This is a genomic window from Nonomuraea sp. NPDC049141, from assembly GCF_040648415.1.
Lineage (GTDB): Bacteria > Actinomycetota > Actinomycetes > Streptosporangiales > Streptosporangiaceae > Nonomuraea.
In genome coordinates this window covers 393,520-503,988 of the sequence record NZ_JBEZDR010000005.1, presented here as the reverse complement: position 1 = coordinate 503,988, position 110,469 = coordinate 393,520, and the positions used below count along the sequence as shown (strand labels likewise).

The window sequence follows — 110,469 nt, the reverse complement described above, 5'->3', positions numbered from 1 at the left end:
TGACCGAGGGCCCCGGGGCGCTGCGGCGGTTGATGGAGCGCGGCGCCCGGTTCGACCGGACCCCCGACGGTGAGCTCCAACTGACCAGGGAAGGCGGCCACCGGCGCGACAGGATCGTGCACGCGGGAGGCGACGCCACCGGCGCCGAGGTGCAGCGGGCGCTGGTCGAGGCGGTCAGGGCGGGCTCGGTGGAGGTCATCGAGCACGCGCTGGTCCTCGACCTGCTGACGGACGCGCGCGGCCGGGCCAGGGGCGTGACGTTGCACGTCATGGGCGAGGGCGCGCGCGACGGCGTGGGCGCGGTGCACGCGCGGGCGGTCGTGCTGGCCACCGGCGGCATGGGGCAGGTGTACTCGTCCACGACGAATCCCGTCGTCTCGACCGGCGACGGCGTCGCGCTCGCGCTCAGGGCGGGGGCTGTGGTGCGCGACATCGAGTTCGTCCAGTTCCATCCCACGGTGCTGTGGCTCGGCGAGGAATCGACCGGGCAGCAGCCGCTGATCTCCGAGGCGGTCAGGGGCGAGGGCGCCTTCCTGATCGACCACGAGGGCCGCGCGTTCATGAAGGGCGTGCACGAGCTGGCCGACCTCGCGCCGCGCGACGTGGTCGCCAAGGCCATCATGCGGACCATGCGCGAAAGCGGGCAGAGCCACGTCTTCCTCGACGGCCGCCACTTCGGCGAGGATCGGTGGAAGACCCGCTTCCCCACGATCTACGAGGTCTGCCGCGAGCACGGCATCGACCCGGCCACCGAGCCCATCCCCGTCGCCCCCGCCGCCCACTACGCGAGCGGCGGGGTCAGGACCGACCTGCACGGCCGTACCTCCATCGAGGGCCTGTACGCGTGCGGCGAGGTCGCGTGCACGGGCGTGCACGGCGCGAACCGGCTCGCGTCCAACTCACTGCTGGAGGGCCTGGTCTTCGCCGAGCGCATCGCCGCGGACATCCACGCGGTCCGCGGGGCTGAGAAGCAGGCGGCGGTACGGTCGGCGTCGGGCGATGAGGTCGCGAGGGAGCAGGCAGCGGTACGGCCGGCGCCGGGTGACGTGGTCGCGAGCCGGGCGGCGACGGGGCTGGCCGACCCGAGGATCCGCGCCAGGGTCCAGGCCCGCATGAGCGGGGGAGCGAGCGTGCTGCGTAGCCGCGAGTCGCTCGCGGAGACGGCGCGCGCGCTCCGCGACGCCCGCTGGACCCCGGTCCAGGTGCTCCCGTGCACCGAGTCGTGGGAGGCCACGAACCTGCTGACCGTCGCCACCGTGCTGGTGGGCGCGGCCCAGGCGCGGCTGGAGACCCGCGGCTCGCACTGGCGCGAGGACTTCCCCGACCGGGACGACAATGAATGGCTGGGCCACCTGGACGTGACCCTGACCGAAGAGGGGCCGCAGATGACGTACACGCCGCACGGCGACACCACGCCGCCGCGACTGGCGCAGGAGCTCGCCGCCGCCGGGCTGAACCCGGCGGAGATCGACGCGCTGATCGACCGGGCCCTCGACGAGGACCTGCAGGAGGCGGGCGACGTGACGAGCCTGGCCACCATCCCGGCGGAGCAGCGCGCGATCGCGGACGTGGTGGCGCGCAAGGACGGCATCGTCGCCGGGCTGGCCGTCGCCGAGGCCGTGTTCGTCCGGCTGGGCGCCGCCCGTACCGAACGAAGGGCCAAGGACGGCGAGCACGTCCGGGCGGGCGACGTGCTGATGACCGTGGAGGGGCCGGTCAGGGGCCTGCTGACGGCGGAACGTACCGCGCTCAACCTGCTCACCCACCTGTCGGGCGTCGCCACGCTGACCGGCAGGTGGGTCGAGGCGATCAGCGGCACCCGGGCCAGGGTGCGGGACAGCCGCAAGACGCTGCCCGGGCTGCGGGCGCTGGAGAAGTACGCGGTGCGCTGCGGCGGCGGCGTCAACCACCGGATGTCCCTGTCGGACGCCGCACTGATCAAGGACAACCACGTGGTGGCCGCCGGCGGGGTGGCCGAGGCGTTCCGCGCGGTGAGAGAGCGCTATCCGGAGCTGCCGATCGAGGTGGAGGTGGACCGGATCGACCAGCTCGGTCCGGTGCTCGACGAAGGGGCCGAGGAGATCCTGCTCGACAACTTCACGGTCGAGGAGACCGCCCAAGCCGTCCACATGGTGAGAAATCGGGCGAAGCTTGAGGCGAGTGGGGGGTTGACCTTGGAATCGGCCCGTGATGTAGCCGAAACTGGCGTTGACTACCTTGCGGTGGGAGCGCTCACGCACTCGGCGCCGGCCCTCGACATCGCACTGGATCTACGGGGGTAATCGATGCTGCTAACGATCGACGTCGGCAACACGCACACGGTGCTCGGCCTGTTCGAGGGCGAGGAGGTCATCGAGCACTGGCGGCTGGCCACGGACGCCCGCCGCACAGCCGACGAGATCGCGGTCGTGCTCCAGGGACTGCTCGGCCAGTCGCCGTTGCTCAAGGGAGCCGATGTCAGCGGCATCGCGATCTGCTCGACCGTGCCGAGTGTGCTCAACGAGATGCGCGAGATGTGCCGCCGCTACTACGGCGACGTGACCGCGGTGATCGTGGAGCCGGGCATACGCACGGGCGTGCCCGTCCGCATGGACAACCCCAAGGAGGTCGGCAGCGACCGCATCGTCAACGCGCTGGCGGCCATCGACCAGTACGGCGGCCCCTGCGTCATCGTCGACTTCGGCACCGCGACCTCGTTCGACGCGGTGTCGGCCAAGGGCGAGTACATCGGCGCGGTCACCGCGCCCGGCATCGAGATCTCCGTCGACGCCCTGGCGGCGGCGGGCGCCCAGCTGCACAAGGTGGAGCTGGTCAGGCCGCGCTCGGTCATCGCCAAGAACACGGTCGAAGCACTCCAGGCCGGCATCATCTACGGCTTCGCGGGCCAGGTCGACGGCATCGTCGAGCGGATGACGGCCGAGCTGGCCGACGACCCCGACGAGGTGACCGTGGTGGCCACCGGCGGTCACGCGGCGCTGGTGGTGGGCGAGTCGCGCACGATCGACGTGCACGAGCCGTGGCTGACGCTGATCGGCCTGCGTCTGATCTACAACCGCAACACGACATGAACAAGCGGCCCCCCGCTCGGGTGAGGGGGCCGCTTGCGTTCGTGGACCGTCTTACTCGGATTCGTTGGTGTACAGGTACTCCCAGCTGCCGCAGTTCTTCGGAGAGCTGCTGTGGAGGCCGATCTGGCAGACCTTCACCCTGATGCTGGAGGCGTCGTCGGTGTCGAAGGAGAAGCGCTTGAAGGCGGGGTAGCCGCAGTACTTCTTGCTGTAGACCGTCGACCAGTCCTCGTCGAAGTCGCTGGCCTGGAACTTCACGTAGGCGCACTTGCCGCCCTCGTCGTAGCTGCGGTTGTCCAGGTCCCAGAGCTTGCCCTTGACGGTGACCGTGTTCGATTCCTCGTCGTCATCCCACTCCACGCCGATCCAACCGGAGGCCTTGGCCTGGTAGTGCTGCGAGTAGACCGGGCCCCAGGACTCGGAGTAGTCGTCGGTGGTGCTGGCGCTGGCGGCCGTGGGCAGCGCTAAGGCCAGCGCGCTCGTGGCGGCGACGGCGGCGAGGCCGGTCGCGAGCTTCTTCATCATGATTTCTCCTTGAGCTCCCCTGGGCCGGCACTGTGCCGGTCCCCCCCTGAGCTCGATGTGTCATTAGTAAGGGGGAGCTCTTGCAAGCACCCTGCAGAGAGGTGACGAGCCCTTGCAGTTCGCCATATCCCCTACTCTTTGATGCTGTGAGCGACGAACTTCCCGAGCAGATGCGCATCCGGAGGGAGAAGCTCGACCGCCTTCGCAGTGAAGGCGTCGATCCTTACCCGGTGACCTTTCCCCGCACGGCGACCAACGCCGAGGTCAGGGAGAAATACCAGGGCCTCGACCCGGACACCGCGACCGGCGACAAGGTCGGCGTGGCGGGCCGCGTCATGCTCAACCGCGTGGGCGGCAAGCTCTGCTTCGCCACGCTCCGCGACGGCGGCGGCGACCTGCAGGTGATGATCTCGCTCGACAAGGTCGGCGAGGAGTCGCTCGCGGCCTGGAAGCGCGACGTCGACCTGGGCGACCACGTGGGCGTGGAGGGCGAGGTGATCACCTCCCGCCGCGGCGAGCTGTCGATCCTGGCCGACCGCTGGCAGATCACCGCCAAGTGCCTGCGCCCGCTGCCGGAGAAGCACGTCGGCCTCACCGACCCCGAGGCCCGGGTCCGCCAGCGCTACGTCGACCTCATCGTCAACGACGAGGCGAGGGAGATGGCCCGGATCCGCAGCGCCACCGTGCGCGCGGTGCGTGACTTCTGGCACGAGGAGGGCTACCTCGAGGTCGAGACGCCCATGCTGCAGCCGATCCACGGCGGCGCGACGGCCCGGCCGTTCAAGACCCACATCAACGCCTACAACATGGAGCTCTACCTTCGCATCGCGATCGAGCTCTACCTGAAGCGGCTCGTGGTCGGCGGCATCGAGAAGGTCTTCGAGATCAGCCGCAACTTCCGCAACGAGGGCGCGGACTCCACGCACAACCCCGAGTTCACCATGATCGAGGCGTACGGCACCTACCTCGACTACAACGACATGGCCGACCTGACCCAGCGGATGTACCAGAAGGCCGTCGTGGCCGCGCTGGGCACCTCGGTGGTCGTCCACGACGGCGTCGAGGTGGACCTGGGCATCCCGGAGTGGCCGCGCGTCACGCTGTACGGGACGGTGTCCGAGGCGCTCGGCGAAGAGGTCACCACCGACACCCCGATCGAGCAGGTCCGGAAATTTGCTGACAAGCGGGATGTCCACTGGGACCCGAAGTGGGGCCAGGGCAAGCTCGTCCAGGAGATCTTCGAGGCCCTCGTCGAGCACACGCTCATCCAGCCGACGTTCGTCATGGACTACCCGCTGGAGACCTCGCCGCTGACCCGCCAGCACCGCGACAACCCGCTGCTGACCGAGAAGTGGGACCTCATCGGGTTCGGCACCGAGCTGGGCACCGCCTACTCCGAGCTGGTCGACCCGATCGAGCAGCGCCGCCGCCTGGTCGAGCAGTCCCTGCTGGCCGCCGGCGGCGATCTGGAGGCCATGCAGCTCGACGAGGACTTCCTGCAGGCCCTGGAGTATGCCATGCCGCCCACGGGTGGCATGGGTGCCGGCATCGACCGGATGATCATGGCCTTCACCGGCAAGAACATCCGGGAGACGATCCTGTTCCCGCTGGTCAAGCCGACCCACTGACCCGCACGGCTACGTCCTGATCCGTGCGGCCGCGTCGTACGGCGCTCGGCCGGTGAGCAGCTGACTCACCGGCCGACGCGTCGGGCGGCTCACGGCACCAGCACGAGCCGTCCACGCAGGCCGCCCGCCGCGAGGCGGGCGTGCGCGTCGGCGGCCTTCTCCAGCGGGTACGTGCCCGCGACGCGTAGCGTGATCCGGCCCGCCTCGACCAGGCGCACCACCTCGTCGAGCTGAGCCGCGTCCGCCCTGAAGAACACCGACGCCACGTCCGTGCCACGCAGCGGGATGACCGTCACCCCGGGCGTCAACGAGACGTACGTGCCGCCGTCCCGTACGGCGTCGAGCGCGCCCAGCCCCAATACCGCCGCGTCCACGACCGCGTCCACACCACCGGGCACCAGGGACCGCACCGCCGACGCCAGATCCGCGGACCGGGGAACGAACGACTCGGCGCCCAGCCCGCGCACGAGCTCCTCGTCGCCGTCTCCGGCCGCCGCCACCACCCGGAGACCCCGCACCGCGCCCAGCTCGACCAGGTAACCGCCGACGGCTCCCGCGGCGCCCGTCACGAGCAGCGTCCGTCCCGGAGCGAGCGGGGCGCGGTCCAGCGCCTGCCAGGCGGTCAACGCGTTGAGCGGGATCGTCGCCGCCGCCACGGCCGACGCGCCCCGGGGCGCCCTCGCCACGGCCGAGGCGTCGACCACCACGTACTCGGCCTGCGCCTTGACCGGCAGCTCCAGCCTGGCCACCAGCGCGATCACCTCGTCCCCGATGCGGTAAGAGACCCCTTCGCCCACCTGGTCGACCGTCCCGGCCACGTCGAAGCCGAGCCCGTAGGAATCCAGCTTCCTGGCCACGCCGTGGTCGGCCAGCGTTCCCGCGGCCACCGCAAGGTCGAAGGGGTTCACCCCGGCCGCCGACATCCTGATCCGCACCTGTCCCGGTCCCGCCTCCGGCACCGGCACCTCCACGAGCCGTGGGGAGCCGGTACCGCCGATGAGCGCGCGCATGTTCGTCATGCCTGCGACCCTAGGAAGAGTTACTCTCTTCTGGTAAGTAGGCACCTGCGAGTGCGTAACTCACCTGGAGGGACGAAGAAATGGCGACGACCACGGCGGCCGGCCGGCGCGAGGAGGCCAAGCAGGCGTTCGACGCCTACTTCGCGGAGTGCCCGTCGAGGAAGCTGCTCGACCGGCTCAGCGACAAATGGGTGACGCTGGTGCTCACCGGCCTGGCGAGCGGGCCGCGCCGCTACAGCGACCTGTCGAGGCGCATCGCGGGCGTCAGCCAGAAGATGCTCACCCAGACGCTGCGCGGGCTGGAGCGCGACGGCCTGGTGCGGCGCACGGTCACGCCCTCGGTGCCGGTCCGGGTCGACTACGAGCTCACCCCGCTCGGCGAGAGCCTGATGCCGCTGGTGGCCGCGATCAAGGGCTGGGCCGAGGCCAACATCCAGACCGTCGAAGCGGCCAGGAAGACGTACGACGCCACTGCCTGACCACCCGCTCACCGCATGAGGCGTACGGGCCGTGGCCGCCGTGTGCCGCGTAACGTTCAGGACGCCGTCGACGGTTAGGTTGACAGCGGTCCCGTGCCCGGCGGCGAGTAGGAGAACAGTGATCAGCTCGGCCTCGTTCGGCAGCGTTCAGATCAGCTCGGTTGCGATCGTCTCGGCCCGCGCCCGCGGGCGCGCTCTCTTGGCCGGCCCGCTCAGGCGGCCGGGAGTCCATGAGCAGGAACGATTCCACCGGCTCTGTCGGATCGCCTTTGCCGAGCGGGTCGGAACCGTGTCCGAAAGGGGGATCGTGCGGCAGGGCTCGTACGTACCGCCGACCCGGGGTACGAAAGAGTGGCGCATGCCGCTGTATTTCCCGATATTTCGTATATGGGGCGCGGAGGAAAAGCCATGTCTCAAGGATCGAAGCCCAGCATGTCCGCGATGCTCGGCAGTGATGGGTCGGAGCCCTTGTAAGGACGGCTGTGCTCGCCCATCAGGCCCCGAAGTGTGCCGACATATGGCGAGTACTTCACATATAGAGGATCATGTCAATGTTGATCGTCAAATGTGAGGATTGGCTTGCTTGACGACCTTTCCAGAATGCGTTTACCGTCTGCGAGACGAGCAGCTCTGCTCGGACAGAGACGTCTCGAGTTCTGCTGTTGGGGGGAGGGCTCCCGATGTATGTGCTCACTGAGGGCGTCGAGCTCAGCCATGCGGATCTGGCGTTGCTGGCGGAGCTTGCCAAGGGAGTCACGGTTGACCGGGTGGGCAGACGACTGGATATCAGCGGGCGCACGGTACGCCGGAGACTACGGGGTATCTGCGACCGCATCGGAGTCGCCACCGCGATCGAGGCCGTGGCCTGGGCCGCCCGCCGTCAGCTCATCTGACCGCGCCGCCGGGCCGGAGGTTCAGTCGGCGATGCGTACGGCGCCCGCGAACGGACGGCGAGCGATGGACGCGATGCGCACGACGTCGCCGGTCTGCGGCGCGTGGACCATCATGCCGCCACCGATGTAGATGCCGACGTGATGCAGGTCGCCGTAGAAGAAGACCAGATCGCCGGCGCGCAGCTCCTCCTTGGAGATGTGCCGGCCGGCCGTCCACTGATCGCCGGTGTAGTGCGGCAGTGAGATGCCCACCCGCTGGTAGGCCGCCATCACCAGGCCGGAGCAGTCGTACGAGCTCGGGCCCTCGGCGCCCCAGACGTAGGGCTTGAGCTGCTGCGTGAGCGCCCACCTGGCGGCTATGGCGGCCTTGTCGGCGCCGATGACCGGCAGGCTCACCTTCACGGCGCGGGTGCCAGGGCGGCCCGCCTCGCCGATCGCGCGCTTGAAGAGGCTGCTCTCGACCTTGGAGACCAGCTTGGTGATCTTGTCACGCTTGGTGTCGAGGCCGTCGACGATCTCCTGGACCTCGTCGATGCGCGTCTTGGCGCTGGTCCTGGCCCGCTCGGCGGCCTCCCTGGCCGCGGTCACCAGGTTGACCTCGGCGCCCTGCTGCTGTTCCAGCGCGTCGGTGGTGGCCGCCCGGTCGAGGAAGCTCTCGGGGTCGTCGGAGGAGGCGAACGCCAGGGAGTGGCCGAGGCCGCCGTTCATGTAGGCGTTCTGGGCCAGCAAGGCGGCCTTGGCGCGCTTGGTGGCGAGATCGGACTCGCTGGCGGCCAGCGTCTTCTGGGCCGACTCGACCGCCTTCTTGGCGGTCTTGAGCTTCTCCCGCTGGCCGTTGTACTGCTCGCTGAGCGTCTCGATCTGGGTGTGGAGCTCCTCGGCCTGCTTGGACAGGGCCTTCAGCGAGGGCTTGGGATCGGCGACGGCGGAGGCGACGGGGATGGCGAGCAGGAGGGTGGCGACGGTCGCCGCGATGACACCCAAGCGGGTGGAGGCTTTCCGGGATCCCGGAGGGCGGGCATGAGCGCCCGCCGGCTTCCCCTCGCGATTGCGGGTGTACTTCACCAACCAGCTCCTCTCATCGGCGCCTACCGGGTTAGCTGACGGGTTCGGGCCGGAGCAGCCCTACCGAACGAATCGCTCGGATTCACCCCAGGGTGGCGTCAGGATGAGCTCGCCACCGGCGGGTCCCCGGTTCTCCTCGCGGAGATTGGGCGCGTCTCCACGCTTGGCTCGCGCGGGTGACATCGTCGCTGGACACTAGTGCACTCCGCGTTCGTGCTCAACCAGAACTGCCAAGTCAGTAGAGGTTTCGCAACCGAAGGGTCACGAGAGGGTCTCGTGCTTGGCCGTACAGAACAGACTTTATGTCCTTTTTCCACCAAGTTCGCCAAGACATGGAAGCCTAGAAGCCAAGGGATCCCCCATCGTGATCGATCAACCACCAGATGTCATGAGATGGGGGAGAGGTCGCAGTTAGGGGGGAGCCGTAATCGGATCTGTACTCTGGAGACCCATGGAGCAGGTCGCCGAAGTGACAGTCCCGGACACGGAAACCGTCGTCCGGCGTGCCCGCACGCCGGATGTCAGGACGATAAGGCGCCTGGTCGACACCTATGCGGGCGCTGGACCACGGCTTCTGGAGAAGGCCACCGTCACCCTGTACGAGGACGTGCAGGAGTTCTGGATCGCCGAGCGCGGCGGCCAGGTGGTCGGTTGTGGCGCGCTGCATGTGCTTTGGGAGGATCTCGCGGAGATTCGCACGGTGGCCGTCAACCCGGAGTTCCGCGGCCTCGGAATCGGGCACCGGATCGTCTCCTCCTTGATCATGACCGCCCGAGAGCTCGGCCTGCGCCGGGTATTCTGTCTGACTTTTGAGGTCGATTTCTTCGCGAGGCATGGATTCCGCCCGGTTCAGGGCACTCCGGTCTCGCCAGAGGTCTACGCGGAGCTGCTGGCCTCGTACGACGAGGGTGTCGCCGAGTTCCTCGACTTGGAACACGTGAAGCCCAACACTCTGGGGAACACCCGCATGCTGCTCCACCTGACATCGGGTGACGCGGACCTTGACTAATGGGAAAGGTGATTGTTGATACCTATGTCGATACGTTGGGCAGCACAGGCATGTGTCCTGACACGTGCCACATGCGCACTCGAAGCGAGGTGACACGGTGAGCACCGGACAGCCGCCGTATCCACAGGACGAATCCGGCGAGAACTCTGCGCCTGGCGGGACTCCCGAATACGGACAGCACAACGCGGGCCGCCCCTATGGCGGGCCCGACCCGGATGCAACGATCGTTGGCTACCGGGCGGACGACGCCTATGGTCAGCAACCCAACTATGGGCAGCAGCAGCCGGGCTACGGCCAGCAGCCGCAGTACGGCCAGCAGCAGCAGCCGGGCTACGGCCAGCAGCCCGGTTACGGTCAGCAGCCGCAATATGGCCAGCAGCAGCCCCAGTACGGGCAGCAGCCCGGCTACGGCCAGCAACCTGAATACGGCCAGCAGCCCGGCTACGGGCAGCAGCAGGCCTCGGGCCAGCAGCCCGAGTACGGCCAGCCGGACTACGGTCAGCAGCCGCAGTCGCAGCCGGGCTACGGCCAGCAGCCCGGTTACGGGCAGCAGCAGCCGTCCCAGCCGGGTTATGGCCAGCAGCCGCAGTCGCAGCCCGGTTACGGCCAGCAGCCCGGCTATGGGCAGCAGCCCCCGTCGGGCCAGCAGCCTGGTTACGGTCAGCAGCCCGGCTACGGTCAGCAGCCTGGTTATGGGCAGCAGCCCCCGTCGGGTCAGCAGCCTGGTTACGGTCAGCAGCCCGGCTATGGCCAGCAGCAGCAGTCCCAGCCGGGATACGGTCAGCAGCCGCCGCAGTACGGTGGTCAGCCCGGATACGGGCAGCAGCAGCCCCAGTACGGCCAGCAGCCCGGTTACGGCGCCCAGCCGTACGGGATGCAGCCGCCCGGAGCCCCGGCCCCGCTCGCCGAGTGGTGGCAGCGGCTCGTGGCGAGGATCATCGACGGTGTCATCTTCGGCATCGTGTCCGGGGTGCTGGGCCTCATTCTCGCGGCCGTCCTGCTCAGCAGCTACAACTCCGTGACCGGTACGACGAGCGGCCTGCTGGGCCCGCTCGCCTACGGGATCGTGCAGACCATCATCATGACGGCGATATATGTCGCCTACGAATACTTCATGACCAAGATGAGCGGCCAGACGGTCGGCAAGCTGGTCATGGGTATCAAGATCGTGCCCATGGGCAACATGCTGCCGCCCGGCGGCCTGCCCAACGAGGTGGCGCTCAAGCGGGCCGCGGGCACCTGGGGCGGATACATCGCCGGCATCGTCCCGGTCGTCGGGACGCTGCTCGGTGGGATCGCCGTCGCGCTGAACGGCGCCTCCCAGCTCTGGGACAAGCCGCTGCAGCAGACGTTCGCCGACAAGTTCAGCGGCACCGTGGTAGTGAAGATCAAGTAGTCCTCGCGAGCGCGAAACAGAGGTCGGCCGGTGGCCGGCCTCTGTTTTGTGTGTGCGGGCCGTACCAAAATGGGTAGCGGTCGGTTCGCCGAAGGGTCGAGGTGGGTTATGACCGGGTCGCCGCCGTGGAGTGACGCGGTCCCAGCGGAATGGTGGGAACGGCTGGCCGCCCGGCTCATTGAAGCCCTCGTCTTCGGTGTCTTCTATTACATTCTGTTCGTTGCGCTCTGGGCGGCCTTTCGAACTGTCGGGTTGCTGGAGGCGTTCGACGGCCGGTTGCCCGGCGTGTTCGCGTGTCTGCTCGCCGGGCTGGGATATACGGTCTATGACTGGACCGCGCATTCCATGGGCGGCCGCACCTTCGGCAAGGCGATCATGAAGATTCGCCTGGAGCCCGGTGGCCTTCGGCGAGGCGCGCTGCTGAAACGGTCCCTGATCTATCCCGGAGCTGTCATGGTGATGGGCATTCCGGTGGTCAATGTGCTGGCCGGAATCTTCGTCTTCTGGGTCGGGATCCTCATCTTGATCGACAGGCCGCTGCAGCGCGGGCCGCACGACAGGCTCGCCGGAACACTGGTGACCAAAGATCTTCGTTGAGCCTTGGGTACCTGGGCCGATGCCTTTCCGTAAAATTTTCACTTGATCCGGTAAGGAGTCTGGAGAGACTGGCATTAGGCTATGAGACGTCCGGGTTGCCGGATGTTGGCGCTCTTGGCACACGGACAGCATCGGTGTACCACTATGGTCAGGTGCGGGCGGTTGTCCACCTGGTGTGGCATGAGGGGCGCTCATGCTGGGGCCGCTTGTGGATAAAGCGCCCATCGAAACCCCGGTCCGCTGTGGAGACGAGGACGAATGCAGGCCCTTACCGACGTATTGTCAGCCCTCATCCCACCCGTGGTCGTGGGCGGCGCCTTCATCTTTGGCGTAGTGAAGTTGGTCCGATCCGAGGCCGCTGGACGCCGTCCAAACCGCCAGGATCAGGCCGAGAACCACAACTGATCGGTGACTCAGCGGAATCCTTGTAGCGCTGAATTGTCTCAACGCCTTTCCGGGTATATGTTTGCCCTGGCGAATGAAACAATGCTCCGCGAAAGGATTGCGTAGATGGCCAAGCAGATCCAGGAGATTCTCATCGATGACCTCGATGGGGGCGAGGCCAATGAGACGGTCAGCTTCGCTATTGACGGCTCCTCCTATGAGATTGACCTGAGCGACCTTAACGCCAAGAAGCTGAGGGACGCGCTCACGCCTTTCGTACAGCACGCTCGTCGGTCCGGTGCCGTCACCACGCGTCGGCGCGGTCGCGGCGGACAGCGTGCGATGAGCCGCGAGAAGAGCTCGGAGATCCGGCAGTGGGCCAAGGCTCACGGTCTGCCGGTGAGCGAGCGTGGCCGAATCGCCTCCACCGTGGTGGAGAAGTACGAAGCAGCTCACTGAGAGAGTCATCTCCCGACCATGCGCTTATGCCGCTCGCCTAAGGACCCCGGCGAACGCCATAAGCGCATGATCATTTTATCGGCTCTTCTCAAATGCTGGACAGTTCGCGGGGCGATCTTCTAATCGCCCATATGTGATCATTTTGGGCTGATCGCTCGGTAGATTCCGGGCGGTTTTCCGTTCTGGTGCGTTCCAGCCCCGGGTGTGGGCTCCCCGGTGGCGCGACGGCCCGGGTTGGTAACCCGGCTGACCAGACGGGCGATTTCGCGGCCTCCGGGTGACGTACCACGATCGATTGGCGCGGAGCGCGCTTCCCTACATAGGATGTTTGCGTATGGCTCACTGATGTGGCATGGGCGATGCGCGGGCGAGCCCTCTCACCCGTGGCGGCCAGAAGCCGCTCCATGTTGATCTGCCGGCGCCGTGGCGACCAATTCCAGGTGCTTCGCCGAAGCTTCCCAAACATCGTTCGCTTGCGGCGTATCGGGAACACGTAACCCCCGATCGGTAGTTGGATAGAGGGTGAACGCCCTGCTCCCGGGGAACGTCTCTGCTATAGAGCGTGTCAGTGGCAGTGGGCACGGTTCGCCGAGCCAGGGCTAGCATGCGGGATGACGGGACCGGATTTACCGGCCTGACTGACCGCTCTGTGAGGAGCGACGAGATGTTCGAGAGGTTCACCGACCGAGCAAGGCGGGTTGTCGTCTTGGCCCAAGAAGAGGCCAGGATGCTCAACCACAACTACATCGGCACTGAGCACATTCTTCTTGGTTTGATCCATGAAGGTGAGGGCGTAGCCGCCAAGGCTCTGGAGAGCCTCGGCATCAGCCTTGAAGGAGTGCGTCAGCAGGTCGAGGAGATCATCGGCCAAGGCCAGTCGGCTCCGTCGGGGCACATTCCGTTCACCCCGCGGGCCAAGAAGGTTCTTGAGCTGTCGCTCCGTGAGGCCTTGCAGCTGGGTCACAACTACATCGGCACCGAGCACATCCTGCTCGGGCTCATCCGTGAGGGTGAGGGTGTGGCAGCCCAGGTGCTGGTCAAGCTTGGAGCCGATCTCAACCGTGTCAGGCAGCAGGTCATCCAGTTGCTCCACGGCTACCAGGGCAAGGAGCCGGCCGCAGCCGGCGGCCCGCAGGAGTCGGCCCCGTCGACCTCCCTGGTGCTCGATCAGTTCGGCCGTAACCTGACCCAGGCCGCCCGCGAGGGCAAGCTGGATCCGGTCATCGGCCGTGAGAAGGAGATCGAGCGGGTCATGCAGGTCCTCTCCCGGAGGACCAAGAACAACCCGGTGCTGATCGGCGAGCCCGGCGTCGGCAAGACCGCCGTCGTCGAGGGCCTGTCGCAGAAGATCGTCAGGGGCGAGGTGCCCGAGACGCTGAAGGACAAGCAGCTCTACACGCTTGACCTCGGCGCTCTGGTGGCGGGTTCCCGCTACCGCGGTGACTTCGAAGAGCGTCTGAAGAAGGTGCTCAAGGAGATCCGCACGCGCGGCGACATCATCCTGTTCATCGACGAGCTGCACACGCTCGTCGGCGCGGGCGCGGCCGAGGGCGCGATCGACGCGGCCAGCATCCTCAAGCCGATGCTGGCGCGTGGCGAGCTGCAGACCATCGGTGCCACGACCCTCGACGAATACCGCAAATACCTGGAGAAGGACGCCGCTCTGGAGCGGCGCTTCCAGCCGATCCAGGTGGCCGAGCCCTCGCTCAGCCACACGATCGAGATCCTCAAGGGTCTGCGCGACCGCTATGAGGCGCACCACCGGGTGTCCATCACCGATGGCGCGCTGGTCGCGGCCGCGCAGCTGGCCGATCGCTACATCAGCGACCGCTACCTTCCCGACAAGGCGATCGACCTCATCGACGAGGCCGGTTCGCGGATGCGCATCCGCCGGATGACCGCTCCGCCGGACCTGCGCGAGTACGACGAGAAGATCGCCAACGTCCGCCGGGACAAGGAGTCCGCGATCGACGCGCAGGACTTCGAGAAGGCGGCGGCTCTCCGCGATCAGGAGAAGCAGCTCCAGCTCAAGCGCGAGCGGCGCGAGAAGGAGTGGAAGGCCGGCGACATGGACGTCGTGGCCGAGGTCACCGAGGAGCTCATCGCCGAGGTCCTGGCGACGGCCACCGGCATCCCGGTCTTCAAGCTGACCGAGGAGGAGTCGCAGCGCCTGCTCCGCATGGAGGACGAGCTGCACAAGCGGATCATCGGTCAGGACGACGCCATCAAGGGCCTGTCCCGGTCGATCCGGCGCACCCGCGCCGGGCTGAAGGACCCGCGCCGTCCCGGTGGCTCGTTCATCTTCGCCGGCCCGTCCGGCGTCGGTAAGACCGAGCTGTCCAAGGCGCTGGCGGAGTTCCTCTTCGGTGACGAAGACGCTCTGATCAGCCTGGACATGTCGGAGTTCATGGAGAAGCACACCGTCTCCAGGCTGTTCGGTTCGCCTCCCGGCTACGTCGGCTACGAGGAGGGCGGTCAGCTCACCGAGAAGGTGCGGCGCAAGCCGTTCTCCGTGGTCCTGTTCGACGAGATCGAGAAGGCCCACCCCGACATCTTCAACTCGCTGCTGCAGATCCTGGAAGACGGTCGCCTGACCGACGCCCAGGGCCGCGTGGTGGACTTCAAGAACACGGTCATCATCATGACCACCAACCTCGGCACCCGCGACATCTCCAAGGGCATCGGGGTCGGGTTCGCCAAGTCCAACGACGCCGACTCCAACTACGAGCGGATGAAGTCCAAGGTCCAGGAGGAGCTCAAGCAGCACTTCCGGCCCGAGTTCCTCAACCGTGTCGACGACATCGTGGTCTTCCACCAGCTGACGCCGGCGGAGATCATCCTGATCGTGGACCTGATGCTCGCTCAGGTCGACGCCCGGATGAAGGACCGCGACATGGGGCTCGACGTCTCGCAGGAGGCCAAGCAGCTGCTGGCCGACCGCGGTTACGACCCCGTCATGGGTGCCCGGCCGCTGCGCCGGACCATCCAGCGCGAGCTCGAAGACTCGCTGTCGGAGAAGATCCTGTACGGCGAGCTCCGTCCGGGCCAGATCGTCAAGGTCACGATCGAGGGCGAAGGCGACGACGCGAAGTTCATCTTCACCGGTGAGGACGCGGCGTCCAGCCAGGTTCCCGACTCGGCCGCGGCGATCGCGGCGCCGATCAAGAACTAACGGCGCCCGAGTTCGACCCAGCGACCCCCGTGTGAGAGATCACACGGGGGTTTCGTCGTTTCGTAGGCCGGTTGCTTAATTTGTTGGAAACCTGGGTGTACCGCCACCGGTAGTAGTACTACACTGCGTAGAGCATCGCCTGGCCTCCCCATGTCGTCCGCAAGACGGCGTTCCCAAGGGGAGGGCTGCTCCCTGGGGAGTACGCGCGAATCAACTCAGGGCGGACGCGTGCGCCACCCGGCAGCAGGCATGCTCGACAGAGTCCGCATCATCCCCAGGGCGGGCGACGGGAACGACCAGTGCAAGCCGTGGAGGATTCAATGCGTCTGCGTCACGATGACGGAACGCTGGTTCACCTCGCCTACAACGCAGGCGTACACCCCGCGGAAGACCTGGAGAACCTGATCGCCCACCTGACTCGCTACGCGGTGCCGGTGCGCAAGCGGCTCGGGGTCGAGCGGATGGGCGTCGGCCTGTGGCTCTCGCCCGCCGTGGCCGACCACCTCACGGCCGACCGCATCGAGCTCGTACGGCTGCGCAGGTCGCTGGAGGAGCGCGGCCTGGAGGTGGTGAGCCTCAACGGCACCGGCGGGCGCAACCTGGAGGTGCCAGGTCCCGACTGGGCCAAGCCGGAGCGCTACCGCTACACGATGGCGCTGGCCAAGATCCTGGCGTTCCTGCTGCCCGACGACGTACGGTTCGGCAGCATCTCCACCATCCCGATCGGCTGGCGCCACGACTGGCCCGCCGACCTGCACGCCATCGCCACCCGGCGGCTCGAACGGCTGGCCAGAGAGCTCCGTGGCATCTACAGCGTCACCGGCAAGACCATCCGCGTCGGCTTCGAGCCGTGGCCCGGCTGCGTGCTGGAGACGACCGAGCAGGCGCTGGAGCGGGTGTGCGGGATCGACTCCGACCACCTGGGCGTCTGCCTCGACGCCTGCCACCTGGCCTGCGGCGCCGAGGAGCCCGGTGCGGCACTGCGCGGCCTGGCCGCGGCGGGCGCTCCGGTGGTCAAGCTGGGGCACGTGCACAACCACACAGGGGATACGCCCAGTACCGGCGCGGTGCTGTACGACACGATGGCGGCGATGCTGTCGGGCGCGGTCAGCGGGAGCGCGCACATCGAGGTCGAGACGCACAACCTGGCGGTGCCGGGACGCGCCAAGGGGCCGGGGGCGCTGGTGTCCCTGCTCGCCGAACAGCTCGACTGGGCCCGCAACAGCCTGACCGGGCTGGGCCTGCAACTGGCCGCGTAACAGCCTGACCGCGGTTGGGTCTGCAACTGGCCGCGTAACAACCTGACCGCGATTGGGCCTGCAACTGGCCGCCTAACAACCTGACCGGGCTCGGCCTGCAACTGGCCGTGTAACAGCCTGACCGCGGTCGGGCCTGCATCCAGCCGCGTAACTCCCGGCCGCTACAGCGTCCCGAACCAGCCCGGCGTGTCCAGACGGAACAGGTCGGGCGGAGTTACCTTGCGAAGATCGGCCACCAGGGCCTGGACGCGCTCTTCGCCCAGTTCCCCGGCCCAGCGTTCGCGGAGGGTTTCGAAGATGCGGCCCGAGCGGACCAGGGCGTCGACGCCGTAGGGCGTCAGACGGACGATCTTACGTCGCGTGTCGTGGGGGTCCACGGTGCGCTCCACATAGCCGATGCGTTCCAGCACGTCGATCGTCTTGCCGGCCGCCTGCTTGGAGACGCCCAGCGTCCGGCCGAGGTCCACGGCGGTCGTGCTGCCCCGGCCGATCGCCTGCATGACGAAGCCGTGCATCGGCCGGATGTCGGGATGGCCCTGGCGGCCCAGCTCCGCGTGGAGCTCGTCGATGAGCACGCGGAAGCCGAGAAGGAGGCGGAGCGGAAGCTCGAAGCCGGGGATGTCGCTTGACACGATAGACAACCTGGTTCACTATATAGACAACTTTGTTGTCTATCTTAGGGGTTGCCGGGATGACTGTCATCCGTGATGCCGATGCGCGTCGATCAGAGACCGCCGGCGGGGTCATGACCACGTTCGCCTCGCCGAGCCAAGGGGGTGCGTCGCGGTCCCTGTGGCGGGTCGACGCCAAGCCCGGTGTGGCCGGGCCGTCGCACGACTTCGACAGCGAGCAGGTGTGGACGTGGCTGGCCGGGACGGCCACCGTCGAGCTGGGCGAGGAGACGTTCGGCGTCGGGCCGGGCGACACCGTCGTCATGCCCGCCCGCACGGTACGGCGCGTCACGGCCGGCGCCGAGGCCGGCTACACGGCCGTGGTGACGGCACCGGCCGGAGCCAGGGCACTCGCGGCCGACGGCTCTGACGCCTACGGTACGCCACCGTGGATCGCGTGACCCACCGCCCGTACGCCCGACCACAGACCGGCCACCAACGGCCGGTCACCCGCGAACCACAGGCCAGTCGCTAGCCGCGTTTTCCGCAAGTACCGCTTCATCACTGGCACCACGAGCGATCGTCACTCCCGCCCCTCTGAGGGCAACGGGCGATCGTCGCTTCCGTCCCGGGAAGGCCCGGCCGATCGTCATTCCCGTCCCGGGAAGGTCCGGGCGATCGTCGCTCCCGTCCCCGCAAGGCCCCGGGAGATCGCCGCCTCCGCTCCTCAGAAGGTCCCCAGCCGAAGTACGGCGGGGAGCGCGGAAACATGGGCCAGTCGTGATGACGTGCGGAAAACGGGACTAGTCGCGCTGCCCAGGACCCGCGCTGCCCAGGGCCCGTGGGCCGCCAACAAGCGCGGTCCGTGTGCCCTGGCCGGAGGCCGGTCATCAACCGTAGGTCGCCGACCGATTGTCAACCGCAAGCCGATCACCCATTGAGGAGAAACCGATGCCTGTTGTCCTTTCCGCCGGCTCCCGCCGGACCGAGACGCCCAACGCCGTCATGACCACCCTCGCCTCACCGACCCAGGGCGAGGCAGGGACGGCCATGTGGCGGGTGGACGCCGTACCGGGGATGGTGGGGCCGGTCCACGTCTTCGACGCCGAGTCCGTGTGGACGTGGCTGGCCGGGACGGCCACTGTGGAGCTGGGCGGCGAGCTGTTCACCGTGGGGCCCGGCGACACCATGGTGCTGCCCGCCGACGTGACCCGGCAGATGACGGCCGATCCACGCGACGGCTTCGCGGCGATCGTGGTCGCGTCTCCGGGAGTCGAGGCGTACAACCCGGACGGCGTGTCGGCCCTGGACGCCTGCGACCTGGCGCCAAAGGGCTCGGAGCGGACGGTCCCGCCCTGGGTCCGGTGAGCCGGCGGTCAGGAGTGGGGCAGGCGGTAGGTGCCGTCGTCGAGGTGTTCGGCCAGGCCGTCCGCGATCAGGCCGTCCAGGGCGCGCTCTCGTTGCACCGGATCGTCCCAGACCACGTCGAGCGCGGCCTTGGGCACCGGCCCGTGGGCCGCCCGCAGCACCGCCAGCAGGCGGCCCCGGCACTGGCGGTCGGTCCCCGCGTACGTCTGGCCCTTGCGGGCGGGCCCGTCATGCGGCGGCTTGCCGGCCAGGCGCCACGCGCACACCTGGGCGATCGGGCAGTCGGCGCAGCGTGGCGTGCGGGCCGTGCAGACCAGGGCGCCCAGCTCCATGACGGCCACGCCCCAGCGGGCGGCACCGAGCTCGGGCAGGAGCGTCTCGGCCAGCCGACGTTCGGCGGCGGAGGTGGCCGTCGGCGGATACTCCTCGGCCCGTACCGCCCTGGCGAACACCCGCCGGACGTTGGTGTCGAGGATCGCGTGCCGCCCGCCGTACGCGAAGCTGGCGACCGCGGCGGCGGTGTACTCGCCGATGCCGGGCAGGGCCAGCAGGGTCGCGTGGTCCGACGGCACCTCGCCGTCGTGCTCCTCGGTGATGGCCTTCGCGCACGCGTGCAGCCGCAACGCCCGGCGCGGGTAGCCGAGCCTGCCCCAGTGGCGTACGGCCTCGCCGGGGAGCTCGGCCGCCAGGGCCTTCGGGGTGGGCCAGCGGTTCATCCACTCGTGCCAGATGGGCAGGACGCGGACGACCGGGGTCTGCTGCAGCATGATCTCGCTGACGAGCACGCCCCACGGCGTCGCGTCGGCGGTACGCCACGGGAGGTCTCGGGCGTTGTCCTCGTACCACTCCAGAACGGGGACGTGTAGGAGGTTCGGCTCAACCACGCGCCCTAGGCTATGCCGAGATGGCGACCAGCGGCGTGTCGTCACACTCCGTGGCCAATGGATTACCATGCTGTGTGTATGGATCCGGATACGATGGGTGACGGCAGCGGCGACATCTACTGGCGACGGCGTATGAGCGTCCTGGTGGCGGTTCTCGTCGTGGTGGCGGTTGTCGCTTGGGCGTGTTCCAGCGGGGGGAGCGGGCCGCAGCGGCCCTCCAGCACGCAGAGCTCCGTGAGCGTCACCCCGACGGCGGCGGATCCGCTGCTCGCCGGTCTGCACACCATGACCGTGAGCACCGGCACCCCCTCGCCCACACCGAGCGCCGGCAAGACCACGACGGCGGCCCTGCCGCCCCAGCGGCCCGGCGATCCCTGCAGCGAGGGCGACCTGGTGCTCAGCATGCAGGGCAAGCAGGATGTCTACGCGCCAGGCGCCCAGCCCAACTTCCTCATCAGCCTGGTCAACACCGGCCCCGTCATGTGCTCCGCCGACGTGGGCCCGCGGTCCATGGAGGTCCGCATCACCTCCGGGGAGGACCGCATCTGGTCCAACTCCGACTGTGTCAGCGGCGAGGCCACCGAGCTCAGGCAGTTGCAGCGCGGGGTCCCCTTCGTGCGCTCGCTCGACTGGGACCGGCGCCGCTCCAGCAGCGACTGCCGCACCGACCCGCCGGCCGCCCTGCCGGGCACGTACGTGGCCGTGGTGCACATGGGCAAGCTCAGAAGCCCGATGGGCGTCTTCCACCTTCGCTGAGGAAGGCCGGCGGGCTCAGACGTAGCGCTCCAGGATGGAGGACTCCGCGAGCCGGGAGAGCCCCTCGCGGACGCTGCGCGCCCGGGACTCGCCGACGCCCCCCACGGCCTGGAGGTCGTCGATGCTGGCGGCCAGCAGCTTCTGCAGCCCGCCGAAGTGGTTGACCAGCCGATCGACGACGGTCGCGGGCAGGCGGGGCACCTTGGCCAGCAGACGGAACCCGCGCGGGCTGACCGGGCTGTCGAGCGTCTCGTCCTCGCTGTGGCCCAGCACGTGAGCGACCGTCGCGAGGTTGAGCAGCTCCTCGCTCGAGAGCGCGTCGAGATCGTGCATGGCCTCGGTGAGGCGCCGGTGACGGCGGCCAGCGGGGGTCGGGAGGTAGTCGCGCACGACCAGCTCACGCTCCGAGTCGACGCCCGCCACCAGCTCGTCGAGCTGCAGTGACAGGAGCCTGCCGTCGGTGCCGAGCTCGACCACGTAGCCCTTGATCTCGTCGGAGATGCGCCTGACCATCTCCAGCCGCTGGGCGACGGCGGCCACGTCACGGACCGTCACCAGGTCCTCGATCTCCAGGGCCGACAGCGTGCCGGAGACCTCGTCGAGGCGGTGCTTGTAGCGTTCGAGCGTGGCCAGGGCCTGGTTGGCCTTGGACAGGATGGCCGCCGACTCCTCCAGCACGTAGCGGATGCCGTCGAGGTAGAGGGCGATGATCCGCATCGATTTGCTGATCGCGATGATCGGCAGTCCGGTCTGGCGGGCGACCCGCTGCGCGGTGCGGTGGCGGGTGCCCGACTCGTCGGTGGGGATGCCCGGGTCCGGCACCAGGTGCACGGCGGCGCGGACGATCCGCTGGCCGTCGCCGACCACGATCGCGCCGTCCATCTTGGCCAGCTCGCGCAGGCGCGTGGCGGAGAACTCGACATCGAGCTCGAACCCGCCGCTGGACACCTCTTCGACCACGCTGTTGTAGCCGAGCACGATCAGGCCGCCGGTCTGACCGCGCAGGATCCGCTCCAGGCCGTCGCGTAGCGGTGTGCCCGGGGCCACGGAGGCCAGGGCTTCGCGACGGCGGTCGTCGAGACTCCTGTCGTTTGGCACCTGACCCCCGTGTCGAAATAGTCAGGTCAAGCTTAGCCGCGCTATGTGACGTGTGTGAGTGCGTCCCAGACGTTCTCCACCTCTACCACCTCGAAGCCGGCCGCGAACGCCACCGGCCCCACGGGCACCAGGGAACGCTGTCCGTCACGCCGGCTGCCGCCCTGGTCGAGGGATCCGGCGGGCACCAGCCCGCGTTTGAACCCCAGCCGCGCGGCCTCACTCAGCCGTCGCCGCACGTCCTTCACCGGGCGCAACTCGCCCGCCAGCCCCACCTCGCCCATGGCCACCAGACCGGCCGGCAGCGGCTTGTCGCCCGCCGCGCTGGCCACCGCCAGCATCACCGACAGGTCGATGGCCGGGTCGGACAGCTTGATGCCGCCCACGGTCGCGGTGAACACGTCGCAGCCGCCCAGCTTGGCGTTGAGCCGGCGTTCGAGGACGGCGAGGATCATCTGCACCCGGAAGGTGTCGAGGCCCGAGGAGGTGCGCCGGGGCTGCTGCGCCTCGGTGCGGGCGACCAGGGCCTGGACCTCGGCGGGCAGCGGTCGGGTGCCCTCGACCGTGACGGTCACACAGGTGCCCGGCACCGGCTCGCTGCGCCGCGAGACGAACAGCCCGCTCGGGTCGGTGATGCCCTCGATGCCGCGCTCGTGCAGGTCGAAGCAGCCGACCTCCTCCGTGGGGCCGTACCTGTTCTTGATCGCGCGGACCATCCGCAGCCGGGAGTGGCGGTCGCCCTCGAAGCTGAGCACGACGTCCACCAGGTGCTCCAGGGTGCGCGGCCCGGCGATCGAGCCTTCCTTGGTGACGTGGCCGACGAGCACGGTGGCCATGTTGCGCTCCTTGGCCAGCCGGACCAGATTGGCGGCCACCTCCCGCACCTGCGTCACCCCGCCCGGCACGCCGGTGGTCTGCGCGGAGCCGACCGTCTGCACCGAGTCGACGACGAGCATTTTGGGCTGGACCTTGTCGACATGCGCGACCAGCGCCGACAGCTCGGTCTCCGCCGCGAGGTAGAGGTGGTCGCGGATGGCGCCGATGCGGTCGGCCCGCAACCGCACCTGGGCCGCCGACTCCTCGCCCGTGATGTAAAGCACCGTGTCGCGCTCGGACATGCGGGCGGCCGCTTCGAGCAGCAGCGTCGACTTGCCGATGCCGGGCTCGCCGGCCAGCAGCACCACCGCCCCGGGCACCAGGCCGCCGCCGAGAACCCGGTCGAGCTCGCTCACCCCGGTCGTGCGCGCGGCTGCCGTCTCGGCCTTGACCTGGCCGATCGGCACCGCGGGCGCGGTCGTCGCGCCGGCCTGGACGACGTGCACCCCGGCGCGCGCGCCCTCCTCGTCGACCGTGCCCCAGGCCTGGCACTCGCCGCAGCGGCCCACCCACTTCGTGGTGCGCCACCCGCACTCGGCGCAGCGGTAACCGGGCTTCTGCGCAGACTTGACCATGCGGAGCAGGCTAGCGGCCCGCGCCGACAATCTTCACGAGGTACGGGCCAGAAGGCCTACTTCAGGCCCAGTTCGGCCTCGATCATGCGCTTGGGCTTGGCGCCGACGACCTGCTTGACCGGCGCCCCGTTCTCGAACAGCAGCATCGTGGGCAGCCCCATGACGCCATAGCGGGCCGAGATCTCAGGGTGTTCGTCGCTGTTGAGCTTGCCGATGGTCAGACCGTGCTCGGTCTCGATCTCCGCGAGTACGGGGGCGACCATGCGGCACGGCCCGCACCATTCGGCCCAGAAGTCGACCAGCACCGGCTTGTCGCTCTTGAGTACCTGCTCCTCGAAGTTGGCGGCGGTCAGCTCAATCATTTCTCTCCTTTAAGCACGCAACCAGGGCACGCCGCGCCGAGCTGGGCGGCGACTTCGGCGCGCCGGGTGAGCAGGACGCGGATCTCGTCGTCGATCTCGGCCAGCTTGCGCTGGTAGACCGCGACAGACTCGCGGCAGGAGCCGCCCGTACTGTGGCCGGAGCGCAGGCAGTCGACGAACGGCCGCGTGTCCTCCAGCGTGAACCCCACGGACAGCAGCGCCCGGATCTCGGACACCAGCTTGATGTCCTCCTCCGCGTAGTCGCGGTAGCCGTTGGACCCGCGTCTGGCCGTGAGCAGCCCATGCTGCTCGTAGTAGCGGAGTGATCGGGTGCTCACCCCGGTCCGTTCGGCCAGCTCTCCGATGCGCATGCCCCTACGCTAAACGTTGACACTGACGTCAATGTCAACCCCCCTAGAACGAGCGCCAGCGCAGCACGTTCGGGTAGGGCAGTTCCAGGCCGGGTGTCTCGGCGATCGCCTGCGCGGCCACCTCGGGCGTGAACTCGATGCGCAGCACGGCCTCCAGGTCGACCCGGCGGGAGAAGGTCATCCGCAGGTCGAGCTGCTGTCGCTGCCAGCCGTGGAGGTCCCAGAAGGCCTCCACCGCCTTGGCGGAGTAGGTGGGCACCGTGCGCTGGAACCAGCCGCCGAAGGCCCCGCGGGTGGCGTCCAGATCGATGACGAAGGCCGCGCCGCCCCGGCGTACCACCCGGGAGAGCTCGCGTAAGCCGGGCTCGCAGCCGGGGCCGAAGAAGTAGGCCCAGCGCGCCACCGCGACGTCCACGGACGCGTCGGGCAGCGGCAGGTCCTGTGCGGCGGCGGCGTGGACCTCGACGGAGGGCAGCCCGGCGCAGCGGCGGCGGGCGAGCGTGACCAGATCGCCGTGGGGCTCGACGCCGATCACCTTCGCCGCCTCGGCCGCGAACGCCGGCAGGTGGTAACCGGTGCCGCAGCCGATGTCGAGCACGGTGGCGCCGTTCCAGGAGCGCAGGGCGCGCATCGCCGCGTTGGCCGCTCCGTCAGGGTCGACGGCGCGATTCTCCAGCTCGTAGACCTGGGGGGTGTTCCAGATGTTGGGGCTGGGGATGGCGCCTTTGGCGATCCGTGGCATGGCCCAACCGTACGGGGCGCGCGCCAGAACGTCGTCACCGGCTTAGGCTGGCAGCGTGGCTGATGTCATCCGCGTGCCCAATGCGAAGATCGCATTGTCCACCGCCTCGGTATATCCGGAACGCACTCCCGACGCGTTCGAGCTGGCCGCGCGTCTTGGCTACGACGGGGTCGAGATCATGGTCGGCGCCGATCCCGTGAGCCAGGACATCGATGTGATCGAGCGGCTCTCCGAGCACTACGAAGTCCCCGTGCTGGCCATCCACGCGCCGTGTCTGCTCGTCACGCAGCGCGTCTGGGGCCGCGACCCCTGGGCCAAGCTGGTCAAGGCCCAGAAGGCGGCCGAACGGCTGGGCGCCTCGACGGTCGTGGTGCACCCACCGTTCCGCTGGCAGCGCGAGTACGCGCGCGACTTCGAGACCGGCCTGGCCAGGATGCGTGACGAGACCGGCGTCACGTTCGCGGTGGAGAACATGTTCCCGCTCAAGGCCAGAAACAACGACGTGGTCCCCTACTCGCCCAGCTGGGACCCGACCGACTACGACTTCCCGCACGTCACGCTCGACCTGTCGCATACGGCCGTCTCGGGCACCGACGCCATGGAGATGGCCGCCAAGCTCGGTGACCGGCTCGCCCACCTGCACCTGGCCGACGGCCTCGGCGTGACGAACAAGGACGAGCACCTCGTACCCGGCAGGGGCAACCAGCCGTGCGCGCCCATGCTGGAACGGCTGGCCAACTCCGGCTACGGCGGGCTGGTCGTGCTGGAGATCAACACCCGCAAGGCGGCCAGCCGTACGGAGCGGATCGACGACCTGGCGGAGGCGCTCGCCTTCGCCCGCCTCTACCTGGCGGCGGCCAGATGAGCGTGGGACCGATGAGGGAGCTCGGCAGGGTGTTCGACAGCGTCGCCGACGCCTACGACGCGGGCCGGCCGACGTACCCCGACGAGATGTACCACGCGCTGTCGGAAGTGTCCGGCATCCAGCTCGCCGGCGCGACGGCGGTCGACGTGGGCGCCGGCACCGGCATCCTGACGCGTGCCCTGCGCGCCCGCGGCTCGCGGGTGATCGCGGTGGACGCGGGCTCGGAGATGCTCGCCCGCCTGCTCTCGAAGGCCACGGACGACGGCATCGCCGCACTGCTCGCGGACGGCAACGCCCTGCCGCTGACCGACGGGGTGGCCGACCTGGTGACGTACGCCCAGTCCTGGCACTGGCTCGACCCGGTGGTCTCGATCTCCGAGGCCAGGCGGGTGCTGCGGCCCGACGGGGCCATCGTGGGCTGCTGGAACCTGGCCCACGCCGCCGAGGCCGACTGGCTGGCCGCCCATGAGGCCCGGCTGGCGGCGGAGTGCCCGACCTACTGGGGCCCGGCGCTGGCGGAGTGGTCCGTGCCGCCCATCGCCGCCGCCATGGAGGTGGTCGAGGAGCGCTGGATCGCCTGGACCAGGCTGGTCGGCATCGAGGACTTCCTGCTCAACCTGCGTTCGCATTCCTACATGGCGGCGCTGTCTCCCGAGGCCGCCGACGATCTCGTCGCACGGCAGCGGGTGGAGCTCAGGAAGGTCTTCCCCGAGGGGGTCCTGTACGTGCCCATGCGGGTCTACCTGGCGGTGGGCAGGTGACGAACACGCGCCGTCCGGGGCGCCGGCCGGGCTCGGCGGACACGCGGGGTGAGATCCTCGCCGCGGCTCGTCGTGTCTTCGCCGAGAAGGGCTTCGACAAGGCGACGGTACGCGGCATCGCCAGGGAGGCGAACGTCGATCCCGCCCTGGTGCACCACTACTTCGACACCAAGGAGGGCATGTTCGCGGCGGCGATGCGGCTGCCGGTCACCCCTGACCAGATCGTGCCGCTGCTGCTCGAAGGGCCCCGCGAGGAGATCGGGGAGCGGCTCGTCCGGCTGATCCTGTCGGTGACGGGCGCGCCCGAGACGCGCGAGCCGATGGTCGCGCTGATCCGGTCGGCCATGACGAACGAGCAGGCCGAGAAGATGTTCCGGGAGTTCGTCACGAACGCCCTGCTCTACCGGGTCGCCGACCGGCTCGAGGTGCCGCACCTGCGGATCGAGGCCGCCTTCGCGCAGATGTTCGGCATCGTCATGGGCCGTTACGTGCTCAGGCTGGAGCCGCTGGCGAGCGCCGATCCCGAAGATCTGGTCCAACTGCTGGGGCCGACGGTACAGCGCTACTTGACGGGGTAGAGCATTGTTCTGGACGCACCGCCGACCGTAAGGTTACTAGTCGGTAGGATTCCGGTAGTGCCTGGCCGGTGACGTGACCGTACGCTGGCAGCCAACATCGTCAGTGGGAGGACCCGTGCTCTGGGTGGCCATCATCGGGCTCATCATGACCGTCGCGGCGGTCGCCGTAGCGGGCCGCAGGACGTTGTTCCTGTTCAAGCTCGCGACCGTGGGTCCGCCCGCGCCCGAACGCATCGAATACGCGAAGACGCACGCGGGCACTGAGCTCAAGACGCAACTCGTCGAGGTGTTCGGGCAGAAGAAACTGCTCAAGTGGACACCGTCCGGCACCGCGCACTTCTTCGTGATGTGGGCGTTCTTCATCCTGCTGACCGTCTACATCGAGGCGTACGGCGCCATCGTCCAGGGCGCGATCACTGGTGAGCCCGACTTCCACATCCCGCTCATCGGCACCTGGGCGGTGCTCGGTTTCCTGCAGGACTTCATCGCGGTGGCCTGCCTGCTCGGCCTGCTCGCCTTCGCCGTCATCCGGATCAAGAACTCACCCAAGACGCTCGGCCGTAAGTCCCGCTTCTCCGGCTCCCACCTCGGCGGCGCCTGGCTCGTCCTGTTCATGATCTTCAACATCATCTGGACGCTCTTCCTGGCCCGTGGCGCGGCGGCGGCCAACGGCAACTTCCCCTACTCGTCGGGCGCCTTCGTGTCGCTGGCCCTGGGCAAGATCCTTCCCGCCAGCTCGGTGCTGGAGGAGATCGCGCTGCTGCTGCACATCGGCTTCATGCTGGTGTTCCTGGTCATCGTGGTCCACAGCAAGCACCTGCACATCTTCACCGCGCCGCTGAACGTGCTCTTCTCCCGCCGCCCCGATGGCCTGGGCGCCGCGTCCGAGCTGCGCGTCGACGGCAAGCTCGTCGACTTCGAGGACGAGGACCTGGACCCCGAGCGGCTCGGCCGGGGCAAGATCGGCGACACCACCTGGAAGGGCTTCCTCGACTTCTACAGCTGCACCGAGTGCGGCCGCTGCCAGTCGCAGTGCCCCGCGTGGAACACCGACAAGCCGCTGTCGCCGAAGATGCTCATCCTCGACCAGCGTGACCACGCCTTCAAGGTGGCCCCCTACCTGATGGCCGCCTCCACCGAGCACGCGGACACCGACGTGCTCGCGCTGCTCAACAAGCCGCTGGTCGGCGAGGAGGGCGTGATCCACCCGGACGTCCTGTGGTCCTGTACGAACTGCGGCGCCTGCGTCGAGCAGTGCCCGGTCGACATCGAGCACATCGACCACATCCTCGACATGCGCCGCTACCAGGTGATGGTGGAGTCGTCGTTCCCGTCGGAGGCGGGAGTGATGGTCAAGAACCTGGAGAACAAGGGCAACCCGTGGGGCATGTCCGAGATGAAGCGCGCGGACTGGATCTCCGAGCTCGACTTCGAGGTCGAGCTGGTCGAGGACAAGATGCCCGAGGACGCCGAATACCTCTTCTGGGTCGGCTGCGCGGGCGCGCTCGAAGACCGGGCCAAGAAGACCACCAAGGCCGTCGCCGAGCTGCTGCACATCGCGGGCGTGAAGTTCGCCGTGCTCGGCCCGATGGAGGCGTGCACGGGTGACCCGGCCCGCCGTCTGGGCATGGAATACCTGTTCAACATGCTCGCCCAGCAGAACATCGAGACGCTGAACGAGGCGGGCGTCAAGAAGATCGTCGCCACCTGCCCCCACTGCTTCAACACGCTGGCCAACGAGTATCCGCAGCTCGGCGGCACCTACGAGGTCGTACACCACACGCAGCTGCTGGCCAAGCTGGTCGACGAGGGACTGCTCACCCCGATCACGCCGATCGAGGAGAAGATCACCTACCACGACCCGTGCTTCCTCGGCCGCCACAACAAGGTCTACTCGCAGCCCCGCGACATCATGTCGAAGGTGCCCGGCGTGCAGACGCAGGAGATGCACCGGCACAAGGACCGCGGTTTCTGCTGCGGGGCCGGCGGCGCCCGGATGTGGATGGAAGAACGCATCGGCAAGCGCATCAACACCGAGCGCGTCGACGAGGCCCTGACCACCAATCCTGACACTGTCTCCACGGCCTGCCCGTTCTGCATGGTGATGCTCGGCGACGCCATCAACGAGAAGAAGAACAGCGGCCAGGCGAAGGAGTCGTTGGAGGTCGTGGACGTGGCCCAGCTCCTGATCAAATCTGTCAAAACCGGCTCCTGACGGGGCAAAGTCGGACTCCTCTACAGCGCTTGTAGAGGAGTTCCGCACGTCAGAAGGGCCGAGTAGAGGAAAACTGCCATCCACATAACGGGAAAATCACGGTAACCTCAACGTCGCATGGCTTCATTCGACGGGGAGGGGGCTCGTGATGCGCGTCGTCGTCACAGACGCGGAAGTCACGCTCGCCGACGTGCTCTCCCTGCGACTCGCGATCGAGGAGCCGCTGAGGGAAGGCACGGAGCTCGTGCTCAGGCACCGGACGACGGGGGTCGAGCGTGACGTGCTGCTCGGCACGCCGGGCGCCAGGACGCGAGAGGCCAGCCTGGCGGTGTCGCTGGCGCCGCTGATGCTCAGCCCCGGCCGCTGGGACGCCTATCTGCGCCGCGACGGCAAACGTTCGCGGCTGCGCAGCATCGACCCGGGCTTCTCGCTCGACCACCTCGACGCCTACGCCCTGTGCAAGCGGACCCTCGCCTATCGCTCCTATCGCACGCGCAACGGTTTCCTGGCGCTGAAGATAGCCGACGCCGAGCCGGCGGCGGAGGTGCGCTCGATCTGGTTCAGGGAGGGCCGGTTCGAGGTGATGGGTCTGCTCGCCTACACCGGCCTCGATGACGACGACTCGCGTCACGAGGCCAGGCTGGCGCTCCAGCGTGAGCAGCCCACCGGGACGACCATCCGCACGGTGGCCACCGTGCAGGGGGTGCGCTTCCACGCCGCGTTCTCCTTGGTCGACGTGGTCGAGGCCGATCCGGAGTCCTCGGGCGTCTGGGAGCCGTCGCTGGAGGTCGAGGGCGTGCCGACGCCCATGATGCTGGGTGCCCGACTCGACGACATAGACGGCAAGCGCCGCCGGCTGCACTACCCGTCAGCCAGGGTCGACGGGGTGGCCGTCCGTCCCGCCTACACCGCCGACGACGAGCTGCGGATCGAGGTGGGCAGGTGAAGGTCAGCATCTTCGTCTCGTCCGCGTACGCCATGCGTGGCGACATACGCTCCACCCTCAACCTCGCCACCGCCCTCGCCGACCGCCATGACGTCGAGGTGATCAGCCTCCGGCGGCAGAAGGACAAGCCCTTCTTCCCCGTGGGCCCGAAGGTGGCCATGCGCTCCGTGGTCGATCTCCGGCCCGGGGTCAGGCACCTGTTGCCGAGGGGGCAGGTACGCACCGAGGTGGCGCTGTGGCGGGTGCTGCGCAACCTCAAGACCGACGTCCTCATCACCACCAGGCCGGGGTTGAGCGTCCAGGCGGCCAGGCACGCGCCACGGGAGACGCTCAAGCTCGCCAGGGAGTGGGCGCGGCCGGCGATACTCGGGCCCGTCCAGCGCTTCTATCCGCGGCTCGACGCCGTCGTCACGGCCACCGACAGCGCGCAGGAGGAGTGGCGCGAGCTGCTGGGCGAGGGGGCGCCCGTACATGTCGTGCCGGACGCGCTGCCCGGCGGGCCGTGGCCGCGCTCGCGGATGGACAACCGCATCGTCGCGGCGGGCGGCAGGTGGGAGCCCATCAAGGCGTACGACAGGCTGATCAGGGCGTTCGCCACCGTCGCCGACAAGCGGCCGGACTGGCGGCTGCGACTGTACGGCGGGGGCCCAGAGGAGCGGCGGCTGCGTGCTCTCGTCCGGGAGCTCGACCTGCACAACCACGTCTACTTCATGGGCGTCACCCCGGACCTGGCGGGGGAGTTCGCCAAGGCGTCGATCGTGGCCAACACCTCGACCACCGCCGATCTGGGCATGTCCGTGCTGGAGGCCATGGGCTGCGGGGTGCCGGTGGTGGCCTTCGACGGCGCCAGGGGGCCGAACGAGTTCGTGGCCACCGGTTACAACGGGGTGCTGGTGCCGGAGGGCGACGGCGGGCTGGAGCTGTTCGCGGCCGCGCTGCTCGCGCTGATCGACGACGAGCGCCGGCGCCGCTCGCTGGCCGCGGGCGCGCTGGAGACGGCCATCCGGCACGAGGCGGCCGAAGTGGGCGAGCAGTGGGAGAAGCTGCTCGGCGACCTCCGCTGATTGATACGGGTTACGGGTACCGTAGGAGCATGCATGGGTACAGCGGAGACAAGCAGGCGTATCTGACGCGGCTCAGGCGGATCGAGGGGCAGATCAGGGGTCTGCAGCGGATGGTCGACGACGACGCCTACTGCATCGACGTGCTGACCCAGGTGTCCGCGGCGACGCGGGCGCTGCAGGCGGTGGCTCTCGGGCTGCTTGAGGAGCACATCTCGCACTGCGTGGCCGATGCCATCAACACCGGCGGGCCCGAGGCGGAGGCGAAGGTCAAAGAAGCGTCGGCGGCGATCGCGCGTCTCGTCCGTTCGTAGGAGCGTCTCGTCCGTTCGTAGGAGATGGCGCGCGCAGTTAACTAGTTATGTTGTGCGGTAGTGAACCATCCGCGGAAACCACCGTCCCGGACCCCGATGGGATCCGGGACTAGGTCATTAGTGATGGTCTTCAGCGACTCGCCGAAGTCCGCAATCCGAGCGCGTCGTCGAGCTCGTCCAAGGTCAGCCGCCGCTCACTGATAGCGACGGCGGTGAGCACCTCAGCGTAGAGCGCAATCTCGTCCAACGCGACACGGTCGTGGACCCGAGAGTCCAGGTCATCGTGCCCCACCGCGTCGTCCTTCCTTCCGCAGCCCACACCCTCTACGAGGTTACGGCGGGGGCCCTTCGGGCGACATGGCCCATCGGAGTCATTCCTTTGAACGCCACCTGGGCCCCATGGGGATCATTTCCCGAATCCGAGATCACAATTCAGCTAATGGTGCGTTGCCTCAAGTGTTAGAAGGCTATAGGCGGGGTTAGGGTGAAATAGCGGTATTAGTGGTTTAGGAGTGCATGTCGTCGCGTTCGGGGATCAAGCGATGGACCAGCGCCGCCGCTCCCGCGAACCCGCGCTCCGGCACCCGCGCCCCCGTAAGCCGCCCCCACGCCAGCCCGACGGCGTACGCGGCCCCCAGCACGGCCGCCGCTGCCGCCCGATCGGGCGGCTCGACACCGGATCCTGACGCCCGCGCCTCCTCTTGCACAGACGCCGCCCTCCCCGCCCCCGGCACGCCATGAGCGCCCGTCCCCGGCACCGAGTGAGCGCCTGTCTCCGGCATGGCGTGAGCGCCGGTTTCCGGCACGGCAAAGGCGCCCGGCTGTCGTGCGCCGTGGGTGCCCGTTCCCGGCGTGACGTAAGCGCCTGTTCCTGGTACGGCGTGAGCGCCGGTTTCCGGCAAGGCGTAGGCGCCGGTTTCCGGCATGGCGTAGGCGCCTGTTCCTGGTACGGCGTGAGCGCCCGTCTCCGGCATGGCGTAGGCGCCTGTTTCCGGCATGGCGTGAACACCGACCCCGGTCCATGAAGAGGGCACCGCGTAGGCGCCCGTCTCCGGTGGGTCGGAGCGCCATGGGTAGGGCGGGGGCGTCTGCGCGGGGAAGCCCTCCGGTTGGGTGGTCTCCGCCGCGGAGGTGCTCGTCAGCCCGGCCCTGGCGAGCTCGTCGTACGCCCGCCGCAAACGGTGGTCCAGGTAACCGGGAAGCAGCCCCCGCGAGTCGGAGAGGTCCGCCAGGAAGGCGGCCGCCGCCCGGGCCGGCTCGGTGGTGAAGTCCAGCGCCTCGACCAGGTCGTACACGGTGTGGCGGAAGTGCGCCTCGGGGTCGGTCTCCACCAGCACCCCCCGGCCCAGCCGCTCCGGCAGCCGGTCGAGCCACGCCTGTCGTACCGTGTGGTCGTCGCGCAGGGCCGCGCGGTCGTCCAGGTGGGGCTGTCTCAGCGTGGGCTCCACCATCGTGAGCAGCGCCAGCGCGCGCGGCCTGAACCGGGGGTCCGAGAGCAGGATCTGGGCCGTGTCGGCCATCATCGCGGCCAGCCGGAGCGCGGCTCGGGAGTGGCCGGCACGCAGCCGCTCGGAGACGAGCGTGACGAGGTCGAGCAGCGGTGGCGCGGGCAGCCAGCGCACCCACTCGTCACCGGGGAGCGGCCGCCGCAGATATTCGCCGAAGGCCGTGATGAGCCGCTCGTTGCCGTCGAAGGCGGGCGCGTACGCGCACCACATGATCGTCCCCCAGATCGCGGCGACCGTGCTCGGCACGTCTCTGGCGAAGATCTGGTCGAAGGCGCTCATCGGGTAGTCGCGCTCGGACCGGCGTTCCTCGCCCCGCAGCAGCAGCCGGATCCGATCGGTGAGCGCGTGGGGCACGTCAGGGCCGACGAACGCCTGGGTGGAGCCGGGCTCGGCGGCGAAGTCGGGCCCGCGCGGTATCACCCGGGTGGGCAGCACCGCGGCGGGGTGCCCCGCGTTGCGGGTGAGAGCGCCTCTGGGCGGTGGTGAGGCGTGCCAGCGGCCGTCGGCGGGGTCGTGCAGATACCAGCGCGCGTGCGCCCCGAACAGCCATCTGTCGCCCTCGGGTGTCACCAGGGCTCTGGCCGCGATCACCTGGGCGCGTACGGGCACGGGAAGCCCCTGCCAGCGCGGGTCCGCGACCATCGCGCGGACGTCCGCCTCGACGGCGGTGAACGCATTCCAGGGGCGCACGGCGGCCATCGTACTGGTCCGATCTCAATCGACAAGAGGCTCTACACGGCAGAATGTCCACTATGAGGGCAACATGGGTAGGGGTTCTGTCGGTCGTCGGCGTCCTCGCGGGGTGTGGGACGGTTACCTCGGCGCAACCTTCTCCCACCGGCCCCGGTGTCCTGACCCTGAAGGACGCCTTACCCCCCAAGCCCGGCGGAGAGGTGGGCTCGGCGTCGGACGAGTTCGCCGCCGCCACCGGTCTGTCGGTGTGGAGCAAGCTGAGCGAGACCGAAAAGGACCTCGATCGGATCGCCAAACTTGACGTGAACACGACCGCCAAGGGCTCGTTATACCTGGAGCCCAAGGTTTCCGCGTGGTTCGACGGCTTCCGCGGCCCGTTCGTCTACCAGGAACTCGCCGGGGACATCGTCATGCACGCGCGGCTCAAGGTCGAGGGCAAGAAGGGCGCCAAGCCCACGCGGAAGTTCTCGCTGGGCGGCCTGATGGCCAGGGTGCCCAATTCGTACGGGAAGGCGAACTGGATGTCGGTCACCACCGGCACGGCCGACGCGAGCGGCCGGCTGGAGATGACGTACACCAAGGACGGTAGTTCCGGGCCGCACGAGGTCACGATCAAGAGCGGCTGGGTGGAGCTCGTCCTGGCCAGGGTCGGGCGCCTCGCGGTGGCCCTGTACAAGGAGGACGGCGGCGCCTGGAAGGTCGGCGGGCGCTGGCCGTCGGAGCTGCCCGAGGTGCTGCAGTGGGGCATGACCGCCTACACCGACTGGGACAGCTACGGCGCGCTCAAGAAGGACCCCACCAAGGGCAATGCCAAACAGGTCAAAGGCACGCCCGACCTCAAGCTGACCGTCGACTTCGTCCGGTTTCTCCGGCCCGAGCTGCCCGACTACGCGGACCCGCTCAACACCGCGTCGGTGCCGGACGACGTCCTGATCAAAGTGGTGACGCCGTCCGGTGCCTGAGCGCCTTGGCCATGTAGTTGTCCGGCGTGCTCGCGAAGCTCGCCCGGTCGTCGTCGGTGAGCTCGCGCATGATCTTCCCCGGCACCCCGGCGACCAGCACCCCGGCCGGGATCTTCTTGCCCGGGCCGACCAGCGCGCCGGCCGCGACCAGAGTGCCCGCGCCGATGCGGGCGCCACCGAGCACGATCGCGCCGATGCCGATCAGCGCTCCGGACTCCACATGGGCGCCGTGCACCATGGCCTTGTGGCCGAGACTGACCCGGTGCTCCAAGATCGCCGGCTCGCCCGCGTCAGAATGGAGACAGCACAGATCCTGTACGTTGCACTCCTCGCCGATCTCTATTCGCTCGTCGTCACCCCGGAGAACGGAGCCGTACCAGATGCTGGACGCCCGGCCCACTCGCACCCTGCCCACCACGACGGCGCCTGGCGCGATGTACGCCTCGGGATGAATGTCCGGCTCTGCCCCGTTGTCCAATGCAGCGATGTACATCTGTCACATGGTAATTCCCGGCTCAGGTCTGGTGTTCCGGTTGCGGACGTGGGCAGATGGCAGGAAAGTCGATTCCTGACGTCTCGACGCCAGACCCTTACAAGCTGCCGGTTTCCCCCGCCTCACGCAAACCCTTAGGTAACCCCCATGACAAACCAGCACGAGAGCATTCCCGATCTGATGCAAGAGGACACCTTCGAAGTCGTGATGCGCGGCTACAACCGCCGTCAGGTACACGACTACATGATCCGTACCCGTAACCAAGTCCGAGATCTGGAAGAGCGGCTGGCGCGGGCGATCGACCAGGCCGAGCAGGGCCGGGTCGAGCTGGCGGAGGCCAGACGGCGCATGGTGGAGGCGCCGCAGAGCTACGAGGACCTCAGCCCCAGGCTGGCGCAGATTCTCCGGCTGGGGGAAGAGGAAGCCGCCGCCAAGAAGGAGGACGCCGAGGCCGAGGCCGTCAGCGTGCGTGACGCCGCCAAGTCGGAGGCCGACCGGCTGGTCACCTCCGCGCGTGAGACGGCGGACAACATGCTGACCTCCGCTCAGTCGGAGGCCGAGCGGCGCGTGGGCGAGGCGACGGGGGCCGCCGAGCGCATGCTGGCTCAGGCGGGCGCCGACGCCGAGGAGAAGCTGACCAGCGCGCGCACGGAGGCGGAGGACACCGTGCGGGAGGCGCGGGCCGAGGCCGACAGCGTGCTCACCTCCGCCAAGCAGGAGGCCGAGCAGCTTCTGGAGTCCGCCGGCTCGGAGGCTGAGCGGACCCTCACGAGCGCTCGCGCCGAGGCCGAGTCCACGCTCGAGTCGGCGCGGCAGCGGGTCGAGTCGCTCGACGAGCACGCGGGCCGGCGCGTCGAATACCTGAGCAACACGCACACCGAGGTCGTGCGGAGGCTGACCGAGATCAGTTCCGTGCTCGGTGACCTCATGCAGACCGAGAGCAAGGCGGGCCCGCTCGTCATCGAGCCGGCTTCCACGCCCGAGCCCGCTCCCCTGGAGCCCGCTGCGCAGGACACCGTCGCTCAGGACACGGTCGCTCTGGACGCTGTCGCCCAGGACACCGTCATCCAGGAGGCCGTCGTCCAGGACGCTGTCGTCGAGGAGCCGGAGCACCTGCCGACTCCGCAGGACGACGTGCGGGTCATCGTCGAGGACAACCCGGCCGAGCGGACGGCGGAGGTCGCCCGCCCCGTCTCCGACGACACGGACGTCGACATCATCGGCCGCCTGTCGGACGTCCGCCGCTGACCGGCGAAACGCCGCTGATCCACAGGCTGCCGACGGACAGGTCCCGATGAGGATGCCCCGGTAAGCAGGTAAGGGCCCCGCCCGATGTGGCGGGGCCCTTTCACGTCCCACGGGCGGAAGCCCCCGCCCCCGATCGGGTCGGGGGCTTCCGCGCTCGCAGCCCCTATGGGGGCCCGGTGCCGGAGCCGCCGAGACGCTGGACCCGGCACCGGGCTGCTCGCGAGCGTCTGCGGCGTACCGCCGGAACGGCCCGCCGCGACGCGATCACGGAGGCGCCGGACCGGCTCGCGGCTCGTGCTCGCCGGCCCTGCTCTCCTGGTCCCGGAGCTGCTCGCGCAGGCCCTCCGGGTCGTCGGCGTCGATGGTCATCGCACACCCGGCATCGCGCTGCGCCGCGCTGAGCGGGTGATGTCGCGTGGCCCACCATCGGCCGGCGTCGCTCCGCCAGATGGTCCACTGCGCGAACTCCCGGGCGATGTCGGCTAGATGCCGGTCAAAGGACATCTGATCATCCCTCCGGGACCCACGCGAGGTTCCATCTCCTTGAAGGGTCCGTCACATCTCTAGAGAAGGCAATGATCGCAAGGGACAGATCAACCTATCGCTTGACATTTCTGCTTGACCTAAGCGTCGAAGTCGTACTGGAGTACGTACGCCGCCGAGTCCAGGACCATCTCGTTGAGCTCGACGGGCACGCCCGTCGCGGTGTAGGCGGTCCGGGTGATCACGATCACCGGAGTGCCGCCGGGCAGGTCGAGCAGCCCGGTCTCGCGCGGTCCCGGCATCCTGGCCCGTACCTCCTCGGTGAAGTGGGTGGGCGGCAGGCCGAGATCGCGCAGCCTCGCGTACACGCCGCCCGGCCCCGTGTCGGGGGACGTGATGGCGCTGCCCTCGACCAGGCGGGCGGGGAAGTAGGACGTGGCGAGCTGCACGGGCCGGGCGTCGACCGAGTAGCGGCGCCGCCGTACCCATACCTCGCCGCTGTCGAGGACGCCCGCGACCTCCTCGGCCGCCCGCTCGCGCGCCACCTCCACCTCGTCCACGGTGAAGGGGCGGCCGCGGGTGTCGGCGTCCCAGATGGTGCGCCCCTGACCCCACTGCTCGCGGGAGAGCCGGCGTGAGCCGTGCCGTCGGATCGGTTTGAACAGTCGCACGTAGACCCCCGAGCCTCGCTTCGGTACCGCCAGCCCCTCGTTGATCAGTACGGCGAGCGCCTGCCTGGCGGTGGCGCGGGCGATCCCGTAGTCGGCCATGAGCGCGTTCTCGCCCGGTAGCCGATCCCCGTCGCGCAGTTCGCCGGACAGAATCCGGGATCGGAGACCGTCGGCGATGCGTCGATAGATCGGAGAATCGTGGGGAACCGGGACTTCAGACACGTTCGACCACCCTCTGTCACCAACCGGGTTTGGCGTCTCCAGAGAACTTGCCCCGTCTTGTCCACGATCGCACAGATACGGGGGATGGTCGCGAGCTTCTTTTGAGCGCATCATGCCTGTGTGATGAAGTCGGCCAGGTTTCAGCGGACCGTTATCGTGGAACGGTCCCAGCCGCTACTCGGCTCGCCCACCAGCGGCGAGTAATCAGCGCGGCGAGCACGGCGCCCGAGGTGTTGACGATCACGTCGTCGATCGACGAGAGCCGGCCCAGCCGCAGGCCGTACTGAAGCGCCTCCACGGTGACCGAGGCGGCGGCCGCGACGGCGGCGACGCGGGCCGTCGAGGCCATCCGCGCGGTGCGTACGGGCAGCAGCGCGCCGAGCGCGGCGAAGACCAGCAGATTGCCTCCCACCTGCACCAACACGGTCTCCCAAGGCGCGTTGACCACGTCGATGAGGTCGCTGAACGGCACGAGGCTGACCCCGGCCGGACCCCCTGCCGGAGTGAGGATCATCCACACCCACGGCGCGGTGCCGACGGCGATGCCGATGTCGGCCAGGGCGGTGCGGACGGGTGCCGGATGGCCGGCTCGGGCGCGGTGACGGGCGAGGAGCAAGATTGCCAGTGCGGCCAGCGGCAGCGCAAAAGTACCAGCAATAATGACGTTTCCCCACAAACCCCACGTCCGAGCCATCGGACCATGATGGCGGCCGTCCAGTGGTACGGGAAGCTGTCCCTCCGGATAGGTACCGGTGGATGCCCGGCCGCACGGGCGGGTGGCTACGAGCGAGTGGGCAGATGCTCGGCGAGGAAGTCGCGCGCGACCCGCCAGGCCCGCGCGGCGGGCTCGGGTTGGTGGAACATCGGCGACTCGCTGTTGTGGAAGGCGTGCCCGGCCTCCTCCTCGACGTGCATGAGCACGTTGTCCTGGCCCGCCGCGGCCTGCTCGACCGCGGCCACCTGGTCACGCGGGATGTACGGGTCACTGCCGCCGAACACCAGCAGCAAGGGCGAGCCGATGCGCTCCATCAGCCCGGCCGCCTCCGGCACCGCCGAGCCGTAGAAGGCCAGCACGGCGCCGAGCTCGGCCTGGGTGGCCAGCAGGTACGCCAGCGAGCCGCCCAGGCAGAACCCGAGCGCCCCGACACCATCGGTCACCTCGGGCAGCTCGCCCAGATGAGCCAGGGTGAGCGCGCAGTCGGCCACGGCCTGCGGGACGTCGAAACGGGCGGCCAGCTCGATCGAGGCGGCCGTGCCCTCGGGAGTGTGCTCGCCGATCCAGTTGGGCTGGAGCCGCCAGAACAGGTCGGGCGCGGCCACGACGTAGCCGAGTGCGGCCAGCTCTTCGGCCACCTTCACGATGTACGGCCCGACGCCGTAGATCTCCTGGATGAGCAGGATGCCGGGGCCCCCGCCGCTGCCGGTGGCGGGGAGCCAGATATGGACGTCGAAGGAGCCGTCGTGGGCCGCGATGCGGTCGATGCGCTTCTGCATGTAGTCAAGGATGGCGATCGGCGGCCGTCCGCGCATGGATGGCGTGGCCTGTCGGCACAGAGTCGGCACAGATCGGGTACGTACGGCATGGCGCCTGAAGCCATCGGAAGAGACGATGTCAGAGACGTTCCTGGTCTACTCCCACCTACGACGATCACGATGAAGCTGGAGCAGCCTGATGCATGACGAATGGTCAGAGGCGGTAGACGCCGGCATCCACGCCGCGGACCGGTTGGCCGAGGCCGGGCGCTTGGGCAAGCCGTGCGCTCCCGTCAGGGACATGATCAGCACCGCCGCCGAGGGCTACGCCGTACAGGAGATCCACACGCGGCGGGCGCTGAACGAGGGGCGGCGGCTGGTCGGCAGGAAGGTCGGCGTCACCAACCCGCTGATGCAGAAGCAGTTCGGGATCGACGAACCCGACTACGGCATGCTTTTCGCGGATATGTCGTACCTCGATGGTCTTCCTGTGCCGGTGGAGCGGTTCCTGCAGCCGCGCGCCGAGGCGGAGGTCGCGCTGGTGCTCGGCCGCGACCTGATCGGCGGGCCTTTCACCGTGGCGGACGTGATCAGGGCGGTGGAGTTCGCGCTGCCCGCCATCGAGATCGCGGACTCGCGCATCGCCGACTGGGACATCACGCTGGCCGACACGATCGCCGACAACGCCTCCGCGGGCGCGTTCGTGCTGGGCAGCACGCCTGCCTCGCTGATGGGCCTGGACCTGCGGCGGGCCGCGATGACGATGACGCGGCGCGGCCAGGAGGTCTCGACCGGCTCGGGCGCCGCCTGCCTGGGCCAGCCGCTCAACGCGGCCGTGTGGCTGGCGGGCCGGCTCGGCCGCACCGACTACCCGCTGCGGGCGGGAGACGTGGTCCTGACCGGCTCGCTCGGGCCCGTGGTGCCGGTCGAGCCGGGCGACGACTTCGAGGCGCACATCGACGGCCTGGGGTCGGTGCGGGCGGTGTTCTCGCCGTGAGGCCGGGCGGGGCGTGCCGGTCGAGACCCACCCGTCGATCGTCGCGATGATCCCCATGCGCGGGCCGGTGCTCGGACTGGTGGTGGTGCTGATCGCCGCGGGCTGTGGTGTCTCGCCCGCGCTGGAGACGGAGCCGGATCCCACGCTCAGGGTCGGCGCGATCATCTCGCAGACCGGGGTCTACGCCACGCTCGGTGACGACATGGAGGCGGCCATGCACCTCTACCTGGAGGCGCATGGTGGCCGGCTGGGCGGCAGACCGGCCGAGCTGATCGTCGCCGACGACGCGGGCAACCCCGAGAAGGGGCAGCAGCAGGCCAGGTCGCTCATCGCGCGCGAGCGGGTGAACGTGATCACCGGCCTGATCTCCTCGCCGGTCGCGGTGTCGGTGGTCAAGGAGGCGGCCGGCACACCGGTGGTGATCGCGAACGCCGGCGCCGACGAGCTGGGCGGGCCCGGCGTCTTCCGGGTGTCGTTCACCAACCACGAACACGGCTACGCGGCGGGCAGGTACGCCGCCGAGCGGTACGGCAAGGCGGGGGTCGTACTGATGGCCTCCGACTATTCGGGGGGCACCGAGACGCTCGACGGCTTCACCCAGGGGTACGGCGTCAAGCCGCTCAAGCGCATCCTCACCCCGTACGGGAAGTCCGAGGACCTGGAGCCCTACCTCAGGCGCATCCCGCCGGACGCCAAGCTCCTGTACGCCTTCTACGCGGGCGGCGAGGCGGTCACCTTCGCCAAGGCGTTCAAGCAGCTCGGCTACGACACCAAGATCGACCTGCTGACCTGCCAGAACCTCACCGACGAAGACGTGCTCGAAGCCATCGGGACCGACGCCGAGGGGATCACCAGCGTCGGCCTCTACTCACCGGCGCTCACCACCCCCGAGAACGCCGCGTTCGTCGCCAGGTGGAAGGCCAAGACGGGCCGGAACCCGTCGGCCGTGGCGCTGCAGAGCTGGGACGCCATGCAGCTCATCGACCGGGCGGCCGGGCTGGGCGGCGACCTGTCCGCGGCGCTCGGCCGGGTGGGCGACCTGGCCAGCCCGCGCGGCACGTTCCGGCTCGACCCTACGACGCATAACCCAGTACAGAACTGGTACGCCCGTAAGTACGAGAATGGCGTAAACCGGGTAATCGCCACGATTCCCCCAGAAAGGAAGTAGCCGCATGCTGGATCGCGACCACTGCCTCGCCCTGGACGCCGAGGATCCGCTGAGGGACTTCCGCGACGAGTTCGTGCTGCCCGAAGGCGTCGTCTACCTCGTGGGCAACTCACTCGGCGCGCTGCCCCGCCGTACCGCCGAACGGGTGCGGCAGGCGGTCGAGGACGAGTGGGGTGGGCAGCTCGTCGGCGGGTGGAACCAGGCGGGGTGGTACGAGCAGCCGCTGACCACGGGTGACCGGCTGGCCCCGCTCATCGGCGCGGGCCCCGGCCAGGTCGTGGTGGGCAACACCACGTCGATCGCCGTCTACCAGACGGTCGCCGCCGCGGCGCGGCTGCGGCCCGACCGGCGGGTGATCGTCTCCGACGTGCGGAACTTCCCCACCGACCACTACATGGTCCAGGGGCTGGCCGGGATGCTGGGCGGCTACGAGGTCCGCGACTTCGCCGAGGGGCGCTTCGACGACGCGGCCGTGGTGCTGCTGTCCGAGGTCGACTACCGCACCGGCGCCCGCCATGACGTGCTGGCGGTGACCGCGCGGGTGCAGGCGGCGGGGGCGCTGATGGTCTGGGACGTGTGCCACAGTGTGGGCGCCATGGAGGTGGACGTCTCGATGGCCGACTTCGCGGTCGGCTGTACGTACAAGTACCTCAACGCGGGTCCCGGCGCGCCCGCGTTCCTCTACGTCAACCCACGCCACCTGGCCGCCGCCGAGAACGTCCTGCCCGGCTGGCACGGCCACGCGGAGCCGTTCGCGTTCGAGCCCGGATTCCGGCCGGCCGAGGGGATCAGGCGGTTCGCGGTCGGCACCCCGCACGTGCTGTCGTTCGCGGCGCTGGAGGCGGCGCTCGACGTGTGGGAGCGGGTGCCGATGCGCCAGGTCCGGGCCAAGAGCGTCGCGCTGACCTCGCTCTTCATCGACCTGGTCGGTGACGCCCTGGAGCTCGCCTCGCCGCGCGAGGCGACCGACCGGGGCAGCCAGGTGAGCCTCTACCACCCCGACGGCTATCCGGTGATGCGCGCGCTCATCGACCGCGGCGTACACGGCGACTTCCGCGCGCCCGACATTCTTCGCTTCGGCTTCGCGCCGCTGTACACGCGGTTCGTGGACGTGTACGACGCCGCCGCCGTCCTGGCCGAGGTGCTGGAGAAGGAGCTCTGGCGGGAGGAGAGGTACGCCCGGCGGCTCGCGGTCACCTGAGCGACCGAGTGCCTCCCTCGCAGGAGGGAGACGGAAGATCGCCTGCGTCGGCGATCCGGGTGGAGCGCGTGATCGACAGGCTTGAGGCAGTTGAACTTCCCGCCTCTCACCTGGAGCTTTCCATGAAGCGCACTTATGTCGCCGGTCTCGTCCTCGCCCTCTCGGTCGCCGCCACCGCACAGGCCGCCACCGCCCACGCCTTGACGGGAACACACGCTGTCGCTCAGGTCGAGGTGCCGCCTGTCAACGCGGCGGCGTTGGCGAAGAGCATCGAGGGCCTGCCCGCCGCCGACGCCACCGCGGCGGACGTGCGGGTGAGCGGCTCGACGGGCTCGTGGCAGGGCGTGTCCGGCGTGACCGACCTGCGGACGAAGCGGCCCGCCAAGGCCGGGGCCAGGTTCCGGGCGGGCAGCGTCACCAAGGTCTTCACCGTGTCGGTGGTGCTCCAGCTCGTCGCCGAGGGCAAGCTGTCCCTCGACGGCACGGTCCAGGAGTACCTGCCCGGCCTGCTGCCGGCCGACTACCCGGCCGTCAAGGTCGGCCAGCTGCTCAACCACACCAGCGGGCTTCCCGCGCCCAAGGTGAGCGATGACTTCGCGGACATCTACGCCACCCGGTTCCAGAAGTGGACGCCCGAGGCGTACGTCGCCAAGGCGGTGGAGAACCCGATCGAGTTCACCCCCGGCACGCAGCAGCACTACCTCAACACCAACACGTTCGTCGCCGGCCTGCTCATCGAGAAGGTCACCGGGCGTTCCTACGAGCACGAGGTGACGACCAGGATCCTGCGGCCCGTCGGCATGACCGACAGCTACCTGCCGGGCACCTCGGTCCGCATCCGCGGCCGGCACAACCAGGGCTACCAGGCAGTGCCGCAGGGCTTCCCCGACGCGATCAAGTACGGCGAGGGCTACGTGGTGAACATGACCGAGTCGAGCGTCACCTCGACCTGGGCCTCGGGCGACCTCATCTCCACGACCGCCGACCTGGAGAAGTTCGTCAAGGCGCTCTTCAGCGGCAGGGTCGTGCCGGCCGCGCAGTTGGAGCCGATGTTCACGGTGCCGCCGGTGAAGGCGTACGGCGGCAAGGGCGATGCCGTCTACACCTCGGGCCTGGCCAGGATGGAGCTGCCCGGCGGCCTCGTGGGGTACGGCAAGACCGGAGCCAGGTGGGGCAGCGCGGCCGGCCTCGGGGCCACCCGCGACCTGAGCCGCACGGTGGTCTACTCGGTCAACTCCACCGACGCCAAGAGCTCCGGCCAGAACCAGCGCGCCCTCGCCATCGCCCTGGCCGCCTTCGCGAAGTGAGCCCGGCTACGATTCGCCGTCCAGCAGCTTGATCGCCCGCTTCGGCGCGATCGTCCGGTAGCTCTCCTCCACCCAGTCGATCAGCACCTCGGTCTCGGGCAGCTCGGCCAGGAACGGCACCGTCACCCACCCGGCCTTGCCCAGCCCGTGGCTGGTGGGCGCGGCCCCTTCGACGGTCAGCGCGTGGCCGCGCGCCTCGGACAGCAGCTTCACGGAGAAGGACGGGTCCCACTTCTCGGTCCGCTCCTCCATACCGAGGAAGATGAACACCTTCTTGTTCACCTTGATGACCGTCTCGCCCCACGGGTGATCCTCGTGGGACTCCGGGAGCCCGAGGGCGAACACCCGCAGTCGCTCTCGTACGTCGTGCCAGTCATCCATGCCTTCGGACGCTATCGAACGCGCCGGAACTCGGCCAGTTTGGCGTCGATCCGATCCCTGATCAGGTCGCGGGCCTCCATGCGCGGCACCCCCGACATGAGCAGCCGGTCATAGTCGGTGTCGAGGTGGCGGATCGAGGCCACCACGGCCAGCGTGATCGCGTTCTCGTCGAGCGCCCTGGCCGCCGCCGAGCGCCCGACCCGGCCGCTGCCGCGCTGGCCGGCATGGGCGGCCACCTCCTGGGCCCGCTCGGCCGGGCAGCCGGGGAAGAGCCTGGCGATCTCGGCCGCCATCCGGGCCTGGTAGTCGACGTCCTGGTCCGCCCGGCGCTCCCGGTCGCGCTCACGGCGGCGCAGCCGCACCTCCTCGTCGGCCAGGCACCGCTCCTCCGCCGCCGCCATCGCGTGCTCCTCGACCAGCAGCCCCTGGCGCTGGTAGACCTTGCGCCGCCGGTTGAACTGGACGACCACCGCCGACAGGCCGCTCTCCTGCTTCGCCCGGCGGCTGAGCGCCGCGTTGCCCGCCGGCAGGAAGACCAGGTGGTCCATGTCGGCACAGGTCAGGCAGTGAGACACGTCCTCTTCCATGATCAGGTAAGGACCGGTGTCGCCGCAGGTCGCGCACGTCCAGGCGTTGAGCGGGGCCACCACCACCAGGTCGGGTGCCTTGCTCTGCCGCTCGGTGAGCTGGCGCACCCGGGCCTCGCTGAGGTCGGGGGACAGCCAGTGGACGCGGAACGCCTCCTGCGCGTGGCCGGCGGTGAAGCGCAGCTCGCGGCGGTCGCGGCTGCCGGAGACATAGGGGGTCTCCACCGGCCGCAGCCCCTTGGCGGTCGCCCAGTCCTTCAGCAGCGCGGCGGCCGTGAGCAGCCGGTCGTCGTCGACGGGCGCGAGCTCGGCCAGCGTGGCGGCGCGGCCCTGCCGCCAGGTGTCGACGTGCCGCGAGTGCACCCAGCGCAGGCCGGTCACCACGTCGATGAACGTCACGTACTTGCGGTGGGCCAGCGCGATCTCGGCGGCGTCCGCGACCCTGCGGGCCAGATTCGGCTTGCTCATCGCCCCAGTCTCTCGCGCCTTTGCCGGGAGATGACGCGGTCGGACGCATTCCTTGCGCCGGGCGCGGTAAGTAATCCGGCTGATCAGGATATTGGGGGAATCGTGCGCCTGCTCTGGCTTGCCGTGCTCGGGCTCCTCACCGCATGTGACCTGACCGGACAGGACCGGCTGCCGGTCGTGACGGGCGCCTTCGGCGATCGGCCGGTCATCACGATCCCGGACGGCGAGCCGGATCGCGTGCCCCGGGTGACGGTGCTGTCGACGGGCAGCGGGCGGCGGACCATGCCGGGTGACGTGGTGCTGGCGGACGTCGAGGTCCGCGGGTGGCCGGGCAACCGGCCGTACGCGACCACGTACGACACCCAGCGCCCGGCCAAGGTCGTCCTCGACGGCCGGCACGCACCGGACTCCTGGCGCGAGGCGCTCATCGGCCGGCCGGCGGGCAGCCGGGTCATGCTCGTCGCCCCCGCTGCCCAGGCGTATGGCCCAGGGCTGCCGCTAGGCGGCTCCCGCCCGGCTCGGGCGGATGGCTCGGGGCCGCCGCTTGGCGGGGCTCGCCCGGCCCAGGCGTACGGCTCAGGGCCGCCGCTCGGCGGGGCTCGTCCGGCCGAGACGCTGGTGCTGGTCTTCGACGTCCTCGGCGGCTATCCGCCGGACGCCCGTGTCGTCGGGCGGCCGTTGCCGGACGTGCCCGAGGACCGCTCGCCCCGCGTCCTCATCGGCGGCTCCGGCCCTCCGGTGCGGGCGGGATCCAAGGTCATCGTCCAGTACGTCACGGCGGAGTGGCCGGGCCGCCGGGTCGTGGACTCGTCGTACCGCCGCGGCGGCCCCAGCGCCTTCACCCTCGGGCCGCGGGCGGCGCCGCCCGGCTGGGTGGCGGGTCTCGCCGGCCAGCGCGTGGGCGCCCGGGTGGCCTTCCCCGCCGGGGCGGGCCGGTCCCTGCTGTACGTCGTCGACATCGTGGACGTGCTCTGACCAACGAGAAACGGCCCTGACACCGGAGGGTGGTGTCAGGGCCGCGCACTTCAGCTGAGGGGGATCAGCCGCAGTGCTCGGGGGGGCTCGTGTAGCTCGACGAGCCGACGGAGCCGCCCCACGTCACGCACTTGTCCTCCGCGGCCGCCCTGACGGGACCCGCGTAGTAAGTGAAGCTGCCCGAGTCGGTGACCTTCGCCTTGCCGGCCACCTGGAGGAACGCGCTGGTCGCGCTGGCCTTGCCGAGCGACGTCTTCTTCAGCGTGGCGACGCAGTTGTTGGCGTTGGCGCTGTTGTAGAGCAGGTAGACCGTGCCCGCGGTGCCGAGGGCCTGCGAGTCGATCACCTTGTAGCCGTCGCCGCAGACCTTCTCGGCGGTGTACGGGTTGGTGCCGCCGCCACCGGAGCCGCCGCCCACGTAGCTCATGTACTTGGTCCAGTCCCAGTGCGACCCGGGGTCGGTGTGGTCGGAGCCGGGCACCTCGACGTGGCCGATGATGTGGCTGCGGTCCTTCGGAATGCCGTACCGGTCGGCGATGTTCTTGGTCAGCGCCGCCGACGAGCGGTACATCTGGTCGGTGAACCACGAGGCGTCGTTGATGAAGCCCTCGTGCTCGATGCCGATCGAGCGGTGGTTGTAGGAGCTGACGCCCGCGTGGAAGGCGCGGTTCTTCTCACGCACCATCTGCGTGATCTGCCCGTCGGACGAGCGCACCACGTAGTGGGCCGACACCTTGGCCGCGGAGTTCTGGAACCACGAGATCGTGCCCGCGTACGAGCCCTGGGTCACGTGGATGATGATCCGGTCGATCTTCTCGTCGGTCGGCCGGTTGGACACGGCGTAGTTCGACGAGCTGGCGGCGGCCCACAGGGCGCCGGGGTAGTCGGTGGTCGCCGCGAGCGTGCGCGGGTCCGAGTTGTACTTGCCGCGGTCCGGGTCCACGACCTTCGCGGCGGCCTTCACGCCCGCGGTGTTGACGCCGGCGGCCAGCACCTCGTAGACGGCGTCGGCGTAGACCCGCGCGGTGGTCTCGTTGGCCGCGCCACCGTACGCGGCCACCGCCTCGTACCACTTGGCGGGGTCCTTGCGCTCGGTCGCGGTCAGGCCGAGCTTGTCGGCCTTGGCGCGCAGCACGGCGGCGCCGCCGAGCACGTTGGACGCGTCGTCGGTCTTGAGCTTCGCCGCGGTCAGGGAGGTGATCTTGGCCGCGTCCTCCAGGGTGTGCGAGGAGGGGTTGCTGACCAGGTGCATCACGCCGAAGCCGTTCATGGCGCTGGGCTGGCCGTCGTGGTCGTCGAGGTGCGTCTCGGCGTAGCCGAGCGCGACCAGCAGGTCACGCGGCACCTCGTAGGTCGAGGCGGCCTTGTCGAAGGCGGCCGGGAGGGGGGCGGCGGTCGCCTGCGCGGCGCCAGCCAGGGCGGCCTGCTGGGCGCCCACGATGAGCACCCCGGCCACCAAAAGCTTCTTCATCATCATGACCCGCAATGTTCGGAGGGAGTGTCGTACACGCTGGAGCCGGTCACCGGGCCCGCGTTCACAGAGAAGCTGTTCAAATGGGCATAGCCGGTGGCGTAGCCGCCACCATGGTCGATCTTCACAAGGTTGCCGAAGCCCCTGGTTCGCCGCGGCGACGACGCTGTCCCGAGGCCGAACAACAGTGCGTCGCCCGCGACTGCGAGCCCACTGAGCTTCATGAGGTGAACCTTTCAGATGTGATCTGTGGGACCAGGGTGTGCATTCGGCGCACAAGAATCGTCCAGAACCGATACAAAAGGTGGTCAGGCCTCCAAAGAGGAGCTGATGCGGTCATGTCGGTCACCTTTCATGTACTTGGGCCGTTGGAAGTCCGATCGTCGGGACGGTCCGTCCGGATCTCCGGTAAGAAGCCGAAGATCCTGCTAGCCACGTTGTTGCTGGACACAGGCCGGATCGTCGGCGCCGACCAGCTGGTCGAGGTGCTCTGGCCCGACCGGCCGCCACGCTCCGCACAGGCGAACTTACGCACGTATGTCAGCTCACTGCGGACGGACCTCGGCGCCGAGCACTTACGCGGCGACGGTTCCGGCTACGCCATTGACGTGCCCGACGGAGCGCTGGACCTGTTGACGTTCGAGGAACTGGTCGCGCAGGCCCGCTTCGCCGACGCGCTCGCGCTCTGGCGCGGCGCGCCGCTGGCCGACCTGCCGGGCAGCCCGTTCTGGGATCGCCGCCTCGAACCGCTCAACGAGGTGCGCTTACGCGCCGCCGAGGAGCTGATCGGCCAGCGGATCGAGTGCGGTGACCACGCCGGGGCGATCACCCAGTTACGCGGGCTGCTGGTGGAGCACCCCTACCGCGAAGACCTGTGGAGCCGCCTCGTCCTGGCGCTGAACCGGGCCGGTAGGAAGGCCGAGGCGCTGCGGGCCTACGCCACGATCCGGGCCCAGCTCGTCGACGAGCTCGGCGTGGAGCCGGGCGCCGACCTGCGCCGCGCCCACGAGTCGATCCTGGCCGACGAGGCCCCGCCGGCCGCGCCCCGGCAGCTCCCGCCGCACCTGCCCGACTTCACCGGCCGGGCCGACGAGCTGGCCCTGCTGGCCAAGCCGTTCTCCATCGCGGTCATCTCCGGTTCGCCGGGGGCGGGGAAGTCGGCGCTGGCCGTACACGCCGCCCATGCCCTGCGGGACGACTTCCCCGGTGGGCAGCTCTACCTCGATCTCGACGGCAGGGAGCCGGCTGACCTGCTGGCGGAGGCGCTGCGGGCGCTCGGCGTCGAGACGGCGCCGCCGACGATCCACGAGCGGTCCGCGTTGTTCCGGTCGATGCTCGCCGAGCAGCCGATGCTCGTGCTGCTCGACGACGCGCTCGACGCGGCCCAGATACGACCGCTGCTGCCCGGGAACGACAGCGCCGTCATCGTGACCAGCCGGCGCCGGATCACGGAGTTACCCGGCGCGGTCCAGGTCGACCTCGGCGAGCTGTCCGCATGCGACGCGCTGACGCTGCTCGGCCGGATCATCGGTACGGACCGGGTGTCCCGCGAGCATGACGCGGCCCTGGCGATCGTGGAGGCGTGCGGACGTCTGCCGGTGGCCGTGCGGAGCGCCGGGTCGCGGCTGGCCGGCCGGCCGGGCTGGTCGCTCTCGGTGCTCAGGGAGCGGCTGGAGGACGACCGGCTGAGCGAGCTGAAAGAAGTCCGGGTCTGCTTCGACCGCAGTTACCGCCACCTGCCCGACGAAGCCGCCCGTACGCTGGGCACTCTCGGCCTCCTGGGCGCCCTGGCCCAGCCCGGCTGGGTGGTCGACGCCGCACTCGGCAGGCACCGCGCCGACGACGTCACCGACCTGCTGGTGGACGTCAACCTGCTGGAGCTGGTCGGCACGGACCCGGTGGGCCAGCCGCGTTACCGGGTGCCGGAGCTGATCCGCCGCCACGCGCTCGAACGCGGCTCCGACCGTACCGGCCTGACCAGGGTGCTGGCCGCCTGGACCGCGACCACCGAGCACGCCATGGCCCGCCTGCCCACCACCGTCTTCAGCCTCACCGCCGCCCGGGCCCCGCGCTGGCGGCTGCCCGAGCAGACGCTCGACCGCCTGACCTCGGACCCGCTGGGGTGGTTCGAGGCCGAGCACGAGACGCTGGTCGGCGCCGTGAGCGTGGCGGCTGAGATGGGACTGGCCGAGTCCGCCTGGGGACTGGCCGCCGCGATGGTCCCCTACTTGGACCTGCACTGCCATCTCGACACATGGGAGCGTACCCACACCGTCGCTCTCGGTGCTGCCCGCGCCTCGGGCGACACGTACGGCGAGGCCGCCATGCTGCGTGGCCTGGCCCAGGTCTCCCTCTACCAGGACCGCTACGAGGAGTCCATCGACGGCTTCACCCGATCCCGCCGGCTGTTCCACGAGCTGGGCGATCTGCGGGCGGAGGCGACCTCGATCTGCGGGCTCGGCGCGGTGAGCCAGTTCCGGGGCAGGCACGCCCAGTCGCTCGGGCACTTCAAGCGCGCCCTGGCCATGTTCCTGGCGGCGGACGACCCGCACGGCGAGGCGTTCGCCAGGCAGGCCATCGGCCGGGTCTGCCTCAAGTCGGGCGACCTGGCCCTGGCGTCGGAATCGCTGGGCCAGGCCATGCGGCTGGCGCAGGAGCTCGGCGACGCCCACCGTGAGGGCTGCGTCTGCCTGCAGATGGGCAATCTGCACAAGGCCATGTCCTTCCACCGGCACGCGCTCGACATCTTCGAGTCACTCGGGGACAGGCACTGCGGCGCGTACGCCCTCCAGAGCCTCGCTGGACTGCAGGCGGCCCGCGGGGAGTGGGCGCCGGCCTCCGCCGGGCTGGAGCGGTCGCTGGAGATCTTCCAGGCCCTCGGAGACCGGAGCGGGGAGGTGTCGAGCACGCAGATGCTGGGCGAGGTGCACCACTCGGCCGGGCGCACCGGGCTGGCCCTGGACTATCTCAACCACGCCAACGTGCTGCGACGCAGCCTGCCGGCCTAGGACTGAGGGCTGATTCCCGGTCTGAGAGCGCGGGGTTAGATCCGCGTGTCCAGGTCCGCGCGGATCACGGCGTACATCACGCCGTCATGCCACTCGCCCGCGCGGAAGCCGACTCCGCGCAGGACGCCCTCCCGGGTGAACCCGGCCTTCTCCAGCGCCCGCTGCTCGCCCAGGTTGCTGATCTCGGTCGTCGCCTGGACCCGGTTGACCGGCGAATGGTCGAAAAGGTAGCGCACCAGGAGCCGCTGGGCCCGCGTGCCGTTGCCCTTGCCGCGGAACTCGGGCGCCACGATGATCCCCATCTCCCAGCAGTAGGCGACCCTGGAGGTCAGCTGCTTGCTCCAGGTCACCAGGCCCACACGGTCGTCGCCATCGGCGACCAGCAGCAGGCCGCCATCGTCGTGGAGCATCCCGTTCTCCTCCCACCGCCTGCGCATGCCGTGGGGGTCCTGAAAGCCGTACCACTGATGGAGGCCCGTGCTCTCCGGATCGCTGATCAGCCGGTTGAGAAAGGGAAGATCGTCCTCAGCGGCGGGACGAAGCTTGATCGTCATGATCCAGACACTATGCGACGGACAAATCGCTTGAGGCGTGATCGCTGTGGCACTTCAGACAGTGCCTCCAGCGACTCCGCCGCGGTCGGGCGCTTGGCGGGAGAGTGGTCGAGCATCCGGCGCACCACGTCGGGAACGGCGGGCCCCTGGGTGTCGGCGCTGGTCGGCAGCTCACCGGAGAGCAACTGGTAGGCGATCACCCCGGCCGCGTAGACGTCGGAGGCGGTCGTCATCCTGTCGGGCCGCTCATGGCACTCGGGGGCCACGTAGTGGGCGTCGAGCACGTTGCCCAGCTCGTGGGCGACCGTGTAGTTGCGCGCTCCGGGCTTGGCGTAGTCGAACCCGGTCAGCACCGCGTGCCCGTCGGTCACCAGCACGCACGCCGGGCTCAACGCCCGGTGGATGACGCCGTTGGCGTGCGCGTGGGCCAGTCCGCGCAGCAGGTCCTGGATCACGCCGAGCCGCACGCCGGTGCCCAGGCGCCGGTGCAGCGCCTCGCCGTGCACGTCGTCGAGCACCAGCACGAACCGGCTCTCGTCGTCGATGGCGAAGAAGTCGCGCGAGCGCACCACGCACGGGTGCGGCGGGATGCGGGCCAGCGACTGGTAGGCGTTGGCGATCCGCTGCCGCTCGGCCGCCCGCGACGCCTGGTCGGCCAGCGGGTCGGCCTGGTAGACCCGGAGCAGCACGGTCTCGCTGCCCGGCAGCGTGACGTTGAAGGCCCGGTATTCGGTCACCTTCGCGTCGCCGCCGAGCTGCTCCTCGACCTCCCAGTTGCCGAACCTGGGCGGCGCGGTGCTCCGGCGTACCGTCTGGTTGAGGGCGTCGAGTATCGCGGTGAGGTACGGCTTGATGCGGGGGCTGCACCCGCGCCTGACCCGCGAGACGTCGCTCAGCGTGGCGAGCAGCCCGTCCAGGGTGGTGACGTTGACCGCGTCGCGCCCGGCCGGGTCGACCAGCTCGGCGTCGGGCGAGGTGAGGACCACGAGGCTGTCGACGTAGACGCGCTCCAGCTGCGTGTTCTTGGAGACCAGCAGCCCCTTCAGCGCCTTCGCGATGCCCCGCAGCTTCGTCGCGGGAGAGCCGAACGCCTCCCTGCGCGGCGGGAACCAGCGCGTCCCCGACACCTCGATCCGGCCGCGGGTGCCCTTGACGTCGACGACGACCAGCGAGTGGCCGGTCAGGACGAGCAGATCCACCTCGAAGACGTCGTCGCCGCGCGGCAGCTCGACGTTGTGCAGCAACAGCCAGTCGGCGGGCGCGTGGTCGCGCAGGTAGGAGATCACCCGACGCTCGGCGTCGTTGACCGGATGCCCGCCACCGACGATCTCTGCCATGGGCCAATCCTCCCACGTAACGCGTTGACAACCGCGCTGACGGCCTTCCGGCTCAGCGGGCGTGGCCAGGATGACGCCGGAGCCGCCCTCCGGCACGACCGCGACCAGCCAAAATTCGCGGACGGAACCCAAGCCCGGGGTGATCCTTGCTCAACCGGCTCGTTCGATCTGCCAATCATTCTCGATGCCTGGATAAATGAAACTCAGTTGACCGTGTACGGCGCACGTATATATGCCCTTCACCGGCGGGTGGCCGTGGAAAGTCGAATGCCAAGAAAATCAGATGCCCCCTTGACCCCGGCCAGGCGTTCTTGGGTTGCGATATCGACGGGCTGCCACGATGGTTATTGGCGGCACCTCACAGCCCTGCACAAACGACTAAGGCGCCGGGAATTCCGCGCCCATCAAACGGAGGAAAACAATCATGATCCGTCGTATTCTCGCCGGTGCAGCCATCGCGAGCGTCGCTTTCGGCTTCTGCGTCTCCGCGGCCTCGGCCGACGTCGACCCCACCCCCGGCAACAGCGGTCAGTCCGTCATGGGCCAGGCCACCCTCCTCGACGACATCACCGCGCTGAACGACTCGGCCAAGTACACGAACATCCCGGCCACCGCGAACATCCCGGCCACCGCGAACGTGGGGGACGTCAACCTCAACCTGCTGAACAACCACTGACGTCGCCCGCCGGACCGACGTCCGTGCGATCCGCATGAACCAGCTCCGTGGACACTCGCGAGGCCACGGAATCCGCTCGGATGCGCACCGAGCCGGAACGCCGAGCGGCCCGGGTCGCGATCACGACCCGGGCCGCGAGGTGCTCACTTCACACCATCGCCCACTCTTGGGGATAAAACGCCCTTTAGTCGTGCGAGGCAAAAGGCGCTTGATTCATCGGCGCCGACAATTGGCGACGCGATCATTGCGCACCCGCTTGGCAGCGCCTTTCTCGCCGATTATCGCGTGAACAAGTCGATCAAACTCCCGATGCGTACCCCCGCCTCGGCGGGGTGCCGGAATCCCTCGTCGGCTCCGATGCTGTAATGATTACGCCGGCCCACCCGGACACGGGTGAGATAGCCGGCCGCTTCCAGATCGGCCACGATGCCCTGGGCCGTCCGCTCGGTGATCCCCGCGGTGACGGCCACGTCCCGCAGTCGCTGGCGCGGATCTCTGGCCAGCTCCAGCAGCACCCGCGCGTGGTTGGTGAGGAACGTCCAGCGGGCGGCGGGGGAGGACTCGGGGCGGTTCATGACTTCACTGTAATACGCCTATTTTTTCGTGAATATCAGATGATGAAACATATTTCGTGTAATGTGAGACCGGGTTCCTGTCACATGCGGTGACGGTCATGACAAACCCCCAAGCGTGAGGTCTGATTGGGGGTGCGATGACAGCGAACGGCGAGACGGCCGACACGACGGAGCGCCTGCTGTACGAGGACGGCCAGCTGCGGGTCTTCCTGCGAGCCAGGTGCGAGGTTCCGGCGTTGGCACTCCGCGGTGAGATCGACATCACCAACAGCTGGGCCCTCGCCCAGACCCTGGCCAAAGCCCGCGAGAGCGGCGGCACGCACATCGTGGTCGACACGAGCGAGCTCACCTTCATCGACCTGTCGGGCCTGCGTGTGCTGGCCCTGCCCACACTCGACCCCGGCGAGCGCTGGATCCAGCTGCGCAACCTCACACCCTTCCAACAGCGGCTCCTGAGCCTGCTGGGCTGGTACTGACGCCGGGTCAGACGATCATCGCCGCCGAGGTGCCCAGGCCCCTCGGCCCGCCCAGCCGCCACTCGGGCGGCCGGTGGTGGCGGCGCACCGACACCTCGTCGTAGCGGCGGCAGCCGCGATGCCAGGCGAGGATGCCCGACATCCAGTTGCGCAGCTCCTCCACGTAGCCGTTCAGAGCCGTGCGCGTCTCCTCGTCCAGGCCGTAGTCGTCGCACATGACCGGGAACTCGTGCGCGAAGACGTGCTCGAACTCCTTCATCCGGGACGTCATCAGGTCGGTGACGACGTCGAGCGCCGCCGGGTAGTCACAGCCGAAGAACTTCTGGACGACCAGCACGCAGTTGTGCACCTCGCCCTCGAACTCGATCTCCTTCTGGTACGAGAAGACGTCGTTGACCAGGGTGGCGTAGTCAGAGGCCGCGTGCTCCAGCGAGATCATCGGCCCGGCCCGGTAGACCTCTTCCGGGATCGCCTTCTCGCGGGCCAGGCGGCACAGGCTCATGGTCAGGTCGGAGCCGAAGGTCAGCCGCCGCATCTCGATGTAGTCGATGGGATCGGGCACGCGGTTCAGCAGCTGGTTGTCCAGCTCCCAGAGCCAGGAGGCGCACATGCTCTCGATGGTCAGGCGGAACTTGCGGCGCGCGTTCATGCTCATCTCCCCCGTCGTACGGGCCCACAGACCGGACAGACCGCGCTCCAGGGCGGTCATCGGCGACGGAGGGGCCGAGCCGTCGAGCGGCATGAAGGCGCCGAACCGGTCGACGGTGGCCCGGGCGGCGGCCAGGTTGCGGGTCCTGCCGAAGACGATGGGGAAGTAGTCGTCACCGTAGGTCCCCCAGGCCAGCCAGGCCGAGGCCAGATCCAGCTCCTCCGGCGTGCCGTCGGGATGGAGCCCGGAGGCGCACAGCGGGAGGTCGTAGTCGACCAGCTTCTCCTCATCCCAGACGGCCGAGCCGGTGACGCCCGGCTGCGCTTCGAGTATCCCCATCTCGTGCGCCCAGACGACCAGGTTCCGGCGGGCGGCCTCCAGGTGGGGCGAGCTCCTGGCCTCGAAGGGCATGTAGAGGTCGGGGATCCGCGACGGGCCGACCGGCGTGCAGGGCACGTACGTGTAGTTGCGGATCCGCTTCGCGCCCAGCAGGTCGATGATCGACGTCGTGCCCAGCGGCCGGCGGGTCGCGCGGTCGTTCATGTAGCGGCTGGAGCGCAGGTGCCACTCGTGGCCGCCCGACTGCCAGTCCTGCAGCCCCTTGACGTAGGCCAGCACGCCCGCGCAGGAGAGCGGGTCCAGTCCCTGCTCGACGAAGAGCGGGCCGAGCTCGGTGAACACCGTGTGCTCGAACTGCTGCAGCCGCGAGGTGAGCAGGTCGTTGACGGTGTCGGCGGCCTCCTGCGTGCCGCAGCCGAGGAACTTCTCCAGCACGAGCACGCAGTTGCTGAGCTCGCCCTCGTCCTGGATCTCCCGCTGGTAGGAGAACAGGTCGTTACGCAGGTGCACCCCGTCGGCGAAGGTGTCGCGCAGCACCCGCATCGGCCGGGAGCCGGCGATGCGCGCCGGGACCTCGGCTCCCACGGCGTGCTCGACCAGCCCGGCCGACCACGGCGCCCCGCCGACCTTGCGCCGCATCTCGATGTACTCGATGGGATTGGGCACCCGGCCCGCGTTGATGTTGGACAGCTCCCAGAGCGACTCGTTCAGCAGGTTCCTGGTGCTCTCGGCGAAGCGCGCCCGCCAGTCGAGCGACCTGGCGGGGACCGTACGGGCCCACAGGTCGGCCAGCCCCGCCTCGACCGGATTGGTCGGCTCCGGCGTCGCGCACGACAGGTCCATCGGCATGAAGGCGGGTAGCCGGTCCAGGTACTGCTTGCCGCCCACGCGGTCGTGGCCGCGCTTGAAGGTCTCCAGGAAGTGGTCGTCGAAGAAGAAGACCCAGACGTACCAGTCGGTGATCAGCGAGAGCTGGGGGCCGTCGCAGTCGGGATGGGTGTTGCCGCACAGCAGCGCGTAGTCGTGGGCGTCGAGGTCGGCCTGCTCCCAGACGCCCGAGCCCTCCAGCATGCCCATGCCGCGCGCCCACTGCCTGGAGTGCGCGCGTGCCTCCTCGACGTGCGGGTTGAGCCGGGCCGGATAAGGCACATAGAAGTCCGGCAACTCGAACGGCTGCGCCATGGATCGGCTCATGAGCCCATCACCTCGGCGTTCTCGAGCAGGCCGAGCGCGTCGGGCACCAGGACCGCGGCCGAGTAGTAGGCACTGACCAGGTAGGACATGATCCCCTTCTCGTCGATGCCGGACAGGCGGACGCTGAGCCCCGGCTGGTACTCGTCCGGGATGCCGGTCTGGTGCAGGCCGATGACGCCAGAGTCCTCCTCGCCGGTCCTGAACGCGAAGATCGAGCTGGTGCCCTGCCGGCTGATCGGGATCTTGTCGCAGGGCAGGATCGGCACGCCACGCCAGGCCGTCAGCCTGCTGCCGTCGAGCTGGACGGTGTCCGGGTAGACGCCTCTCGCGGTGCACTGCCGGCCGAAGGCGGCGATGGCGCGGGGATGGGCCAGGTAATAACGGGTCTTCTTCCGGCGGCTGAGCAGTTCGTCGAGATCGTCGGGGGTAGGCGGTCCGCCGCGCGTGGAGACCCGCTGCCGGGGATCGACGTTGTGCAGCAGCCCGAAGTCCCGGTTGGTGATCAGCTCGTGTTCCTGGCGTTCGCGTAGTGCCTCGACGGTCAGCCGGAGCTGCTGGTCGAGCTGGTTCATCGGCTGGTTGTACAGGTCGGAGACCCTGCTGTGCACCCGCAGGATGGTCTGGGCCACGCTCAGCTCGTACTCGCGGGGGCTGAGCTCGTAGTCGACGAACGTGCCAGGGAGCACAGGCTCGCCGCGGTGGCCGGCGGCCAGCTCGATCGCGGCCTCGCCGTACTTGTTCTGCGGCCGGGCCCGCCGGCGCAGATGGGACTCGACCTGCGCACGGAAGGCCGGCGAGAATTCCATGACCGCGCGGAAAGCCGCTCTGGGCAGGACCAGCACCGTGCAGGCGGTGCCGGCCCTGAGCGTGTACGTCCACCGGTTCTCCGGTCCGGGTAGGTCGTTGCCCGTGTGGTCGCCGTCGGCCAGCGTCTCCCGCACGACGCTGGTGCCGTACGGGCCGCTCTGGAGCTTGTCGGCCTTGCCGTGCGCGATGAGCAGGAGGTCGGCCACCGGGCTGCCCTCCCGCACGATCGTCTCGCCCCGTGTGTACTCCCGCTGCTCGAACAGCCCCGCCAGCCTGGCGAGCAGCGGGCCGTCGGCAAAACCCTGCAGAAACGGCAGCTCCGTCAGGCTTGGCGGAAACACCTGATACTCCGCACCCGCGCTGATGAAGCCGACCTGGCCGCCGCCGAGCCGGTAGGTGAGCCGGCGGTTCACCCGGTAGGTGCCGGCGGCGGTCTGTACCCACGGAAGCGCCCGCAGCAGCCAGCGTGACGAGATCTCCCGCATCTGCGGAGCAGTCTTGGTCGTGGTGGCGAGCCGGCGTGCCGCCTCCGTGTCCAGGCTCTGCCTTGAGTCCCGCTGGTCCAATTCCGTCAACCGAAACACCGCCAATCATGAGGCCGGGCGAACCGATCCGCTCTCAGCTGCCGAGCGCGACGTCTTCGAGGATGCCGAGCGCGTCAGGCACCAGCACGGCCGCGGAATAGTAGGCGCTGACCAGGTAGGAAATGACGGCTTGCTCATTGATACTCATGAATCGCACCGACAGGCTGGGCTGGTACTCGTCCGGGATGCCGGTCTGGTGCAGGCCGACGACGCCCTGGTTCGCCTGCCCGGTGCGCATGAGCAGGATGGAGGTCGTCCGGGCGCCGGTGATCGGGATCTTGTTGCACGGGAAGATCGGCACACCGCGCCAGGCCGGGATGCGGTGCCCGTTCACCTCGCTGGCCTGCGGATAGATGCCACGCTTGCTGCACTCCCTGCCGATGGCCGCGATGGCCTGCGGGTGCGCGAGGAAGAAGGCGGGCTCCTTCCAGACGGTGGCCAGCAGGTCGTCGAGATCGTCGGGCGTGGGCGCGCCGTCGCGGGTGCGGATGCGCTGGCTGAGGTCGGCGTTGTGCAGCAGCCCGAACTCGCGGCTGTTGATCAGCTCGTGTTCCTGGCGTTCGCGTAGTGCCTCGACGGTCAGCCGGAGCTGCTGGTCGAGCTGGTTCATCGGCTGGTTGTACAGGTCGGAGACCCTGCTGTGCACCCGCAGGATGGTCTGGGCCACGCTCAGCTCGTACTCGCGGGGGCTGAGCTCGTAGTCGACGAACGTGCCGGGGAGCACGGGCTCGCCGTTGTGGCCGGCGGCCAGCTCGATGGCGGCCTCGCCATAGTCGTTCTGGGCCAGCCCTTCAGCGGCCCGCGTGCTCTGCAGGTGGGCGCGGAGCGCGGGAGACCGGTCGAGGACCGTCTGCAGGTCCCGCTGTGACAGCGTGAGTACGGTGCAGGCGGTCTTGGCCTTCGCGGTGAACTTCCACTGGCCCGGCTCGCCCAGCAGCTCCTCGCCGAAATGGTCGCCGTCGGCCAGCACACCGAGGGCCTGGTCGTCGTCGTACGCGCCGTGGCCGATCTTGACCACCCGGCCATGGGCGATCAGGATCAGCTGGTCGAGGGGGGTGCCCTCGCGGACGATCTCCTCGCCGGCCTCGCACTCGCGCTGGCTGAACCGGTCGGCGAGAGCCTGGAGGACCTCGCTGTCGTCGAAGCCGTGCAACTGGCGCAGCTCGGTGAGCTCCGCGGCGATGACATGGACGTCCGCGCCGCTGGTGGTGAACGTGATGCGACCGTCTCCCAGCGTGTAGGTCAGCCGGCGGTTGACACGGAAGACGCCACCGGAGGTCTGCACCCAGGGCAACAGCTTGAGCAGCCAGCGGGAGGTGATCTCCTGCATCTGCGGGGCGGTCTTCGTGGTCGTCGCCAGGTTCTTGGCGGCATCGGTGCTGAGGCTGAGCTGCTGGCCGTTGGCCTCGGTCGACTCGGTTGTTTCGGTCATGGTGCACCACCAATCTTCAGGGGTTTGCTAGCCGGGGTGTCGAGCGGCTCGGAGTTCGTGCGGGAGGGAGAACGTGAGGGTCTCTTCGGTCAGCGTCACCGGCTCCACGTCGGCGTAGCCGCGGGTGGCGAGCCAGTCCAGCAGCTCGGTGACCAGCCCTTCCGGGACCGACGCGCCCGAGGTGACGCCGACGGTCTCGACGCCGTCGAGCCACCGCTCGTCGGCGTCGCCGGACCGGTCGACCAGGTGGGCCGCCCGCGCGCCCGCGCTCAGGGCCACCTCGACGAGACGCCGCGAGTTGGAGGAGTTGGCGGAGCCGACGACGACGACCAGGTCGCACTTGGCGGCGATCCTGGTGATCGCCTCCTGGCGGTTCTGGCTGGCGTAACAGATGTCGTCGCTCGGCGGGTCGATGAGCTGGGGGAAGCGCTCGCGCAGCCGGGCGACGGCCGCCATGGTCTCCTCGACCGCCAGCGTGGTCTGCGACAGCCAGCTCATCCTGGCCGAGCCGCCGGTCGTCAGCTCGTCGAGCCGGTCCGGGTCGACCACGTGGATGTGGTCGGGCGCCTCGCCGACGGTGCCCTCCACCTCCTCGTGCTCGGCGTGGCCGATGAGCACGATCTCGTAGCCCGTGCCGGCCAGCCGTGCGGCCTCCTTGTGCACCTTGGTGACCAGCGGGCAGGTCGCGTCGATCGTGCGCAGACCGCGACGGTCCGCCTCCCCTTTGACCGCGGGCGAGACGCCGTGCGCCGAGAAGACGACCAGCGCGCCCTCCGGGACCTCGTCGAGCTCGTCGACGAAGATCGCGCCGCGACCGGTGAGGTCGTCGACCACCTGGGTGTTGTGCACGATCTGTTTGCGCACGTAGACGGGCCGGCCATAGCGTCTGAGGGCCTCCTCGACGGTGAGGATGGCACGTTCCACACCCGCGCAGTAGCCGCGCGGAGCCGCCAGAAGAACTCGTCCCATGATCTTCGCCCCTACCGGTCCCGGTGTGCGAGCTGGTCGGCCAGTACGGTCAGCGCCTCGCGCGCCTCGGAAGTGATCGGTGCCGCGTCGAGCGCCTTGGCGGCCTCGCGCACCCGCTGGTCGATCATGTCCTCGACCTCGGCCACCGCGCCGGTGGCGAGCAGGATCCCGCGTAGCTCGTCCGCCTGCTCCTCGGTCAGCTCCTGGTTGCCGTGCCAGCTGCGCAGGTACGCGAGCTGCGCGGGCGTCGCCCGGTGTACGGCATGCGCGAACAGGACCGTGTGCTTGCCCTCGCGCAGGTCGTCGAGGGCCGACTTGCCGGTGTCGGACGAGGAGCCGAACGTGCCGAGCACGTCGTCGCGGAGCTGGAACGCCTCGCCGAGCGGCAGGCCGAAGCTCGAGTAAGCGTCGAGCAGCGCGGGACCCGCCCCGGCCAGGGCCCCGCCGATCTGCAAGGGACGCTCGACGGTGTACTTGGCCGTCTTGTAGCGGATCACCGTCAGCGCCGCCGAGACCGTGGCCCCCGCTCGGAGCTGGCCGAGGATGTCCAGGTATTGGCCGCTGATGACCTCGGTCCGCATGGCGTCGAACACGTGGTGGGCGCCGTGCAGCCGGTCCGGCTCCACGCCGCACGACGACAGTAACGCGTCGGACCAGGCCAGGCTGAGCGCGCCGAGCAGGATCCCGCCGGCCTGGCCGAACGCCTCGGCACCCGGCCCCTCGTGCAGGTCGGCCAGGCTGCGGTGGATCGTGGAGCGGCCCCGGCGCAGGTCACTGCCGTCCATGATGTCGTCGTGGATGAGCAGCCCGGCGTGGCAGAGCTCGAGCGCCGCCGCCGCGCTGATGATCTCTTCGCAGTCGTCGCCGCCGGCTCCCCGCCAGCCCCAGTAGCACAGCTGCGGGCGGATCCGTTTTCCGCCGCTGAGGATGAAGCTCGTCAGCAACTCATAGGCCGCCACCACGTCGGGATCGGAGATGGGCGCGCGCCAGTCGTCCAGGAATCCATTGAGCCGTCTGTCGATGCGAGGTCCCACGGGGTCTTGCCATCCGCCGACCGCCATGCTGCTGGGCTCCTTCGGTAGAGCGTTCGCTACCAACAGTTAGTCATCGAATACGTAGGGTGTAAAGGGTCTTTTTGCTGGTTCCCCTCGGCCCGGTGCGACGGTGTAATGCCCGGCGGAGCGGGCAGGGCGAAGAGTTGTCATGGGTCCAGAAGCGCGGCCCGCGTGTTGACGTGGTCAACCCCGCGAAGACGAGGAGCTTGTGATGCGCACTCTGCTGGCCCAGTCCTTCACCCTCGATGACGTGACCGCGCTACGAGGTTCCGTGGCGGAGCGGGCGGCCGACTCCGGGCTGAGCGGCGCGCGACTGCAGGACTACGTCCTCGCCGTCCACGAGAGCCTCATCAACGCTGTGGAGCACGGCGGCGGGCGCGGCTACTTCACGTTGTGGACGAGCGACCGGATGCTCCGCTCGGAGACCAGCGACCAGGGCCCCGGCATCCCCGACGAGTACGTCGACGTGCGGCGGCGGCCCTCCGACGTCGCCTACGCCGGCCGGGGCATCTACCTCATCCGCACCCTGTGCGACGGCGCCGGCTTCCACACCGGCCCTACGGGCACCACGGTCCAGCTCACCATGTGGCTGCCGCGACTGGCCCACCGGGCGCCGCAGCGTGCGCCGCTGAGACGGATCAGGGTCACGGTCGCGAGCACGAGGGATCGGCACAACGGTTTTCGGGCGTAACTATTTATCGGACATCAACCAAATTTCAACCATGACCCAGCATGGTCATGCATCGTGGATACGCAACAACTCTCTCAAGAGTCAACCGATATCCCGGCTTCCCCTCCGGAGCCGGGGCTGGAGCCGGACCCGTCCGGCAGTGTCGTGAGCGTGCTGGAGCGCATCGGCTCCGTGGTCGTTCCCGTGGGCGTCGGGCTCTACGCGATGCTGCACCTGGGCATCGAGCAGATGTACTGGGTCTTCGACATCAATCCCGAGCAGGCGGGCATCGACCAGTCCGTCCTGCTCGGGCGGCTCATGGGCACGCTGATCATGCTGCTGCTCGTGCTGCTGCCCACGCTCGGGATCCTGGTGGCGGTGAGCTGGCTGCTCGACAAGGTGACGCGCGGTGCGGTGAACCGGGTCGTTCAGGGCCTCAGGCGACGGCCGTGGATCGCGGCGGTCATCGCCGCCGCCTGGTGCGGGGTGAGCTATCTGGGCATCGTCTACCTGCTCACGTTGGAGATCTCGCCGCTGTACGTGCTGGGCTCCCTGGTGTTCGGGATCCTGGCGTTCGTGGTGCCGTTCCGGCTGCTGCGCCGCAAGCCGGTCGGGCGGGCCGGGATGAAGGTGCTCGTGGGCGCGTTCACCGGCATCGGGCTGGGCATGCTGCTCATGGTCGGGCTCGTGCTGGGCGCGGGGGACGTGCGTAACACCGGCCAGGCCAACGAGCTGCTGGGCTTGGTGGGGTTCCAGGACCAGTGGGTGGTGGTGAAGGACGGTGACGACAAGCCGCTGTACGACGGGCGCGACCTCATGCTGCTCGGCGAGAGCGACGGCGTGTACGTCTTCTACGACTGTGACAACATGACGACGTTCAGGCGGCCGGCGGAGTCGACGAACCTCGGGGACATCCGTCTCGATCCCGAGCGGGAGCCGGGCTACACCTGCGGGAGCCTGGTCAAGGACGAGGAGGCCAAGCCGAAGAAGGGTTGATCGGCCGGTCCGGTTTCATGCCGCGCCGGAGCCGCCGTTGCCCGTGAGGGGGCGGCGGTGGGGAGGCTCCGGCGGGGTCAGCGCGGCGGTGAGCGCGTCCTGGAGTGTGGGGTACACCGGCAGGTGCTCACCGATCCGGGTGATCTCGACGAGCCTGGCCGGCATGGACTGCAGTGCCGCCAGGCGGACGCTGCCGCCGTGCTGTCGGGAGTAGGTGTAGGTGCTGAGCAGCACCCGGAGCCCCGCGCTGTCCATGAACTGCACTTCCGCGAAGTCGAACACGAGGTGGTCGCCGGGCCGCTGGCGGCACTCCCGGACGAATTCGTCGAGCCTGCTCCAGTTGGTGGCGTCCAGCTCGCCGCCGACGGCGATCACCGTCACGCCGGGCAGGTGCTGGCAGGCGTACGTCAGCCAGGACATAAGGCGTTCCACCGGCGAGGTAAGTCTGCGATCAGCCGCGGCTGCAAGGGAGGATGGCTCGCCATGCCTGCACGATAGTCGTTTCGTCGCGGGATATCGCGGTGCGACGGATCGAACCCTTCCCTTTTTTCGAACGGCAATTTTAGCTATTTATCCGTTCAAAGCGGTGTCCAAGGCGACCCCAAACCTCGCGTAGAAAGCGTGTTTTGCGGAGATGCGGGGTATTTGTCCACTTTAAGCCCGGTCGGCGCGCCGGCCGGGCGGCGGACGAGACTCGGGGGGATCGCCGTGGCCATGCAAACAGAGATCCGCAGCCTGCTCGACAGTCGCGTCTTGGGCGCGGACGGTGAGGAGATCGGGAAGGTGGGGCAGGTCTATCTCAGCGACAGTACGGGCGAGCCCGAGTGGGTGACCGTACGCACGGGGCTCTTCGGGATGAAGCAGACGTTCGTACCGCTGATGAACGCCCGCCGGTCGGGGGCCGAGATCCGCGTTCCCTTCGACAAGGAGACGATCAAACAAGCGCCGAACATCGACGTCGACGGCCGTCTCTCGCTGGCGGAAGAGGCCAGGCTGTACCGCCACTACGGCATCCGGGCGTCGGGCATACCGTCCCAGCGCACGCCTGAGGCGCACGTCAGGGTGGAGAAGCGTCACGTACATCTGTACAAGTACGTGGAGCCCGAGATCGCCCAGGAGGGCATGCCGCTCGAAAGGGCCGCGAAGGAGCCGACGCCCGTCGACTACCTGCGCAGCCTCAAGGGGAAGGCACGGCCCCCCGAGATGGGCCGGGGCCACCGGGAGCAGTTCGACGTGGAACAGGTCGACGTGGAACAGGTCGACGTGGAACGGGTCGAGGCGGAGAAGGAGCGCATGCCGCTCGACAGAGGCGACGACCTCGGCGATAACGACGATCCCGACGATCACCACGACCTCGGCGGCTTCGACGACCGGCCACCGCTGCGGTGACGACACGAAGGCCCAGGCCGGAAGATCGGCCTGGGCCTTCGTCATGTCCGCCGGGGAGACGGACGGGCAGGCGTTCGTCAGGAGACCGGCGGAAGTGTGGCCGTCAGTTGACGGGCGGGTAGGCGTTCCGGACCAGCTCCTGGAACTGGGCGGAGAACCACTGGCCGGACAGCGGCGCGTTGGGCAGCGCGCCCGTCAGGTTGTTGCCGTTGAGTTGGTTGCCGGTGTACGTGGGGTCGCACATCCGGTCGAACTTCTTGCCCTCGTCGTTCGGGATGTCCGTGCTGGCGCCGTCCGACTCGCCGGGCGGCTTGATCCACACGTAGGCGTCCAGACCGGCTTCGGGGTTGGCGGTCGGCCGCGCGCCGAGGCCCGCGCCGCTCTGGTTGCACCAGTTGCCGGCGTGGATGCGCCGGTCGATGCGTGACTGGTTGACGAAGGTGTCGAGGACCGTCGAGGTGCTCGGACCGGTCGGGCGGGCGCTGCCGCCCCAGCCGTTGCGCGAGGTGTCGATCAGCATGCCGAGCCCCGACCTGAAGCCCTTGGCGATCAGCGCGGTACGCAGGGCCTGGGCGAAGGACGACTCGTCCACGTACCAGTTCCAGTCGACCCACTTGGACTGCCGGATCGAGGTGCCGTTCACCGTGGTGTTGATGGTGAAGTACAGCTCCTTGGTCGCGGAGGTGTTCGCGGTGTTGGTGATGAAACCGTCAACGCTGTCCACCCCGGCGCTGGCGCCGGCGACGGTGGAGTAGAAGAGGTTGACCGACGGGTTGAAGTTCGAGTCCCAGCCGAGCCAGGCGTGGTGGGCGGCGTCGATGTAGGTGTAGACGTTCGACATCGCGTGCAGCTTGTTCAGCGCGTACTGGACGCCCTGGACGTAGGCGCCGGTGGAGTTGGCCTCCGCGCACTTGGCGAAGCTCAGGTTGGTGACCAGGTTGGGCAGCGAGTCGGGCTCGATGATCGTGACGATCCGCAGGTTCGCGTACTTCGAGTCGCTCATGATGGCGGCGATCGGGTCGATGTACTCGCTCTTGTAGCGGTTGAGCCCGTTCTCCGCGACGAGCAGCTCGCCGTTGGAGGCCAGCGCCGAGCAGTCGCGGTTGGGCAGGTCGTAGATGACGAACTGGATGGTCAGCGGCGCGGAGCCGTTGGCGGCGTCCTGGGTGACGGCCGCGTCCAGGTGCGCCCGCAGGCCCATGACGGACGAGCTGCCGGCGATGGCGGCGATGCGGTCCAGCCACACGGCGGTGGAGGTGTTGGACACCGCGGCACCGCCCGGCTCGGCGGCGGCCTTGGCCTTCCAGTTGGCGTTGACGTAGCCGGTGGCGCCCGCGTACGGGTTGTCCACATGTCCGGCGGGCGGCGGGCCGTCGTCGTCGGCCTCGGTGGCGGTGACCGTCTTGCTGGTCAGGCCGGTGGAGGCGACGGTGAAGGTCCGCGTGCCATTGGTGGTGTCGGAGTCCTGGGCCGCGGCGATGGTCACGGTCTGGGCGGTGTTCCAGTTGGCGGAGGTGAAGGTGAGCGAGCCGCCCGAGGACACGGTGAGGTCGGCGTCGCCGCTGCCGGCCGTGGAGGTGACGGTCAGGTTCGCGGACGGCTGGATGGCCGGCTTGACCGTGTAGGTGGCGGTGCCGCCTTCCGGAACGGTCACCGCGGCCGGGGTCACGACCAGCGACTGCGTCTGCGTCGTGTCGTCGTCGACCTCGGTGGCGTTGACGGTGGCGGAGGTGACGCCGGTCCCGCCGACGGTGAAGGCGGCCGTGCCGTTGGTGGTGTCCGCGTCCTGGGCCGCGGCCAGGGTCACGGTCTGGGCGGTGTTCCAGTTGCTCGGGGTGAAGGTGAGCGAGCCGCCGGAGCTCACGGTCAGGTCGGTGTCGCCGCTGGACCGCGTGGTCGCGACGGTCACGTTGGCGGTGGGGGCGGACGACAGCCTGGCGGTGAAGGTCGCCGTGCCGCCCTCGTTGACGGACACCGAGGTGGCGGAGGTGACCACCGAGGGTGTCTGTCCGTTACCGCCGCCACAGGTGACGTTGTTGACGGTGAAGGCGGCCGGGTTCGGGTTGGTGCCGCTCCACGTGCCGTTGAAGCCGATGTTGGTCGAGGCGCCGGTGGCGAGGTTGCCGTTGTACGACAGGTTCTGCCCGGTGACACGGGTGCCGGTCTGGCTCCAGTTGGCGCCCCAGCCGGTCGGGGTGTACTTCTGGGTGGTCGTGGGGAAGTCGAAGGCCAGCGTCCACGCGGTGAGCGGGTCACCGAGGTTCTTGAGTGTGATGTTCGCGGTGAAGCCGCCCTGCCCCGGACTCGTCGTCCACGTGTTGGGCGTGTAGGCGACGTCGCAGGCGACCGCGGCTTGCGCTGCCGTGGTCTGGCCGGCGACGAGCCCTAAGGCCGCCAGGCAGGCGGCGGTCGCGGTCACGGCCCATCTGCGCAGGCCGCGGTGGAGTTTCACGAGCAATCATCTCCAGGGAGCTAGGGCTGACGTAATGGGAGCGCTCCCATATTGAGCCGTGCTCACGGGTGTGTACAGGGTGTGGTGAAGCTCGGCCGGGTCGCCTACCCCGGCATGCTCGCCGAACGCCCCGGAAGGTCCATGAAACTTTCATGCCACGGCGCCAGGTGAGAGGAAATATGCGGGTTACCGGGACGGCATTCCGTTGACATCTCCATACAGCCACCCACAATCCACGTTGGGAGCGCTCCCATCCACTACTCCCATGGAGACCTCGTGTCGTACACAATGTTCGCGCGCCTGAGGAGGCGGCTCGCACCCGCTTTCCTCCTTGTCCTCATCGCCGGGGTGACCACCACGCTGACCGCCGCGCCCGCCAGTGCGGCCGTCGCCTGCGATGTGACCTACACCACCAACGACTGGTCGGGCGGCTTCACCGCCAGCGTCACCATCAAGAACGTCGGTGACCCGATCAACGGCTGGACGCTCGGCTTCACCTTCCCCACGACCACGCAGAAGCTCAGTCAGGGCTGGAGCGCCACCTGGGCGCAGACCGGCCAGGCCGTCACCGCCAAGAACCTCGACTGGAACGGCAACCTCGCCACCGGAGCCTCCACCAACATCGGCTTCAACGGCACGTGGAGCGGCACCAACCCCAAGCCGACCGCGTTCACCGTCAACGGGGTCACCTGCGCGGGCGCCAACCAGCCGCCGACCGTGGCGCTGACCTCGCCGACCGCCGGGCAGACGTTCGTGGCGCCCGCCACGGTGCCGCTCGCCGCGACCGCCTCGGACCCCGGCGGCTCGATCGCCAAGGTCGACTTCTACCAGGGCACCACGCTGCTGAACAGCGACACCGTCGCGCCGTACGCCTACAGCTGGCCGAACGTGCCCGCGGGCAGCTACTCGATCACCGCCAGGGCCACCGACAACCTCGGCGCCACCACCACCTCCGCGCCCGTCGGGATCACCGTGACGGCCGACTCCACGCCGGCGCTCGTGGTGAGCCCGACGAGCCTGGCCGTGCCGGAGAAGGGCACCGCGGCGTTCGGCGTGCGGCTGTCGCGGGCGCCCACCGGCAACGTGACCGTCGCCACCGCGCAGACCAGTGGTGACACCGACCTCACGGTCTCCTCGGGCGGCAGCCTGACCTTCACCACCGCCAACTGGAACACCGCGCAGAACGTCACGCTGGCCGCGGCCGACGACACCGACACGACCGCCGGTTCCGCCACGTTCACGGTGAGCGCCACCGGCTACGCCTCGGTCGCGGTCGCCGCCACCGAGGCCGACGACGACCTGCCGGGCGGCGACAACGAGTACGTCAGACGGTTCACCGAGCTCTACAACGAGCTGCACGACCCGGCCAACGGCTACTTCTCACCCGAAGGCGTGCCGTACCACTCGCTGGAGACCTTCATGGTCGAGGCGCCCGACCAGGGGCACGAGACCACGTCCGAGGCGTTCAGCTACTACCTGTGGCTGGAGGCGGTCTACGGGCAGGTCACCGGTGACTGGGCCAAGTTCAACACCGCCTGGGGCGTGATGGAGAAGTACATCATCCCGGCCACGGCCGACCAGCCGACCAACTCCTTCTACACCCCGTCGAAGCCGGCCACGTACATCCCCGAGTCCACCTCGATCAACAACTACCCGTCACCGCTGGACACCAGCGTGAGCGTGGGCAGCGACCCGATCGCCAACGAGCTGAAGAGCGCGTACGGCACCGGCGACATCTACGGCATGCACTGGCTGCTCGACGTCGACAACACCTACGGCTTCGGCCGCTGCGGCGACGGCACCACCAAGCCCGCCTACATCAACACCTACCAGCGCGGCCCCGAGGAGTCGGTCTTCGAGACGATCCCGCAGCCGTCCTGCGACACCTTCAAGCACGGCGGGCCCAACGGCTACCTCGACCTGTTCGTCAAGGACAGCTCGTACGCCAAGCAGTGGAAGTACACCAACGCCCCCGACGCCGACGCGCGGGCCGTCCAGGCGGCGTACTGGGCCGAGACCTGGGCCAAGGCGCAGGGCAAGGAGTCGCAGATCTCGGCGTCGGTCACCAAGGCCGCGAAGATGGGCGACTACCTGCGGTACTCGATGTACGACAAGTACTTCAAGAAGCCCGGCTGCACCAGCCCGTCCTGCGCGGCCGGCACCGGTAAGGACGCCTCCAACTACCTGCTGTCCTGGTACTACGCCTGGGGCGGCGCGACCGACGCGAGCGCCGGCTGGGCGTGGCGCATCGGCTCCAGCCACAACCACTCCGGCTACCAGAACCCGCTGGCCGCCTGGGCCCTGTCGAACGTCGCCGAGCTCAAGCCCAAGAGCGCGACCGGCGTCACCGACTGGAGCACCAGCCTGACCCGCCAGATCCAGTTCTACAAGTGGCTGCAGTCGTCCGAGGGCGCCATCGCCGGCGGCGCGACCAACAGCTGGGAAGGCCACTACGGGACGCCGCCGACCGGTCTGCCCAAGTTCTTCGGCATGACCTATGACTGGCAGCCCGTCTACCACGACCCGCCGTCCAACCAGTGGTTCGGCTTCCAGGCGTGGACGATGGAGCGAGTGGCCGAGTACTACTACGCCACCGGCAACGCCGATGCGAAGGCGCTGCTCGACAAGTGGGTCACCTGGTCGCTGGCCAACACCACGATCAACGCGGACGGCACGTACCAGATCCCGTCCACGCTGCACTGGACCGGTCAGCCCGCGGGCGACTTCAGCTCGGCGAGCGGCATGCCCGCCGCCAACCCGGGCCTGCACGTGACGGTCGCGGACTACACCCAGGACGTCGGCGTGACCGGCGCCTACGCCAAGGCCCTGATGTATTACGCCGCCAAGGCCAACCACACGGCGGCCAGGACCACGGCCAAGGCGCTGCTCGACGGCGTCTGGAAGTACCGCGACGCCAAGGGCGTGTCGGTGCCGGAGACCAAGACGGACTACAAGCGGGTCGGTGACCCGGTGTACGTCCCGGCCGGGTGGAGCGGCACCATGCCGAACGGCGACCCGATCAACGCCAGCTCGACGTTCCTGTCGATCAGGTCCTTCTACAAGAACGACCCCGACTACGCGAGGGTCGACGCCTTCCTCAAGGGCACGGGGCCGGCCCCCGTCTTCAACTACCACCGGTTCTGGGCGCAGGTGGACGTGGCCGTGGCCCTGGCCGAGTACGGACGGCTCTTCCCCTGAGCCGTCGCTCCTGATCGCCCCGCCCCGCCGCGTCCTGCCACGTCGGCGGGGCGGGTCCCCATCGAAAGGCCGCCCATGAGAACACGACTCGCGGCGCTCGCCGCGGTATGTCTGCCTCTGCTCTTCCTCTCGGCGCCCGCGCACGCAGCCACCGGCATCCACGTCAGCGGCACGAAGATCCTCGAAGCGGGCGGCCAGGAGTTCGTCATGCGCGGCACCAGCCACGCGCACACCTGGTACCCCACGCAGACCAAGGCGTTCGCCGACATCAAGTCGCTGGGCGCGAACACCGTCCGGGTGGTTCTCAGCGGCGGCCGCTGGACCGCCAACGGCGTCTCCGACGTGGCCGACGTGGTCTCCCGCTGCAAGGCCAACCGGCTGATCTGCGTACTGGAGAACCACGACACCACCGGCTACGGCGAGCAGAGCGGCGCCTACACCCTCGACCAGGCGGCCGACTACTGGATCAGCGTCAAGAGCGCCCTGGCCGGCCAGGAGAACTACGTCATCGTCAACATCGGCAACGAGCCGGTCGGCAACAACGCCGTCACCCCCGACTGGACCACCGCCACCGCCAACGCGATCAAGAAGCTGCGCGCCAACGGCTTCGACCACGCGCTCATGGTGGACGCGCCCAACTGGGGCCAGGACTGGCAGAACGTCATGCGCAACACCGCCAGGACCGTCTTCGACGCCGACCCGAGCAAGAACACGATCTTCTCCGTGCACATGTACGGCGTGTACGACACCGCCGCGGAGATCACGTCCTACCTGGACGCTTTCAAGACCGCCGGGCTGCCGCTGGTGATCGGCGAGTTCGGCTTCAACCACTCCGACGGCGACCCGGACGAGGACACGATCATGGCCCAGTCAGTGAGCCGGGGCCTCGGCTACCTGGGCTGGTCGTGGAGCGGCAACGGCGGCGGCGTCGAGTACCTCGACCAGGTCACCAACTTCGACGTCACCCAGCTCACCTCCTGGGGGCAGCGGCTCTTCAACGGCGCCAACGGCATCGCCGCCACCTCGCGCGAGGCGTCGGTGTACGGCGGCACCACCACCGACCCGACCCCGCCCAGCGTGCCCGGTACCCCGGTCGCCTCCGGCGTCACCTCGACCGGGGCCACGTTGAACTGGACCGCCTCCACCGACAACGTCCGGGTGACCGGGTACGACGTCTACCGGGCGCCGGGCACGCTGCTCGGCCAGTCGGCGACCAACTCGATCACGCTGAGCGGGCTGACCCCCGCGACCGCCTACCAGGTCTACGTGCGGGCCAGGGACGCGGCGGGCAACGTGTCGGGCCAATCGGGCCAGGTCACCTTCACCACCCTCACCGGTGGTGGTGGCGGGGGCTGCACGGCCGTCGCGACCGTACAGAGCCAGTGGAGCAGCGGGTACGTCGTGCAGCCCGTGACCGTGACCAACACCAGCGGCGCGGCCAGGACGAGCTGGACGGTGACGTTCACGCTGCCCGCCGGGCACGTGCTCACCGGCTCCTGGAACGCCGCGGTGACGGTGAGCGGGCAGACCGTGACGGCCAGGAACCTGAGCTACAACGGCGCGCTCGGACCGAACGCGAGCACCGCCTTCGGCTTCCAGGCAAGTCGCCCGAACGGCCAGACGACCGTGCCGTCCGGCTACACCTGCGCGAACTGACCCCCGGACCGGCCGGTGCGGCGACCTCGCCACACCGGCCGGTCGACGCCGCGAATCGACCGGTAGACATCGACCGGTAGATGAGGAGGTGGTGCTTCAACCGTCACTGACGCAACCGTTCCATGACACCATCCCGCCCGGATGGCGTGGACGCGGCCGGCCGCGAGATCTCCTGCCCTGCCGGCCGCGTCCGCATGTGAGGCGACACCACCCGTCAGGCCGCCACTCATCGGACCATCACTCATCGGGCCGTCACCAGGGCGAACCTCCGGCGGGCCGCCTCGATCGCGTCGTCGTCGGCGAACTCGCCGAACGCCTCCTCGTGATACCGCTCGGGTATCACCTGCCGGACCCGCTCGGGGTAACCGGCGCCCGGCGTGGGCACCTTCACCAGCGGTGAGTCGCCGAGCCGGACGGCGATCGGGCCCGAGGCGCGCACCGACATGGCCCACCCGGTCCCCGGGCCGGTGATGGCGCACATGTGGCGGGCATAGACCCACTTCACCTGCGCCATCGTGGTCGCGTCCGCCGGGTCGTAGCCGAACGGGTCGACCGCGCACACGACGCGGCCCGCCTGCTCGCCGAACTCGTGCCCGTGTTCGTGGTGCTCGGCCGGCGTGGATCTCTCAAGGATGTCCGTCACCTGAGCGCCGAGCTGAGCGCGCAGCTCGGACCGCCCCGCCTGGTGCAGCCCCGCGAACAGGGCCACACCGGCGACGGGGATCAGGGCCACGACGGCGATCGCCGCGGCCCTTCTCGTCCGCACTTCGTCAAGCATCCGCATGACCTACGGGCTGGTGCAGGTCAGCGCGGGCGCGGGGCTGGGGACGGTGCCCGTGGCGTTGAACCCGAACGAGGTGGTCGCGTTCGCCGCGAGCTGCCCGTTGTAGGAGGCGTTGGTGACCGCGACGTTGGGCGGTTGCCCGGTCAGCACGCCGTTCCATGGAGACCCGTCGAAGCCCTGTCCTCCGGTGTAGGTCCACTTGACCGTCCAGCCGTTGATCGTGCTGGTGGCGGTGTTCTTGACGGTCACGGTGGCCTGGAAGTGCCCCGGCCAGCCGGGATTGGCGGTCGCGCTCCAGGTCGCCGCGCAGGCGCCGGGAACCGGGGTCGGGGTGATGGTCGGCGTGGGAGTGCCGCCCCCGCCGCCGGGGCCCACACCGGTGACCTCGCCGTTGCCGCCGTCGAAGACGACGTCGGCGCAGCTGAAGAAGTTCTCGGCGCTGTCGGAGCGGACCCAGCGGGTGTAGATGATGTGCCGTCCGGTCTTGCCGGACGGGAGCTGGGCGTTCCAGTAGTAGTAGTTGAGCGCGCCGGGCCCGCCGGTCTTCGGCGGGTTGGTGACGCTGCCGAACGACTCCAGGTCGGACCACTTGAGCGGGGCGTCCGGGTTCCAGCCGTTCTTGGTGACGTAGTAGTAGAACGTGCCGGGGTGTTCGGCCCAGTTGCTGTGGCGCATCGTGATGGAGGCGCCCGAGGTCAGGTGGGTCTGCGGCCAGTCGGAGCGGACGGCGTTGTAGGCGGTGAAGTCGTACGGGCCGCCGGTGCCGCCGCTGCACAGTTGCCCATCGGGGATGTAGCCCGTGGTGCGGCCGGCGGCGTCGGAACGGAGCACGGCGAACCAGTTGTACAGAGGCGTGGCGCCGCTCTGCGCGACGGCCACCCCGCAGGCCGGGTTGTAGGAGATGATCTGGCCGTTCTCCCTGAGCCCGTCCTGCCAACACAGGAACGTACGGGCGCCGGGGAACATCGTGACACCGTGCGCCTGCGCCTGGGGAGCCATCAGGGCCGAGGCGAGCAGGGTCGCGACCAGAGCGGCGGCGAAGGCCGCCGACCGGATGAATCTCATGGGGAATCCCTTGTTCGGTGCGACAGAGACCCCGCCCACGACCTGCCCGCCCGGCAGCTAAGCGGATTGAACCACGCGACCACCGGGCCGACAACGCGGCGTGAAACTTTCACGCCGTCGCGGCCGGGGTTTGCCTGGTCGCTCGGCTCGACGCGGACTGCGGTGCGGGCGGGTGCTTGCCGGGGGACCGCACCGGCCGTGATGCTGCGTGTGGGAGCGCTCCCAATCCTCCTTGTCAGAGAAGCGGGAGCAACATGCCATGAGGCGCGTGCACATCCACCTGATCATCGCGGCCATCGGTTCGATCCTCGCCGCGGGACTGTTCGCCGTTCCGGCCCAGGCCGCCCCGGTGATCTGCGGAAAGCTGGACTCCATCGGCATCCAGGGCGACAAGTACATCGTCCAGAACAACGTCTGGGGCGCCGACACGGCGCAGTGCCTCGACGTCAACCAGACCGCCCCCGGTTTCACGGTCACCCAGGCGGCGCACAACAAGCCGACCAACGGGGCGCCCGCCTCCTACCCGTCCATCTACGCGGGCTGCCACTACGCCCTCTGTACGACCGGCAGCGGCCTGCCCATGCGGACCAACGCGAGCGGCTTCGGCAACCTGCGGACCAGCGTCAGCATGAGCTACCCGAGCGCGGGCACCTGGGACGCGGCCTACGACCTGTGGTTCGACCCGACCCCGCGCACCGACGGGCAGAACACCGGGGCCGAGATCATGGTCTGGCTCAACAAGCAGGGCTCCATCCAGCCGGTCGGCTCGCCCGTCGGCACCGTGAGCCTGGCGGGCGGCACCTGGCAGGTTTGGTTCGGCAACACCGGCTGGAACGTGATCTCCTACGTCCGCACCTCGGCGACGTCCTCGCTGGACTTCGCCATCGACACCTTCTACGCCGACGCGGTCAGCCGGGGGTACGCCCAGCGGGCGTGGTACCTCACCAGCGTGCAGGCCGGGTTCGAGCCCTGGGTCGGCGGGACGGGGCTGGCGGTCAACGCGTTCTCCTACACCACCTCGGGCGGCGGCACAGACACGACGCCGCCGACCGCGCCGTCCGGCTTGACGGCGTCGGGCACCACGTCGAGCGGCACGAACCTGTCGTGGACCGCCGCCACCGATTCCGGCGGCAGCGGGCTAGCCGGGTACGACATCATGCGGGCGACCGGCACCGGCGCCTTCGCCACGGTCGGCACGAGCACCACCACCTCCTACGCCGACAGCGGCCTGAGCCCGAGCACGACCTACCGCTACCAGGTGCGGGCCCGGGACGGCGCGAACAACGTGTCACAGGTGTCGGGCACGATCAGCGTGACCACCTTGTCCGGTGGCGGTGGGGGCGGCTGCTCGGCCGTCGCGACCGTACAGAACGCCTGGGGGAGCGGCTACGTCGTGCAGCCCGTGACCGTGACCAACACCGGCACGGCCGCGAAGAGCGGCTGGACGGTCACGTTCACGCTGCCCGCCGGGCACACCGTCACGGGCTTCTGGAACGCGAGCCTCACGGTCAGCGGGCAGACAGTGACGGCCAGGAACCTGGCGCACAACGGCACGCTGCCGCCCGGCGGGAGCACCGCCTTCGGCTTCCAGGCGAGCCGGCCCGACGGGAACACTCAGGTGCCGTCGGGGTACGGCTGCGGCTGAGCGCACGCTGAGGGGTACGGCCCGGCCGTACCCCTCAGCCGTGGGCGGTGGCGATCTCGTCCAGGCGGGCCTGGAGCTCCGTACGGCAGGCCGGTGTGAGGCGGCCTTCGCGTTCGCGGTCGGCGAGTTTGCGCTTCAGTTCCGCCATGCCCGGCTCGATGGGGCCGGGAGTGTCGAGCACCCGCCGCAGGACCTGCTGGAGGTCCAGCGTGACGTCCTGGTCTGTGGCGCGACAGGTCTCGCCGCCCGCCAGCGTCCCGTGGAACCCGTCCACCGCCTGCCGGATCGTGGCCGAGCGCCGGCCGGACGGGCGCTCGGTGGGGGTGGCTTTCACGTACGGCCCCGTCGTGACGGCGGTATCGCCGGGCGATCGCGTGGCAGCCGTGGCGTTGGCCGAGAGTTGCGGGCCGGTCGTGGTGTCGGCCGAGAGTTGCGGGTCGGTGGTTGGGTCGGTGGATAATCGCGGCGCGCCCGTGGTGCTGGGGGAGAGTGTCGGGCCGGTCGTGGTGTCGGCGGACAGCCGGGGGGCGTCCGTGGTGCCGGGGGAGCGTCCGAGGGTGGCCGTGGCCTCGGTGGAGGAGCGGGGGGTGACCGGGATTCCGGCGGAGGGCCACGGTGGCGTGGGCAGCACGCCGACCGGGCGGTTGAGCCACAGCAGCGAGGACAGCACGATCACGCCCGCCCCGGCGACGGCGAGGCCGCGCCGTACCTGCCGGCCGAACGCGGCGTTCGCGAGCGCGGTGGCCAGGGAGTCCGCGATCGCCGCCGCCGTCGGCCGCCGCTCGGGGTCGTGCGCCAGGCAGTGCCGGCACAGCGTGGCGATGCCGTGCGGCGCGCCGGTCACCCGTGGCGGCGGCGACGTACGGTGGGCGGCCTCGATCTGCTCCCAGGTGGTCTCCGGGTAGGGCGTACGGCCGGTGAGCATGGCGAACAGCAGCACCCCGAGCGCGTACACGTCGACCGCCGGGTGGGTGGGGGCGCCGGCCAGCCGTTCGGGGGCGACGTAGGGCGGGGTGCCCTGGTCGTCGTCGGGGTCGCCGGCCGCGGCCGCGATCCCGAAGTCGAGCAGCTTCGGCCCGGACGCGGTGAGCAGCACGTTGTCGGCGGTGACGTCCCGGTGGACCAGGCCGCGGGCGTGCCCGTCGCGCAGCGCCCGCGCCAGGCGCAGCGCGATGGCGGCGGCCTCGGTCCAGGGCAGTGGCCCCTCGTCGATGCGCTCGCCGAGCGTGGTGCCGTCGAGCAGCGGCATCACCACGTACGCCGCCACCTCGCCGTCCTCCGTCACGGTCTCGCCGTAGTCGTAGATCTCGATCACGTCCGGGTGGAGGAACCGGGCGGCGGCGCGGGCCTCGCTGCGTACGCGGACGCGCTCGCCGAGCCCGGCCTGGAGCGAGGCGGTCAGCACCTTGACCGCGACCAGCCGGTGCAGCGACTGGTCGAAGGACCGCCAGATCACCGACATGCCACCGTAGGCGAGGGGGTCCAGCAGCAGGTATCTGCGGGCCAGGACGTCCCCCGGGTCAAGCCGACTCACGGATGACCAGTTCCGTGGGGAGGACGGGGTCGATGCCGGTCGTCCCGGCCAGCAGCAGCCGGGTGGCGACCATGGCGAGCTCCTCGACCGGCTGCCGGACCGTGGTCAGCGCCGGGACGGTACGCCGGGCGACAGGGGCGTCGTCGAAGCCGATCACCGCGACGTCCGCGGGGACCCGGCGACCGGCGCGGCGCAGGGCCTGGATCGCGCCGGCGGCCATCAGGTCGGAGGCGGCGAAGACCGCGTCGAGCCCGGGGGCGTGGCGCAGCAGCCACTGCATGGCGTGCGTGCCGGAGGCGGCGGTGAAGTCCCCGTAGGCGACGGGCACCTCCGTCGCCCCGGCGGCGCGCAGCGTACGGGCCAGCCCGTCGAGCCGATCTCGGGCCCCCGGAAGCGACGGCGGGCCGCCGATGGCGGCGATCGCCCGCCGGCCCGACAGCAGCAGGTGTTCGGCGGCCTGACGGCCGCCGTCCTGGTTGTCCACGTCGACGTAGGGCAGCTTGAGGTCGTGCGGGGGGCGGCCGATGTTCCGCACCGGCACGCCCGAGGTACAGAGCTTGATGGCCAGGGGATGGCGTTCCCTGGCGCCGATGAGGAGCACCGCACCGCCCAACTCGGGGAGCGTGGACGCGGTCGGGGTCACCGTCGTCACCATGAGCTGCGTGCCGTCCTCGGCCAGTACGGCACCGGCGGCCGACAGCAGTCTGGCGTAGTAGGGCTCGGAGAACAGGCGGGGTAAGTGGTCGCAGACCACCGCCGTGACCCCGGCGGCCGGTCCCCTGGCCACCGATCCCCTGGGTGCGCGATGGCGCACGTATCCCATGCGGGACACCGCGTCGTAGACCTGCCGGCGGGTCGAGGTGGCGACCCGTACGGAGCCGGTGAGGACCCTGGAAGCCGTCGCGGGCGATACCCCCGCTTCGGCCGCTACCTGTGCCAGTGTGGGCTGCTCAAACATGGGAGCACCTCGCGGAAGATCCTGGGAGCGCTCCCACGTTACCAATGTTTCGCCGCTGTTAACAGGGCGATTTGACAGTGTTGTCAGCACGAGGCCCGCGAGCACTGCGTGCGCGCGGGCCTCGGAACGACGTATCGGCTAGTGGGGGAGGGTGTCGTCGATGATGGGGTTCTGCGGGTCCGTCTCGGTGTCTTCGTCCGGCGTCTGCCGTACGGGAGCGCAGCCCTGGCCGCAGCCGCCGAAGCGAGCGGAGTTGATCGGCGTGAACGGGGTGGGATCGATGTCCTTCAGCGCCACCAGCATGGTGTCCTTCCAGATCGGCCCCGGCACGCTCGCGCCGAACACCTCGCCGAAGTGTTGACCGCCGATGGTGACGTTGTTGAGCTTGTACTTCTGGGCACCCCGGATGTCGCCGATGCTCACCGCGCCGGCCAGGTCGGGGGTGAACCCGGCGAACCACGCGGTGGCCTGGGCGTCGGTGGTGCCGGTCTTGCCCGCGGCGGGCCGGCCGATGCCGCCGACCTTCGACATCGTGCCCTTGGTGAACACCCCGCTCAGGACGTTCGCCGTGGCGTCCGCGACCTCGGGGTCGAGCGCCTGGCGGCACTGGGGGTCGTACTTCTTGACCTTGCCGTCGCGGTCGGTGATCTGGGTGATGGCCATCGGCGCGCAGTATTTGCCGCGGGCCCCGATGGCGGCGTAGGCGTTCGCGACCGTGATCGGGTCCATCTCGTTGATCCCGAGCGTGAAGGTCTCGTATTCCTGCAGCCTGCCGCCGTCTGCCCGCTTGATGCCCAGCGACTGGGCGGTCTTGATGGTGTCGCAGAGACCGACGCGCTGCTCCAGCGTCAGGAAGAAGGTGTTGACCGAGCCCCAGGTGCCGGTCTGCAGTGACTTGAAGCCGGTGCCGCCCTCGTCGTTGGTGACGGTGTGTGACGGGTCGCCGATGTTCTCGCCCTTGCAGTTCTTGAACGAGGAGTAGTAGGGGGCCCGGTAGCCGCTGCCGACGGTGAAGCCGTCGTTGATCTTCATGCCCTTCTTGAGGGCGGTGATCAGCGTGAACGTCTTGAAGGTCGAACCGGGCTGGAAGCCGGTGCCGCCGCCGTGGGCCACGTCGGCCACCACGTTGAGCGACAGTTGGTGCTTCCGCTTGGACGTGCCGTACTGCCTGCTGACCGCCATCGCCTTGATCGCCCCGGTGCCCGGCTGGATCAGGGCCTCGCTGGCGATCGGGTTGTCGGTGGCGAAGACGTGCTTCTTGATGGCCTTGTCGGCCGCCGCCTGCATCTTGGGGTCGATCGTGGTCTTGATCTGCAGGCCGCCCCGGCTGAGCAGCGCGGTGCGGATCTTCTGTGTCTTGCCGAAGATCTTGTTCTTGATGATCTCGTTGCGTACGTACACGCAGAAGTAGGGGTATTTGCTGGCCTCGCAGCCGCCGGGCAGCGGGGTGCCCTTGTACCCGAGCTTCTTGGCCTTGGCCTCCTCGGCCTCCGCCGGGGTGATCTTGCCCAGCTCGGCCATCCGGGCGAGGACGACGTTACGCCGGTCCAGCAGGCGCTGCCGGTACTTCTTGCCGAGGTTGGGGTCGGTCTGGTTGGGGTCCTGCACGGCTCCGGCCAGGGTCGCGGCCTGCGCCAGGCTGAGCTCGGAGGCGTGCACGCCGAAGAACCGCTTGGCCGCGGCCTCCACCCCGTAGGCGCTGGCCCCGAAGTAGGCGATGTTCAGGTATTTCTCAAGGATCTGGTCCTTGGTGTACTTCTCCTCGATCGCCATCGCGTAGCGCAGCTCGTTGAGCTTGCGGCCGTAGGTGGCCTCCAGCGCCTTGTTCTTGTCTTCCTCGGTGGTGGCGTTGTTGAGCAGCACCTGCTTGACGTACTGCTGGGTGATGCTGGAGCCGCCCTGCGCGACCCGGCCCGTCCCCAGGTTCTTCGCCAGGGCGCGGATCGTGCCCTCGATGTCGATCGGGCCGTGTTCGTAGAACCGGTAGTCCTCGATCGAGATGATCGCCTTCTTCATGACGTCGCCCATCTCGGCCAGCGGGATGACGTCACGGTATTGCTCGTAGAACTGGGCGATCTCGTTGCCCTTGGCGTCCAGGATCTCGGTCTTCTCGGCAGGCGGGGGCTCCAGAAGCTCGGCGGCCTTGAGATTGAGCTCTGCGGAAGCGGTCTTGAACAGCGCCCCCGCGCCGCCCACGGCCGGCAGAGCGATGGCGGCCACCAGCACACCCGCGGCCGCTCCCGCTCCGGCCAGCCGCGCGATACTCCTGGTAATCACGTGGATCCCCCTATTGCTATTAGGATTCATCCTATAGGCATTAGGTAGCGGGGCGGACGATGCGTAAGAGACTAACGCGGCAAACGACGATAGACGGCGCGATCGCCTATGCCGACGAGCACGGCATCGACGCGCTGTCCATCAGCGCCCTGGCCCGCCACCTGGGGGTGGCCGCGCCCAGCCTGTACGTCCACCTGCCCGGCGGGCTGCGTGACCTGCGGATCGCCCTGTCCGTCAAGGGCCATCGCGACCTCGCCGACCGCTGCCGCCGCGCCGCCACCGGCCGGTCGGGAGCCGATGCCCTGCGTGCTCTTGCCCACGCCCAGCGAGCATATGCACGCGAGCACCCGGCCCTGTACGCGGCCACCACCTTCGCCGTGGACGGCTACGACGACGATGAGGTACGCACCGCCGCCGACGAGGCGGCGGCCGTCACCACCGACATCCTGGCCGTCGGCGCGCTGACCGGAGCGGCCCGCGTGCACGCCGCCCGGGGCATCCGCAGCGCGGTCCAGGGGTTCTGCGCGCTGGAGGCGGCCGGGCTGTTCGCGCTGCGGGTCTCGGTGGACGACAGCTTCGCCTGGCTGGTGGACGCGCTGGTGACCAAGACCATGGAGGCCACCGCGCTGTCCACGGGGGCCACCGCCGTTTGGGAGAGTGGGCCTCAGCCGACCTGATGGGAGCGGCGGTGACGGCCCCCGTCGCGAGCTCCCCTGGTAGGAAAGTTTGGGGTGGTCAGGGGTGCTTTGTCGAGTATTTCGAAGATTCTGAAAGTGCTGCCACCCGCCCTGGCCGGTGTGTGACACCTGAGGCTTGATACTGGGGAGATGGCGATCCTCATCCCGGTCCGGCGCATCGGCCGCCGCGAGTTCGACTTCGCGCGCCAGGTGGCCGTCATGGCGATCGTGAACAGGACGCCCGACTCCTTCCATGACCAGGGCCGGACATTCGAGCTCGCCAGAGCCGTCGAGGCGGCGCTGGCGGCGGTCGCGGCGGGTGCCGACTGGGTGGACGTCGGCGGTTTCGCGTTCCGCGGGGATCAGGACGGCATCGGCGTCGGCGAGGAGATCGACCGGGTGGTCCCCGTCATCGCCGAGATCAGGGGTGTGACGGACGCCGTCATCTCGGTCGACACCTACCGCTCCGAAGTGGCGCAGGCGGCCCTGGCGGCCGGCGCCGACGTCATCAACGACACCAACGGGCTGCGCGAGCCCGGCATGGCGCGGGTCGCGGCGGAGAGCGGCGCGACCGTGATCGTGACCCACAGCCTCGGCGGCCCGGGGCAGGCGGTCGCCAAACCGTCGTACGGGGACGTCGTGGCGGAGGTCGCGGCGTTCCTGCGCGAGCGGGTCCGGTTCGCGCTCGACGCCGGCATCCACGCCGAGCGGATCATCATCGATCCCGGGCACGACCTGAACAAGAACACCTTCCACTCGCTGGAGCTCACGCGCAGGCTCGACGAGATCACCGCGATCGGCTACCCCACCCTGGTCGCCCTGTCGAACAAGGACTTCATCGGTGAGACCCTCGGCCGCCCGCAGCAGGAGCGGACGGAGGGCACGATCGCCGCGAACGTGATCGCCGTCCTGCGGGGCGCCCGGATCCTCCGCGTGCACGACGTGCCCGCGGCGGTCGCGGCCGTGCGGATGACCGAGGCCATCCTCGGCTGGCGAGCGCCGATCGCGCCCCGGCATAACCTGTGAAGGTGGAGGGCCTCACATGACAGAGCGCAAACCAGGCGGCATGAGCTTCGAGTCGTGGATCGACCGGCAGATCCGCGAGGCGACCGAGCGCGGCGAGTTCGACAACCTGCCCGGTGCCGGCAAACCCCTTCCCGACCTCGACAAGCCGTACGACGAGATGTGGTGGATCAAGCAGAAGGTGCGCAGCGAGGGCCTGTCGATGCCGCTGCCCCCGACGCTCGCCCTGCGCAAGGCCGCGGAGGAGGCGCTCGCCGAAGCCGCTGGCGCCAGGTCGGAGACCGAGGCGCGGCGGATCGTCGAGGAGATCAACGCCAGGATCCGCGAGGCCATCAGGACCGGACTGCAGGGCCCGCCGCTCAACCTGATGCCCTACGACGTCGAGCGCGTCGTCTCCGAGTGGCGGGACCGTCAGGGCCGTTAGCGCGTCCAGTAGCTGTCGTTGATGGGCTCGCGGCTCAGCAACTCGGCGAACAGGTCCTCCCATAAGGGCATCACCGAGTCGGCCTCGTAGTTCCCGGCCGTCCGCCTGGCCGCCGCGCCCATCCGCAGCCGCAGCGCCTTGTCGGACATCAGCCGGTCGAGGGCGCGGGCCAGCGCGCCGACGTCCCCGGGCGGCACCAGCAGCCCGTCCTTGCCCGAGGTGAGCACGTCGGCGGGCCCGGTGGGGCAGTCGAACGCGACGACCGGCAGCCCGTGCCCCATCGCCTCGATCATCACCATCGGCAGCCCCTCGAAGCGGGACGAGAGCGCGTAGATCGAGGCCCCGGCCAGCTTCTCCGCCAGGCGATCCGTCCGGCCCATCAGCTGCACCCGGTCCTCCAGGCCGAGCTCGGAGACGAGCGCGACCAGCTCGGCCTTCCTGGGACCGCCGCCGTAGACGCGCAGCCGCCAGTCGGGATGCCGCTCCGCCGCCTTCTGGAAGGCCGGGATGAGCAGGTCGAAGCCCTTCTGCTTGACCAGCCGCCCGGCCGCCACCACGACCGGGTTCACCTGCTCGGAGACCTGCCCTGTCGCCTGCACGGCGTTGGGGATGCGCACGATGGGCGTGCCGGGCAGCAGGATGCGGTACTCGACCTGGTTCGTCTTGGTCAGCACGACGATCGCCTCGAACCGGCCGTAGTAGCGGGCGATCTCCCGCTTGATCGTCTCGGGGTAGGCGCTCAGGTTCATGTGGTCCTGGGCGACGCATATGACGCTTTTGGGGGTACGGCGGGCGGAGATCAGGTTGAGCGCGGGCCGGGTCGTGACCAGGATGCCGCCTTCGAGGCCCGAGACGTAGTCGATGACCGCTTTCTCCACCCGTTCGGTGAAGTAGTCGGCGGCGAACTCCCCGAAGGGCACGATCTTGCCGCGCATCCGCCGCCACAGCCTGCGGCCCAGCGAGTCGGCCGGGACGCCGGCCCGCTGGTCGGCCAGGGGCACCAGCGTCACCCGGGGGTCGACGGGGAATTGCGGCTTGTCCTTCCGCCGCACGGCACTGGCGATCTCCACCTCGTGCCCGAGCGCGGCCATCGCGTTGGCCTGGGTGATCACGGTGCGGATCGTGCCGCCCTGACCGTAGGCATGCAGCAGCAGATAACGGATCTTCATGAATATCCCCAGCTCCGGCACATGGCCCGGAGCGTCTCGGGCACCTCCTCAGGTGCGGGAAGGTCGCGGCCCGGCTGCACGCTGCCGGAGCGGATCTTGTCCTGCCAGTCCCCGAGGCCCTTCTTGAGCACTCCGGGCCGGCCGTAGGCGAGCATCTCCCGCTCCCACGGGACGCTCAGGAACTCGCAGATGGATCTCGTCTCGCGTTCGGGGTCCGCGGTCAGGTCCTCATAGCGCACGGTCAGGCCGGTGAGCCCCTTCCTCGCCCGCTGCACCGCCTTCATGTAGCGCAACGCGTCGGCCGCGGCCTGTTCGCGGTCGCGTTTGTCCGGGTCGGCCTCGTACCAGGAGGCGGCGATGGAGGCCGGATGGCGCAGCAGGAAGATGAAGCGCGCGTCGGGCCAGCAGGTGGCGATGCGCTGGTAGGCGAAGGCGTTGGCCGGGGTCTTGTCCGCGATGTGCCGCTTGCCGCTGCGGACCAGCTCGCGGTGGAGCACCCGGTCCCAGAGCAGATGCTCGAGATCGCACCGGTTGTGACCGAGCGCCGCCATCGACCGCTCCGCCAGCGACGTCCCGAACTCCACCGCGAGCCGGCGCACGTGCAGCTCGTGCGGGGCGTGGATCAGGGAGTGGGCGTCGAGCATCGAGCGCAGCAGGGTGGAGCCCGATCTGACCGGAGACAGGATGAACACCGGCTCGCGCAACAGCCTGTCGGCGGGGTCTGCGGGCGGCCGCGCCGGGCTCTCCGGAGCCGCCTTTCTGACCCGCGAGAACTGGACGCCGGCGTATTTGCCGAGCGCCTCGTTGAACTTGTGCTGCCAGGTCATGCGCTTGGAGGTTACCCAGCGTTCCTGGCAATTGGCTGGCAGCGGGCGTGGCGTTCCTTGGCAGGTAAACGACTGTTACCTACAGTAGTCGAGCAAGATCGCTGATCCGGCCCTAACCGCGGCGATGCCGGCGGGTCCCTCTGGGACGACTGAACGTCCGGCGGCCAATACCGGCCCGATGTCCGCACCGCGGGCACCGGGCCGGTGGTCTTCGCGCAGGGTGAAGAGCGCGTTAACTCCGGTGCAGCAGCGGATGATCGCCTGTGGGCGGGCTGGTGAGCGGGCCCGGCGAAGGTACGTACGCGCCATAGGGTCGCATCCGCAGGCGGACGAGGAGGAACCCGATGGCGCGCGATTACCCCACATCGGTGCCCTACCGGGCGGGCACCGACGGCTACCACACGTTCCGGATCCCGGCGGCGGTGGTGACCCGGGCAGGCACGATCCTGGCGTTCGCCGAGGGGCGGCACGGCTCGGCCGGAGATTCGGGCCACATCGACATCGTGCTCAAGCGGTCCACCGACGGCGGTGCCACCTGGGACGGGCCGCGGGTGGTCGCCGCGGAACCGCACAAGGGCACAGCGGGCAACCCGGCCCCCGTCGTGACCCGCGACGGGCGGATCGTCCTGGTGTTCGTGCGCAACGGGCCCGCCGCCACCGAGGAGAAGATCAGGCGCGGCCAGGTCGCCGCCGCCGACGGCCGCCGCGTGTACGTCCAGTCGAGCGACGACGACGGCGTCACCTGGTCGGCGCCCCGCGAGATCACCTCCAGCGTGAAGCAGCCGAAGTGGCGCTGGTACGCCACCGGCCCCGGCCACGCCCTGGAGCTCGGGCGCGGGCCGCACGCGGGCCGCATCGTGGTCCCCGCCAACCACTCCCTGCCCCCGGCCGGCGCCGACAACGGCACGGAGGGCAAGTACAACGGCGGCCACTCCCTGCTGAGCGACGACGGCGGCGCCTCCTGGCGCATCGGGTACGTCGACGGCAACCCCGACGGCTACCTCAACATCAACGAGTCCACGGCCACCGAGCTGCCGGACGGCCGGGTCTACGTCAGCTCCCGCACCGACTCCACCGCTCCCGGCAACCGGGCCGACGCCTACTCGGCCGACGGCGGTCAGACGCTCGACGCCCCGTTCCGCCCGCAGGCCGGACTGGTCTGCCCGGTGGTGGAGGGCAGCGTGCTGCAATGGGATGAGCCGGATGTCCTGCTGTTCTCCGCCCCAGGAGTGCCTGACGCCCGAGCGGTGATGACGGTGCGGGCGAGCACGGACGGCGGTGTCACCTGGCGGGCCGTGCACACGGTGTCGGGCCTGCCCGCGGCCTACTCGGACCTGGTCAGGGTGGACGCGGACACGGTCGGGCTGCTGTACGAGACCGGCGACACCAGCCCTTACTCCACCATCGCCTTCCGCCGCGTCCCCATCGGCGAGCTCACGACCCCGTGACCCGGCTCTCGAGCCAGGGCCGCAGGATCGGCAGGACGTTGGGGGCCTGCATCGCCTGCGTGTGGTCGAGGCCGTCGAGCACGCGCACCTCCCAGCCGAGCGATTCGAGCTCGGCCCGCCGGCCGATGATCGGTCCGGCGATGTCCACGGTCACGCCGCCCCACCGCTCGCTGTATTCGATCTTGTCGGCCGAGCCCGCGAAGCACAGGCGCGGGCAGCTCAGGTTCGCCTGCGCCGCCTGGTCGTCGAAACCCCGCAGTTCCTCGTAGAGGGTGACGAACTGCCGGGTCTGGGCCTCCGTCAAGGTCACCTCGACGGAGTCCCAGTCGAACGCCTCCGTCGGCTCTTTCTTCTGCTGTGGCGCCGGGCTCTGGCCGGACATCTCGTGGGTGACCATGGTCACGCGGAGCATCTCCGCGTAGGGTCCGCCGAGCGGCGGGTAGCCGCCCATGACGAGCGCCGACAGCCGGTCGGTCCTGATCGCCAGCTGCAACCCGCTGAGCGCGAGCCACGAGTAGCCGTAGTAGGTGAACCGGGCCGCGTCCACGGCGTCGGCCACCGCGAGCAGGTCGGCGGCGACGTTGGCCGGGGTCAGGGTGTCCGGCTTGGGGGTGGACATGACGTGGCCCTCGTAGTCGAAGGCGACCACCCTGAAGGCGTCGGCCAGGCCGTCGATGAGGGACCGGCCGAGTGCGGGGTCGACGCCCCACTCGCGCATCGCGTCGGCCTGGGCGCCTTCGACCGGCACCGGGTTGACCGGCAGCAGCAGCGTCGGGCCCTGGCCGTGGACCGCCAGTTCGATGGTGCTTCCGTCGTGCAGTTTCGCCTCGGGCATCGGGGCTCTCCTTCTAACTCCATACGCCGTAAACCAATGCTTTCCGTACAATAGCTTATGCCGTAAGGAGATGTCACAGGGGACTTGGACGGCAGGCTGATTCCGCAGTACGCTCAAGCATTCCATTATTCGGAATTTGCTAGGAGTGCTCATGGCCGAGACCCAGTCACCGGTGGGCAGCGTCGACCGCGCCCTGCTGATCCTCCAGGAGATCGGCAAGCACAGCCGGGGGGTGACGCTCGACGAGCTGGCCACCCGGCTCGGCCTGCCGAAGAGCTCGCTCCACCGGCTGCTCGGCGCGCTCAAGCACCGCGGGTTCGCCGCGCAGCCGGAGCCCAGCGGGCCGTACTTCCTCGGCACCGAGATGCTGGCCACGGCCTTCAGGTTCTACGAGACCATGGACCTGCGCACGCTGGTGCGCCCGTTGCTGCTGCGCCTGAGCGAGGAGTTCACCGAGACGGTGCACATGGCCATGCTGGACGGCGGCGAGGTCGTCTACCTCGACAAGGTCGAGGCGGTGCGGTCGATCACGATGACCTCTGTGGTCGGCGGGCGCAACGCGGCCCACTGCACGGGCGTGGGCAAGGCGCTGCTGGCCTGGACGTACCCGACCGACGAGGCGATCAAGGCGTGGGCGGAGCGCTACGGCCCGCTGGCGACCAGGACCCGCAACACGATCACGAACCCGGCCAAGCTGGCCACCCATCTCGACCAGGTCCGGCAGCGCGGCTACGCACTCGACCTGGAGGAGAACGAGCCGGGCGTGCGCTGCGTGGCGGCCCCGCTCTTCCTGGGCCGGACGGCTCCGGTCGCGGCGGTGAGCGTGACCGCGATCAAGGACAGGATGTCGCCGGCCCGGCTGGAAGAGGTGGGCCACACCCTGCGGCGGGCGGTGGACGAGCAGGTCTGACGGGTTGACAGCCCGATCTTCTCGATGATCTGCTGAGAGTCTGGAATGACGTTCTGACATGCGGAACAAAGGAGTACCGATGGAGGTCGTGCCCGTACCGCACGCGCGGCTGGGTGAGGGGGCGCGCTGGGACGAGCCGACGGGGACGCTGCTGTGGGTGGACATCCCGGCCGGCCTGGTGCACCGGCTCGACCCGGCCGACGGCTCGCACGAGTCGATCGACGTGGGGCAGCCGGTGGGCGTGGCGGTTCCGCGTGCCTCCGGCGGGCTGGCGCTCGCCGTCAGGGACGGCTTCGCCGTACACGACGGGGCACTGACGGTCGTCGCGCCCGTGACGGCGGCCGAACGGCCGGGGAACCGGATGAACGACGGCTCGTGCGACCGCGCGGGCCGCTTCTTCGCCGGGACCATGGCCCAGGACGACACCCCCGGCGCGGGCGCGCTCTACCGCCTCGGCCCCGACCGGCGCAGCGAGCGGGTCGTCGACGGCGTCTCGATCTCCAACGGCGTCGCGTGGAGCCCCGACGAACGGCTGCTCTACTACGTCGACACGGTCACCGACCGGGTGGACGTCTTCGACTACGACCCGGAGACCGGCCAGCTCGCGGACCGCCGGATGTTCGCGGTGCTCCCGCAGCCCGACGGCCTCACGGTCGACGCCTCGGGCCACGTGTGGGTGGCGCTGTGGGGCGGCGGCAAGGTGGTCCGCCTGCGGCCCGACGGCCGGCTCGACCTGACGGTCGAGGTGCCCGCCACCAACGTGACGAGCTGCGCCTTCGGCGGCCCCGACCTCGACATCCTGTACGTCACCACCGCGTGGGACGGCAGCACGGGCGGCGAGCTGTGGCGCCGGCGCACCTCGTTCACCGGCCTGCCCGCCAACCCGTACCGCGACCTCAGCCCTTGACCGCGCCGGTCAGCGCCTGGACGAACCGGCGCTGGCCGAACAGGAACACGCCCAGCACCGGCAGCGTGGTCAGCACCGTGCCCGCCATGATCGCCGGCCAGTCGGCCCGATGCTGGCCCTGGAAGGACGTCAATCCCACCTGCACGGTGTAGTTGGCGTCCGAGTTGATCACCACCACCGGCCAGAAAAGATCGTTCCAGGCGGTGATGAACGTGATGACGGCCAGCGCGGCCAGTGCCGGCCTGGCCACCGGGAGCACCACCTTGAAGAACACCGCGAAGCGCGAGCAGCCGTCGATCCGCGCCGCCTCCTCCAGCTCCCTCGGGAACGACTGGAAGAACGAGGTCATCAGGAAGATGCCGACCGCCGAGCTGAGCTGCGGCACGATGAGGGCGCCCAGCGTGTCGGTCAGCCCGACCTTGTTGAAGATCAGGAACGTGGGGATCACCGTGAGCTGGAAGGGGATCAGCGCGGTGGCGATGACCAGGACCAGCGTGACCTTGGAGCCGACGAACCTGATCCTGGCGAACGCGTAGCCCGCCAGGCTGCAGAGCGCGAGCTGGGCCAGCACGATGGCGCCCGACACGATCACGCTGTTGAGGAACCAGCGGGGGAAGTTCGAGCCGTTGAGCACCGTGCGGTAGCCACCCAGGTCGATACCCTCGGGCCAGAACGGTGGCGGGAACCGGTTGAGCTCGCCCTGGGTCATCACCGAGCTGAGGATCATCCAGACGAACGGCAGCACGGTCACCACGGACATCGGCAGCAGCACCAGATGCCACTTGCTGGGCAGACGGAGCTTGTTCACGTCATGACCCCCTTCCTGCGGGCGATCAGGAAGCCGCCGACGATCAGCACGAGGGTGCCGGCGAACAGCACGTACGCCACGGCCGCGCCGTACCCGGCGGTGAAGTAGGTGAAGGCGAGCTGCCAGATGTAGTAGACGATCGTCACGGTCGCGTTGGCCGGTCCGCCCTTGGTCGTGGTCATGACCAGGTCGAAGAACTGCAGCGCGTCGATCACGCCCCAGATCGTGAGGAAAACCGTCATCGGCCGTACGGACGGCACGATGATGTGCCGGAACGTGGTCCACCGGCTCGCCCCGTCGATCGAGGCCGCCTCCAGGATCTCCTTGTTGATCTCCTGGATCGCGGCCAGGTAGATCACCACCGCGAAACCGAACCGGGTCCAGAAGAAGATCAGCGTGAGCACGTACATGGCCTGTGAAGGGCTGCTCAGCAACCCCTGCATCGGCAGCCCGAGCTTGACGAGCAGCCCGTTCATCATCCCGAAGTCGCGGTCGAAGATGTAGCCCATCAGCAGCCCGGCCGAGGTCGCCGAGGCGATGTAGGGCACCAGGAAGCAGGTCCGGTAGAACCCGATCCCGCGTACCTTCCGGTTCAGCAGCACCGCCACGAGCAGGCCCGCGATCAGCGACGCCGGGATGTAGAGCACGACGAGCAGCCCGGTGTTGCGCAGCGCCTGGAAGAAGACGGGGTCCGCGACCAGCGCCCGGTAGTTCGCCAGCCCCACGTTCTGTCCCGGGGACTGCAGGTCGGAGTCGGTGAAGGACAGCGCGAGCGCCCACACCATGGGGATCAGCGAGAAGCCGAGGATGATCAGCGAGGCGGGGCCCGCGAAGGACCAGCCGGCGACGTTGTCGGCGAGCTTGCGGCGGTCACGCGGCTGCCGGTGACCGGTGGCCGTCCGGCTCAGGGCCGGCGCGGTGCTGTTCATGACCCTGGTACGGCGAGCGCCGCGTCGGACTTGGCCGCCGCCTCGTCCAGGGCCGTCTTGGCGTCGGCCTTGCCGAGCAGGGTCTGCGCGATGGCCTCGGCCACGAAGGCGGAAACCCGCGGATATCTGGTCGTCGGCGGCCTGACCCGCTTGGCGTTGGCCAGGTTGGCGGAGATCACGTCTATCCCCGGATATTTCTTGAGATAGTCCTGGTAGCCGGGCAGCTTGGTGATGGACTCGCGGATGGGCAGCGAGCCGGTGTCCTTCATCCATTCGAGCTGCTGGTCGGCCGCGGTCAGCCAGGTCAGGAACGTGGCGGCGGCCTTGACCCGCCGCTCGTCGTGCTTGAACACCACCCAGTTGTCGGGTCCCGAGACCGTCTCGTGGTTGCCGTTCGTGCCGGGGAGCTGGGCGACGCCATAGTCGACCTTGGCGGTCTGCAGGTCGGGCAGCACCCACGGGCCGGACAGGAACATGCCGAGCCGTCCCGACTCGAACAGCTTCTGACCCTTCTCGGCCGGGCTGGAGTCGAGGTAGAGCGACTTGTCGTCGACCGCCATGCCGCGGAGCAGGCCGAGCGCCTGTTGCCCGGCGGCGGAGTTGAAGACGGCCTTCTTGTGGTCGGGGGAGAGCACGTCGCCGCCCGCCTGCCAGATCAGCGGCCACAGGCCCCAGACGGCCTCCTCGCCGCCGCTGATCGCCCAGGTGGTGCCGAAGGTGCCGGACGCGGCGTCGGTGGTCTTCTTGGCGATCGCCCGGAAGTCGTCCCAGGTCCAGTCGGGCTTCGGCGCCTCGACCCCGGCCTTGGCCAGCAGCTTCTTGTTGTACAGGACCACCATGTTGTCGACCACCGCCGGGAAGCCGACGACCTTGCCCTCGACGGTGGCCGCCGCCCGCTCGCTGGACCAGAAGTCCGCCCAGCCGACGGCCGGGTCCTTCGTGTACGCCGTGAGGTCGGCCGTCTTCGGGTTCCTGGCGAGGTTGGGCGCCCAGGAGCCGTAGAGATAGGCGATGTCGGGATAGGCGTCGGACGTGAGCGCGGCGGTGAGCTTGGGCAGCATGCCGTCGGCGGTCGCGGCCCCTGGCTCGATGTTCACCTTGATCTCGGGGTGGCCCTGGTTGAACTGGGCCACCAGCTTCTCGATCGACTTGGCGGCGGCATCCGTCTGGCCGTGCCAGATGGTGAGCTGCACCGGCCCGGTCGCCTGTTCCTCGGCGGCCGACCCGCAGCCGGTCGCGACCAGGGCGACGGCCGCGACGGCGGCCAGGACGTTTCTGTTGATTCCGGCGCGGCCGGCGCCGATGAAGACGATGCGTGCCATGGGGCTCTTTCCCTCCACAGAGCACGGCGGGCATGAGGCCCACTGCGTGCGGTGAGTATAGCCACCTATCCACGATACAGACTAGCATTCCGTTATACGGAATGCGCTGATGGGGCGGCTTGCTCGGCGTTGTATGCCTTTTATGCGGAATTCTCGATGTCGAGACAAGATTGACAAGATGCGATCTTGCCCGATTTCCTTGATGTCGGAATAGCATTCCGCTATTCGGAATAGAAGGTGAGTGTATGGGCAACATGCGATCGCTCTTCACCCGGTCCGCTGTGGCCGCGGCCCTGGTCATCGCCCCGGTGATGGCCTTCGGCGCCGCCGCGTCGGCCGACGCCTCAGCCACCGCCTCCGGGACCGCCGCACGCGCGGCGGTCTGGCAGCCGCCGCTGCAGAGCCGCTGGCAGTACCAGCTCCAGGGCAACTCCGCGTACCCCTCGACCGGCGGCGTCAACGTCGACATCTGCCAGGTCCCGCAGAGCGGCGGCGCCTGCGTGAAGCCGACCGTGTTCGACATCGACCTCTACGCGGACGCCGACGTGGTGGGCAACAACTCCACGCTCAACACCGGCGCCGTCACCGCCATCCACGCGAAGGGCGCCAAGGCGATCTGCTACGTCGACGCCGGGTCGATCGAGGACTTCCGGCCCGACTACCAGACGTTCGTCGACTGGGACAACGCCCACGGCAACTCCCTGCTGGGCAAGCCGTTCAGCGACGAATTCCCGAACGAGCGCTGGGCCAACATCAACAACGACCAGGGCCAGCGCGACTTCCTGCTGACGATGATGGCGGCCCGGGTCGACAAGTGCGTTCAGGCCGGGTTCGACGGCGTCGAGTTCGACGTGGTGAACGCCCACGAAGAAGGCAAGTCGGTCACCGGCTGGACGGTCACGCCGGCCACCCAGCTCATTTTCAACCGCGCGCTGGCCGCCATCGGCCATGCCAGGGGCCTGTCGGTGGCGCTGAAGAACGACCTCAGCCAGGTGTCCGACCTGGTGGGCAACTTCGACTACGCGGTCAACGAGCAGTGCTTCGAGTTCGACGAGTGCGGGGAGCTGACCCCGTTCATCCAGGCGGGCAAGCCGGTGTTCCAGGTGGAGTACCTGACCTCGCCGTCCAAGTTCTGCAGTAAGGCGGCCACGCTCAACGTCAACGCCATCAAGAAGGCGACCGACTACTCCCTCAAGGATCTGCCCTACAAGCCCTGTAGGTAGCAAGCCGCGGTGGCCCTGCCCGCGCGGGGCCACCGCTTCACGCCACCGGGTTGGCCAGCGTGCCGATGCCCTCGACGCCCACCTCGACGGTGTCGCCGGGGTTGAGCGAGCGCCTCGGGTCCATGAACTCGCCGCAGCCCCACGGCGTGCCGGTCAGCACGACGTCGCCCGGATCGAGGGTGAAGGCGCGCGAGCAGTGGGCGAGCAGCTCGGCGATGCCGAAGAGCATCTCGGCGGTGCTGGAGTCCTGGACGGTCTCGCCGTTGACGGTCGTCCACAGCCGCAGCGACTGCGGGTCGTCGAGCTCGTCGGGCGTCACGATGGCCGGGCCCAGCGGGCAGAAGGTGTCCAGGCTCTTGCCACGGGTCCACTGCCCGTCGGCGAACTGCAGGTCGCGCGCGGAGACGTCGTTGGCGACGGTGTAACCGGCCACGCCCGCCAGCGCCTCTCCCGGGCTCGCGCGGCGCAGCGGCGTCCCGATGACGGCGGCCAGCTCGACCTCCCAGTCCACCCGCTCGGTCAGGTCGCCGTCGATGACGATCGGCTCGCCGGGGCCGATCACGCTGGACGGGAACTTCGCGAACATCAGCGGCCGCGCCGGCTTGTCCATGCCGGCCTCGCGGATGTGGTCGAGGTAGTTGAGCCCGATCGCCACGATCTTGCCGGGCCGCACCGGCGCGTCGGCAACCGCGTCGGGCAGTGGCCGGGCCGCGGAACCGGCCAGCCGCCGCATCTCATCGGGCCCCTCGGCCAGCACCGCCCGCATCGAGGTGCCGGGTGGGACGTCGAGGGCGTACCAGAGCTCATCGCGCTGCACCGCGGCGAACCGGGTCTCGCCGACCCGTGCCGTGCCGAGTCTCATGTCTGCTCCATTCTGCTATACGGAATGCTATTCCGAATTACTGAAAGGACATCAGCAACCCTGAGCACGTGTCAAGAGTCCTTTGGAACATTCCAGGCCTTCAGCTCGGGGCCGGCTGATTTTCCGAATGGCAGAACGCCCCTGCGTATGGCGGAACCAGTGCTACCTTCGGAGCGGAGTGGCGACAGAGGAGGGCATCATGCGCGGACTGGCCGGGAAGCGGGTGCTGATCAGTGGTGGCAGCAGCGGCATCGGCGCCGCCACCGCCCGCAGATTCCTGGAGGAAGGCGCCCGGGTCGTGCTCGGCGGCCTGAGTGAAGCCGAAGTGGTCCGGGCGGTGGCCGACCTCGCGCCGCTCGGCGAGGTGAGCGGGCTGGCGGGTGACGTCAGTTCGGCGGACGACGTCACCCGGCTGGTGGACGGCGCGATCGCGACGATGGGCGGCATCGACGTCCTGATCAACAACGCGGGCATCGCGTGGCGCGAGCCGTTCCTGGAGATCACGCCCGATCACTGGGACCGGATCGTCTCGGTGAACCTGCGGGGGATGTTCCTGGTCGCCCAGGCCGTGGCCAGGCATCTGGTGGAGCGCGGCTCCGGCGGGGTGATCCTCAACATGTCGTCCACGAACGGGCTCGGCGGAGAGGCCGATTACGCGCATTACAACGCGTCCAAGGGCGGCGTGCTTCTGCTTTCCAAGACAATGGCGGTGGAGCTCGGAAAACACGGGATCCGGGTTAATTCCCTTTGTCCTGGATATATCAAGACTCCATTGAATTCTGCGATCTCGTCCGGGCTGGCCGTCGATTTCGTGTCGGCGTACGAGCGCGACCACATCCCGCTCGGCCGGGCCGGGCTGGCCGAGGAGGTCGCGGCCGGATACGCCTTCCTGGCCTCGGATGACGCGTCCTTCATCCACGGCACCGAGCTGGTCATCGACGGCGGGCAACTCGCCATCATGTGAGGCATTTTCTCGGCAATCGCCGCCAATTAAACCGCATGGACTTTCCCGCTGATCCGCGATCTCATATCCCCGCTGGTATCACCGAGCGGGGAGAGGTCAATGCGGAGAATATTGGGAATTACCGCGGCTTTTGCGGTCACGATCGGCCTCGCCGCCGTGCCCGCAGCCACGGCGGCGAGCGCCCCACCGCGGGCCGTGGAGATCACCCGCTTCCTCGGCGAGCAGCGGCTGCCGCACAAGATGCCCTACGCCGGCACCACGGTCGGCGGCCTGTCCGGCATTGACCGCGACCCGCGCACCGGCACCTGGTACCTGATCTCCGACGACCGTGGCCGCTACGGCCCGGCCCGCTTCTACACCGGGCGTCTCGACATCGACCCTTGGACCGGCGCCTTCACCGGGGTGCACCTCACCTCGGCCAACACCCTCCTGCGCCCCGACGGGAGCACCTACCCCCCGTACGGCAAGCCCGAGTCCGCCGACCCCGAGTCCATCCGCTACGACCCGTGGACCCGGCGGCTGCTGTGGGGCGACGAAGGCGACCGGCCGGACGCCGGTCACCCGGACATCCCGCTGTCCGGCCTGTACGTCCACCGGGCCAACACCCAGGGGCGGCAGACCGACGACCTGCCGATGCCCGCCAACCTACGCATGACCGGCACGGACAACGGCCCCAGGCGTAACTTCGGCATCGAGGGCCTGGCCGTCACCCCGCGCGCGATCACGGCCATGACCGAGGGCCCGCGGTTCGAGGACGGGGAGCCGCCGACCGTCGAGCACGGCGCGGAGGCCCGCCTCACCGTGTGGGACCGTTTCGGCGGCTCGCCGCGCGCCCAGTACGTCTACCGCGTCGACCCGCTGCCCACCGCCCCCATCCCGCCGACCGGGCACACCGACAGCGGGGTCTCGGAGATCCTCGCGATCGACGACCATCGGTTCCTGGCGCTGGAACGCTCCTGGCTCGAAGGCGTCGGCTACCGGGTGAAGCTGTACGAGATCGACCTGAGCGGTGCCACGAACGTGCTGGACAGGGACAGCCTGTTCACCGGCGATCCCTACCGCGCGGTGTCCAAGCACCTGGTCGCCGACCTCGACGAGGTCCGGACGCCGGTACAGAACCTGGAGAGCCTCGCCTGGGGACTGCGGCTGCGCACCGGCGAGTGCACGCTGGTGATCGGGTCCGACGACAACTTCGACACCGAGGAGACGACACAGTTCTTGGCCTTCGCCACCCGGACCTGCTGACACTTCGCAAAACAATGAAGCGGCAAGGGAGCTCTGGCCACCCCAACTAGCCTGACGTTTCATGACGTACGGGCCGCAACAGCCACAATTCCCGCCACAGCCGTTCAACGTCCCCTATCCCCAGCAGCAGCCTCCCGCCTTCACGCCGCCTCCCGTGGTGATCGACGTCGGTGGGGACGCCAAGGTGAAGGCACTGATCGGCGGCTCCGTGGCGGGGGTCATCGGGCTCTTCACGATCGTGTCGACGCTGACCGGCCAGGTGACGGGCGGCGGCGGGGCCACCGTCGTCGCCGGGCTGTTCGGGCTGCTCTTCCTGGCCATCGGCGCCCTGCCGATCATCACGTGGCGCAAGCTCAGCCGCCCCCGCAAGCTGGTCTTCGACGGCTACGGCGTCCGCTGGGACGATCCGCAGGGCAAGCCGTGGTCCGCGCCGTGGGCCGAGCTGGCGGGGGTGGGCATCTCGCGCACCCAGCAGCGCCGCGTCAAGCTCGCCGACTACATCATGCGCAAGGTGATGGTGCGCCTGGACCTCTTCCCGGCCGACCCCGGGTTCCGCGCCCGCCACCCGGAGCTGGAGCACCTGTGGGAGTTCCACACGGTCAAGAACGGCTACCGGCTCCCGCTCGGCTCCAACCCCAAGTACATCCCGGTCATCGAGCAGGCGATGCGGCAGTATCGTCCCGCGGCGTATCTGGGCATCCGCGACGAGGGTTTCATGGTCGGCCTGGTCTAGAGGCCGCCCCTCAGCGCGGGCGGGAGAGGCGGTGGGCGGCCAGGAGGAGAGAGAGCAGGCCGACCGCGGCGGTGACGGTGAGCTCCATGAGGACGGGCGAGTGAACGGCGGCAGGCTCCTGCGGCGCGAGGTAGGGGGCGATGGTTCGCCGGAGCAGGTCGACCACGTAGGTGAGCGGGTTGGCCACCATGAGCGCGGTCAGCCAGCCGGGCAGGCCCCCCATCGGGAACAGCGCGCCCGACAGGAACGTCATCGGCGTCAGCGTGCACCCCATGACCGCGTGGAAGGTCGGCGCCGGGGCGATGACCACGGCCAGCAGGGTGACGAACGCGGTCATGGCGAACGCGAGCAGCGCCATCTCGGCGACCAGCCGGATCATCAGCTCGGGCGCGTACGGGATGTGCGCCGGCCCCGCCAGGCCAAGGACGAGCACACCCTGGAAGGTGGCGACCGTGGAGCCGCCCGCGCACCGACCGGCCAGCAGACTCACCCGGTGGACCGGCGCGACCAGCATCTCTCTGAGGAAACCGGCCTCGCGGTCGACCGCGATGGAGGCGCCGATGGCGATCGCGGGCGCCTGGACGGTCATCATCAGCACACCGGGAAACAGGTAGGTGAGATAGCCGCCGCGGATCGGCAGCATGGCGGCGAACCCGGTGCCGAGCACCAGCAGGTAGACGACCGGCTGGGCCAGCGCCATGAGCAGGCGGGCCGGGTTGCGGACGGAGTGGAGCAGCTCCCGCCGCCACACCACATGGGCGGCCCGCGCCTCCCACAGGAGCCGGTGCAGGACACGTGACGAGATGGTGAGGCCGGCGCTCGCGGTCACGGCGACACCTCCGAACGCGCCGCGCCGTCCAAGGTCCGGCCGGTGTAGCGCAGGAACACCTCGTCCAGGCTGGGCCGGCGTACCTCGATCGAGTGCACGGGCACCCGCAGCACGGTGCACACCCAGGGGATGGCGGTGGCCGCGTCGGTCACCTGGACGTACAGGCCGTCCGGTCCCCACGCGCTGGCCAGGCCCAGGTAATCGGAGAGCGTGGCGGCCGCGGCCTGGTCGTCGCCGGTGCGCAGGTGGATGCGGTCCGTGCCGATCAGCCGTTTAAGCGCGGCCGGCGAGTCGTCGGCGACCACGCGGCCCCGGTCGACCATGGCGATGTGGTCGCAGCTCTCGGCCTCCTCCAGGTAGTGGGTGGTGAGGAAGACGGTGATGGACCGGCGGTGGCGCAGCTCGCGCAGGTGCTCCCAGATCTCCGCGCGGGCCTGTGGATTGAGGCCCACCGTGGGCTCGTCGAGGAACAGCACCCCCGGCTCGTGCAGCAGCCCGCGGGCGATCTCCAGGAGGCGTCTCATGCTGTCGGACAGCTTGCGGGCCGGCGAGTCGCCGAGACCGGTCAGTCCCACGAGGTCCGCGGCCTCGGCCACCCGGCGGCGCGCGTCGTGCTTGCCGAGGCCGTACAGCGTGGCGTGGAAGGCCAGATACTCGCGGACGGTCAGGTCCGTGTCGACGGTCGGCTCCTGGAAGACCAGCCCGATGCGGCGGCGTACCTCTTTCGGGTCGTCGCGTACGTCGATGCCCGCGACGAGCGCCCGGCCGCCGCTGGGGCGCAGCAGCGTGCAGAGCATCGAGATCGTGGTGGACTTGCCCGCCCCGTTGGGTCCGAGGAAGCCGAACATCTCGCCGGCCTCGATGTTCAGGCTGATCCCGCACACCGCGCGCATGCCCTGGTAGGACTTGCGCAGTGAGCGGGTGTGGATCGTCCCCGGCCTCATGGCGCGGTGGTCGGGGCCGCGACGGTCATGATCGGCCGGTAGTAGCCGGCCGCGTAGGGCTCGCCGACCGGCTGCCCGTTCACCTGCACCCAGGCGTGCGCGCGGAACGGCTCGACGCGCACCCCCGCGCACCAGGTGGGCCAGGTGCCCCGCAGCCGGCACAGGATGGCCGTCGCCAGCGAGCGCTGCAGGCAGGCGGGCCCGGCGCAGCGCGCGCTCACCGCCACCACGTCGTCCCTGGCGGCCAGGGCCTGCGCGGCCGTCGCGGCGACGGCGCCGCGCCGGATCACCTGCAGCACGCACCGGATCCGATACGGCGTGAGCGCGGCCAGCGCCCGGGCCGCGGCGACGGCAAGCAGCGCCGAGGGGGTCCGGACGAGCGGCGGCCAGGCGCGTTCCTCGGCTGTCATCGGGTGGCTCATGACATCACCAGTCCCGCTCGGCGCAGGGCCGCCAGCAGGTCGGCGACATCGCGGTCCGCCTGCTCGGCGGAGAGCCCCTGGTGGTCGCCGGTCAGCCTCTTGGCCACCTCGCCCGGAGCTGCGCCGCAGAGCAGGGCGCGCAGAACCAGCGTGGCGGTGGCGTTGAGCTGCCAGTAGCGGCCGGTGCGCTCGTCGAGCAGCACCATGCCGTCGATGGAGTGCGCGGCGGACACGTCGCCGCGCAGGCTGAAGGGCATCACGAATCTCCCGTGGTCATGGCCGGCATCCAAAGGGGGGTCAGTGAGCGCAGCCATATCTCGCAGGCCAGCGTCTGCGACAGGGGGCCCATGACATGCGGGAGCGGGTGCACGCCGAGCAGGGCGGCACGGAGGGCGCCGGGGTCGATCAGACCGAGCCGGCCGAGCTCCGACGCGTCGAACAGCTCCAGCACGCCGTCACGATGGCGCCGCCATCCGGCGTAGAAGTCGGCGCTGTATTCGCCCTTGGTCGGGCGCTCCAGCAGCTCGTACGGCACGATGCCGGCCATCGACGCCGCCAGCAGCGGCTTGCAGCGGCCGAGGCCGGCGCGCTGGTCCAGCCGCACCGACAGCGCGGCCTCGATCACGGCGTCATCCAGGTAGGGCGCGGCGTACGGGAGCCCCAGCCGGGAGGTGGCCTGGTCGATCTGACGCAGCCCGGCCCCGCCGGCCCGCGCGTAGAGCAGGGCCTGGTGCTGGGCGCGCCGCGGCGACAGCGGCGCCGGCTGCCCGGCGGCGATCCCGGCCAGCACGTCGCGGGCCGCGTTGACGGCGCCGGGAGTGGCCCAGGGCGGCATGCGCAGCGGTGGTCCCCATGCCATCGAGTGCGGGTCCGGGGCCGCGGGCGCGGCGCGCAGCTCGGCGGCGCAGCGGCCCAGCCAGGCCGGGTGGCCGGTGCGGTCGGCTGTCGCCCGCAGCATCCGCCACCAGGAGGTCCGCCACCGGGCCCGGCGGGCGCGCAGGTGCGCGGGCGCGCTGAACGGGCGCTCTCTGACCAGGTCGTGGAGGTAGGGCGGAAGGGGGGAGAACAGCTCGTCGCCGCCGACCCCCATCAGGTGCAGCCGGGAGCCGGCGGTGCCCAGCCGCCAGGCCAGGTCGGCCAGCCGTGCCGTGTCGCGGACCCAGCCCGACGGCTCCTCCATCGCCGGCTGGGACTCGGTCAGGCCGGCGAACCACAGCGGGAGCTCGTCGTTGCCGATGACGAGGTGCGTGGCCGCGGACAGGGCGGTGGCCGCGCGGAAGGCCCAGGCCGGGTCGTCGTTGCCCGGGTCCATGCCCTCGCAGTGCACGGTGATCAGGCTTGCCGGGCCGCGGGCGGCCAGGAAGCAGAGACTGGTGGAGTCGAGTCCGCCGGACAGGTCGGCGCTGATCGTGCCGCCGTCCGCGGTGCAGGTGTCCACGGCGCCGGTCAGCGCCGCGCGGAGAGCGGTCGCCCCCTCGGCCAGGGGCAGGGTTGGTTCGGGGGGATACCACCAGGTGCGGACGCTGGTCGTGCCGTCGGGTTCGATCAGCAGGGTCCGGTCGGGGGGCAGGCAGGTGACGTCGCGCCACACGCCGAGGTCCTGCAACGGGGCGACCACCCCGCTCGGGAGCAGCCGCGTGGCCAGCACCTGCTCGTTGATCCGTCCGCCGGTCGCCCAGGCGAGCACGTCGGAGCGGCTGGCGGCCACCGTCACACCGCGTACGCGGGCGTGGAAGATCCGCCGCACGGCCGAGGCGGTGCCGCGCACCGCCGTCCTGCCGTCGATCGAGGCGGTCAGGTGGAAGCTGCCCGCCAGCCCCGCGACGACCTGTTCGATCCGCTCGACGTCGGAGATCCGATCCAGCCGCAGCGCCAGGTCGGTGGCGGTGACCGGACAGCGCCCGAGCACCGCCACCCGCGCCGCTCCCACGGCCGCCAGACGGAGCTGGTGGCCGGGCCAGTCGCCGATCAACCACGGCCGCCCGGAGGCGTGCTCGATCACCTGACCGGCCCTGGGGAGCAGAACTCCTGCCGCGGCAAGACCTGCTTCACCGTCGGGCAGCACGGCGAACCACATCTCGCCTGGCACTGTCGCTCCCGCCCGTCAGCCGGAGAACCACTGAAACGGATGGGGGGACCAGTCGATGACGAAGCCCGACGGGTGACCGCACGTGAGATCGGCGAAATCGCCGACCTCAACCAGGGCGGGCGGCTCGTACGCCGCTGGTGCGTGCATGACCCTTCTCCTCTCAGAGATGATGGCCGGACACGACCTGTCTACCTATCCGCCATCGTCACTGACAGTAGCTATTTGGTTACTAGTAGCGATGACCATGGTCACGGTTTCTGTGCCGCCCCGCTACTGGTCGCAGCGGATTGGGGACGGGCACGCAGCGCATCTCGCCGCCGTCGGCGCCGAGCCAGCGCAGCAGCAGGTTGGCCTTGGCGGGCACGTGGGAGGCCGCCAGCAGGGCGCGGATCCGCACATGGTCTCCCGCGTAGCCGGCCAGCAGGTCTCTGGCCCGCGCCCACAGCTCCCCGCCGAGGCCCACGTGGCGCTCCTCGATCGCCCCGGCGATCTCCCACAGATTGTTGGTCACCAGGCAGGAGACCAGCCGCTCCCAGCCGTAGGCGGCGCTGACGCCCGGGACTTCGGGGTGCCGGTCGGTGACCAGCTTGACGCCCTCGTGGTCGCGGAAGATCGCCTGCGCCGGGGTTCCGGTGGCGTCCACGCCGATGAGCACGTTCTGCAGGTGGCACTCCAGGACCACGCCGTGGCGCAGGTACGCGTGCAGGACCGGTGGTACGACGTGCTCGAGGTAGCGCTGCCACCAGGTGAGGGCGCGGTCCTCGTCGAGGCCGTCGAGCGGGTTGCCGGGGAAGCCTTCGCCGATCCCCGCCGCCAGCAGTGCCGTCAGGCCGGGCCGCAGGTGCGCGCCCAGGCCGTCGCGTACGATCACCGCCAGCGCCTCGCCGCCGTCGCCGAGGTCCACGGTGCGGTAACCCCGGTCGGACAGCACGGACGGTCTCGGCAGGTGCGCGGGCAGGTCGTCGAAGATCGCGCGCAGCAGGCCGTCGATCGTGGTCAGCCGGCGCAGGTCGTGGGACCACAGGCGGCGGACGTCGTTGGTGATCCGGACGTCGAGGCTGAACTTGCAGAACAGGTCCGCGTCCGGCAGGTACACCGTGCGCAGCGACGAGGTCGGCACGGCCACGATGCTCTCGCCCAGATACCGCAGCCGCCCGTCGCGCAGGGCGGGCGGTCCGCCCAGTAGCTCCAGTTGCCAGGGGTGGGCGGGCAGCAGGAGGCCGCCATCGGGTGGCGGCGGGCCGAGCCCGTCCAGCGCTGTGGGGTCGCCCTCCTGCAGTACGGCCTCGGGCGGCACGCCGAGCAGGGTCAGCGGGAAGCGGGCGCGGGCCTCGGGCGCGTAGGGGAGCCAGGAGTCCGGGCCGAGCCCGCCACGGGCCTTGGGCGCCGGGTGGTAGCGGTGCCCCGCGACCAGGGCCTGCTCGGACCGCAGGAACAGCTCGATGGGCGAGGTCCGGGCGGCCGGGAACCGGGCGGACAGCAGGGTGGCGACGACGTCCCTGCTGTGGCGGATCTCGCCGGCGAGGGTGCCGTTGGAGACACCGGTGTACGCGGTCAGCTCCTCGGCGGTCAGTGCCACCAGGGGGTCCAGGGACAGGGGGAGCCAGCCGCCGGCCGTGTACAGGGCGGGGTGCCCGGGGTAGCGTCCAGCGCGTACCCGCAGCAGGTGGCCGGTCGTCGGCAAGCGGTAGAGCCGGTGGCCGTCGTCCTGGCCGCTTTCGGGCCTGGCCACCTCGCGGACGAGGCAGTTGAGGAGAGCCGTCACCGTGAGAGCGTCGGCGCGGTCGCCGTCCGGGCCGGACCGTAGGGTCGCCTGCGCCGCGTCCGGTCCCTCGGGATGGCGTGTCATCGCAGGCCCCCTCACCACTCGTATCGGCGACCATACACGGGGTAACTACCCGTTATGAGTATTGATTTGGAGGATCCCCCTCAAGGTCGGGCAGAAGCCGAATTTGCCGCAGAGCTCGCGCGAATCCGGCCCGGCCTGGCCGCCGCCTACGCCGAGGCGCTGCCTGGGGCGCGATCCACCGTGCTCGGGCTGCTCTGGCGGGGGCTGCTGTACGAGCCGGTGCCCGGGCTGGTCGGTCGGGAGTCCGCGCTCGGGCGGATCCGGTTGTCCGACGGGCGGCTGCTCACCGGGCCTCGCCGGTCGCCGTACGACCTGGAGGTGGGCGAGGACGCGGCGATGCTGCTGGACGGGCGGGTGTACACGCGGCCGGGCGAGCTGGTGGCAGCGCTCGGCCTGCCCGGGGCGGCGCGCTTCGGCGCCGACCTGGAGCGCAGCGTCGCCTCACTGGCCCTCGCCCGCGCCGGAGCAGGGACGGGAGCGGGGACGGGAGCGGGGACGGGAGCGGGGACGGGGCTGGATGAGCGGTCGCTGGAGTGGTTCGAGCAGAGTGTGGTGGACGGGCATCCATACCATCCGTGCTGCCGTAACCGGCCCGGCGTGTCGGTGGCGGAGCAGTTGGCGTACATGCCCGAGCACCGCCCCGTGGTCGACCTGGACCTGATAGCGGTGCCGGTGTCGCGGTGCGTGGTGGTCGGATCGTGGCCCGACTGGCTGCGCGACATCGACCGGCTGCTGCTGCCCGCCCACCCGTGGCAGAGCAGGCATGTGCTGCGCGAGCTCGGGTTGCGGCCGCTCGTGGCGGGTGGGATCCCGGCCCGGCCGCTGATCTGCGTACGCACGCTCGCGCCCGTCGGCGGCGGGCCGCATCTCAAGACGGCGTTCTCCACGCGGATGACGTCCAACGTGCGCGACATCTCGCCGGGCTCGATATGGGACAGCGCGCCGCTCTCGGCCATGCTGGTGGACCTGGCGCGGCGGCTGGACGGAGGGCTGCGGATCACCCGCAACCTGGCCGCGGCCTGCGCGGTGGTGAACGGCGAGCCGAGCGCCGACCTGGCGGTCCTGCTGCGCGAGTCGCCGTCGGAGTACGCGGGCGCGGGGGAGACCGTGGTCCCGGTGGCGGCCCTCATCGTCCGGCCCCCGAACGGTGGTCCGCCCCTGATCGGCGGCCTGCCGACAGGCGGTCAGCCGGGTGCACGACCGCCGCGTGCCGCCGGGCTGGGGTGGTTGGCGGAGTTCGCGCGGCTGGCGTGGGGGGCGGGGCTGCGGCTGCTGGCGTACGGCGTGACGCTGGAGGCGCACGGGCAGAACCTGCTGGTCGTCCTGGACCGCCGCGGCCGCCCGCTACGCCTGGTCTACCGGGACCTGGCCGACATCAGGGTCAGCCCCGCGCGCCTGCGCCGTAACGGCCTGACGCCGCCGCCGCTGAGCCCGCGGCTCATCACCGACGATCCGGGCGAACTACACGCCAAGCTGTTCGGCTCGCTCGTCGGCACCACGTTCAGCAGCCTCGTCTCCGCCCTCGGTCAGGGCGACCGGGAGGTGGAGGCGCGGCTGTGGGCGGCGGTGGCGGCGGCGGCCGTCCAGGTGTTCGACGACCTGCCCGCCACCGGCGACACCCGCGCCGACCGGGCGGCGCTGTTCGGCACGGAGCTCCCCGTCAAGGCGCACACGGTGATGCAGCTCGACGGCGGCCCCGCGGGCGACCGCTGGGCCCGGTTCCCCAACCCGCTGTCACAAATCTGACCCATCACACGTCGAACGCCACCGGCACCCGGGCTCCTGTGCGGGCCGATTCCAGGGCCGCCGCCACCATGGCCAGGCTTCGGATGTTGTCATGGCACTCTCCCTGCGGAGCCTGCCCGGTACGCAGCCCGGTCAGGAACTCCTCCAGCCCCTCCGCCAGCCCGCTGAACCGGCGCCGCCCCGGGTATCGGTCCGGCTCCGGCGGGTGCCGGCGTGCCTTGTGCCCCTTGACCGTCTCCACCGTCGGCCGGCCCTCGCCGTCCCAGCGTGCCGTGCCGTGCGCTCCGGAGGCCCGCCAGCTTCCGGTCCAGGACGTCGCCTGGCCGGGCGCGGACCAGCTCCCCGTGAACGTGTAGCGCAGCCCGCCGGTCATCTCGAAGATCGCCGTGGCGGAGCAGGCGCCGGAATACCAGGTCCACGGCGGCCGGAACGACTCGCAGTAGGCGCTCACCGGATCGGCCCCCGACACCGCGCGGGCCGCGTCGAACAGGTGGATCGCCATGTCCTGTAACAGGGGATGCTCCAGCGCGGACAGGAACGGAGGCCCCTCGTACGGCATGAAGAACTCCGAGGTCAGCAGCCCGAGCGGCCCGAGCTCGGCCACCGTCCGGCGGAAGGCCACCAGGTTCGGCAGGAAGCGGCGGTTCTGGTTGACCGCGAACAGTCGCCGCGCCCGGTCCGCCGCGCTCACCATGGTGCGCGCCTCGTCCAGCGTGATCGACATCGGCTTCTCGCTGAGCACCGACACCCCGCGCTCCAGGGCGGTGACGGTCACCTCGCGATGCGCCTCGGGGACGGTGCAGTTGACGATGAAGTCGGGCTCCTCGCCGTCGAGTACGGAGGTGAGCGAGGCGCTGACGGGCAGCCCGTCCAGGCCGAGGGTCGCGGCGGCGGCGCGGGCGCGCTCCTCGGCCACGTCCACCCAGCCCACCAGTTCGGTACCGGGATGGGCCAGCAGCTCCGGCGCCCACTGGCCGCCGATGAACCCGGCGCCGACCACCACGGCCCGCAGCGGACGGTCCTCGTCGAGAGTGATGAAGGTCATGCGGCTCCTACCAGGTGATGGGGGTGTGCGCGTTCCGCAGGGGGTCGCCGACGCCGGACGGGGGTGCGGCCCACAGCACCGCGTTGGCCAGCACGCGCCGTACGTCAGGGTGGTGGTAGACCGGGTGCCCCTGGTCGCCGGGGCTGAAGTAGAAGATCCGGCCCAGGCCACGGCGGTAGCAGCAGCCGCTGCGGAACACCTCGCCGCCGCTGAAATTGCTGATGAAGACCAGCTCGTCGGGCTCGGGGATGCCGAACGGCTCGCCGTACGTCTCCTGCTCGCCGATGACCAGCGGGCGCGGCACGCCCTCGGCGATGGGGTGGCCGGGGGTGACCGTCCAGACCAGTTCGCGCTCGGCCGCGTCGCGCCAGGTGAGCGAGCAGGTGGTGCCCATCAGCTTGCGGAAGATCTTCGAGTAGTGGCCCGAGTGCAGCACCAGCAGGCCCATCCCGCCGAGCACGCGCTGATGCACCCGCTCCACTACCTCGTCGGACACCTCCTCGTGGGCCATGTGCCCCCACCAGGTGAGCACGTCGGTCTCGGCGAGGTCCTTCTCCGACAGCCCGTGCTCGGGGTCCTCCAGGATCGCGGTGCGCACCCGTACGCGGTCGCCGAGCCGCTCGGTCAGGCCGGCGGCGATCGCGCCGTGAATGCCGTCCGGGTAGCGCAGGCGTACGTCCTCCTCGCGTGGCTCGTGGTAGTTCTCGCTCCAGACCGTGACCTTGACCGGCATCCGCTTGCCTCCCCGAGGGGCCGTGTGGCCCTCTGACGTCGTCGACTCGCTGTCGCACCTGGTTCTCGCCGCTCTCGCGGGCGTTGAAGCCACTGTCAGGTAGGCCAGTCCTTCGGCTGCGCTTTGTGGCCTTTTTAGTGAAAATAGAAGACTATTTCAGTGAAATTACGTCGATCCGGGGCGGTGGTCAATGCTCTACATTGAGGGGCGATGAGACGGGAACTGGGCCGCGCCACCCTCAAGGAGGTGGCCGAGCGCGCCGGGGTGTCCATCGGCACGGCGTCCGCTGTCTTCTCCGGCAAGTCCTGGGTGTCCCCGGACACCGGATCCGCGGTACGGCAGGCGGCCGAGGAGCTCGGCTACCGGCCGCGGGCGCGCCGGGCCGCCGCGGAGAGCGGCATGATCGGGTTCGTGTCCTGGGCGACCGACATGTTCTCGCCGGCCAACCCCTACTACGGCCCCGTCCTGTTCGGCGCCCAGCAGGCGTGCGCGGAGCTCGGGATGTCCATGACGTACGAGGTGGTCCAGCCGGACGCTGACCGGCTGCCGCTCTGCGTCGAGCGCGGCCAGGTCGGCGGGCTGCTGATGCTGAGCCTCGCGCCCGACCGCGCATACCTGCGCCGGATCCTCGATGCGGGCGTCCCCTGCGTGCTGCTCGAACACGCCGTCGAGGAGCTGCCCGTCGACCACGTACGCCACGACGACGAGACCGGCGGCTACCTCGCCACCCGCCACCTGCTGGAGCTCGGGCACACCGGCCCGCCGCCCGCCGTCATCACCGCGGACGACCGGATCGTCCCCGCGGCCCGGCGGCTGGCCGGCTACCGCCGGGCACTCGCCGAGCACGGCCTGCGTCCGGACCCCGCCTACATCCGGCGCGGCGACTTCAGCTTCGAGACGGGTTACGAGCAGATGGCCGCCCTGCTCGCGTTACCGGTGCCGCCGACGGCGGTGTTCTGCGCCAACGACGAGTCGGCGCTGGGCGCGCTCGACGCGATGCGCGACCGCGGCCTCCGGGTGCCGCACGACATCAGCGTGGTCGGGTACGACGACGTGGCCATGGCCGCGCGCGCCGCGCCGCCGCTCACCACGATCGCGGCCGACAAGGAACTCCTGGGCGCGCAGGCGGTCTGGCACCTCGCGCAGCGCGTCCGGCGGCCCGGCATGACGAGCAGGGACACGCAGATCGCCGTCGAGCTGGTCCGGCGGCAGTCCACCGCGCCGCCGCCGGCCCGCTGAGGCCGGGCGACCGCTTCCGCGCGGGGGTCAGGAGGGTTGCCCATACCAGTCGATGCCGTGGCGACGCAGCCACTCGACGTCGCGCTCCTGGACCTCCGGGTTGACCTTCCCGGTAGGCATGTGGGCGCCGCCCCTGCCGCCGAAGTGGGTGGCGAGCTCATCGCCGACGTCGAGGACGACCTTCTCGTAGTCGGGCTGCCAGCGCATCAGCGTTCGCCTGCCGCATTCCGGGCACAACCATTCTTCGGTCCCTGAGTCGGAGACCCCGACCATGACCATCTCGTGCGTCGCAGTCACCGCGCACTCCTTGTCTTCACCGAGCGTTTACCCGGTGATTCGTCCTGTATTCGAAGCCCGCCGGACATAACTTCGTGGCGATTTCAAGGAGTGGATCCAGGTAACTCCGCCGACTGGCGAATGGTCACGCCGATCGCTGCGTCAGCCGATAACGCGACGGCGGGATCCCGTAGCGGTCGACGAACGCCTGCCGCAGTGTCTCGGCCGTGCCGAAGCCGCAGCGGGCGGCCACACCGGCCATGGGCAGGGAGGTCGAGGCCAGCAGGTGGGCGGCCGCCTCCGTGCGGGCCTGCCGGACGTACCGGCCGGGGGTCTGCCCCAGGTTCTTGAGGAACAGCCGGGTCAGGTGCCGCTCGCTCACGCCGGCGCCGGCCGCGAGCGTGGCGGTGGCCAGGTCGGCGTCCAGATGGCCGGTGACATAGTCGGCCACCTGCCTGACCAGGCTGTCGGTGTACGGCGGCGCGACGGTGAAGATGCTCATCTGCGCCTGGTTGCCGGGCCGTTGCAGATAGGTCACCAGGCTGCGGGCGACCTTCCTGGCGAGCTCGGCGCCGCTGTCCTCCTCGATGAAGGCCAGCATGAGGTCGAGGGCGCTGGTGACGCCGGCCGCCGTGCGGACGTTCCCGTCGCGGATGAAGATGGGGCCGGGATCGAACGTGACCGCGGGGTACCTCTTGGACAGGTCGTACGCCCACTCCCAGTGCGTGGTCACGCGCCGGCCGTCCAGGAGGCCCGCCGCGGCCAGGACGCCGGCTCCCGTGCACACCGACGAGACGCGGCGGCTCTCGCGCGCGAGGCGGCGGACGTGCGCCAGGATCAGCCGGTTCTCCGCCGCGTCCAGGTGGCCGATGCCGCCGGTGACGACGATCGTGTCGAGGGGTCCGGTGACGCGTTCGAGGACCTCCTGGCCCTGCACGATCAGGCCGGTGCCGCAGGTGATGGGGTGGCCGCCGGGCGTGGCCAGCCGGACTTCGTAGAGGGGGAGGCCGGCGTGGTCGTTCGCCGTCTCCAGGGTGCTGGTGACGCAGGCGATGTCGAGCAGCGACGCCGCCTCATAGCCGATGACGACCATCCGCCGTACGGTCATGGCCAGACCCTACGTCGGACGGACCGGCATCCCAAGATTCCAGACCTACTGATTTCCCTCCTTTGCCGGTGGAGGCGGAGGAACGGCACAGTTGCCACATGACGCAGAGATCATGGGGCCGCTTCGCCGGGCACTACGTGGAAATGGTCATCGCGATGTTCGTCGGGATGTTCGCGCTCGGCTTCCTGCTGGACGCCGTCGGGATCAGTCCGTCGTACGAGCGGGATCCCGAGCTCGCCTACCTGCTCATGGCCTTCGACATGTCCGTCGGCATGGCCGCCTGGATGCGCTTCCGAGGGCACGGCTGGGCCGCCACGCTGGAGATGTGCGCCGCCATGTTCGTCCCGGTCGTGCCGCTGTTCCCGCTGCTGTGGATGGGGGTCATCGACGGGATGGGGCTGATGATGGCCGCGCACGTGGCGATGTTCCCGCTCATGCTGCTGGCGATGCTGCGGCGGCGCGACGAGTACACCCACGCCCACGCCCACTGAACCGGCTGGCGTTTTGAGCAAGCGTTTGGTTTGATCACGGTATGGACGACCGCGAGATCGCCGACCGCCTCCAGATCGCCGACGTGCTGGCCCGGTACGCCCGCGCCGTCGACTCGGGCGACTGGGACCTGCTCGACGAGGTGTTCACCCCTGACGCGGTGATCGACTACACCACGGCGGGCGGCATCCGCGGCACGCGGGCCGAGATCAAGACCTGGCTCGCCGACGTCCTGTCCGGCTGGCCAGGCCGGCTGCACCTGATCGGCGCCACCAGGATCGTCTTCGAGTCCGGCGAGGCCCGGGTGAGCGCGGCGTTCGCCGACACCCTCGCCCCCTCGCGCGAGCTGGTCTCCGCGGACAGCAAGGGGCTGATCCAGGGCGGCGGCTGGTACCACCACCGGATGGTGCGCACCGCCGACGGCTGGCGGAGCCGCGAGCTCGTGGAGGAGCAGTCCTGGCGCACCATCCGCTGAAACGGCCCCGGCGGTCGCTCAACGCGTGTTGATCAGCATGGCGCCGGTGCTGCCGCGGGGGGTCAGCCTGGCCGCCTGGTCCTCGAACGGGGGCACGGTCTCGCCCTCGATCAGGGCCAGCAGTCGCTGGGCGGCGTGCGCGCCGTACGCCGGGATGTCCCGGGTGAGCGCGGTGAGCGGCGGGCGGACGACCTGGGACAGCGGGGAGTCGTCCCAGGCGACGATCGACAGGTCGCGCGGCACGTCGAGCCGCATCTCCTGGGCGACGGACAGGCCCGCCACCGCCATGATGTCGTTGTCGTAGACGATCGCGGTGGGCCGGTCCGCCGAGCTGAGCAGCCGCCTGGTCGCCCTGGCGCCCTCCTCGCCGGTGTAGTCGGTGTGCACGGTCACGTGTTCGGCCGCGCCCGCGCACGACTCCGCGAACGCCTGGTCGCGCACCGCCGTGTGGACCAGCTTGGACAGTCCGGCGACCCGGGCGATGCGGCGGTGCCCGAGCGCGATGAGATAGGCGATGGTCTCGCGGATCGCCTCGCCGTCGTCGGACCAGACCGCGGGCAGCGAGCCCGACGCGGCGGGGTGGCCGATCACCACGACCGGCAGACCCAGTTGCTCCATGGCGGGCACCCGGGCATCGGAGTAACGCAGGTCGACGAGGAAGGCGCCGTCCGTGCGACGCTCGCCCCACCAGCGCCGGTACACCTCTATCTCCTGCTGGTGGTCGGTGACGACCTGGAGCATCAGGGCGTACGAGCGGTCCGCCAGCACGCTCTCGATGCCGCTGATGAGCTCCATGAAGAACGGCTCGACGCCCAGGAAGCGCGCGGGACGGCACAGTGCGAGCCCCACGGTGTGGGCCCTGGCGCCGTTCAGCGCGCGGGCGGCGCTGTTGGGCTGCCAGCCGATCTCCTCGGCGATGGCGACGATCCGCGCGCGAGTCGCCTCCGACACCCCCGGCTGCCCGTTGAGCGCGTAGGAGACGGCCACTTTGGAGACTCC

106 protein-coding genes and 1 riboswitch (2 of these 107 cut by a window edge) are annotated in these 110,469 nt (G+C 69.7%); of the genes, 51 read left to right on the top strand and 55 right to left on the bottom strand.

Going from position 1 to position 110,469, the window contains the following annotated elements; genetic code table 11:
- Together AB0B91_RS18435 and AB0B91_RS18430 are read left to right on the top strand one after the other, a co-directional pair.
- Nucleotides 1–2,282, top strand: the 3' portion of a protein-coding gene (locus AB0B91_RS18435; RefSeq protein WP_358320512.1) for an L-aspartate oxidase. Its footprint begins 304 nt before the window's first position; only the last 2,282 of its 2,586 coding nucleotides appear in the window; the start codon falls outside the window, past its left edge; it ends in the stop codon at nt 2,280–2,282.
- 3 nt (nt 2,283–2,285) lie between these two features.
- Nucleotides 2,286–3,068 carry a type III pantothenate kinase gene (locus AB0B91_RS18430; protein ID WP_358320508.1) on the top strand — a complete coding sequence of 261 codons (783 nt, stop codon included), beginning with the start codon at nt 2,286–2,288 and terminating at the stop codon, nt 3,066–3,068.
- A 51-nt stretch (nt 3,069–3,119) separates the two neighbouring features.
- Here the strand turns inward: AB0B91_RS18430 and AB0B91_RS18425 are convergent, their stop codons facing one another.
- A complete protein-coding gene (locus AB0B91_RS18425) occupies nt 3,120–3,593 on the bottom strand; it encodes a hypothetical protein (RefSeq protein WP_358320505.1) in 474 nt (157 codons plus the stop codon).
- 146 nt (nt 3,594–3,739) lie between these two features.
- Here AB0B91_RS18425 and lysX point away from each other — a divergent pair, with 146 nt between their 5' ends.
- Nucleotides 3,740–5,221: a bifunctional lysylphosphatidylglycerol synthetase/lysine--tRNA ligase LysX gene (gene lysX / locus AB0B91_RS18420; protein ID WP_358320502.1), complete on the top strand. Its 1,482-nt coding sequence runs from the start codon at nt 3,740–3,742 to the stop codon at nt 5,219–5,221.
- Between the two features lie 89 nt (nt 5,222–5,310).
- Here the strand turns inward: lysX and AB0B91_RS18415 are convergent, their stop codons facing one another.
- Complete coding sequence (locus tag AB0B91_RS18415; RefSeq protein WP_358320499.1) at nt 5,311–6,240, bottom strand: NADP-dependent oxidoreductase; 930 nt, start codon at nt 6,238–6,240, stop codon at nt 5,311–5,313.
- An 80-nt stretch (nt 6,241–6,320) separates the two neighbouring features.
- On the opposite strand from AB0B91_RS18415, the gene AB0B91_RS18410 reads away from it, so the two are divergent.
- Both AB0B91_RS18410 and AB0B91_RS18405 read left to right on the top strand, forming a co-directional pair.
- On the top strand, nt 6,321–6,719 hold the full coding sequence (locus tag AB0B91_RS18410) for a helix-turn-helix domain-containing protein (RefSeq protein WP_358320496.1): 399 nt from the start codon (nt 6,321–6,323) through the stop codon (nt 6,717–6,719).
- Nucleotides 6,720–7,399: 680 nt separating this feature from the next.
- Nucleotides 7,400–7,612, top strand: coding sequence for a LuxR C-terminal-related transcriptional regulator (locus tag AB0B91_RS18405; RefSeq protein ID WP_214641953.1), 213 nt, complete (start codon nt 7,400–7,402; stop codon nt 7,610–7,612).
- Between the two features lie 21 nt (nt 7,613–7,633).
- Here AB0B91_RS18405 and AB0B91_RS18400 read toward each other — a convergent pair whose 3' ends face one another.
- Nucleotides 7,634–8,677, bottom strand: coding sequence for an NlpC/P60 family protein (locus tag AB0B91_RS18400; protein WP_358320493.1), 1,044 nt, complete (start codon nt 8,675–8,677; stop codon nt 7,634–7,636).
- A 5-nt stretch (nt 8,678–8,682) separates the two neighbouring features.
- Nucleotides 8,683–8,839: riboswitch (cyclic di-AMP (ydaO/yuaA leader) on the bottom strand.
- A 289-nt stretch (nt 8,840–9,128) separates the two neighbouring features.
- Here AB0B91_RS18400 and AB0B91_RS18395 point away from each other — a divergent pair.
- From AB0B91_RS18395 to AB0B91_RS18370, 6 genes are all read left to right on the top strand, one after another.
- On the top strand, nt 9,129–9,686 hold the full coding sequence (locus tag AB0B91_RS18395; protein ID WP_358320489.1) for an amino-acid N-acetyltransferase: 558 nt from the start codon (nt 9,129–9,131) through the stop codon (nt 9,684–9,686).
- Between the two features lie 97 nt (nt 9,687–9,783).
- Complete coding sequence (locus AB0B91_RS18390) at nt 9,784–11,082, top strand: RDD family protein (protein WP_358320486.1); 1,299 nt, start codon at nt 9,784–9,786, stop codon at nt 11,080–11,082.
- A gap of 108 nt (nt 11,083–11,190) precedes the next feature.
- Complete coding sequence (locus AB0B91_RS18385; RefSeq protein ID WP_358320483.1) at nt 11,191–11,679, top strand: RDD family protein; 489 nt, start codon at nt 11,191–11,193, stop codon at nt 11,677–11,679.
- Nucleotides 11,680–12,189: 510 nt separating this feature from the next.
- Nucleotides 12,190–12,522 carry an Lsr2 family protein gene (locus tag AB0B91_RS18380; RefSeq protein ID WP_214641947.1) on the top strand — a complete coding sequence of 111 codons (333 nt, stop codon included), beginning with the start codon at nt 12,190–12,192 and terminating at the stop codon, nt 12,520–12,522.
- Between the two features lie 664 nt (nt 12,523–13,186).
- Nucleotides 13,187–15,694: an ATP-dependent Clp protease ATP-binding subunit gene (locus tag AB0B91_RS18375; RefSeq protein ID WP_358320480.1), complete on the top strand. Its 2,508-nt coding sequence runs from the start codon at nt 13,187–13,189 to the stop codon at nt 15,692–15,694.
- Nucleotides 15,695–16,014: 320 nt separating this feature from the next.
- A complete protein-coding gene (locus AB0B91_RS18370; RefSeq protein WP_358320478.1) occupies nt 16,015–16,953 on the top strand; it encodes a TIM barrel protein in 939 nt (312 codons plus the stop codon).
- A 161-nt stretch (nt 16,954–17,114) separates the two neighbouring features.
- Here AB0B91_RS18370 and AB0B91_RS18365 read toward each other — a convergent pair whose 3' ends face one another.
- Nucleotides 17,115–17,585, bottom strand: a complete 471-nt coding sequence (locus tag AB0B91_RS18365; RefSeq protein ID WP_358320475.1) for a MarR family winged helix-turn-helix transcriptional regulator — start codon at nt 17,583–17,585, stop codon at nt 17,115–17,117.
- A gap of 113 nt (nt 17,586–17,698) precedes the next feature.
- On the opposite strand from AB0B91_RS18365, the gene AB0B91_RS18360 reads away from it, so the two are divergent.
- Entirely contained in the window at nt 17,699–18,025 is a 327-nt protein-coding gene (locus AB0B91_RS18360) for a cupin domain-containing protein (RefSeq protein WP_358320473.1), read from the top strand.
- Between the two features lie 490 nt (nt 18,026–18,515).
- Nucleotides 18,516–18,932: a cupin gene (locus AB0B91_RS18355; protein WP_358320470.1), complete on the top strand. Its 417-nt coding sequence runs from the start codon at nt 18,516–18,518 to the stop codon at nt 18,930–18,932.
- A gap of 8 nt (nt 18,933–18,940) precedes the next feature.
- Here the strand turns inward: AB0B91_RS18355 and AB0B91_RS18350 are convergent, their stop codons facing one another.
- Nucleotides 18,941–19,816, bottom strand: coding sequence for an A/G-specific adenine glycosylase (locus AB0B91_RS18350; protein ID WP_358320467.1), 876 nt, complete (start codon nt 19,814–19,816; stop codon nt 18,941–18,943).
- Between the two features lie 78 nt (nt 19,817–19,894).
- Between AB0B91_RS18350 and AB0B91_RS18345 the strand changes: the two genes are divergently transcribed.
- Nucleotides 19,895–20,572 (top strand): hypothetical protein, encoded by a 678-nt coding sequence (locus AB0B91_RS18345; RefSeq protein WP_358320464.1) that lies wholly within the window; start codon nt 19,895–19,897, stop codon nt 20,570–20,572.
- Nucleotides 20,573–20,587: 15 nt separating this feature from the next.
- Here the strand turns inward: AB0B91_RS18345 and disA are convergent, their stop codons facing one another.
- The 5 genes from disA to AB0B91_RS18320 are packed head-to-tail and all read right to left on the bottom strand — an operon-like array spanning nt 20,588 to nt 24,593.
- Nucleotides 20,588–21,670: a DNA integrity scanning diadenylate cyclase DisA gene (gene disA, locus AB0B91_RS18340; RefSeq protein ID WP_358320461.1), complete on the bottom strand. Its 1,083-nt coding sequence runs from the start codon at nt 21,668–21,670 to the stop codon at nt 20,588–20,590.
- A 41-nt stretch (nt 21,671–21,711) separates the two neighbouring features.
- A complete protein-coding gene (gene radA / locus AB0B91_RS18335) occupies nt 21,712–23,118 on the bottom strand; it encodes a DNA repair protein RadA (protein WP_358320459.1) in 1,407 nt (468 codons plus the stop codon).
- 56 nt (nt 23,119–23,174) lie between these two features.
- A complete protein-coding gene (trxA, locus tag AB0B91_RS18330; RefSeq protein ID WP_358320456.1) occupies nt 23,175–23,480 on the bottom strand; it encodes a thioredoxin in 306 nt (101 codons plus the stop codon).
- Nucleotides 23,477–23,851 carry a MerR family transcriptional regulator gene (locus tag AB0B91_RS18325; protein ID WP_219532997.1) on the bottom strand — a complete coding sequence of 125 codons (375 nt, stop codon included), beginning with the start codon at nt 23,849–23,851 and terminating at the stop codon, nt 23,477–23,479. Before AB0B91_RS18325 ends, trxA begins: the two co-directional genes overlap by 4 nt.
- A 43-nt stretch (nt 23,852–23,894) precedes the next feature.
- The gene (locus AB0B91_RS18320; protein WP_358320452.1) at nt 23,895–24,593 is read right to left on the bottom strand and encodes a class I SAM-dependent methyltransferase; all 699 of its coding nucleotides are present in this window, start codon (nt 24,591–24,593) and stop codon (nt 23,895–23,897) included.
- A 55-nt stretch (nt 24,594–24,648) separates the two neighbouring features.
- Between AB0B91_RS18320 and AB0B91_RS18315 the strand changes: the two genes are divergently transcribed.
- From AB0B91_RS18315 to AB0B91_RS18285, 7 genes are all read left to right on the top strand, one after another.
- Nucleotides 24,649–25,458 carry a sugar phosphate isomerase/epimerase gene (locus AB0B91_RS18315; protein WP_358320448.1) on the top strand — a complete coding sequence of 270 codons (810 nt, stop codon included), beginning with the start codon at nt 24,649–24,651 and terminating at the stop codon, nt 25,456–25,458.
- Nucleotides 25,459–25,469: 11 nt separating this feature from the next.
- A complete protein-coding gene (locus AB0B91_RS18310; protein ID WP_358320446.1) occupies nt 25,470–26,219 on the top strand; it encodes a class I SAM-dependent methyltransferase in 750 nt (249 codons plus the stop codon).
- A complete protein-coding gene (locus tag AB0B91_RS18305) occupies nt 26,216–26,797 on the top strand; it encodes a TetR family transcriptional regulator (protein ID WP_358320443.1) in 582 nt (193 codons plus the stop codon). Before AB0B91_RS18310 ends, AB0B91_RS18305 begins: the two co-directional genes overlap by 4 nt.
- A gap of 115 nt (nt 26,798–26,912) precedes the next feature.
- Nucleotides 26,913–29,012: a (Fe-S)-binding protein gene (locus AB0B91_RS18300; protein ID WP_358320440.1), complete on the top strand. Its 2,100-nt coding sequence runs from the start codon at nt 26,913–26,915 to the stop codon at nt 29,010–29,012.
- Between the two features lie 148 nt (nt 29,013–29,160).
- Entirely contained in the window at nt 29,161–29,958 is a 798-nt protein-coding gene (locus AB0B91_RS18295; protein WP_358320437.1) for a hypothetical protein, read from the top strand.
- Nucleotides 29,955–31,022, top strand: a complete 1,068-nt coding sequence (locus tag AB0B91_RS18290) for a glycosyltransferase (protein ID WP_358320434.1) — start codon at nt 29,955–29,957, stop codon at nt 31,020–31,022. The genes AB0B91_RS18295 and AB0B91_RS18290 overlap by 4 nt, the downstream gene beginning before the upstream one ends.
- A gap of 29 nt (nt 31,023–31,051) precedes the next feature.
- On the top strand, nt 31,052–31,333 hold the full coding sequence (locus AB0B91_RS18285) for a metal-sensitive transcriptional regulator (protein ID WP_080044376.1): 282 nt from the start codon (nt 31,052–31,054) through the stop codon (nt 31,331–31,333).
- 130 nt (nt 31,334–31,463) lie between these two features.
- Here the strand turns inward: AB0B91_RS18285 and AB0B91_RS18280 are convergent, their stop codons facing one another.
- Together AB0B91_RS18280 and AB0B91_RS18275 are read right to left on the bottom strand one after the other, a co-directional pair.
- Nucleotides 31,464–31,625, bottom strand: a complete 162-nt coding sequence (locus tag AB0B91_RS18280; protein WP_175589978.1) for a hypothetical protein — start codon at nt 31,623–31,625, stop codon at nt 31,464–31,466.
- Nucleotides 31,626–31,839: 214 nt separating this feature from the next.
- Nucleotides 31,840–33,531 carry a hypothetical protein gene (locus AB0B91_RS18275; RefSeq protein ID WP_358320432.1) on the bottom strand — a complete coding sequence of 564 codons (1,692 nt, stop codon included), beginning with the start codon at nt 33,529–33,531 and terminating at the stop codon, nt 31,840–31,842.
- A 62-nt stretch (nt 33,532–33,593) separates the two neighbouring features.
- Here AB0B91_RS18275 and AB0B91_RS18270 point away from each other — a divergent pair, with 62 nt between their 5' ends.
- Nucleotides 33,594–34,496, top strand: a complete 903-nt coding sequence (locus AB0B91_RS18270) for a hypothetical protein (protein ID WP_358320429.1) — start codon at nt 33,594–33,596, stop codon at nt 34,494–34,496.
- On the opposite strand, the gene AB0B91_RS18265 is transcribed toward AB0B91_RS18270, so the two are convergent.
- Complete coding sequence (locus tag AB0B91_RS18265) at nt 34,468–34,989, bottom strand: gamma carbonic anhydrase family protein (protein ID WP_358320426.1); 522 nt, start codon at nt 34,987–34,989, stop codon at nt 34,468–34,470. The genes AB0B91_RS18270 and AB0B91_RS18265 overlap by 29 nt on opposite strands.
- 147 nt (nt 34,990–35,136) lie before the next feature.
- Here AB0B91_RS18265 and AB0B91_RS18260 point away from each other — a divergent pair, with 147 nt between their 5' ends.
- The gene (locus AB0B91_RS18260) at nt 35,137–36,237 is read left to right on the top strand and encodes a hypothetical protein (protein ID WP_358320422.1); all 1,101 of its coding nucleotides are present in this window, start codon (nt 35,137–35,139) and stop codon (nt 36,235–36,237) included.
- A 264-nt stretch (nt 36,238–36,501) separates the two neighbouring features.
- Here AB0B91_RS18260 and AB0B91_RS18255 read toward each other — a convergent pair whose 3' ends face one another.
- The 4 genes from AB0B91_RS18255 to AB0B91_RS18240 all read right to left on the bottom strand — a co-directional run bounded on the left by AB0B91_RS18255 (nt 36,502) and on the right by AB0B91_RS18240 (nt 39,107).
- Complete coding sequence (locus tag AB0B91_RS18255) at nt 36,502–36,741, bottom strand: hypothetical protein (protein WP_358020553.1); 240 nt, start codon at nt 36,739–36,741, stop codon at nt 36,502–36,504.
- A gap of 119 nt (nt 36,742–36,860) precedes the next feature.
- Nucleotides 36,861–37,613, bottom strand: a complete 753-nt coding sequence (locus AB0B91_RS18250; RefSeq protein ID WP_358320419.1) for a GntR family transcriptional regulator — start codon at nt 37,611–37,613, stop codon at nt 36,861–36,863.
- 151 nt (nt 37,614–37,764) lie between these two features.
- Nucleotides 37,765–38,229, bottom strand: a complete 465-nt coding sequence (locus tag AB0B91_RS18245; protein WP_358320415.1) for a VanZ family protein — start codon at nt 38,227–38,229, stop codon at nt 37,765–37,767.
- A gap of 164 nt (nt 38,230–38,393) precedes the next feature.
- Nucleotides 38,394–39,107: a dienelactone hydrolase family protein gene (locus AB0B91_RS18240; protein ID WP_358320412.1), complete on the bottom strand. Its 714-nt coding sequence runs from the start codon at nt 39,105–39,107 to the stop codon at nt 38,394–38,396.
- Between the two features lie 178 nt (nt 39,108–39,285).
- Here AB0B91_RS18240 and AB0B91_RS18235 point away from each other — a divergent pair, with 178 nt between their 5' ends.
- The 4 genes from AB0B91_RS18235 to AB0B91_RS18220 all read left to right on the top strand — a co-directional run bounded on the left by AB0B91_RS18235 (nt 39,286) and on the right by AB0B91_RS18220 (nt 43,759).
- Entirely contained in the window at nt 39,286–40,083 is a 798-nt protein-coding gene (locus tag AB0B91_RS18235; RefSeq protein ID WP_358320409.1) for a fumarylacetoacetate hydrolase family protein, read from the top strand.
- A gap of 13 nt (nt 40,084–40,096) precedes the next feature.
- Complete coding sequence (locus AB0B91_RS18230) at nt 40,097–41,251, top strand: ABC transporter substrate-binding protein (protein ID WP_358320406.1); 1,155 nt, start codon at nt 40,097–40,099, stop codon at nt 41,249–41,251.
- A 4-nt stretch (nt 41,252–41,255) separates the two neighbouring features.
- Nucleotides 41,256–42,452 carry a kynureninase gene (gene kynU / locus AB0B91_RS18225; protein ID WP_358320403.1) on the top strand — a complete coding sequence of 399 codons (1,197 nt, stop codon included), beginning with the start codon at nt 41,256–41,258 and terminating at the stop codon, nt 42,450–42,452.
- A 122-nt stretch (nt 42,453–42,574) separates the two neighbouring features.
- Nucleotides 42,575–43,759, top strand: a complete 1,185-nt coding sequence (locus AB0B91_RS18220; RefSeq protein WP_358320400.1) for a serine hydrolase domain-containing protein — start codon at nt 42,575–42,577, stop codon at nt 43,757–43,759.
- A 6-nt stretch (nt 43,760–43,765) separates the two neighbouring features.
- Here AB0B91_RS18220 and AB0B91_RS18215 read toward each other — a convergent pair whose 3' ends face one another.
- Together AB0B91_RS18215 and AB0B91_RS18210 are read right to left on the bottom strand one after the other, a co-directional pair.
- The gene (locus AB0B91_RS18215) at nt 43,766–44,140 is read right to left on the bottom strand and encodes an MmcQ/YjbR family DNA-binding protein (protein WP_358320397.1); all 375 of its coding nucleotides are present in this window, start codon (nt 44,138–44,140) and stop codon (nt 43,766–43,768) included.
- 11 nt (nt 44,141–44,151) lie between these two features.
- Complete coding sequence (locus AB0B91_RS18210) at nt 44,152–45,195, bottom strand: DUF2293 domain-containing protein (protein WP_358320394.1); 1,044 nt, start codon at nt 45,193–45,195, stop codon at nt 44,152–44,154.
- 102 nt (nt 45,196–45,297) lie between these two features.
- Here AB0B91_RS18210 and AB0B91_RS18205 point away from each other — a divergent pair, with 102 nt between their 5' ends.
- Nucleotides 45,298–46,170: an FKBP-type peptidyl-prolyl cis-trans isomerase gene (locus AB0B91_RS18205; RefSeq protein ID WP_358320391.1), complete on the top strand. Its 873-nt coding sequence runs from the start codon at nt 45,298–45,300 to the stop codon at nt 46,168–46,170.
- A 64-nt stretch (nt 46,171–46,234) separates the two neighbouring features.
- On the opposite strand, the gene AB0B91_RS18200 is transcribed toward AB0B91_RS18205, so the two are convergent.
- Both AB0B91_RS18200 and AB0B91_RS18195 read right to left on the bottom strand, forming a co-directional pair.
- Nucleotides 46,235–47,647, bottom strand: a complete 1,413-nt coding sequence (locus AB0B91_RS18200; protein ID WP_358320389.1) for a peptidoglycan recognition family protein — start codon at nt 47,645–47,647, stop codon at nt 46,235–46,237.
- Nucleotides 47,644–47,865: a M23 family metallopeptidase gene (locus AB0B91_RS18195; RefSeq protein WP_358320386.1), complete on the bottom strand. Its 222-nt coding sequence runs from the start codon at nt 47,863–47,865 to the stop codon at nt 47,644–47,646. Before AB0B91_RS18195 ends, AB0B91_RS18200 begins: the two co-directional genes overlap by 4 nt.
- Nucleotides 47,866–48,009: 144 nt before the next feature.
- On the opposite strand from AB0B91_RS18195, the gene AB0B91_RS18190 reads away from it, so the two are divergent.
- Complete coding sequence (locus AB0B91_RS18190) at nt 48,010–50,649, top strand: BTAD domain-containing putative transcriptional regulator (protein WP_358320384.1); 2,640 nt, start codon at nt 48,010–48,012, stop codon at nt 50,647–50,649.
- A 35-nt stretch (nt 50,650–50,684) separates the two neighbouring features.
- Here AB0B91_RS18190 and AB0B91_RS18185 read toward each other — a convergent pair whose 3' ends face one another.
- A complete protein-coding gene (locus tag AB0B91_RS18185; protein WP_358320380.1) occupies nt 50,685–51,203 on the bottom strand; it encodes a GNAT family protein in 519 nt (172 codons plus the stop codon).
- Complete coding sequence (locus tag AB0B91_RS18180; protein ID WP_358320377.1) at nt 51,200–52,540, bottom strand: NERD domain-containing protein; 1,341 nt, start codon at nt 52,538–52,540, stop codon at nt 51,200–51,202. The genes AB0B91_RS18185 and AB0B91_RS18180 overlap by 4 nt, the downstream gene beginning before the upstream one ends.
- A gap of 424 nt (nt 52,541–52,964) precedes the next feature.
- Here AB0B91_RS18180 and AB0B91_RS18175 point away from each other — a divergent pair, with 424 nt between their 5' ends.
- On the top strand, nt 52,965–53,216 hold the full coding sequence (locus AB0B91_RS18175; protein WP_358320374.1) for a hypothetical protein: 252 nt from the start codon (nt 52,965–52,967) through the stop codon (nt 53,214–53,216).
- A 278-nt stretch (nt 53,217–53,494) separates the two neighbouring features.
- Here the strand turns inward: AB0B91_RS18175 and AB0B91_RS18170 are convergent, their stop codons facing one another.
- Nucleotides 53,495–53,791: a helix-turn-helix domain-containing protein gene (locus tag AB0B91_RS18170; protein ID WP_358320373.1), complete on the bottom strand. Its 297-nt coding sequence runs from the start codon at nt 53,789–53,791 to the stop codon at nt 53,495–53,497.
- A 137-nt stretch (nt 53,792–53,928) separates the two neighbouring features.
- On the opposite strand from AB0B91_RS18170, the gene AB0B91_RS18165 reads away from it, so the two are divergent.
- Nucleotides 53,929–54,267: an STAS domain-containing protein gene (locus AB0B91_RS18165; RefSeq protein WP_358320371.1), complete on the top strand. Its 339-nt coding sequence runs from the start codon at nt 53,929–53,931 to the stop codon at nt 54,265–54,267.
- 7 nt (nt 54,268–54,274) lie between these two features.
- Here AB0B91_RS18165 and AB0B91_RS18160 read toward each other — a convergent pair whose 3' ends face one another.
- Genes AB0B91_RS18160 through AB0B91_RS18140 form a run of 5 tightly spaced genes read right to left on the bottom strand, consistent with a single transcriptional unit; the run spans nt 54,275 to nt 61,302 of the window.
- Complete coding sequence (locus AB0B91_RS18160; protein WP_358320369.1) at nt 54,275–56,449, bottom strand: terpene synthase family protein; 2,175 nt, start codon at nt 56,447–56,449, stop codon at nt 54,275–54,277.
- A complete protein-coding gene (locus AB0B91_RS18155; RefSeq protein WP_358320367.1) occupies nt 56,446–57,831 on the bottom strand; it encodes a family 2B encapsulin nanocompartment shell protein in 1,386 nt (461 codons plus the stop codon). The genes AB0B91_RS18160 and AB0B91_RS18155 overlap by 4 nt, the downstream gene beginning before the upstream one ends.
- Nucleotides 57,832–57,874: 43 nt before the next feature.
- The gene (locus tag AB0B91_RS18150; protein ID WP_358320365.1) at nt 57,875–59,272 is read right to left on the bottom strand and encodes a family 2B encapsulin nanocompartment shell protein; all 1,398 of its coding nucleotides are present in this window, start codon (nt 59,270–59,272) and stop codon (nt 57,875–57,877) included.
- 27 nt (nt 59,273–59,299) lie between these two features.
- The gene (locus tag AB0B91_RS18145; RefSeq protein WP_358320363.1) at nt 59,300–60,241 is read right to left on the bottom strand and encodes a 4-hydroxy-3-methylbut-2-enyl diphosphate reductase; all 942 of its coding nucleotides are present in this window, start codon (nt 60,239–60,241) and stop codon (nt 59,300–59,302) included.
- An 11-nt stretch (nt 60,242–60,252) separates the two neighbouring features.
- On the bottom strand, nt 60,253–61,302 hold the full coding sequence (locus AB0B91_RS18140) for a polyprenyl synthetase family protein (RefSeq protein ID WP_358320361.1): 1,050 nt from the start codon (nt 61,300–61,302) through the stop codon (nt 60,253–60,255).
- Between the two features lie 205 nt (nt 61,303–61,507).
- Here AB0B91_RS18140 and AB0B91_RS18135 point away from each other — a divergent pair, with 205 nt between their 5' ends.
- Nucleotides 61,508–61,987 carry an ATP-binding protein gene (locus AB0B91_RS18135; RefSeq protein WP_358320358.1) on the top strand — a complete coding sequence of 160 codons (480 nt, stop codon included), beginning with the start codon at nt 61,508–61,510 and terminating at the stop codon, nt 61,985–61,987.
- A gap of 150 nt (nt 61,988–62,137) precedes the next feature.
- Nucleotides 62,138–62,962, top strand: a complete 825-nt coding sequence (locus AB0B91_RS18130; RefSeq protein ID WP_358320356.1) for a hypothetical protein — start codon at nt 62,138–62,140, stop codon at nt 62,960–62,962.
- A 15-nt stretch (nt 62,963–62,977) separates the two neighbouring features.
- On the opposite strand, the gene AB0B91_RS18125 is transcribed toward AB0B91_RS18130, so the two are convergent.
- A complete protein-coding gene (locus AB0B91_RS18125) occupies nt 62,978–63,382 on the bottom strand; it encodes an STAS domain-containing protein (protein WP_358320353.1) in 405 nt (134 codons plus the stop codon).
- Between the two features lie 294 nt (nt 63,383–63,676).
- Here AB0B91_RS18125 and AB0B91_RS18120 point away from each other — a divergent pair, with 294 nt between their 5' ends.
- Nucleotides 63,677–64,351, top strand: a complete 675-nt coding sequence (locus AB0B91_RS18120) for a PRC-barrel domain-containing protein (protein WP_358320816.1) — start codon at nt 63,677–63,679, stop codon at nt 64,349–64,351.
- Nucleotides 64,352–64,454: 103 nt separating this feature from the next.
- On the opposite strand, the gene AB0B91_RS18115 is transcribed toward AB0B91_RS18120, so the two are convergent.
- Nucleotides 64,455–66,803 carry a glycoside hydrolase family 6 protein gene (locus tag AB0B91_RS18115; protein WP_358320350.1) on the bottom strand — a complete coding sequence of 783 codons (2,349 nt, stop codon included), beginning with the start codon at nt 66,801–66,803 and terminating at the stop codon, nt 64,455–64,457.
- Between the two features lie 276 nt (nt 66,804–67,079).
- Between AB0B91_RS18115 and AB0B91_RS18110 the strand changes: the two genes are divergently transcribed.
- Both AB0B91_RS18110 and AB0B91_RS18105 read left to right on the top strand, forming a co-directional pair.
- Nucleotides 67,080–70,001: a glycoside hydrolase family 48 protein gene (locus tag AB0B91_RS18110; protein ID WP_358320347.1), complete on the top strand. Its 2,922-nt coding sequence runs from the start codon at nt 67,080–67,082 to the stop codon at nt 69,999–70,001.
- A gap of 75 nt (nt 70,002–70,076) precedes the next feature.
- Nucleotides 70,077–71,657 (top strand): cellulase family glycosylhydrolase, encoded by a 1,581-nt coding sequence (locus AB0B91_RS18105; protein ID WP_358320344.1) that lies wholly within the window; start codon nt 70,077–70,079, stop codon nt 71,655–71,657.
- A gap of 241 nt (nt 71,658–71,898) precedes the next feature.
- On the opposite strand, the gene AB0B91_RS18100 is transcribed toward AB0B91_RS18105, so the two are convergent.
- Both AB0B91_RS18100 and AB0B91_RS18095 read right to left on the bottom strand, forming a co-directional pair.
- Entirely contained in the window at nt 71,899–72,435 is a 537-nt protein-coding gene (locus AB0B91_RS18100) for a hypothetical protein (protein WP_358320341.1), read from the bottom strand.
- Nucleotides 72,436–72,444: 9 nt separating this feature from the next.
- Nucleotides 72,445–73,506, bottom strand: coding sequence for a lytic polysaccharide monooxygenase (locus AB0B91_RS18095; RefSeq protein ID WP_358320338.1), 1,062 nt, complete (start codon nt 73,504–73,506; stop codon nt 72,445–72,447).
- A 259-nt stretch (nt 73,507–73,765) separates the two neighbouring features.
- Between AB0B91_RS18095 and AB0B91_RS18090 the strand changes: the two genes are divergently transcribed.
- Entirely contained in the window at nt 73,766–75,151 is a 1,386-nt protein-coding gene (locus AB0B91_RS18090) for a cellulose binding domain-containing protein (protein WP_358320336.1), read from the top strand.
- 34 nt (nt 75,152–75,185) lie between these two features.
- On the opposite strand, the gene AB0B91_RS18085 is transcribed toward AB0B91_RS18090, so the two are convergent.
- The 3 genes from AB0B91_RS18085 to AB0B91_RS18075 form a co-directional block, all read right to left on the bottom strand.
- The gene (locus tag AB0B91_RS18085) at nt 75,186–76,685 is read right to left on the bottom strand and encodes a protein kinase (protein WP_358320333.1); all 1,500 of its coding nucleotides are present in this window, start codon (nt 76,683–76,685) and stop codon (nt 75,186–75,188) included.
- Nucleotides 76,672–77,643, bottom strand: a complete 972-nt coding sequence (locus AB0B91_RS18080) for a LacI family DNA-binding transcriptional regulator (protein WP_358320331.1) — start codon at nt 77,641–77,643, stop codon at nt 76,672–76,674. The genes AB0B91_RS18085 and AB0B91_RS18080 overlap by 14 nt, the downstream gene beginning before the upstream one ends.
- Before the next feature lie 138 nt (nt 77,644–77,781).
- Nucleotides 77,782–79,920: a transglycosylase domain-containing protein gene (locus AB0B91_RS18075; RefSeq protein ID WP_358320328.1), complete on the bottom strand. Its 2,139-nt coding sequence runs from the start codon at nt 79,918–79,920 to the stop codon at nt 77,782–77,784.
- A gap of 59 nt (nt 79,921–79,979) precedes the next feature.
- Here AB0B91_RS18075 and AB0B91_RS18070 point away from each other — a divergent pair, with 59 nt between their 5' ends.
- From AB0B91_RS18070 to AB0B91_RS18060, 3 genes are all read left to right on the top strand, one after another.
- Nucleotides 79,980–80,597: a WHG domain-containing protein gene (locus tag AB0B91_RS18070; RefSeq protein WP_358320325.1), complete on the top strand. Its 618-nt coding sequence runs from the start codon at nt 79,980–79,982 to the stop codon at nt 80,595–80,597.
- Between the two features lie 150 nt (nt 80,598–80,747).
- Complete coding sequence (gene folP, locus AB0B91_RS18065) at nt 80,748–81,623, top strand: dihydropteroate synthase (protein ID WP_358320323.1); 876 nt, start codon at nt 80,748–80,750, stop codon at nt 81,621–81,623.
- A gap of 16 nt (nt 81,624–81,639) precedes the next feature.
- A complete protein-coding gene (locus AB0B91_RS18060; RefSeq protein WP_214643457.1) occupies nt 81,640–82,044 on the top strand; it encodes a DUF1992 domain-containing protein in 405 nt (134 codons plus the stop codon).
- On the opposite strand, the gene AB0B91_RS18055 is transcribed toward AB0B91_RS18060, so the two are convergent.
- Together AB0B91_RS18055 and AB0B91_RS18050 are read right to left on the bottom strand one after the other, a co-directional pair.
- Nucleotides 82,041–83,213 (bottom strand): glycosyltransferase family 4 protein, encoded by a 1,173-nt coding sequence (locus tag AB0B91_RS18055; RefSeq protein WP_358320320.1) that lies wholly within the window; start codon nt 83,211–83,213, stop codon nt 82,041–82,043. The two genes, AB0B91_RS18060 and AB0B91_RS18055, sit on opposite strands and share 4 nt — an antisense overlap.
- Entirely contained in the window at nt 83,210–84,040 is an 831-nt protein-coding gene (locus tag AB0B91_RS18050) for a sulfotransferase (protein ID WP_358320317.1), read from the bottom strand. The genes AB0B91_RS18055 and AB0B91_RS18050 overlap by 4 nt, the downstream gene beginning before the upstream one ends.
- A 344-nt stretch (nt 84,041–84,384) precedes the next feature.
- Between AB0B91_RS18050 and AB0B91_RS18045 the strand changes: the two genes are divergently transcribed.
- Entirely contained in the window at nt 84,385–85,488 is a 1,104-nt protein-coding gene (locus tag AB0B91_RS18045; RefSeq protein ID WP_358320314.1) for a sialidase family protein, read from the top strand.
- Here AB0B91_RS18045 and AB0B91_RS18040 read toward each other — a convergent pair.
- Nucleotides 85,475–86,323, bottom strand: coding sequence for an alpha/beta hydrolase (locus AB0B91_RS18040; protein WP_358320311.1), 849 nt, complete (start codon nt 86,321–86,323; stop codon nt 85,475–85,477). The genes AB0B91_RS18045 and AB0B91_RS18040 overlap by 14 nt on opposite strands.
- A gap of 151 nt (nt 86,324–86,474) precedes the next feature.
- On the opposite strand from AB0B91_RS18040, the gene AB0B91_RS18035 reads away from it, so the two are divergent.
- Together AB0B91_RS18035 and AB0B91_RS18030 are read left to right on the top strand one after the other, a co-directional pair.
- A complete protein-coding gene (locus AB0B91_RS18035) occupies nt 86,475–87,233 on the top strand; it encodes an IclR family transcriptional regulator (protein ID WP_358320308.1) in 759 nt (252 codons plus the stop codon).
- A gap of 79 nt (nt 87,234–87,312) precedes the next feature.
- Nucleotides 87,313–88,140 carry an SMP-30/gluconolactonase/LRE family protein gene (locus tag AB0B91_RS18030; protein ID WP_358320305.1) on the top strand — a complete coding sequence of 276 codons (828 nt, stop codon included), beginning with the start codon at nt 87,313–87,315 and terminating at the stop codon, nt 88,138–88,140.
- Here AB0B91_RS18030 and AB0B91_RS18025 read toward each other — a convergent pair.
- From AB0B91_RS18025 to AB0B91_RS18015, 3 genes are read right to left on the bottom strand one after another with little or no spacing between them, the layout of a single operon-like run.
- Complete coding sequence (locus tag AB0B91_RS18025) at nt 88,130–88,948, bottom strand: carbohydrate ABC transporter permease (protein ID WP_358320302.1); 819 nt, start codon at nt 88,946–88,948, stop codon at nt 88,130–88,132. The two genes, AB0B91_RS18030 and AB0B91_RS18025, sit on opposite strands and share 11 nt — an antisense overlap.
- Nucleotides 88,945–89,877 carry a sugar ABC transporter permease gene (locus tag AB0B91_RS18020; protein ID WP_358320299.1) on the bottom strand — a complete coding sequence of 311 codons (933 nt, stop codon included), beginning with the start codon at nt 89,875–89,877 and terminating at the stop codon, nt 88,945–88,947. Before AB0B91_RS18020 ends, AB0B91_RS18025 begins: the two co-directional genes overlap by 4 nt.
- Entirely contained in the window at nt 89,874–91,199 is a 1,326-nt protein-coding gene (locus tag AB0B91_RS18015) for an ABC transporter substrate-binding protein (protein ID WP_358320296.1), read from the bottom strand. The genes AB0B91_RS18020 and AB0B91_RS18015 overlap by 4 nt, the downstream gene beginning before the upstream one ends.
- 245 nt (nt 91,200–91,444) lie before the next feature.
- Between AB0B91_RS18015 and AB0B91_RS18010 the strand changes: the two genes are divergently transcribed.
- Entirely contained in the window at nt 91,445–92,422 is a 978-nt protein-coding gene (locus AB0B91_RS18010; RefSeq protein ID WP_358320293.1) for an endo alpha-1,4 polygalactosaminidase, read from the top strand.
- A gap of 37 nt (nt 92,423–92,459) precedes the next feature.
- Here AB0B91_RS18010 and AB0B91_RS18005 read toward each other — a convergent pair whose 3' ends face one another.
- Nucleotides 92,460–93,284, bottom strand: a complete 825-nt coding sequence (locus tag AB0B91_RS18005; protein ID WP_358320291.1) for a fumarylacetoacetate hydrolase family protein — start codon at nt 93,282–93,284, stop codon at nt 92,460–92,462.
- Nucleotides 93,285–93,483: 199 nt separating this feature from the next.
- On the opposite strand from AB0B91_RS18005, the gene AB0B91_RS18000 reads away from it, so the two are divergent.
- From AB0B91_RS18000 to AB0B91_RS17990, 3 genes are all read left to right on the top strand, one after another.
- On the top strand, nt 93,484–94,248 hold the full coding sequence (locus tag AB0B91_RS18000) for an SDR family oxidoreductase (RefSeq protein WP_358320289.1): 765 nt from the start codon (nt 93,484–93,486) through the stop codon (nt 94,246–94,248).
- 99 nt (nt 94,249–94,347) lie between these two features.
- Nucleotides 94,348–95,493: an esterase-like activity of phytase family protein gene (locus AB0B91_RS17995; RefSeq protein WP_358320286.1), complete on the top strand. Its 1,146-nt coding sequence runs from the start codon at nt 94,348–94,350 to the stop codon at nt 95,491–95,493.
- 61 nt (nt 95,494–95,554) lie between these two features.
- Entirely contained in the window at nt 95,555–96,226 is a 672-nt protein-coding gene (locus AB0B91_RS17990) for a hypothetical protein (protein ID WP_358320283.1), read from the top strand.
- 10 nt (nt 96,227–96,236) lie between these two features.
- Here the strand turns inward: AB0B91_RS17990 and AB0B91_RS17985 are convergent, their stop codons facing one another.
- The 7 genes from AB0B91_RS17985 to AB0B91_RS17955 all read right to left on the bottom strand — a co-directional run bounded on the left by AB0B91_RS17985 (nt 96,237) and on the right by AB0B91_RS17955 (nt 102,359).
- Complete coding sequence (locus tag AB0B91_RS17985) at nt 96,237–97,055, bottom strand: ABC transporter permease (protein ID WP_358320280.1); 819 nt, start codon at nt 97,053–97,055, stop codon at nt 96,237–96,239.
- The gene (locus AB0B91_RS17980) at nt 97,052–97,999 is read right to left on the bottom strand and encodes an ABC transporter ATP-binding protein (protein WP_358320277.1); all 948 of its coding nucleotides are present in this window, start codon (nt 97,997–97,999) and stop codon (nt 97,052–97,054) included. The genes AB0B91_RS17985 and AB0B91_RS17980 overlap by 4 nt, the downstream gene beginning before the upstream one ends.
- Entirely contained in the window at nt 97,996–98,421 is a 426-nt protein-coding gene (locus tag AB0B91_RS17975; protein ID WP_358320274.1) for a lasso peptide biosynthesis B2 protein, read from the bottom strand. Before AB0B91_RS17975 ends, AB0B91_RS17980 begins: the two co-directional genes overlap by 4 nt.
- Nucleotides 98,418–98,678, bottom strand: coding sequence for a lasso peptide biosynthesis PqqD family chaperone (locus AB0B91_RS17970; protein WP_358320271.1), 261 nt, complete (start codon nt 98,676–98,678; stop codon nt 98,418–98,420). The genes AB0B91_RS17975 and AB0B91_RS17970 overlap by 4 nt, the downstream gene beginning before the upstream one ends.
- The gene (locus AB0B91_RS17965; protein ID WP_358320268.1) at nt 98,678–100,510 is read right to left on the bottom strand and encodes an asparagine synthase-related protein; all 1,833 of its coding nucleotides are present in this window, start codon (nt 100,508–100,510) and stop codon (nt 98,678–98,680) included. Before AB0B91_RS17965 ends, AB0B91_RS17970 begins: the two co-directional genes overlap by 1 nt.
- Before the next feature lie 15 nt (nt 100,511–100,525).
- Nucleotides 100,526–100,657, bottom strand: a complete 132-nt coding sequence (locus tag AB0B91_RS17960) for a lasso RiPP family leader peptide-containing protein (protein WP_358320265.1) — start codon at nt 100,655–100,657, stop codon at nt 100,526–100,528.
- A gap of 82 nt (nt 100,658–100,739) precedes the next feature.
- A complete protein-coding gene (locus AB0B91_RS17955; protein WP_358320263.1) occupies nt 100,740–102,359 on the bottom strand; it encodes an IucA/IucC family protein in 1,620 nt (539 codons plus the stop codon).
- 54 nt (nt 102,360–102,413) lie between these two features.
- On the opposite strand from AB0B91_RS17955, the gene AB0B91_RS17950 reads away from it, so the two are divergent.
- A complete protein-coding gene (locus AB0B91_RS17950; RefSeq protein ID WP_358320261.1) occupies nt 102,414–104,105 on the top strand; it encodes an IucA/IucC family protein in 1,692 nt (563 codons plus the stop codon).
- A 4-nt stretch (nt 104,106–104,109) separates the two neighbouring features.
- On the opposite strand, the gene AB0B91_RS17945 is transcribed toward AB0B91_RS17950, so the two are convergent.
- The gene (locus tag AB0B91_RS17945) at nt 104,110–105,150 is read right to left on the bottom strand and encodes a Gfo/Idh/MocA family oxidoreductase (protein ID WP_358320258.1); all 1,041 of its coding nucleotides are present in this window, start codon (nt 105,148–105,150) and stop codon (nt 104,110–104,112) included.
- A 7-nt stretch (nt 105,151–105,157) separates the two neighbouring features.
- Nucleotides 105,158–105,883 (bottom strand): ThuA domain-containing protein, encoded by a 726-nt coding sequence (locus AB0B91_RS17940; RefSeq protein ID WP_358320255.1) that lies wholly within the window; start codon nt 105,881–105,883, stop codon nt 105,158–105,160.
- 210 nt (nt 105,884–106,093) lie between these two features.
- Between AB0B91_RS17940 and AB0B91_RS17935 the strand changes: the two genes are divergently transcribed.
- On the top strand, nt 106,094–107,122 hold the full coding sequence (locus AB0B91_RS17935) for a LacI family DNA-binding transcriptional regulator (protein ID WP_358320252.1): 1,029 nt from the start codon (nt 106,094–106,096) through the stop codon (nt 107,120–107,122).
- Between the two features lie 27 nt (nt 107,123–107,149).
- Here AB0B91_RS17935 and AB0B91_RS17930 read toward each other — a convergent pair whose 3' ends face one another.
- Both AB0B91_RS17930 and AB0B91_RS17925 read right to left on the bottom strand, forming a co-directional pair.
- Nucleotides 107,150–107,419 carry a hypothetical protein gene (locus tag AB0B91_RS17930; RefSeq protein WP_358320249.1) on the bottom strand — a complete coding sequence of 90 codons (270 nt, stop codon included), beginning with the start codon at nt 107,417–107,419 and terminating at the stop codon, nt 107,150–107,152.
- Nucleotides 107,420–107,543: 124 nt separating this feature from the next.
- Nucleotides 107,544–108,506: a helix-turn-helix domain-containing protein gene (locus AB0B91_RS17925; protein WP_358320245.1), complete on the bottom strand. Its 963-nt coding sequence runs from the start codon at nt 108,504–108,506 to the stop codon at nt 107,544–107,546.
- Nucleotides 108,507–108,604: 98 nt separating this feature from the next.
- Here AB0B91_RS17925 and AB0B91_RS17920 point away from each other — a divergent pair, with 98 nt between their 5' ends.
- On the top strand, nt 108,605–108,997 hold the full coding sequence (locus AB0B91_RS17920) for a hypothetical protein (RefSeq protein WP_358320242.1): 393 nt from the start codon (nt 108,605–108,607) through the stop codon (nt 108,995–108,997).
- Nucleotides 108,998–109,038: 41 nt separating this feature from the next.
- Nucleotides 109,039–109,470 (top strand): nuclear transport factor 2 family protein, encoded by a 432-nt coding sequence (locus AB0B91_RS17915; RefSeq protein WP_358320239.1) that lies wholly within the window; start codon nt 109,039–109,041, stop codon nt 109,468–109,470.
- 18 nt (nt 109,471–109,488) lie between these two features.
- Here the strand turns inward: AB0B91_RS17915 and AB0B91_RS17910 are convergent, their stop codons facing one another.
- Nucleotides 109,489–110,469: the 3' portion of a LacI family DNA-binding transcriptional regulator gene (locus AB0B91_RS17910; protein ID WP_358320237.1), read on the bottom strand. 39 nt of this gene lie beyond the right edge of the window; the window shows 981 of its 1,020 coding nt (coding positions 40–1,020); the start codon falls outside the window, past its right edge — the gene reads right to left on this strand; its stop codon occupies nt 109,489–109,491.

What these genes read in the sequence shown, in the direction of transcription:
- AB0B91_RS18430 (WP_358320508.1), top strand. Translation starts at nt 2,286, where the DNA reads ATGCTGCTAACGATCGACGTCGGCAACACGCACACGGTGCTCGGCCTG.
- AB0B91_RS18425 (WP_358320505.1), bottom strand. Translation starts at nt 3,593, where the DNA reads ATGATGAAGAAGCTCGCGACCGGCCTCGCCGCCGTCGCCGCCACGAGC.
- AB0B91_RS18415 (WP_358320499.1), bottom strand. Translation starts at nt 6,240, where the DNA reads ATGACGAACATGCGCGCGCTCATCGGCGGTACCGGCTCCCCACGGCTC.
- AB0B91_RS18410 (WP_358320496.1), top strand. Translation starts at nt 6,321, where the DNA reads ATGGCGACGACCACGGCGGCCGGCCGGCGCGAGGAGGCCAAGCAGGCG.
- AB0B91_RS18405 (WP_214641953.1), top strand. Translation starts at nt 7,400, where the DNA reads ATGTATGTGCTCACTGAGGGCGTCGAGCTCAGCCATGCGGATCTGGCG.
- AB0B91_RS18395 (WP_358320489.1), top strand. Translation starts at nt 9,129, where the DNA reads ATGGAGCAGGTCGCCGAAGTGACAGTCCCGGACACGGAAACCGTCGTC.
- AB0B91_RS18385 (WP_358320483.1), top strand. Translation starts at nt 11,191, where the DNA reads ATGACCGGGTCGCCGCCGTGGAGTGACGCGGTCCCAGCGGAATGGTGG.
- AB0B91_RS18380 (WP_214641947.1), top strand. Translation starts at nt 12,190, where the DNA reads ATGGCCAAGCAGATCCAGGAGATTCTCATCGATGACCTCGATGGGGGC.
- AB0B91_RS18375 (WP_358320480.1), top strand. Translation starts at nt 13,187, where the DNA reads ATGTTCGAGAGGTTCACCGACCGAGCAAGGCGGGTTGTCGTCTTGGCC.
- AB0B91_RS18370 (WP_358320478.1), top strand. Translation starts at nt 16,015, where the DNA reads ATGCGTCTGCGTCACGATGACGGAACGCTGGTTCACCTCGCCTACAAC.
- AB0B91_RS18360 (WP_358320473.1), top strand. Translation starts at nt 17,699, where the DNA reads ATGACCACGTTCGCCTCGCCGAGCCAAGGGGGTGCGTCGCGGTCCCTG.
- AB0B91_RS18355 (WP_358320470.1), top strand. Translation starts at nt 18,516, where the DNA reads ATGCCTGTTGTCCTTTCCGCCGGCTCCCGCCGGACCGAGACGCCCAAC.
- AB0B91_RS18345 (WP_358320464.1), top strand. Translation starts at nt 19,895, where the DNA reads ATGGATCCGGATACGATGGGTGACGGCAGCGGCGACATCTACTGGCGA.
- radA (WP_358320459.1), bottom strand. Translation starts at nt 23,118, where the DNA reads ATGGTCAAGTCTGCGCAGAAGCCCGGTTACCGCTGCGCCGAGTGCGGG.
- trxA (WP_358320456.1), bottom strand. Translation starts at nt 23,480, where the DNA reads ATGATTGAGCTGACCGCCGCCAACTTCGAGGAGCAGGTACTCAAGAGC.
- AB0B91_RS18325 (WP_219532997.1), bottom strand. Translation starts at nt 23,851, where the DNA reads ATGCGCATCGGAGAGCTGGCCGAACGGACCGGGGTGAGCACCCGATCA.
- AB0B91_RS18320 (WP_358320452.1), bottom strand. Translation starts at nt 24,593, where the DNA reads ATGCCACGGATCGCCAAAGGCGCCATCCCCAGCCCCAACATCTGGAAC.
- AB0B91_RS18310 (WP_358320446.1), top strand. Translation starts at nt 25,470, where the DNA reads ATGAGGGAGCTCGGCAGGGTGTTCGACAGCGTCGCCGACGCCTACGAC.
- AB0B91_RS18295 (WP_358320437.1), top strand. Translation starts at nt 29,161, where the DNA reads ATGCGCGTCGTCGTCACAGACGCGGAAGTCACGCTCGCCGACGTGCTC.
- AB0B91_RS18285 (WP_080044376.1), top strand. Translation starts at nt 31,052, where the DNA reads ATGCATGGGTACAGCGGAGACAAGCAGGCGTATCTGACGCGGCTCAGG.
- AB0B91_RS18270 (WP_358320429.1), top strand. Translation starts at nt 33,594, where the DNA reads ATGAGGGCAACATGGGTAGGGGTTCTGTCGGTCGTCGGCGTCCTCGCG.
- AB0B91_RS18265 (WP_358320426.1), bottom strand. Translation starts at nt 34,989, where the DNA reads ATGTACATCGCTGCATTGGACAACGGGGCAGAGCCGGACATTCATCCC.
- AB0B91_RS18260 (WP_358320422.1), top strand. Translation starts at nt 35,137, where the DNA reads ATGACAAACCAGCACGAGAGCATTCCCGATCTGATGCAAGAGGACACC.
- AB0B91_RS18255 (WP_358020553.1), bottom strand. Translation starts at nt 36,741, where the DNA reads ATGTCCTTTGACCGGCATCTAGCCGACATCGCCCGGGAGTTCGCGCAG.
- AB0B91_RS18240 (WP_358320412.1), bottom strand. Translation starts at nt 39,107, where the DNA reads ATGCAGAAGCGCATCGACCGCATCGCGGCCCACGACGGCTCCTTCGAC.
- AB0B91_RS18235 (WP_358320409.1), top strand. Translation starts at nt 39,286, where the DNA reads ATGCATGACGAATGGTCAGAGGCGGTAGACGCCGGCATCCACGCCGCG.
- kynU (WP_358320403.1), top strand. Translation starts at nt 41,256, where the DNA reads ATGCTGGATCGCGACCACTGCCTCGCCCTGGACGCCGAGGATCCGCTG.
- AB0B91_RS18220 (WP_358320400.1), top strand. Translation starts at nt 42,575, where the DNA reads ATGAAGCGCACTTATGTCGCCGGTCTCGTCCTCGCCCTCTCGGTCGCC.
- AB0B91_RS18215 (WP_358320397.1), bottom strand. Translation starts at nt 44,140, where the DNA reads ATGGATGACTGGCACGACGTACGAGAGCGACTGCGGGTGTTCGCCCTC.
- AB0B91_RS18210 (WP_358320394.1), bottom strand. Translation starts at nt 45,195, where the DNA reads ATGAGCAAGCCGAATCTGGCCCGCAGGGTCGCGGACGCCGCCGAGATC.
- AB0B91_RS18200 (WP_358320389.1), bottom strand. Translation starts at nt 47,647, where the DNA reads ATGATGATGAAGAAGCTTTTGGTGGCCGGGGTGCTCATCGTGGGCGCC.
- AB0B91_RS18195 (WP_358320386.1), bottom strand. Translation starts at nt 47,865, where the DNA reads ATGAAGCTCAGTGGGCTCGCAGTCGCGGGCGACGCACTGTTGTTCGGC.
- AB0B91_RS18185 (WP_358320380.1), bottom strand. Translation starts at nt 51,203, where the DNA reads ATGACGATCAAGCTTCGTCCCGCCGCTGAGGACGATCTTCCCTTTCTC.
- AB0B91_RS18180 (WP_358320377.1), bottom strand. Translation starts at nt 52,540, where the DNA reads ATGGCAGAGATCGTCGGTGGCGGGCATCCGGTCAACGACGCCGAGCGT.
- AB0B91_RS18175 (WP_358320374.1), top strand. Translation starts at nt 52,965, where the DNA reads ATGATCCGTCGTATTCTCGCCGGTGCAGCCATCGCGAGCGTCGCTTTC.
- AB0B91_RS18170 (WP_358320373.1), bottom strand. Translation starts at nt 53,791, where the DNA reads ATGAACCGCCCCGAGTCCTCCCCCGCCGCCCGCTGGACGTTCCTCACC.
- AB0B91_RS18165 (WP_358320371.1), top strand. Translation starts at nt 53,929, where the DNA reads ATGACAGCGAACGGCGAGACGGCCGACACGACGGAGCGCCTGCTGTAC.
- AB0B91_RS18160 (WP_358320369.1), bottom strand. Translation starts at nt 56,449, where the DNA reads ATGAGCCGATCCATGGCGCAGCCGTTCGAGTTGCCGGACTTCTATGTG.
- AB0B91_RS18150 (WP_358320365.1), bottom strand. Translation starts at nt 59,272, where the DNA reads ATGACCGAAACAACCGAGTCGACCGAGGCCAACGGCCAGCAGCTCAGC.
- AB0B91_RS18145 (WP_358320363.1), bottom strand. Translation starts at nt 60,241, where the DNA reads ATGGGACGAGTTCTTCTGGCGGCTCCGCGCGGCTACTGCGCGGGTGTG.
- AB0B91_RS18140 (WP_358320361.1), bottom strand. Translation starts at nt 61,302, where the DNA reads ATGGCGGTCGGCGGATGGCAAGACCCCGTGGGACCTCGCATCGACAGA.
- AB0B91_RS18135 (WP_358320358.1), top strand. Translation starts at nt 61,508, where the DNA reads ATGCGCACTCTGCTGGCCCAGTCCTTCACCCTCGATGACGTGACCGCG.
- AB0B91_RS18125 (WP_358320353.1), bottom strand. Translation starts at nt 63,382, where the DNA reads ATGTCCTGGCTGACGTACGCCTGCCAGCACCTGCCCGGCGTGACGGTG.
- AB0B91_RS18120 (WP_358320816.1), top strand. Translation starts at nt 63,677, where the DNA reads ATGCAAACAGAGATCCGCAGCCTGCTCGACAGTCGCGTCTTGGGCGCG.
- AB0B91_RS18105 (WP_358320344.1), top strand. Translation starts at nt 70,077, where the DNA reads ATGAGAACACGACTCGCGGCGCTCGCCGCGGTATGTCTGCCTCTGCTC.
- AB0B91_RS18100 (WP_358320341.1), bottom strand. Translation starts at nt 72,435, where the DNA reads ATGCTTGACGAAGTGCGGACGAGAAGGGCCGCGGCGATCGCCGTCGTG.
- AB0B91_RS18095 (WP_358320338.1), bottom strand. Translation starts at nt 73,506, where the DNA reads ATGAGATTCATCCGGTCGGCGGCCTTCGCCGCCGCTCTGGTCGCGACC.
- AB0B91_RS18090 (WP_358320336.1), top strand. Translation starts at nt 73,766, where the DNA reads ATGAGGCGCGTGCACATCCACCTGATCATCGCGGCCATCGGTTCGATC.
- AB0B91_RS18080 (WP_358320331.1), bottom strand. Translation starts at nt 77,643, where the DNA reads ATGTTTGAGCAGCCCACACTGGCACAGGTAGCGGCCGAAGCGGGGGTA.
- AB0B91_RS18070 (WP_358320325.1), top strand. Translation starts at nt 79,980, where the DNA reads ATGCGTAAGAGACTAACGCGGCAAACGACGATAGACGGCGCGATCGCC.
- folP (WP_358320323.1), top strand. Translation starts at nt 80,748, where the DNA reads ATGGCGATCCTCATCCCGGTCCGGCGCATCGGCCGCCGCGAGTTCGAC.
- AB0B91_RS18060 (WP_214643457.1), top strand. Translation starts at nt 81,640, where the DNA reads ATGACAGAGCGCAAACCAGGCGGCATGAGCTTCGAGTCGTGGATCGAC.
- AB0B91_RS18055 (WP_358320320.1), bottom strand. Translation starts at nt 83,213, where the DNA reads ATGAAGATCCGTTATCTGCTGCTGCATGCCTACGGTCAGGGCGGCACG.
- AB0B91_RS18050 (WP_358320317.1), bottom strand. Translation starts at nt 84,040, where the DNA reads ATGACCTGGCAGCACAAGTTCAACGAGGCGCTCGGCAAATACGCCGGC.
- AB0B91_RS18045 (WP_358320314.1), top strand. Translation starts at nt 84,385, where the DNA reads ATGGCGCGCGATTACCCCACATCGGTGCCCTACCGGGCGGGCACCGAC.
- AB0B91_RS18040 (WP_358320311.1), bottom strand. Translation starts at nt 86,323, where the DNA reads ATGCCCGAGGCGAAACTGCACGACGGAAGCACCATCGAACTGGCGGTC.
- AB0B91_RS18035 (WP_358320308.1), top strand. Translation starts at nt 86,475, where the DNA reads ATGGCCGAGACCCAGTCACCGGTGGGCAGCGTCGACCGCGCCCTGCTG.
- AB0B91_RS18030 (WP_358320305.1), top strand. Translation starts at nt 87,313, where the DNA reads ATGGAGGTCGTGCCCGTACCGCACGCGCGGCTGGGTGAGGGGGCGCGC.
- AB0B91_RS18020 (WP_358320299.1), bottom strand. Translation starts at nt 89,877, where the DNA reads ATGAACAGCACCGCGCCGGCCCTGAGCCGGACGGCCACCGGTCACCGG.
- AB0B91_RS18015 (WP_358320296.1), bottom strand. Translation starts at nt 91,199, where the DNA reads ATGGCACGCATCGTCTTCATCGGCGCCGGCCGCGCCGGAATCAACAGA.
- AB0B91_RS18010 (WP_358320293.1), top strand. Translation starts at nt 91,445, where the DNA reads ATGGGCAACATGCGATCGCTCTTCACCCGGTCCGCTGTGGCCGCGGCC.
- AB0B91_RS18005 (WP_358320291.1), bottom strand. Translation starts at nt 93,284, where the DNA reads ATGAGACTCGGCACGGCACGGGTCGGCGAGACCCGGTTCGCCGCGGTG.
- AB0B91_RS18000 (WP_358320289.1), top strand. Translation starts at nt 93,484, where the DNA reads ATGCGCGGACTGGCCGGGAAGCGGGTGCTGATCAGTGGTGGCAGCAGC.
- AB0B91_RS17995 (WP_358320286.1), top strand. Translation starts at nt 94,348, where the DNA reads ATGCGGAGAATATTGGGAATTACCGCGGCTTTTGCGGTCACGATCGGC.
- AB0B91_RS17990 (WP_358320283.1), top strand. Translation starts at nt 95,555, where the DNA reads ATGACGTACGGGCCGCAACAGCCACAATTCCCGCCACAGCCGTTCAAC.
- AB0B91_RS17980 (WP_358320277.1), bottom strand. Translation starts at nt 97,999, where the DNA reads ATGAGGCCGGGGACGATCCACACCCGCTCACTGCGCAAGTCCTACCAG.
- AB0B91_RS17975 (WP_358320274.1), bottom strand. Translation starts at nt 98,421, where the DNA reads ATGAGCCACCCGATGACAGCCGAGGAACGCGCCTGGCCGCCGCTCGTC.
- AB0B91_RS17970 (WP_358320271.1), bottom strand. Translation starts at nt 98,678, where the DNA reads ATGCCCTTCAGCCTGCGCGGCGACGTGTCCGCCGCGCACTCCATCGAC.
- AB0B91_RS17960 (WP_358320265.1), bottom strand. Translation starts at nt 100,657, where the DNA reads ATGCACGCACCAGCGGCGTACGAGCCGCCCGCCCTGGTTGAGGTCGGC.
- AB0B91_RS17955 (WP_358320263.1), bottom strand. Translation starts at nt 102,359, where the DNA reads ATGACACGCCATCCCGAGGGACCGGACGCGGCGCAGGCGACCCTACGG.
- AB0B91_RS17950 (WP_358320261.1), top strand. Translation starts at nt 102,414, where the DNA reads ATGAGTATTGATTTGGAGGATCCCCCTCAAGGTCGGGCAGAAGCCGAA.
- AB0B91_RS17945 (WP_358320258.1), bottom strand. Translation starts at nt 105,150, where the DNA reads ATGACCTTCATCACTCTCGACGAGGACCGTCCGCTGCGGGCCGTGGTG.
- AB0B91_RS17940 (WP_358320255.1), bottom strand. Translation starts at nt 105,883, where the DNA reads ATGCCGGTCAAGGTCACGGTCTGGAGCGAGAACTACCACGAGCCACGC.
- AB0B91_RS17935 (WP_358320252.1), top strand. Translation starts at nt 106,094, where the DNA reads ATGAGACGGGAACTGGGCCGCGCCACCCTCAAGGAGGTGGCCGAGCGC.
- AB0B91_RS17925 (WP_358320245.1), bottom strand. Translation starts at nt 108,506, where the DNA reads ATGACCGTACGGCGGATGGTCGTCATCGGCTATGAGGCGGCGTCGCTG.
- AB0B91_RS17920 (WP_358320242.1), top strand. Translation starts at nt 108,605, where the DNA reads ATGACGCAGAGATCATGGGGCCGCTTCGCCGGGCACTACGTGGAAATG.
- AB0B91_RS17915 (WP_358320239.1), top strand. Translation starts at nt 109,039, where the DNA reads ATGGACGACCGCGAGATCGCCGACCGCCTCCAGATCGCCGACGTGCTG.